Genomic DNA, 111,176 nt, shown 5'->3' with positions numbered 1-111,176 from the left:
TGATCCAGGGCGACCGGCACTATGACTACGACGCCTTCGGCAACCTCATCCGCGAACGGCGCGGCAAAGGCCAGCAACTCGTCACCGAATATCACTACGACTGCCAGCATCGGTTAATCAGCATCACAAAGCCGAACGGCGAAACCGCCAGCTATCGCTATGACCCATTTGGACGCCGCATCAGCAAGACCGTAGACGGCAAGACCACCGAGTTTTTCTGGCAAGGCGAAAAGCTGATAGCCGAACACCGTGCAGAGCGCCATCGCAGCTACCTCTACGAACCCGACAGCTTCCGCCCCTTGGCTCTGTTGGAAGGTTTCGGCCCAAAAGAAACCAAGCCCTACCACTACCAACTCGACCACCTCGGCACCCCGCAAGAACTGACCCGCCCCGAGGGCGAAATCGTCTGGTCCGCCCACTACCGCGCCTACGGCCAGATCGCCCGGCTCGACGTGGGCAAAGTCGACAATCCACTACGGTTTCAAGGGCAGTATTTCGATGCGGAAAGCGGCCTGCACTACAACCGCCATCGCTACTACAATCCGGATATTGGTCGCTACCTGACGCCGGACCCGGTGAGGTTGGCGGGTGGGATCAACGGGTACCAATATGTGCCCAACCCTACGGGGTGGGTTGATCCTCTAGGGTTGAGCGCAAATTGTCCTGGCTCAGGAAAGAAAAAACCGATCTGCTCTTTGCCTGCAGAACCGGATATACCTGATGTCTCTCGTAAAGGGGCGTTCAGGCAAGCAAAAAGGGATGCCAATGTACCTATGACTCAAAACCCCGATGTGATGACACACCCGAGCTCAGGAAGAACGACACAGTACAAAATAGAAAAAATGACTGATTTGAATGATGACAATATATTGGATGAAAGCGGTAGAACCATAAATTCAAGGGTTTATCAATTCACGAGAGCAGACGGCTCGAAGGTTCTTATTCAGGACCATTCTGCCGGGCATAAATTCGGCAGACCAGACGGCATAGGTGACCAAAAAGCGCATTTCAATTTGCGACCAATAGACAAGCCTCGAAACGGAACCGTAGACGGCGGCAAGGACCATTACAACTTTAGGAGAAGTCGATGAAATACTGGAACGAACTTGATCATAATATTTTTTTTGAAAAAATTTTTAGCACGCCTGTAGAAATCGGCCAAATTGCTCTTTTTTCTTTGCAAATAGAAAATGATCGACCTTCTGTGGGATTAGGATTCGACATACCCGAATTTCCAGATACTTTGCCAAAAAAATGGGAAGGGAAAGGCTATAACACCTGCAGAATGGGCATCGATTGTCATGGCATTCGCGAATTAAAAATACACAACATCCCCATTAAAGAGGTGTTTCTTGTTGATATCACTAAGCAAAATGATCTTTTTCATTTCCAAGCAAAGAATGAAAATTCTCTAATTGAATTCAAGGCTAAATTCATTTCACTTTGCGATCCGAATGTATACATAAATGGTCCAGACGATTATTTTTTCTAGATAGAGCAAAAATCGCATAATTACTATGAGCCCCATAGCCAGCCCCAATTCGCCACCTCGCCCACCTCCACCTAAACTCTGTCCAAGTTGTTTCAACGGACAGAGGACTCACCACCATGGGCAAACGTCACCCCAATCTCCCCGCCTGGCAATGGCGTCAGTACCCACAGAACCATCAGCACCCAACCAACCTGGCGTTGCACCTGATTGCCGTGCCGCTGTTTATCGTCGGTTTCCTGCTGATCGTGTCGGGCGTGTTCAGCCTCAGTCTGGCCAGCTTCGCCGTCGGTGTCATAGGCATTGTCGCGGGCCTGGCGTTGCAGCGTCACGGCCATAGCCTGGAAGCCCAGGCCAGTGAGCCGTTCAGTGATCGCAAAGATGCGGTGCAGCGCCTGGTGGTCGAGCAGTTCGTGACCTTCCCGCGCTTTGTGCTCAGCGGTGGCTGGTGGCGCGCCTGGCGGCAGCGGCACCACCACTGACCGGCGGTTCAGGCGAACACCACCACGGTCTGGCGGCTGAGGGCGATCAACTCGCCGGTCGGGCTCCACAACGCAGCGGCAGCGTGGCCATAGCCGTCGCGGGCGTGTTCGATGTTGACGTGGTACTGGCACCAGTCGAGCGTAGTCAGGTCTTGCAGCGGCTGGATGAACTCGATGGTCCAGGTCAGGGTGCTGCCCGGCGCGGGCTTTTTCAGGTGTGGCAGCAACGCCGGTGGCCAGGCGTCGACCAGGGCGAGGATATGCGCCTCGGTCAGTGGCTCCTCTTTCACATCCCCCCGCAACCGTACCCAGCCGCCCATGTCGCGGGATTTATTGCCGGTAAACGGCAGGCCACCGACACTCCAGCGCATTGCCAAATGACGCATGAATTCGGGGGTAACACCCTTGATATAGGGCAGTTCCTGGCACTCATCCCAATGTTTGAATACCGGTGGCGGCTCACTTGCCACGTCAATTTCGGAGGGGCGAGAGGCGCCAAAACTGGCCTGGACCAGGGTCGCCACTTCACCGTTCTGCACCACGCGCCCGAGCAACTGGCTGACCGCCTTGCCTTCGCGCAGCACTTCGACTTGATAGCTGGCAGTTACATCCGGCGCTACCGGGCCGACAAAGGTGATGGCCAGCGAGCGCAGCGGTCGGTCCGCCGGCACCTGGGCGCGCAGCGCCTCGTACTGCAAGGCAGCGACCAGCCCGCCAAAGGTGGCCCGGCCCTGGGCCCATTCGGCAGGGATGGTGACATCCAGCGGATTGCTACGGGCAGCGTCGAGCAAATCACTAAAGCGCATGGCGACCTCACATCAAGAAAATCCTGGAGGAATCTTAACCATCGAATTGCACAGGCACAGCGCCCATTCCAGCCAAAAACCGGACCGGTTTAAAAACACTCGGCGCTGAGCGTGTCCAGCACGCGATCGGCCTTGCCTTGCGCCTTGAGCATGGTGCGCTGCCACACTGCTACGCAGGGTTGCAGGTCTGGCTCGTGCCCGGCCTGGGCCAGCCACTGCCAACAGTCGTGCCAGTCACCCAGCGCGCTCTGGGCTTTCTTCAAGTGCGACAGGGCGTCGGTGGGTAATTTGTCCAGCTCGGGATACGCCTCGGCGGCATAGCGCACACGCTTGATCAGCAACCGTAGCCGGTGGCGGTCATGATCGGGGTCCTTCACGGCGCCATCGAGTGCCTGCCATTGCTTGGCCAGGCGTTTCTGGATGCGCGGGCGCAAGCCCTTGAGCAGTTTCTGATGCTGGGACGCGCGGATAAACCGTGGGAACGCATCCAGAATCAGCAGCAAGTGCGCCAACTCCGGGCTTTGCGCCACCTGGCGATAAGCCTCGGGCTGCAGACGCAGGCGTCGATCAGCCGCGTCGTGATGACCGTGCTGATGCAAATACGCCGCCAGCACCTCTCGGTCGCGTAGCGGCGTAGTCAGTTGGCCAACCGTGCTGGCGGCCAATTCAAGCTGTTCGACACCGGGCAGCCCGCGCAAAGGGCGCAACAGGCTGCGCAGGCGGCGTACCGTGGTGCGCAAATCATGCAAGGCTTCATCGTCAGTGACGGCGGCGAGGCGAGCCTGGCAGCTCAGTAACCCTACTTCCAGGCCAATGACCTGAGCGACTAACTGATTGACCAACGCTGACATCCTGCCCTCACTTTCCGATGAAAAATCCTATCCGCCGCAGGGTCATCGCCCGGCGCGAGACTCACGAATGTAGAACCGCGCCTTTTCGGCCTTGTTGGAGCAACCCTCGAACGCTTCAAACTGCTGCTGAGTCTTGGCGCCAGTCAACAGCGACAAAGCCTTGGAGTAGCTGACAGTGCCAGCAAAACCTTCGGCCTTGGCCAGGTCCAGCTCTTTCCAGGCGGCGTCCAATTGCGAGCCACAGCTGTCGCGATACGCGGTTTTCCCGGCACAGCCAGCCAAGGCCAACACGATCACAGGCACACAGATCCAGGCTTTCATTGATGACACCTCAAATATACAAATTCAGTCGTAGCCTGTAGACGTTGCCTACAGGGAAAAGTGCCTTGTCCTTAGCCTGAAATCAGTAGTACCTATTGCCAGAGCATACCCGAGGCTGATCGCCAGCCTGGAAAAATATTGCGCGCTGTCAGCAAGGATTGAAGCAGGCCCCTTGATGGGTGCATTGTGGGCCCCTGTTTTGCGAAGGATCTGGCCATGAAGAAACGTGTTGCCTTAGTGCTGGGCTCCGGTGGGGCCAGGGGCTACGCCCATATCGGGGTGATCGAAGAAATCGAACGACGCGGCTATGACATCGCCTGTATCGCCGGCTGTTCCATGGGCGCCGTGGTGGGTGGAATCTACGCCGCCGGCAAGCTCGACGAGTACCGCAACTGGATCGAAAGCCTGGACTACCTCGACGTATTGCGCCTGGTAGATGTGAGCTTTCGCCTGGGAGCGATTCGCGGTGAGAAGGTGTTCGGGCAAATCCGCAAGATTGTCGGCGATATCAATATCGAGGAGCTGCGCATCCCCTACACCGCCGTCGCCACCGACCTCACCAACCAACAGGAGATCTGGTTTCAGGAAGGCTGCCTGCACCAGGCGATGCGCGCCTCGGCGGCCATCCCCAGCCTGTTCACACCGGTGATGCAGGGCAACCGCATGCTGGTGGACGGCGGCCTGCTCAACCCGCTGCCCATCGTTCCGGTGGTGTCGAGCCATTGCGACTTGATCATTGCGGTCAACCTCAATGCCACCAACCAGAAACACTACCAATTGCCGGTGATCCAGCGCCCGCCGGCGTTCAAGAGCCGCTTCAACAGCCTGGCCAAGTCACTGGGCTCCCACCTGCCATTTCGCCGCAAGCAGGCCGAGCAGTTGATGAAGCTGGAACAAGAAGCCTTGCAGGCCCAGGCCGCCGAAATCAACCCGTGGCTGGAGTCTGCCGAACCCGAAGCCCAGCAACCTGCCGCGGCGCCCGAGAAAGCCGGTGCACCGAAGTCGGCCACCGGCTCGTTCATCATCGACAACGTCGGGCCAGCCTCGTTGCTGGACCTGATCAACCAGAGTTTCGAGGTGATGCAAACCTCATTGGCACAGTACAAGATCGCTGGGTATCCGCCCGATGTGCTGATCAACGTGCCAAAGCGGGTGTGCCGCTTTTTCGAGTTCTATAAAGCGCCGGAATTGATCGCTTTGGGGCGGGAGATTGCCAGTGATACGTTGGATCGGTATGAGAGTGAGCAGAGTTGAGCGTGTAAGTGTTGCGGATGGCCTCATCGCGGGCAAGCCCGGCTCCCACAGGGAAATGCATTTCAGCTGCGGGAGCTGGCTTGCCTGCGATGGCGCCAGCACAGGCACCAAACGCTCAGGCACTTAGCAACCGATACCCCACCCCCGCCTCAGTCACGATAAACCGTGGCTGGGTCGGGTCATCCGCCAGCTTCTGGCGCAAGTGCCCCACCACGATCCGCAGGTAGTGGCTGTCCTCGGTATGGGTTGGCCCCCAGATGTCCTTGAGCAGCTGCTGTTGGGTAATCACCCGCCCCGGGTGGCGTGCCAACTGCGCCAGCACTGCGTATTCCTTGCGGGTCAGCGCCACTTCAGCACCGTCCAGCAAAACGCGGCGATAGGCCAGGTCGACCGTCAGCGGGCCAAAACTCAAGGCGGCTTCCTGGGCCTCTCCGGCCGGTGCCTGGCGCAACAGCGCACGCACACGGGCAAGAAACTCCTGGATGCCGAACGGTTTGGTCACGTAGTCATTGGCGCCACCGTCGAGGGCCTCGACCTTCTGACCTTCGCTGGCCCGCACCGACAGCACCAGCACCGGCACGCTCGACCACTCGCGAAACTCGCGCAGCACCTGTTGGCCGTCCATGTCGGGCAGGCCCAGGTCGAGTACCAGCAGATCCGGTTTGCTCAAGGCCGCTTGGGCCAGGCCTTCGTTGCCGGTGCCGGCTTCGATTACCTTATAGCCTTGGGAAGCCAGGCTGATGCGCAGGAATTTGCGGATCTGCGGTTCGTCATCAATGACAAGAATCGTCGCGGTCTGGCTCATGGTGTCTCATTAAAACCCATTAAAAAATCACCCTCTCTGTAGGAGCGAGCTTGCTCGCGAAAAACCTCTAGGCAACGCGTGCATTCAGGAAGCCATCATTATCGTTAACGACCTTCGCGAGCAAGCTCGCTCCTACAAGGTTTACTCCAAGGCAGGTTGTGTGGGCAGCGGTAAAAACAAGGTGATGCAGGTGCCCCGCCCGTCAATGCCATCGGCCACGCTGATATGCCCACCGTGCGCACCGACCATGCCCTGGCAGATCGCCAAGCCGAGGCCGGTGCCCTGCCCGCCTCGATCACCGCGGGCAGCGGTGTAGAACATGTCGAAGATCTTCGCACGCTCCTCCTCGGGAATCCCTGGCCCTTCATCCGCTACGGCAAAAAACAACTGCTCATCCTGCACGCCCGCGCGCAACTGCAAGCGGCCCTGGGGCGGCGAAAACCGTGCGGCGTTTTCCAACACATTGACCAGGGCCTGCTCAATCAGCGCCGCATGCACATACAACAAGGGCAGTTCCGGCGGCACATCGGTGCTCATCTGCAACGGCGCCAGCACGGCGCGCAATCGCCCAAGGGCACTGCCGACAATATCGCCGGGCGACACCCAATCGCGTGCCAGTTTCAGCGCACCGTGGCCCAGGCGTGTCATGTCCAGCAGATTCTGGATATAACGGTCGAGGCGCTCGGCCTCATCGCGAGTGCCTTCGAGCAATTCGCGGCGATCCTCCAGCGGGATGGCTTCACCCAGGGCCAGCAGGCTGTCAATGCTGCCGCGCATGGACGTCAATGGCGTGCGCAAGTCGTGGGACACCGACGCGAGCAAAGCGCTGCGCAGTTGTTCGGTTTCGCCGTGCAGGCGCGCCGATTCCAGCTCCTGCCCCAGTTGTGCCCGCGCCAGCGCCTGGGCCAGCGGTTGGCTCAACGCGGTGAGTAAGCGACGACGTTGCCCGCTCAATTCCAGGCCAGGCTTGGCACTGACACCCAGCAACCCCAAGGGCCCCTCTTCACCCGACAGCGGCCACCACCACCAACGCCCAAACGGCAAGGTGCCGGTGCCCATGCCGGCCGGCTGATCATGCTGCCAGGCCCAGTCGGCGGCGGCGCGTTCTGCTTCGGTAAGGGTCAACGAGCCACCGGTCTCGACCTTCCAGCCTCCCTGTCCATCGCGATTGACCAGGCACAGGTCGAGTTCGTTCCAACCTTGCAGATGGTGGGCGGCGGCGCTGATGACGGCTTGGCGGTCGGTGGCAGCGGTGAGCTTGCGCGACAGGTCGAGCAGTTCGCTGGTTTCTTCCTGGGTATCGCGCAACGCCTGCAACTGGCGGCGCTGGCGTGCGGCGAGGTTGCCGGTCAACGCTGCCATCAACAGGAAGAACAACAGGGTCAACACGTCTTCTTCGCGCTGGATGGCGAAGGAAAAATTCGGCGGAATAAACAGAAAATCGTAAGTCAAAAACGACAGTGCCGCACACACCAGGGACGGCCCCAGGCTGCTGCGCACCGCCACCAACAGCACGGCGGCAAGAAACACCAGCGAGATGTTCGGCAGCGCCAACGCGCTGGACACGGCCCAGGCCACTGCGGCAGCGGCGAGGGTCGCCACCACCGCCAAGGCGTAATCGAACCACACCAACCCGCGCATCTCCGGCAGGCGTGGCGGTGCAGGCATGTCATCGCTGTCGAGGACGTTGATTTCCAAGCCGCGGGCATTGCGCAACAGGCGTGCCGCCAAGCCGCCACCGAACAGGCGCCGCCGCCAGCGCATCCGTGACTGCCCCACCAGCACTAAACTGGCACGGCGTTCGGCGGCGTGCTGGATGAGGGTCTTGGCCACTTCCCCGGCGCGCAGCAACACCACTTCCCCGCCCAGCCGCTCTGCCAGTTGCTGGGCGTTTTGCAGGCGCAGGCGCGATTGCTCATCCCGCGCACGGCCGTTGTCGATGTGCACCAGGCTCCAGGGCAAATGCCGACGCTGGGCCACGCGGCAGGCATGGCGCACCAGTCGTTCGGCTTGCGCATCGCCATCCACACCGACCAACAGGCGCCCACGCACTGCCGGCGCGGCCTGACCGAGTTGGCGGTAGCCCTGGGCCAGGTCATCGTCGACGTGGGCGGCGGCAGTTTGCATGGCCAGCTCGCGCAGGGCCATGAGGTTGGTCTGGGTGAAAAACGCATCGATGGCCGCACGCGCCTGCTCCGGCACATACACCTTGCCGTCACGCAGACGCTCAAGCAGCTCGCGGGATGGCAAGTCGATCAGCAGCAGTTCGTCGGCCTCTTGCAGCACCCAGTCCGGCAAGGTTTCGCGCACTTGCACGCCAGTGATGCCACGCACCTGGTCATTGAGGCTTTCCAGGTGCTGGACGTTGACCGTGGTGAATACGTTGATGCCGGCCGCGAGCAGTTCCTGGATGTCTTGCCAGCGTTTTTCATGACGGCTGCCAGGGGCGTTGCTGTGGGCCAGTTCATCGACCAGCACCAGTTTTGGCTTGGCGGCGAGCAGGCCGTCGAGGTCCATTTCTTCGAGCATCACGCCACGGTATTCGCTGCGCAACAACGGTTGTTGCGGCAGGCCGCTGAGCAAGGCTTCGGTCTCGGCGCGGCCATGGGTTTCGACCACCCCAGCGATCAGGCGCACGCCTTGGCGCAGTTGGGTATGGGCCGCCTGGAGCATGGCGTAGGTCTTGCCGACACCGGGCGCGGCGCCGAGGAAAACTTTGAGCCGGCCACGGCCGTCCCGGGGCAGATCGGCTAACAGGGCATCGGCGCGGCCGGCGTCGCTCATGCTCGGGGGTTCCTTCAGGTATTGATAGAGAGTCTTCAAGGCCGCCATCGCGGGCAAGCCCGGCTCCCACAGTGGAATGCATTCCAAATGTGGGAGCCGGGCTTGCCCGCGATGGCGATCGCCTGGCTTACAACGCTTCCAAAGCCATGTTCAAGGCCAGTACGTTTACTACAGGCGGGCCTACCAGAGGGCTTTCGATGTGCTCATCCAGCAACCGCTGCAAGGTCGACACCGGCATATTTCGCGCCGCCGCCACTCGCGCCAGTTGATAGGCAATCGCCTGCGGTGGCAAGTGTGGATCAAGGCCGCTGCCGGAGGTTGTCAGCGAGGCCAATGGCACCGGGCCCTGGCCCGGTACTGACTGCTTGCTGGCCTCTTCGACTATGCGAGTGGCCAAGGCCGGATTGCTCGGGCCCAGGTTACTGGCACTGCTGGACACTGTGGCAAAAGCACCGGCTGACGGGCGTGGGTGAAACCAGCGGTCACCAGTAAAGTCCTGGGCGATCAGGATGGAGCCACGCACCTTGCCGCTGGCGTCGCGCACCAGGCTGCCATTGGCTTGATCGGGGAAGGCCACTTGGGCCACGCCAGTGACTACCAGCGGGTAGGCCACGCCGGTGATCAGGGTCATGAGTACCAGCAAGCTCAGGGCTGGGCGGATGATGTTGGACATTTCAGACTCCTCAATTCAGTGGTGCGGTGGGACGCGGAGCGTCCGGGGTGGCATTCCCACGCGGAGCGTGGGAACGATCAGCGGAGCGTGGGAACGATCAGCGGCCAGGTCAAACCAGGTGCAGCGCGGTCAGTAACATGTCGATGGCCTTGATCCCCACGAACGGCACCAACAGTCCGCCCAGCCCGTAGATCAGCAGATTGCGCCGCAACAACGCCGCCGCACTCGCGGCCTGCACGCGCACGCCGCGCAGGGCCAAAGGGATCAGCACCACGATAATCAGCGCGTTGAACACGATGGCCGATAGGATCGCGCTCTGCGGGCTCTGCAAGTGCATGATGTTGAGCACGCCCAGTTGCGGGTAGATCGAGGCGAACAGCGCCGGCAGGATCGCGAAGTACTTGGCCACGTCGTTGGCGATGGAAAAGGTCGTCAGCGCGCCGCGAGTCACCAGCAACTCCTTGCCGATCTGCACCACGTCCAGCAGCTTGGTCGGGTCGCTGTCGAGGTCGACCATGTTGGCGGCTTCGCGCGCAGCCTGGGTGCCGTCGTTCATCGCCATGCCGACGTCAGCCTGGGCCAGCGCCGGGGCGTCGTTGGCGCCGTCGCCGCACATCGCAACCAGGCGACCATCGTTCTGCTCATGGCGAATACGCGCGAGTTTCTTCTCTGGCGTGGCTTCGGCCAGCACATCGTCCACACCCGCTTCAGCGGCAATCGCGGCGGCGGTCAGCGGGTTGTCGCCAGTGACCATCACGGTGCGAATCCCCAACTTGCGCAACTCGGCAAAACGCTCACGAATACCTGGCTTGACCACGTCTTTGAGATGGATCGCCCCCAGTAACTTGCCATCGGCGCACACCAGCAAGGGCGTGCCGCCGCTTTGGGCGATCTTGTCGATTTCCCGCGACAACGCAGGCAGCAGGTCGCTACGTTGCTGGCCGATAAACGCCAGCAGCGAGTCCACCGCGCCTTTACGGAACACACGGCCCTGATAGTCGACACCGGACAAACGGGTCTCGGCGCTGAAGGGCACGGCGGTCAACGCATCCAGGCTCGGCTCGGCCTGGGGGTGCAAGGCGCGCAGGTATTCAACGATGGACTTGCCTTCCGCCGTGTCATCGGCCAGGGACGCCAGCAACGCGCCTTCGGCCAATTCGCGGCCACTGACACCAGGTGCAGCGACCACGGCCGAGCAACGACGGTTGCCGAAGGTGATGGTGCCGGTCTTGTCCAGCAGTAACACATGCACGTCCCCCGCCGCTTCCACGGCGCGGCCGGACTTGGCAATCACGTTGAGGCGTACCAGGCGGTCCATGCCGGCAATCCCGATGGCCGACAACAGGCCGCCAATGGTGGTGGGAATCAGCGTCACCAGCAGTGCGACCAGGAACACCAGCGGCAAGCTGCCATTGGCAAAGTGGGCGAACGGCTGCAGGGTCACGACCACCAGCAGAAAGATCAGGGTCAGGCCGATCAGCAGGATATCCAGCGCGACTTCGTTGGGGGTTTTCTGGCGTTTGGCGCCTTCCACCAGCGCGATCATGCGGTCCAGGGTGGACTCGCCCGGGTTGGCGGTGATGCGGATGAGCAGCCAGTCCGACACCAGCCGCGTGTTGCCGGTGACGGCCGAACGGTCGCCGCCAGACTCGCGGATCACCGGGGCGGATTCGCCGGTGATCGCTGCTTCGTTGACTGCCGCAATACCTTCGACGACCTCGCCGTCACCGGGGATCATTTCCCCGGCGGCAACACGAACTACATCGCCTTTGCGCAGGCTGGTGGCCGGCACCACCTTGAAGCTGCCATCGGCTTCCTGGCGTCGGGCGCTCAAGCCTTCGCTGCCAGCCTTGAGGCTGTCGGCGCGGGCCTTTCCGCGGCCTTCGGCCAGGGCTTCGGCGAAGTTGGCGAACAGCACGGTGAACCACAGCCACACGGCGATTTGCACCGCTACAAAAGTGGGCACGGTGGTGTCGGGCACAAAGCACAACACGGTGGTGAGGATGGCGGTCAGCTCCACCACCAGCATCACTGGCGAGCGTTGCAGTTGGCGTGGGTCCAGCTTGACGAACGCCTGGACCAGCGCCGGGCGCCACAGGGCCGAGATGGCGGTTTTGGCAGGCTCCAGGGGTTTGACCGGGGCCGCGTTTTTTGCAGGCATATTCATTTTCATATCCCTTAACTAGAAGCCCATGCTCAAGTGTTCAGCGATGGGGCCCAACGCCAGCGTCGGCAGGAAAGTCAGGCCGCCCACCAGCAAAATGGTCACGGTCAACAAGGTCACGAACAGCGCGCCATGGGTGGGGAAGCTGTTCTGGCCAATCGGTGCGGTCTTCTTCATCGCCAGGCTGCCGGCCAGGGCCAGTACCGGGAGGATGTAGCCAAAGCGGCCGATCAACATGCCCAGGCCGAGCATCAGGTTATGGAATGGGGTATTGGCGCCGAGGCCGGCAAACGCCGAACCGTTGTTGGCACTGGCCGAGGTATAGGCGTAGAGCAACTGGCTGAAGCCATGGGGGCCAGGGTTGCTGATGGCACCTGCCGGGCCGGGCAGGCTGGCGGCGATGGCACTCAAGACCAATACGCCGACCGGCATAACCAGCAGAGTCACCACCAGCAATTGCACTTCCTTGGCCTGGAGTTTCTTGCCCAGGTATTCGGGGGTGCGGCCGATCATCAAGCCGGCGAGGAACACCGCGATCAACACGTTGAGCAACATGCCGTACATACCGGCACCCACGCCGCCGAAGATCACTTCGCCGACCATCATGTTCACCAGCGCGACCATCCCACTCAGGGGGCTGAGGCTGTCCTGCATGCCATTGACCGAACCGTTGGACGCCGCAGTGGTGGTCACCGACCACAGCACGGTACCGGTGGTGCCGAAGCGTGTTTCCTTGCCTTCCAACGGTGCGGTTTGCTCCACCGCCGGGTTGTTCAGGGTTGGATTGGGCTGGTACTCGGACCACAGCGACGTCGCGCCGCCGATCAGGAACAACGCCAGCATGCACGCGAGGATCGCCCGGCTCTGACGCAGGTCTTTGACGTAATGGCCGAAGGTAAACACCAACGCTACCGGGATCAGGATGATCGAGGCCACTTCAAACAGGTTGGCCCAGGCTGTCGGGTCTTCAAACGGATGCGCCGAGTTCACGCCGAAGAAGCCACCGCCGTTGGTGCCCAGTTGCTTGATCGCAATCTGGCTCGCGGCCGGCCCCAGGGGAATCACCTGATCCACGCCTTGCAGCGTGACCGCATCAACATAGTGGGCGAAGGTTTGCGGTACGCCCTGCCACACCAGAAACAGCGCGAGCACCAGGCACAACGGCAGCAGGCCGTAGAGGGTGGCGCGGGTCATGTCGACCCAGAAGTTGCCCAGGGTCTGGGCAGATTTGCGCCCGATCCCACGGCACAAGGCGACCAGGACGGCGAGACCGGTCGCCGCACTGACGAAGTTCTGCACCGTGAGGCCGGCCATCTGACTTAGATAACTTAGGGACGCTTCGCCGCTGTAGTTCTGCCAGTTGGTATTGGTCATGAAACTGACGGCGGTGTTGAACGCCAGGGTCCATTCCTGGCCCGGCAGTTTTTGCGGGTTCAGTGGCAGGGAGCCCTGGAATAACAGGATCGAGAACAACAACAAGAAGCCCGCCAGGTTGAATGCGAGCAAGGCCAGCATGTATTTCTGCCAGCTCTGCTCCTGCTGCGCATCCACGCCCGAGAGGCGATAACAGGCTTTCTCGACAGGCCCCAGTACCGGGGTGAGGCAAGTGCGCTGGCCTTCCATCACCTTGTAGTAGAACCGCCCCAAAAAGGGTGCCGGCACCAGTACCACGGCAAAGAAGGCGATGATCAGCCAATAGTCATAACTGTGCATAGCCCGCTCCTAGTTCCGATCCGCGCGTAACAGCGCAACCAGCAGATAAATGAACAGCGCCACGGCCAATAGCAGTGACACTCCGTCCAGAACGCTCATGGAAATTTCCCCGTCTTGCGGCGATTGCCGCGTGTGGGGGCATTGTCCGCAGGAGCGGTGTAAAGGAACGAGAGCGAGGGGCCGGGTGGGGCGTAAAGATGGCGTAAAGAGTGGGTTTAGCGGGGTTTACAGCGGGGTTTGCCGTGGCTGGGGGGGCCTCTTCGCGGGCAAGCCCGGCTCCCACATTCGACTGCGTTCTTTCAGTTAAAACTCGGTCAAGTGTGGGAGCGGGCTTGCCCGCGAAAGCGCCCGCCAAGGCACCACCGCACTTATGTGGTGCAACTCATGCCGCATTCAAACGCCAAACCGTCCCTTCGGCGACATAGGCATTGCTTTACGACATAGTTCTGAGGCTTGGCATAGCCACTGCAACACCTTGAATCATTCCAAACAGTTCAAGGAGCGCAGCACAATGAACACACAACTCAAACCCACATTGGGTACCTTGCATCTATGGGGCATTGCCGTGGGGCTGGTGATCTCCGGCGAGTATTTCGGCTGGAGCTACGGCTGGGGCGTCGCCGGTACCTTGGGCTTTCTGGTGACCTCGTTGATGGTCGCCGCGATGTACACCTGCTTCATCTTCAGCTTCACCGAACTGACCACTGCGATTCCCCACGCAGGAGGCCCCTTTGCCTACAGCCGTCGCGCCTTCGGTGAGAAAGGCGGCTTGATTGCCGGCTTGGCCACCTTGATCGAGTTCGTCTTCGCCCCGCCCGCGATTGCCCTGGCCATTGGTGCGTACCTGAACGTGCAGTTCCCGGCACTCGACCCCAAGCACGCCGCCGTCGGCGCTTATATCGTGTTCATGGGCCTGAATATCCTCGGGGTGAAACTCGCCGCCACCTTTGAGTTGGTCGTCTGCGTGCTCGCCGTCGCCGAACTGCTGGTGTTCATGGGGGTGGTCGCACCGGCGTTCAGCTTCAGCCACTTCGCCCTCAACGGCTGGGCCGGTTCCGACACCTTCGGCGCCCCGGCAATTGCCGGGATGTTTGCCGCCATCCCCTTCGCCATCTGGTTCTTCCTCGCCATCGAAGGCGCGGCCATGGCCGCCGAAGAAGCCAAGGACCCCAAGCGCACCATTCCAAAAGCCTACATCAGCGGCATCCTCACCCTGGTGATCCTGGCCATGGGCGTGATGTTCTTCGCCGGTGGTGTGGGTGACTGGCGCACCCTCTCGAACATCAACGACCCACTGCCCCAAGCGATGAAAACCGTGGTGGGTGACAGCTCCGGCTGGTTGCACATGCTGGTATGGATTGGCCTGTTCGGCCTGGTGGCAAGCTTCCACGGCATCATCCTCGGCTACTCGCGCCAGTTCTTCGCCCTGGCCCGTGCCGGTTACCTGCCGTCTTTCCTGGCCAAACTCTCACGTTTCCAGACACCGCACCGGGCCATCCTCGCCGGCGGCGTGGTGGGTATCGCCGCCATCTACAGCGACGGCCTGATCAACCTGGGCGGCATGACCCTGACCGCCGCGATGATTACCATGGCGGTGTTCGGTGCCATCGTCATGTACATCATGAGCATGCTCAGCCTGTTCAAACTGCGTAAGACCGAGCCGTTGCTGGAACGCACCTTCCGCGCGCCGGGCTACCCCATCGTGCCGGGTATTGCGCTGGTGCTGGCGGTGGTATGCCTGGTGGCAATGGCCTGGTTCAATGCCTTGATCGGGCTGATCTTCCTGGGCTTCATGGCGGTGGGCTTCATCTACTTCCAGCTGACCGCACAAGACCGTGTCGATGCGCCGGCAGATGCGATGTTGACCGGACAATAGCGCCTATGAGGCAGAACGGGCCTACACTGAACTACTCAGAAAGCCCGTGACTCAAAGCAGTCATTACCGTGGGAAACTTTCCCACGGACATCTGCCTCAAGGAGAGCCTTATGCCGTGGTATGCGTGGTTGATTATGGTAGTCGCGATCGGGTCGATCGTCGGAGGGCTGATGATGCTGCGCGACAGCGCCAACAAAGTCGAACTCACCGACGAACAACGCAAACGCGTGGCCGAGCGCAATGCGCAGGCGGATGCCAAGGATGCGCAAGACAGATAAATCGCGTGTAACCCCGTGGCGAGGGAGCTTGCTCCCGCTGGGCTGCGAAGCAGCCCCCTACTCCCACTTCGCCTTGGCAATATGCAACCCATGTTGCCCCTTATAGGCGGCACGCTCCGGCTGGCTCCAGCCACTGAGCAACTCATCCTCCAGCCTATAGATCTCAACCCCTAACGGACGACACACCGTCAACGGGTCCTGCGCCTCCGGCCCCCACATGGGCAGCGACAAATCCCCGCCAGGGCACGTCGACAACGCACACAGCAAATCAATCTCGGCAAAGAACTCCAGGTAATCGCCCTTCTGCGCCGGACAGGCCTTCATAAAGTACATGTCATCGTGATTGAGCCCGGTGCACTGGAAAATATTCAACACGTCATGCACATCGAACTCCGTCAGTCCGTGGGGCAATACCGCACGGGTCAGGTTCGAGTGGCAATGGTGATGAAAGTCCTCACCGGTCAACATACGGTTCACATAGGGGTCGCACCGCGTGCCCAACAAATCATGCAAACGCCCACCGTGCTCATCAATGCCGTAGCTGGCCAGGCTGTCATCGGTGATCGTGACCAAGGGCCTTAAAAAGGGCAGGTTCGACCACAACCGATCATGGGTGCTGACATGAGCGCCTTGCAGCTGACGAGTGCGCGCAGCCCACAAACGTTCGCGCGGATCGTTGGCGTTCCAGACATTAAAGTCCCCCACCTGCGGCCCCACCGGCGTGGTCACACGAAACACATGCCCGGCCGGCACCTTCCACGCCCTCCCCGTGCGGATCGGCACCTCGAACTGTTCGATCAACGTGCGCTGGCTTTTCTGATCACGAATACGCTCATAGAACGCCGTATCCACCTGCAACGCCGAACCTTTGCTGACCTGGTACGCGGCCGGGTAGTCTTTGTACATGGGGCATGTCCTCTATCAAGGGTGATCAAACAGGGCGAGGGAAAGGTGTTCTGAATCGTCCAGGTACAGGCTCATCGCCTCGCTGGCGGCCTGGGTTTGGTTGCGGGTTAGCAGTGTGTATATCTCATGGTCACGCTCCAGCCAGGGCGACTGGAAACGCTGCTCGTCAGGCGCGGCGCAGAACACCAGGCGCAACTGGGCAATCACCTGGGCGAAAAAACCGTCGAACAATGGGCTGCCCTTCAAGGCGACGATCTGTTGGTGGAACATAAGACTGTGGGTGGCCACGGCTCGCCAATCTTCGCGCTCCCGGGCCAAGTGGGTGGCGTCAATGGCGCTTTGCATACGTGTCGATTGAACGTCCGTCAGCGGCCGGCTGTGGGCAATCGCCTGCAACTCCAGGGTGCGGCGGACGACGAAGAGGTCACTTACTTCTGCCCGCTCCAGGCGCCGAACCATCACGCCCTTATTGCGGATATAGCGAGTAAGGCCCTCCTGGCCCAGACGATGCAGCGCCTCTCGAATCGTATTGCGTGATGAGTTGTAGGCCTTGACCAGATCAACCTCGACCAGCGGCATGCCTGGCAATAGCCGTCCACCGATAATGTCGGCGCGAAGCTCCAGGGCGATCTGATCGGCTAAAGACAAAGTGAGAGTCATCGTTACCTCAAGATTGTTGAACAATCACTAAGTAAGAGGTAACCACGTTTCGTGCCAATGCTGCCTGCGAATTACCAGGCGCTAGGTCCGATAAAGAAAAGGCCGGTCAATGACTGGCCTTCTGCGTTTTTATTACATCTTCAATCAATAACCAACCTGTCGCGATTCTTCTCCAGCAGTGCCTTGCCGATGCCTTTTACTTCCAGTAACTCATCCACCGCGGTGAACGGGCCGTTGCTTTCGCGATAGGCGATGATTGCCTTCGCCTTGGAAGCACCAATGCCGAATAGATCGCGACGCAGGGTCTCGGCGTCGGCGGCGTTGAGGTTGACCTTGGTGGATTGCTCGGTCTTGGTCATCTGGGTGGAGATAGGGGCTGGGGGTTCCGGCTTGATGGACGGCGCGGCGGTGGTGGCGACGGAGAGGCTGGTGAGGAAGGCGAAGATGAGGGATGAGATGTACAGGTTTTGCATTGGTGACGCTCCATGATATCGGTAAGAGAAAAAAGCAGCTTTTCCGAAGCTGCTTTTCTAACTTAGGCGATGGGTGGAGGGTGTCAAAATTGGGGGTATTACAAAGTATTAGAGAGCTGATTGAAGTCGCGTGCGGTTACGAATATCTAGCAACTTTCCAAATGGCCATCGATAACATCAAGGTCAGCAGAGAGCCCTGCAGACCCAGCATTACCGATGGACGTCGAGCGGAACAAAGAAGCACGACGCTGGAGCGCCGCACACTTCATATCGCGGCTTTTGTCTGTTCGGAGTAGGCAACCGGCGGGGCGTTGGTTTGCTCCTCCCGCTTTTTGCGCATGAATCTTTTTTCTACATGAACAAAAGTAAAGGTCGACAACGCAACGATGATCGGAATGGTCATGAAATTCACAGCCCAAAAAGTTACTTTATCAAGAGCAGCAAGATCGAGGAATACAGATAATAGCTTGAAGGACAAAAACAACACTGGCAAGTGGAGCAAATAAACACTGTAGCTAATATCACTGAGCCTGTTCAGGAACTGATAATGCAAAAAACGCGGATTGGAAATAGTAATACTTATGAAAAATATTGTGGCCAGAGCAAATCTCAACGCTCCGTAGCCAGGAACTTCAACCAGTCCGCACATCCAAATAAAAATAGATATAGCAACTATCATGAATGTGAATTTTATAGCTTTATTTGTAATACTTTTTTATGAATAACTGCTGCACCCATGCCTGACAGAAAGTATGCCCAGCACACCACGGCAGAAGTCCCCAGGTCAATGGCAGCAATCAGTATGGCCACCGTCATGATAACGGACCGATAGGGAGATCGGTAAAAAATTGCCACCATGGGTAGCACTGCATAAAAACGCCACTCATGAACCAACGTCCATGTTACGGAACTCAGAGGAACAAGAGATACGCCTCCAATTTTCATTGGATTGTCTATAAAATTAAACGTTACTAACCCTGCGATAGTGGTAATGGACTCTTTATTCAGAAATTCAAACCCTGAAAACGAAGCCGCAATAATAAACACTAAGAGTGATGTCAGATAGTAAAGCGGAGCCACCCTTCTGATTCTGGATACAAAAAAATCGCCCCAATCAATATCTTTACTCTTGATCACCTTGTCAAAAAAAAGAAAACCCGTTATGCAGAAAAAAATCTGCACACCAAAAGATCCGAGGTTTGGGTAAATTTGTCCCCACGCAGAAAAAACAGTATTTTTTACACCCAGATTTATTAGCACAAACGGGGCATGATTAACAAAAACAAATATAGCCGCTAGACCACGCAGGCCATTAATAAACTTGTACTCATGCTTAACTTCTGCACTTTCGATTTTCGAGCTAAATATCGAAGAAAAAGCAACAAACAATAGTATTATTGACAGCGTGAGCGTGATGACTTCAAGCGAATATTCAGTTTTCATTTATAAAGTTACTCATGCAATATCTTCCTGTTCGGGCTACGTCGGAGAAGCTCCATGGATGTTCAGGCGCGCGGGCTCTCCGTTCGCTTATCACGAGGTAGCGCGCATGGGAATATCACGATGCGTTACCCCGAGAGATTGTATTCTGTAAGCGTCATGCATGGGAAGAAAATGTAGAGCACTAAGACTCGTTGAATAGGCCCAGTTTCTGCCGTTTTCAGTAAACGCACGTTGTGGCCGACGGTGACGTGTCAACGAGTCGGCCATTTAACAGACGTTGGTTAATGCAAATACGCCATACATTTATTTAGTCATATAAAAGCACGAATATCTATAACGCAGAGATAACAGCACAGCCGTACTGTTATCTCCGACTAACATCTAAATCACAGCTCCAACCTTCTCTGCTGATAAGACCAGTCAACAATTTCGCCATCGGGAGTATAGCCGCTCACCGTTTCGCGCAACAATTGACGCACTTTACTGTAATCATGATTTTCAATAGCGCACAACAACTCCGTCAATCTCGGCCTCAATATGCCCCAAGACAAATAATCTTCGTTAGCGCTCATGATCATTGGGTGTTGCGTGGCATCGACATTATCGCCGATGAGTAATTCTTCGTAGAGTTTTTCCCCAGGCCGAAGCCCTGTAAACTCAATAGCGATATCGCCGAGCGGCTTTTTTTCTGAACGAACACTCAGGCCTGACAGGTGAATCATTTTCTCCGCCAATTCTGTGATTTTAACCGGCTCCCCCATATCCAATACAAAAACATCGCCTCCCTGGCCCATTGAGCCTGCCTGAATAACAAGTTGAGCCGCCTCAGGGATGGTCATGAAGTATCGAGTGATTTTCGGGTGAGTAACTGTTAACGGACCACCTGATTTAATTTGCTTGTGAAATAGCGGAATTACGGAACCAGAAGATCCCAAAACATTTCCAAAACGAACCATTGTGAAGCGAGTGTGATTTAGAGTAGGAACTGCATCATTGAAAAGCGCAGGTTCCAATTCACGACTGAGCGCCTGCAGCGTCATCTCCGCAAGCCGCTTGGTGCTTCCCATCACATTGGTAGGGCGTACCGCCTTATCAGTCGAAATAAGTACAAAATTAGCAACCTGTGAAACAATAGCTGCTTGAGCAGTATTTAACGTGCCAATAACATTATTCAGAAAACCTTCCGAAATATTATGCTCTACCATCGGCACATGTTTATAAGCAGCTGCATGATAGACTGTATTTACGTGCCAGGTTTTCATTACATCAACTAATTTATCCTGATGACGTATAGAACCCAGGATCGGAAGCAGTTTCACCCCTAACGAATCCCTTAATACTCGTGCCTCCAGCTCAGACATAATGCTATATAAATTGTATTCACTATGCTCAAAGAGAATCAGGGTCGTTGGTTGCAACTCGAGGATCTGGCGACACAGCTCAGATCCAATTGATCCCCCTGCGCCGGTAACCAGCACCACTTGGCCCCGTATGCAATGTTCCAGCAGATCTTCTTGTGCCGGTACAGGATCGCGCCCTAATAGATCGGCAATATCCACCTCTTGGATATCATCCACTTTGACCCGCCCACTGGCCAGGTCCATGAAGCCGGGAACACTACGCACGTGTAAAGGAAAACCTTCTAGAAATCCAAGAATTTCCCGACGACGTCCACGCGTCGATGAAGGTATCGCTAATAGAATTTCTTGAGCTCCTGTGGCATCGATCATTCGTTGGATATGTTTGGGCTTATAAACTTGAAGACCCGAGATCACCCGATCTGAAATAGTTGAGTCATCGTCAATAAACGCTACAGGCCTCATCAAGCGGCCCATGCGTAATGCGGCGACTAGCTGATTTCCCGCAGACCCGGCACCGTAGATAGCCACGCGTGGCAAACCATCGTCACGGTTAGTGAAAGGCACATGTTGAGCAGCGGTAAACCAGTCTCCCAAGAAGAATTGACGCAGTGCTAATCTCAATCCTCCTATCATGATGAGACTTAGCCACCAATAGTTAAAGATGATAGAACGCGGAACGACATTTTGGTGATTACTGTACCAATAAACAACCACACCAATAATTAGCGAAGAAAGGCTCACGGCCTTGACTATAGCGATTAACGCATCATTTCCAAAATAACGTAAAACTGCACGGTACATACCAAAATGTATAAACAGCGGTATAGTCACGATTGGCGCTGTCAAAAACAGCCAGGTGTGCAGCACAAACGGATTGATCATTTCATCGAGACCTATTCGCACGACAAAAGCCAACCAAAGCGCAAACCAGACTAGGAAAACATCAGTAACCACTTGTAAAATACGTTTATACCTGCGCGGGAGGCTTAATAAGCGCGCTCTCAGTGAGTTCATATTTTCCAAACCTCTCGCAGTTCTAACAATCCAAAATCCAAATATAAGCCCATCACTATTACGCTCTCGCCACTCCTAACTCTAACAACTTACCTCTTTGACTCCGGCCTTGAACTTCAGAGCTAGGGTAACGAGCGGGACATAGGCGATCAACATACCAACAGCACCATCAACTCTGTCAAATGCGACGAGCCACGCTATCGGTGCGAGCCAGACTAAGTTTATCAAAATCACACATAGCGTGACGGGGATGTGGGCATTAAAGGTACGCGAGGCGTATTGATAAGCGTGGCTGCGATGTGCCTCATATACTTTTTCACCACGTACTAGCCTACGCAGCAATGTGAATGTGGCGTCAACGATAAATACGCCTAGCAGGATCAGCCAGACCCATAGGAGCGTAGAGGAAAAAGAAACAGCTTTAAGCGAAATGATGGCCAGCGTAATACCCAGAAAGCCACTCCCCGCGTCGCCCATGAAAATTCGCGCCTTTGGAAAGTTCCAATAAAAAAAGCCTGCCGTCGCCAACGCTAAAAAGATAGGTGGCCATAACAACTCCTCATACCCCAACAACCAATAGATTAGAGCAGCAGAAGAGCACGCGCAGATAGCTTCAGCACTCGCCAAGCCGTCTATACCGTCCATGAAGTTGTAAAGATTCAACATCCACACAGCATATAAAACAGCTAACGCAGCGCCAACCCAGCCTAGGTTGACTTGTAATCCAAAAATCGTAACCGACGGTAACCCGCCAATCCAATATAACGCCCATACCGCTGCGAGGAAATGTCCTAACAAGCGCCAGCGAGCAGGTATGTGCCCATGGTCATCTAAAAATCCCAAAGCGGCTACCGTTAAACCCGCCAGGAATGATGCGAGAAAAAAAGCGTTATCAATCAAATCAAAAGAACGCATTAAACCAAGGGATATCAGAAACCCCACCACAATTGCGAGCCCGCCGCCGCGCGGGGTCGGTACCGAGTGTGAACTTCTGCTGTTAGGAATATCTAATACATTGCGCTGGAGGGCATAACGACGTAATAATCCTGTAAAAAAAATAGAACTTCCTATTGAAACAATCGCTATCCAGAACGTCATGTGCCAATCCCTACCTGCAATAATTTCGAAGTGAATCACTTTAATAAATGGAATTTTTGGCCTGCTTCGACCAAAGCTTCATCGGTCTTTTTCGCAGGAACCCAATTCAATAGTGTTTTAGATTTGGCAGTATCGACAACCAATGATCTACACAGCTGCGTGTATAACGAACGCTTCCCGAGCGCGCTGGCGACTGAACGCAATACAGGGTCAGGAAGGCTAAACAACCTTTCTTTTCGTTTCATGCCCGACGCGAGGAGCTTGATAATTTCGCTAATGGAAAAATCATCTCCATCAGAAACTAAAAACAGTTCGTTTGCAGCCAATGGATGCTCAATACAAAGCTCAACGAAATCCACCAGATTATCCAGCGCTATCATACTGCGCTTATTTTTCACGGCGGCGAAGGGCAACGGTAATCCCGACGCGATCAGCTTCAGAAGACGATTAAAATTGCCCGGTGCTTCCGCGGCATACACTAAAGGGGGTCGGATGACTGTCAACTCCATCGACTCTCCAGCAAGTAATTCTGCCAGCTCGCGCTCTGCCTTTAATTTCGAGCGCGCATAGTCTGCATGCGGCCGGGGCTCATCATTTTCCGTAAAAGCGGACTTATGCGTTTCTGCACCATTTACGCCAATAGAGCTAATGAATATAAACCGACGGACACCTGCTTTTATCGATTGCTTTGCTAAATTAATGGCACCTTCGACATTTATCCGTTCAAACTCCGTAACTGGATCCTCGCTTCCCGCATTCAACACGTGCGCGCGCGCAGCCAGATGGATAACGGTATCAACGCCTTGCAGGGCACGATTCCAATCAGTATTACCGTCTACCTCACCAGTCGAAAACATCTGAATATCAGATGGCACATCAGTAGAGGGCCTGCGGTAAGTGCCGACAACTGAATATTTGGCTGAACTGACGAGGTGCCCGGATAACGCCCGCCCAATAAAGCCATTCGCACCAGTAATAAGGATTTTCATTTAGTCCTGTCTAACACTTTCTGGTAAATTTTCAGAATTTTATCCAACATAATATCGAAAGTAAAATTTGTGCGATATCTGTATTGACCTGAAATGCCCTGCTTTTTTCGAAGCTCTGCGGATTTAATCAGTTGCGTCAATGCGTCGACCAGCCCTTGCTGATCCCCACGGTCTACCACGAAACCGTTATCACCATTCGCAACCAACTCAGACACCCCCCCTACGTTAGAGGCGATGACCGCAAGTCCACTGCGCATAGCTTCCAATATAGTCAGCGGTAACCCTTCCCAATCAGAAATCAAGATGAAAACGTCAGATCGCGAAAGCCTGATCGGAACGTCGTCACAAGCCCCTGAAAAAACTACTTTTTCAGCAATTCCCAGCTGTGCTGCCAATTTCCGGGCGCTTTCCAGTGTGGGGCCGTCGCCCACCAATTCGAGCTCCCAATTTTTGGTTTCCACTTTAGCAAGTGCTTCCAATAGGAATTTTTGGTTTTTAGGTACTTCGAACCTTGCAACCATGATCAAGCGTATTTGATCAGATTGTGTAAAGCTGACTCTATTGGAGCCCACCTCAGGCATGCCATTGTGGATGGTCAGAACAGTCTCTTCATCGCCCACTTTAGCCTTCAGAGCAAGTTGCCTGTCAAACTCAGAAACCGTAAGGATCTGGTCTGAAAAACGAGCCATTACTCTCTCAATATTACGGTACACGAAACGACGTTTCTCAGATACTCCTTCCGTAAAAGCCCAACCATGTGCTGTAAAGACCGCTGGCAAACCCAGACTTTTAGCGGCCAGCCGGCCTAGAATGCCAGCCTTGGAAGAATGCACATGGACGAGATCAGGTTTTAGCTTGGAAAGCATTGCTCGCAACTCAAAAAAGGCGCGAATATCTTTTCCAGGGCTGATTTCACGAACAAGATATTTCAATGAGTGGCACGACAGCCCCAAGTCCCGCGCTCGAGTATTAAAGACGCCCTCCCCGCCCACGAGGACATCGACGCTATGACCTGCTTTTGATGAGCCAAGCGCTAAATCAAGAAGATGCACACTGGCGCCGCCAATAACGTCCGAACGGGTGATGACATAAACAATTTTCACACTGCGCACCTTTTCAAAATCATTACCCAGGCCCAACTTTCCGGCTCAACCGAGTGACTATTTCTTGTCGATATACACATGCTAAAAAATACCGTTCAAGAATTGCCCGTGATCAAAATCATCAGGTCCGTGGTTGGGCATACAACTCCTCCCATCTACTAACCACAGACTCTAAGGAGAAGTTATCAACCACTCTTGATCTTGCAGAGATGACGAGTGACCTTTTCTGCTCGGGGGACAGACTAAGTGCTGAGATAATACCTTGACGTAGCGCTTCGGGGTTGAATGGCTCTACAAGATAGCCGCTGTCACCCAATACTTCTTTCACCCCACCGCAGTCTGTTGCGACCACTAACGTTTCGCATGACATCGCTTCGGCCACGACAAGCCCAAAGCCTTCCCATGCAGAAGACAAAATATACACGTCAGCAGCACAGTAGAATGAAGGAACGTCGTCACGACTCCCGAAAAATTTTATTTTCCCGTTTAAATTGGCCTTGTTAACATATAGCGCGAGATCAGCAGCCAAAGGGCCATCGCCTACTATCCACAAACATATATTTTCGTGATCATTTAAAACCAGCTTGAACGCATCTAACAGGCAAGGATAGTTTTTTGCTTCAACAAGACGTCCAACAGCCAAGAGAACTCTGGTAGAAGAGTCCACAGACTCTCTGGCACGAACTTCATTACGTACATGCTTATCAAATACAAAACGCCCGGTATCTATTCCATTGGGTACAAAGACCATACGCCCAGCAGATGAAGCGCCTTTTGCAATGAGTATATCAACCGCCTCTTGGCTTACATTCGTTGTAAGATCAGCTAAAAAATCCGTCAACCGGTAGGCCAGCATCTTCAGCTTGCCTCCTTCATTGGAACTATGTGCCGTACAAATCAGCTTGGGAATTTTGATAAATAAACGAATCATCCGCGCTATTAAGTTCGCGTGCACCATGTGGCTATGTATTACCCCGGGTTTAAATCGTCTAATCAATTTAACCAGATTATTAACCGCACGCATCATTCCGAATATGGTTTTATTACCATTTAGAGCAACCACCGTAACATTCGGATCTTCAGGAAGCACATCCGCGTCGCCCGTCAAATAAGCAATTACAACGTTATGCCCTCGTGCGCTCATCCGATCAGCAAGATTAACGACTTGCCTCTCGGCCCCGCCCATGCCCAACCCAGTAATAAAATATATAATATTCATCTAGGCCTTCCTAGAAACATATACAAAACGCACTGCACAGATCTGATTAAATTTTTAAACTTATAAAATACGGTCTTCTCACGCAAAAATTGCGACCAATAATAAATAAAAAACCCTTTAGGATTAGCCCTTAGATGGCGCGAAAAATTACGACTGTATCCATCCTCAAGGTAATCGCACAGATAAATAATTTTTCGTGTAAAAAATACGATATCGCCCGCATCTCCTATTTTATTCCAAATATATAGCTCGGGAACAAATTTCTCGCCCTTAAATATCGGAAAAGGAAATTTCGACATTACATCAGTTCTAAATATATAAGCCAAGTCACCTGCGAACAATTTTCCGGCCTCCGTCGGCGTAGAGACCAAGCTTTGCTCGGCTGTCTTTAAATCATTACCGAGTAACTCACCGCTGAAATACGCCTTACGATAGCACAAGCCCACTGTGCTATCCGTCGCTTTTGTGATGGACGCTATTATCGTTTCAACTGCGTCAGGCACCAGTGCATCATCGCTGTCTACAATGAAGATCCAATTTTTTTTCGCTGCTGCTATCCCGCTATTAATAGCCGCGTGCTTTCCAGCATTATTCTGCCTGATGGATGTCAGGTTAAAACCCAAATTTTCTTCCTTTAATTTTTCAACGAAATCCTGAGTCCCATCTAAACTCCCATCGTCTATTAGCACCCATTCAAACTCTTTTGAGCTTTGTTCAAGCAAGCTCTTGAGCAAACGAGGCAGAGTGTTATAACGATTATATGTTGCCGTTAAAATTGTTATCACTCAGTACGCTCCTCAAGATAAGTGACTGGTTTATATCGATAAGATAATATAAGAAACGTAACACACAGCATGAGTTCCGCCAGAATAAATCCAAAAACGATGCCGTTGACGTAATAGCTAATCGATAACACACTTGCCAGAATAATTGACACTACCGAGAATAATAGCATTGCAGAGCTCGCCACCTTATCCATACCACGAGGTATAAGCATGCATAAACCCAACGCTTGATTAGCCATTCTGAAGGGGATTATCCATACAAAAATCTGCAAAGTTGTCGTCGCCTGCTCGAAATCCGCCCCCAGTATTTTATTTATTAGAAACCCTCCTGCCAAAGAAATAAACAATGCACTTACCCCCCCCAGCAAGAACATCAGCCCGACAATAATCCAAGAAAGTCTGGATGCGTTTTTTTCAGAGTGAAGGTACTGCCTATTCAAATAAGGAAAAAAACCTATAAGTACCGGATTTATAAAACCCACAAATCCTCGTATAATTTTTTCAGCAGGAACATATCCTGAAACAGCGACTTTTCCACAAAGCAGTCCTACAAGAGCAGGCCCAGCGCTAAGCAAGATATTATTTGAGCTCTTATAGATGAAAACATGAAATCCTTTTCGAATCTGAAGCCATCCACCTAACAAGCTGAACCGAACGCGGCATCCATTTCGATAACATAAATAGTTCCCGAGCAACGTATTTGCCAAAGCAAATGTCGCTAAAATAGACAACGCCACCAAAGCATCAGTTGAATCCCGAACAAAAATAAACAAACATGAAAGGCTTGCAACACGCAACGCCACCTCCAAAAAGACGACAAGCGCAATCTTCTCGAGCCCTTGAAAAAACCAAAAAGGGCTAAATCCAAACGCTACAAAATACAAAAAACCCAAGCCTATCACTTCAGGCTCAAAGGCTGGCGAATTGAAAGACAAGTAAAAAAGCAGCGCAACGAAACTTATAATCGACGTAATTATTAGCTTTGCAGATAGGACTTCGCCAAACACCCGGGACAGTAACGAAATGTCAGTCTTAGCTAAGGACACTTGTCTGGCGGCGCTTAACGAAAAACCGTACTCCACAACAAGCGAAGATAGCAGAGCGACCGATTGAATCAAAACTACCTTGCCGTATTCCTGCACACCCAACGAGCGCGCCAGCACGGGAATTTCCAAGATAGGCACCAAATAACCAAAGAGCTGTACAAAAAAAAGTAGGCCCATGTTTTTAAATACGGTAAACACTTTAACACCCTACCTTCTGGCCATACCCGACATTGATCAAACCGGCATCATCATACTTATAAATACGAGAAAGCCAAGACACCATCAAAATCCAATAGCCCCACTCTGACATTTCAGTACTCAGCGGGTGAAAGAGCATGATAAAAATATAACAAAGCACACCTAAAATTGCGGCAAACTTAAAGAAAACATTATTATTTAGATCGAAACCCTGCACCAGTGACAACAAGAAAAACACAAACGGCATCAACATTAGAAACAAGAGTGCCAACTCACCCAGAACTCCTACGTCACCAAGCATGCCTAAATATACATTATGGATAACAATATTTTCTCCACCCACCACGCTAAATGAACTGCCGAATCCGCACCCGAATGGAAAGCATTTTTGAACGTTCGATATTCCGTCCCGTATCATCGCCGCCCTAACGGGGTCACCCTCAAACAAACGATTCAAGACCAATAATGAATCATGATTCGTCAGATCAACATTTGAAGAGAGCAGTACACAAATTCCTGCAATCAAGCAAAGTATTGCGACCAGCAAAGTTCTGATGGGAAATACCAAAAAACGCAAAAGAAAAAAGGAAAAGATGACAATCGCAAACCATAGAAAACCGGTTCGACTGGAGTCAGCCAACAATATATACACCGACGCCATTAAAACGCAGCCCGCAAAAATTGCACCTCTCATACGAGCCGTGAGTAACTTTGCAATGATATAGGGTGCAAAGAAAGCACAGACTTTCCACATTACACCAGGGTAGGCAAACTCACTGCCTTGTCGGCCATCGCCCAATTGAACATAGAATCCATCAAAAAAGAATTTCGACATTACAAATACGACGAGACCCACCATAATCGAAATCGAAGCGATCTTATAAAAATCGTTCAATTCCAGCAAACCCGAACAACTGTATATCACCAGAAATAATATATAGATAGCTATAAACTTGACGCCTTGATAAGCCGTATAGGCATCCGAGTTAATTACAGCAGAGATCATAAAAGCAAGTGTTATCAAAGCAAAACCGAGAGTGATAGAACTTACTTCCGACGACAACTTCAATCTACCGCCACTGCCATAAACCCCAAATACTAATACCCCTCCCCACAACAACCAGTAATTAAGCGAGCCAATAATATTCCTAGTGTCACCCAAGGTCACGAGTACGCTGGCTGCCAGCACGGCCAGAAAGGCGTAGCGTTTATTAGTTTTCATATCGACCTCAGAATAAGCTCAGTTGGAGCATGCGCCAGTTGCCAATCGAGCCATTCTCAGGTACCGATTAGGTGAAAGGGGCCACTGGAAAGGCCATAGGCCCGGCAGCGATAAAAACAATTTTACACTGCAATCGACGCTTCTATCTAGAATCTTCTGCCAAGTCAATTCTCAGAACACAAATATCAGATGGCAATTTGCCTTGACGATAAGGATCTCGGCTTTCACGCCCGCCCACCACTGAAACTCACCGTGGTGAACAACTCTCTGTACTAGAAGTTGAAGAAATCACTAAAGTTTCGACTCACGCAACGTGTGCTTTATTACCCGGAAGAAAGCGATTGCGCATCCAATAACCAAGCCTAGCAATAAACCACCGATTATGAGCAAGGGGCGGTTAGGGCTTACTTGGGAAGTAGGCTCTAGCGCTTCTTTATCAATGGCTACAAGCCTAAGGTTACTCATATCCTTATTCACACTCAGCAATCGTGCTTTCTCTGCGCGCAATGGCTGCACATCAGTCAGAAATAACTCATCGTTCACACGACTCTTCAAGACTTCAATCTCTCGATTGGACTCCAGCAGCTTTAGCTCTTTGGCAATTTGAGAAATCCGTCGCTCAGTGAAGTCATTAGACTTCCGCTGTAGCAAGACCGTACGCTCAGCTTCAAGCGCATTGACCCCCATAAAATACAACGGAATTTGCTGATTGTTAATTTCTGTTCGCATGCTGACAGACCCAGAATGTGCATCGTCACCGACAGAGGTCGGTGAAGCAGGCATCATAATGTTCAATTTCTTAGCAATTGTTATGGCCTCATTGAGCTCTGCAATTCGATTCGAATTTAAACTATGAAGTTGCGTCCGGAGCCCTTGAAGCTCGTCTTGTAGCTGAGCTCGGCGAATTCTATCTGACTCAGAAAGTGATGCAATTCTTGCTTCCTTCCATGTGTCATAGCTTGAACGGGCTGCGGCCAACCTGCCGTCGATCTCCTTTAAACGGTTATTGATAATAACTGTCAAATCCGCCGATATATGATCACGCTCATTTTCTATTGCATAGTCCACAAATCCATTGAGTATTGAAACCCCATCGATCCCTTTGGGATAGTTCAGCTCAAGCTTCAAATAAGAACTGAGCGAATCAACTTTATCTTTATCAGACAACATCAAACTTATAGATTTTTTATTGAACTCTTCAAACGCCTGCTGAAGATTACGTCCAGGTCGCACAAATCCCTCGAAGAGCTTTTGATGGGATCTAAAAAACTCCATACGAATCTCGTACGACTCTAAGGCCATACCGACCCGCACCAAGGCCTCACCAGGAGGTAAAACGTAAACTTCCGAGCGATTAAGTGCATCCAATTCATTAATCGCAGCAGGCCGAAGCACACTGCTCACTTTGTATTCTGGCGTGACCGAAAATGCATATGCCGCAAAAATCGATGCAATCAGTGCACTCGCGGAGAAAATGATTGTTTTTTGACGCCAAATATTTGTTATAAGCGCCAACGAATCAATTTTTTTATGCTGGGGGATGAGGACGGAGCGTAAGCTACTACTCACAACAAAAACCTGCCTTCAGAGAGAAACTGCGGGCTCGTTATGCAAAACAGATTGTGTCTTTTCTTATTTTAATTGGATGACCGCTAAAACCCAGCTTCGTTGCTAAATTTTGAGCGCACAAAATGCCCGTTATCGAGAACAGATTCCATTCTGCCATCTCTTTGGCATATTACAAGTCTTGATATGTATGTAGGATGATTCTGGGTTTTCCGTGGGAACTGTCGCAACCCACCAGCCTAGGTCGCTACGCAGCTCAAAGCGCTTAACATAATTGGGTTTCTGACAAACGGTCACCAACACCGCTGATCCCCATCACAACTGCCAACCAAGACTTAAACCTTAAGCCACCGCCTTACCCCGACGCCTACGCCTACGCACAACCATCCCCAACACCGGCCCAATCAACATCCCCAAAATCAAAGCCACCACCACAAACACCGCCACCGGCATCTGCGCAGTACTCCACCCCAGGAATGACAGCGCAACACCCTGCTGGTTCTCCAGCACAAATGCCAGAACCACCAAAGCCGCAAGCACCGCAATCAACACCGCAACAACGCGCTTAACCCCACGCATGCCCTTCTCCTTACTCAAAAAAACTCAGACGCCTTCTTCCTCTTCTTCGTTCACCCGATCGCGCAATTCCTTGCCCGGTTTGAAGTGGGGAACGAATTTGCCGTCGAGGCTGACGGATTGGCCGGTTTTTGGGTTGCGGCCTACGCGCGGTGCGCGGTAGTGCAGGGAGAAGCTGCCGAAGCCGCGGATTTCGATGCGATCTCCGGTGGCCAGGCATTGGGACATTTGCTCAAGCATGGTCTTGATAGCCAGCTCCACATCCTTGGATGAGAGCAGCCCTTGATGGGTGACAATTCGTTCGATCAACTCCGACTTCGTCATATTTTTCCCTTCTTTTTCAAGCAGCTAGGAAAAGCGCTCCGAAGGTTTTAGCATGAGTTGATGAATTTGAACAGCCCATGTGTCAACTTATGTGGGGCTGAATAAACACGCTCAGCGAGCGGTCAACCCCTTACTTACAGATCACCAACATGGTCCGCGTCACCGCGCCAGCAGGGTTCCAGCCGAACAGGTAGTCGCCCTCTTCGTCCTCCGCATCACTGGAGCGGGTAATGACCTTATAGCCCTGCATCTTGCACTCACGGGCGGCGCGTTTTTCGCATTTTTCCCACTTATTACCCAAGCCAGAGCAGTCGATCTCGATGCCGCTGACGCCACGCTTGGCGTGGGTCTTGGCGCTGGTAGAGGAGCAGCCTGCAAGCGCCAGCAAAGCGAATACTACGATAATTCTGTTCATTCAAACCCTTATTGAGTCAGCAACGCGAAATAGCCGTTTTTAAAACTATAGTCAGTTCTGACATTGGGCTGAACACCTTCGTTCGGTGCAGTTGCTTCATCAAATTTCAGGCACAAAAAAGGGCGACCGAGGTCGCCCTTTTTCTACAGCTTTACAGAACTTAGTTCTGCTTAGCCATTGCCTGGCGCAGCAGTGCCGCCATGGTGGTGTCAGCAGCAGCTTCCGGAGCAGCTTCTTTCAGGCTCTGGATAGCTTCTTTCTCTTCCACTTCGTCCTTCGACTTGATGGAGAGCTGAATCACGCGGCTCTTGCGGTCAACGCTGATGATCTTGGCTTCTACTTCCTGGCCTTCTTTCAGAACGTTGCGCGCGTCTTCAACGCGGTCACGGCTGATTTCGGAGGCTTTCAGAGTCGCTTCGATATCGTCGGCCAGAACGATGATGGCGCCTTTGGCGTCAACTTCTTTCACAGTGCCTTTAACGATGGCGCCTTTGTCGTTCTCTTGAACGTACTCGGAGAACGGATCGCTTTCCAGTTGCTTAATACCCAGGGAGATGCGCTCGCGCTCTGGGTCAACCGACAGGATAACGGTGTCCAGCTCGTCGCCCTTCTTGAAACGACGAACAGCTTCTTCGCCAACTTCGTTCCAGGAGATGTCGGACAGGTGAACCAGGCCGTCGATGCCGCCGTCCAGACCAATGAAGATACCGAAATCGGTGATCGACTTGATGGTGCCGGAGATTTTATCGCCCTTGTTGAACTGGCCAGAGAAATCTTCCCATGGGTTAGATTTGCACTGCTTGATGCCCAGGGAGATACGACGACGCTCTTCGTCGATGTCCAGAACCATAACTTCCACTTCGTCGCCGACTTGTACGACTTTCGAAGGGTGGATGTTCTTGTTGGTCCAGTCCATTTCGGAAACGTGTACCAGGCCTTCCACGCCTTCTTCCAGCTCTGCGAAGCAGCCGTAGTCGGTCAGGTTGGTAACACGCGCGGTTACGCGAGTGCTTTCTGGGTAACGAGCCTTGATAGCAACCCATGGATCTTCGCCCAGCTGCTTCAAGCCCAGGGAAACGCGGTTACGCTCACGATCGTACTTCAGAACCTTGACATCGATCTCGTCGCCAACGTTGACGATTTCGGAAGGATGCTTGATACGCTTCCAAGCCATGTCGGTAATGTGCAGCAGGCCATCGACGCCACCCAGATCGACGAATGCGCCGTAATCGGTGAGGTTCTTGACGATACCTTTGACTTGTTGGCCTTCCTGCAGGGATTCCAGCAGAGCTTCACGCTCGGCGGAGTTCTCTGCTTCCAGCACGCTGCGACGGGAAACGACAACGTTGTTGCGCTTCTGGTCGAGCTTGATGACTTTGAATTCGAGTTCTTTGCCTTCCAGGTGCGTGGTGTCGCGCACTGGACGAACGTCGACCAAAGAACCTGGCAGGAACGCACGGATGCCGTTAACGTCGACAGTGAAGCCGCCTTTAACCTTACCGTTGATAACGCCCTTGACCACTTCTTCAGCTGCGAAGGCTGCTTCGAGAACAATCCAGCATTCAGCGCGCTTGGCTTTTTCACGGGACAGCTTGGTTTCACCGAAACCGTCTTCAACCGAGTCCAGAGCAACGTGAACTTCGTCACCGACATTGATAGTCAGGTCACCAGCATCGTTGTAGAACTGTTCCAGCGGGATCAGAGCTTCAGACTTCAGACCAGCGTGAACGGTTACCCAGCGAGCTTGGTAATCGATATCAACGATAACACCGGTGATGATGGAGCCTGCCTGAAGGTTCAGGGTTTTTAGGCTTTCTTCAAAGAGTTCCGCAAAGCTTTCGCTCATTTTAATTCCTGTTGATAAGGGCGAAGAATACGCCCATCTCCACACCCCAGACGGTGTGGGTCAGTTTCAGTTAAAAGAAGCCACCGCAGGACTATGACTGGTCCCCTGCGGCCTTCTTGATCACCCGGCGATATCGCGAATGGCGATTTCACTCATGATGCGTTCCAGCACCTGCTCGATGGACAGCTCCGTGGAATCCAGCTGTATGGCGTCAGCCGCCGGTTTGAGCGGGGCTACCGCACGCTGGGTATCACGCTCATCGCGTGCACGGATCTCATCTAGCAGACTCGACAGACTAACACCATCGACTTTGCCCTTCAACTGCAAGTAACGGCGGCGTGCCCGCTCCTCGGCGCTGGCGGTCAGGAAAATCTTCAGCGGCGCCTCGGGAAACACCACCGTGCCCATGTCGCGGCCATCGGCCACCAGGCCCGGCGCCTCCTGGAATGCGCGCTGGCGCTGCAGCAGCGCCTCGCGCACGGCGGGCAGCGCAGCCACTTGGGAGGCGCCCGCGCCGATACTCTCGGTGCGAATCACATCGCTGACTTCATCACCTTCCAGAATGATGCGCTGCAACTGACCCTCGGTCGCCGCAATGAACTGCACATCCAGATGGGCGGCAAGCTTCGTCAGCAATTCTTCGTTGGTCAGGTCAACACCATGGTTGTGCGCAGCAAACGCCAGCAGGCGGTACAGCGCGCCAGAATCCAGCAGGCACCAACCCAGGCGCTTGGCCAGAATGCCAGCGATTGTGCCTTTGCCCGAGCCACTAGGCCCGTCGATGGTAATCACCGGTGCTTTGATATTCACAATTGAGCCTCTTGGGCAACACGGATGCCGACTTGGGCACACAGTGTCAGAAAGTTCGGAAAAGACGTAGCAACATTGGCGCAGTCAAGGATACGAATAGGCGCCATCGCCCGCAGGGAAGCCACACTGAACGCCATGGCAATCCGGTGATCGCCATGGGCATGCACTTCACCGCCGCCCATCGGGCCACCGTCAATGATAATCCCATCAGGCGTGGGTTCACACTTCACGCCCAGGGCCAACAGACCGTCGGCCATCACCTGGATACGATCGGACTCCTTGAGCCGCAACTCCTCGGCACCGCGCAAAACGGTGCGACCTTGAGCGCAGGCTGCGGCAATAAACAGCACAGGGAACTCATCAATCGCCAACGGCACCAGGGCCTCTGGAATTTCGATGCCCTTGAGCGCGGCGGCACGCACGCGTAAATCCGCAACCGGCTCGCCGCCCACCTCGCGCTGATTTTCGAGGGCGATATCAGCCCCCATCAGCCGCAGGATATCGATTACCCCGGTGCGGGTCGGGTTGATACCGACATGCTCCAGCAGCAGCTCGGAGCCCTCGGCAATCGAGGCCGCCACCAGGAAAAACGCCGAAGACGAAATATCCCCCGGCACTTCAATACGCGTAGCGGTCAACCCATGCCCCGACGCCAGCGACGCCGTCGCGCCCTGCACCGCCACCGGGTAACCAAAGCCGCGCAGCATGCGCTCGGTATGGTCGCGGGTCGGTGCTGGCTCGGTCACCGAGGTTTTACCCTCAGCGTACAACCCCGCCAACAACAGGCAGGATTTCACCTGGGCACTGGCCATGGGCAGTACATAGTTCAAGCCTTTGAGCGACTGCCCACCACGAATGCTCAGTGGCGGACGCCCGTCCGGCCCCGTCTCGATGATTGCGCCCATTTCCCGCAGCGGCTTGGCTACGCGGTTCATCGGGCGCTTGGACAGCGAGGCATCGCCGGTCAGCACGCTGTCGAAGCGCTGCGCCGCCAATACACCGGCCAACAGGCGCATCGATGTGCCGGAATTACCCACATAGATCGGCCCCGGCGCAGCCTTCAGGCCATGCAGGCCGACACCGTGAATGGTCACGCGCCCATGGTGCGGGCCCTCGATCACCACGCCCATGTCGCGAAAGGCCTGCAAGGTCGCCAGGGCATCTTCACCCTCAAGGAAGCCCTCCACCTCGGTCACACCTTCGGCCAACGACCCCAGCATGATCGAGCGATGAGAGATCGACTTGTCACCCGGCACGCGGATGCGCCCGCTCAAGCGGCCACCCGGGCTGGCGATGAAGGTCAAGTCATCGGTGCTCACTGCGGTTTCCATGTAGGCCCGGCGCGCGAGGATCTTGCTGAAATGTTCACGCGCCACCCGCGCACGGGTGAACACGCCCAGCAGTTGATGGCCGTCTCCCGCATCCACCGCGTCGCGCAAGGCGTCGAGGTCACTGCGGAAGGTGTCCAGAGTGCGCAACACCGCTTCGCGATTGGCGAGGAAGATGTCGTGCCACATCACCGGATCGCTGCCGGCAATACGCGTGAAATCGCGGAAGCCGCCGGCGGCGTAACGGAAAATCTCGAGGTTCTCGTTGCGCTTGGCCAGCGAATCCACCAGGCCAAATGCCAACAGATGCGGCAAGTGGCTGGTCGCTGCCAACACTTCGTCGTGACGCTCGACCTGCATATGCTCTACATCCGCGCCCAGCTCGCGCCAGAGACGATCCACCACTGCCAACGCCGTGGGATCGGTTTGCGCAAGCGGCGTCAGGATGACCTTATGCCGACGGAACAGCTGCGCATTGGATGCCTCCACCCCGCTCTGCTCGGACCCAGCGATTGGATGGCCCGGCACAAAGCGCGGCGGCATCCCACCAAACGCCAATCGTGCCGCACGCACCACGTTGCCTTTGGCGCTGCCCACATCGGTAAGAATCGCTTGCCCGAGGTCCATACCAGCCAGTACCGCCAGCAATTTCTCCATGGCAAGGATCGGCACGGCGAGCTGGATCACATCCGCGCCCTGGCACGCAACGGCCAGGTCCGCTTCACAGCGGTCCACCACGCCCAACTCCACCGCCAACTTGCGCGACTGCGGGTCGAGGTCCACGCCCACCACTTCGCCACACAGCCCGCTTTCACGCAGGCCCTTGGCGAAGGAGCCACCGATCAACCCCAGGCCGACCACCACCAGGCGACCGATCATAGGCACAGCAGGTTGCAATGCAGTGACATCAACCACGGGCCAGAACCTTGGCCAACGCCTCAAGGAAGCGGCTGTTCTCAGCCGGCAAACCGATGGTGATACGCAGATGGTTCGGCATGCCATAGTTGGCCACCGGGCGCACGATCACGCCCTCGCGCAGCAAGCCCTGGAACACCGGCGCAGCCACCTGGCCGAGGTCGACGCAGATGAAGTTGCCCTTGGACGGAATCCAGCCCAGGCCCAGCTCACGAAAGCCTTCCTGCAATTGCAGCATGCCGCTTTCGTTGAGACGACGGCCTTCTTCCAGGTATTCGGCATCCTTCACCGCCGCACAGGCGGCCGCCAGGGCCAGGCTGTTGACGTTGAACGGCTGGCGCACGCGGTTCAGCACATCGGCTACCACGGGGGTGGACAAGCCATAACCGACCCGCAACGACGCCAGGCCATAAGCCTTGGAGAACGTACGCGACACCAGCAGGTTCGGGTAGGCCGCGAGGAAATCCAGGCCATCGGGCAGGTCGCTGCCTTCGGCGTACTCGATGTAGGCTTCGTCCAGCACGACCAGCACATGCCCCGGCACGTCCTGCAGGAATTCGTTCAGTGCCTGCTCGTCAAACCAGGTGCCGGTCGGGTTGTTCGGGTTGGCGATAAACACCACGCGAGTCTGGGCATCGATGGCCGCCAGCATCGCCGGCAAGTCATGGCCCCAGTCCTTGGCAGGAATCACGCGAGCATCCGCCCCCACCGCCTGAGTCACGATCGGGTAGACCGCAAACGCGTGCTCGCTGAACACCGCATTCAAGCCTGGCGCCAGGTAAGCACGGGCGACCAGCTCAAGGATGTCGTTGGAGCCATTGCCCAGGGTCACCTGGTTCAGCTCGACCCGGCATTTGTCCGCCAGCAAAGACTTGAGCGCAAAACCGTTGCCATCGGGATAACGGGTCAGTTCGGCCAGCTCTTCACGAATCGCCGCCAACACTTTGGGGCTCGGGCCCAGCGGGTTTTCGTTACTCGCCAGCTTGACGATTTTGGACGGGTCCAGATTCAACTCGCGGGCCAGTTCGTCCACAGGCTTGCCTGGAACGTAAGGCGAGAGTTGTTGCACGCCCGGCTGCGCCAGGGCGAGGAAGTTGCCACTCATGTCAAAGCCTCACAAAACCGCTTTCGGGTAAGAGCCCAGCACCTTGAGTGCCACGGCTTCCTGACTGATTTTCTCCAGCACGCCCTTGACCAGAGGGTCGCGGTGATGGCCCATGAAGTCGATAAAGAATACGTAGGTCCACTTACCGCTGCGCGAAGGACGAGTCTCGATGCGCGTCAGGTCAATCCCGTTGTCGTGGAATGGCACCAGCAGCTCATGCAGCGCGCCGGGCTTGTTGCTCATGGAGACGATGATCGAGGTCTTGTCGTCGCCGGTCGGCGGCACTTCCTGGCTGCCGATCATCAAAAAGCGCGTGGAGTTATCCGGGCGATCTTCGATCTTTTCGGCCAGGCGCGTCAGGCCGTACAGGCCGGCAGCCATATCGCCGGCAATCGCCGCCGAGTTCCACTCACCCTTGACCCGCTTGGCCGCCTCGGCGTTGCTGGACACCGCAACGCGCTCTACATTCGGGTAATGGGCGTCCAACCACTTGCGGCACTGGGCCAGGGACTGGGCGTGGGAATAGATACGGCTGATGCTGTCAGTCTTGGTGTTTTCACCCACCAGCAGGTGGTGGTGGATACGCAGCTCCACCTCACCGCAGATGACCATGTCGTGCTCAAGGAAGCTGTCCAGCGTGTGGTTGACCGCGCCTTCGGTGGAGTTTTCCACCGGCACCACGCCAAAATTCACCGCACCGGCCGCGACTTCACGGAAGACTTCGTCGATGGCCGCCATCGGCTTGCTGATCACCGCATGGCCGAAGTGCTTCATGGCTGCCGCCTGGGTGAAGGTGCCTTCAGGGCCGAGGTAAGCCACTTTCAGCGGCTGCTCCAGCGCCAGGCACGAGGACATGATTTCACGGAACAACCGCGCCATCTCTTCGTTGCCCAACGGGCCCTTGTTGCGTTCCATCACACGCTTGAGCACCTGGGCTTCACGCTCGGGCCGGTAGAACACCGGCACTTCGCCTTCCGCCAGGGATGCCATTTTCACCCGGGCCACTTCCTGGGCGCAGCGCGCGCGCTCACTGATCAGTTCAAGGACCTTCTCGTCCAGACTGTCAATGCGTACGCGCAGGGCCTTGAGTTCTTGCTCAGACATTAGCCGTGTTCCTTCTCGAACTCTGCCATGTAGGCAACCAGCGCATTGATGGCGTGGATGTCAACGGCGTTATAAATGGAGGCGCGCATGCCACCCACCGAGCGGTGGCCCTTGAGGTTCAGCAGGCCGCGCGCGTCGGCGCCGGCCAGGAACGGTTTGTCCAGGCGGTCGTCGGCCAGGCGGAACGGCACGTTCATCCACGAGCGGTCGCTGAGGTTGATCGGGTTGCTGTACAGGCCGCTGGCGTCGATAAAGTCGTACAGGACGCGCTTCTTCTCTTCATTGAGCTTGCCCATGGCCGCCACGCCGCCCTGCTCCTTGAGCCATTCGAACACCAGGCCCGACAGGTACCAGGCAAACGCCGGCGGGGTGTTGTACATCGAGCCGTTATCGGCCGCGACCTTGTAGTTGAGCATGGTCGGGCACACCGAGCGGGCGCGACCCAGCAGGTCTTCGCGGATGATATTGACCAGGATGCCGCTCGGGCCGATGTTCTTCTGCGCGCCGGCGTAGATCATGCCGTACTTGGACACGTCGATCGGGCGCGAGAGGATGTCCGAGGACATGTCGCACACCAGCGGAACGTCACCGACTTGCGGCACCCAATCAAATTCCAGGCCACCGATGGTTTCGTTCGCGACGTAGTGAACGTAGGCCGCGTCCTTGGTCAGCTTCCACTCGTTCTGACCGGGAATGGCGAAGTAGTCGTAGGGCTTGGCGGTGCCTGCCACATTGACATGCCCGTAGCGCGAGGCTTCTTCGATAGCCTTCTGACCCCAGATACCGGTGTCGATATAGTCGGCAGTCCCGCCTTCTGGCAGCAGGTTCAGCGGTAACTGGGCGAACTGCTGGCTCGCGCCGCCTTGCAGGAACAACACTTTGTAGTCGGAGGGGATGTCCAGCAAGTCGCGCAGATCCTGCTCGGCCTTGGTGGCGATGGACACAAACTCATCGCTGCGATGGCTCATTTCCATCACGGAGAGGCCTTTTCCATGCCAGTCGAGGAGTTCACCCTGCGCACGCTGCAGGACTGCTTCAGGAAGCGCCGCGGGACCGGCACAGAAGTTATAGGCTCTCTTGCTCACATCCAATCTCACTCTGATCTGGTGGGGCTGCAATCATGTCAGCAACGCCCTCGTTCTGGAGCGGACATCTGTGGGAGCTGGCTTGCCTGCGATAGCAGCGCCGCGGTATCACTGAATGACCGAGGCGCCTGTATCGCAGGCAAGCCAGCTCCCACATGGACCGCGTCCAGGCAAAGGGCGCTGTATTTCATACGGGACAAACAACAAGGGGGCGAATCTTCATCCGCCCCCTGTGTGTCCGCTTATTCCTGCGGTTCTTCTTCGTCTGCGGCAGCGTCGAGGGTTGGCTCGTCAACGTTGTCATCGCCAGCTGCGATCACCTCGCCTTCAAATTCCTCACCTTCGAGCTCTTCACCTTCGACTTCCGAAGGCTCCTGCACACGCTCCAGGCCGACCAGTTTTTCGTCCTTGGCCAGCTTGATCAGGGTCACGCCCTGGGTGTTACGGCCCAGGCTCGACACTTCCGCCACACGGGTACGCACCAAGGTGCCCTGGTCGGAAATCAGCATGATCTCCTCGCCATCGAGCACCTGCACCGCGCCGACCAGACGGCCGTTGCGGTCGTTGCTGACCATGGCAATCACGCCCTGGCCGCCACGCTTGTACTCCGGGAACTCACTGATGGCGGTACGCTTGCCATAACCACGCTCGGACGCGGTGAGGATCTGGCTGCCTTCTTCCGGGATCAGCATCGAAATCAGCTTCTGCCCTTCCGGCAGGCGCATGCCGCGTACACCCCGGGCGGTACGGCCCATGGCACGCACGTCGGACTCCTTGAAACGTGTGACCTTGCCGCCGTCGGAGAACAGCATGACTTCGCGCTCGCCATCAGTGATGGCTGCGGAAATCAGCACGTCGCCTTCATCCAGCTCCAGGGCGATCAGGCCCACGCTGCGTTGACGGCTGAAGGATTCCAACGGGGTCTTCTTCACGGTGCCTTTGGCGGTGGCCATGAAGATGAAGTGGCCTTCGGTGTATTCCTCGACCGGCAGCATGGTAGTGATGTATTCATCACTGTCCAGGGGCAGCAGGTTGACCAACGGACGGCCACGGGCAGCGCGGGAGGCTTCCGGGATTTCGTAAGTCTTGAGCCAGTACACCTTGCCCTTGCTGGAGAACAGCAGCAGCGTGGTGTGGCTGTTGGCGACCAGCAGGTGAGCGATGTAGTCCTCATCCTTCACGCCGGTAGCCGATTTACCTTTACCGCCACGACGCTGGGCCTGATAAGCAGCCAGCGGCTGGGTCTTGGCATAGCCGCCGTGGGAGATGGTCACCACGCGCTCTTCTTCCGGGATCATGTCACCCAGGGTCAGGTCCAGGCGCGCATCGAGGATTTCGGTGCGGCGCACGTCGCCGTATTCGGCGCGGATCACTTCCAGTTCTTCGCGGATCACTTCCATCAGGCGCACGGCGCTGCTGAGGATGCGGATCAACTCGCCGATCTGGTTGAGGATCTCCTGGTACTCGGCCAGCAGCTTCTCGTGTTCAAGGCCGGTGAGGCGGTGCAGACGCAGTTCCAGGATGGCCTGGGCCTGCTCTGGCGACAGGAAGTACTTGCCTTCACGCAGACCGTATTGCGGGTCCAGGGTCTCCGGGCGGCACGAGTCGGCGCCAGCGCGCTCAACCATCGCGACCACGGCGCTGGATTCCCAAGGCGTGCTGATCAGCGCTTCCTTGGCTTCCGACGGGGTTGGCGAGGCCTTGATCAGGGCGATCACCGGATCGATGTTCGACAACGCAACCGCCTGGCCTTCTAGGATATGGCCGCGCTCGCGGGCCTTGCGCAGTTCGAACACGGTACGGCGGGTCACTACTTCGCGACGGTGACGCACGAAGGCTTCCAGCAGGTCCTTGAGGTTCAGGATGCGCGGGCGGCCGTCGATCAGGGCAACCACGTTGATACCAAACACGCTTTGCAGCTGGGTCTGAGCGTAGAGGTTGTTGAGGATCACCTCAGGCACTTCGCCGCGGCGCAGCTCGATGACCACGCGCATACCGTCCTTGTCGGACTCGTCGCGCAGCTCGGTGATGCCTTCCAGCTTCTTCTCTTTAACCAGCTCGGCGATCTTCTCGATCAGGCGTGCCTTGTTCAGTTGGTAAGGGAGCTCGGTGATGACGATCTGCTGGCGGCCACCGACCTTGTCGATATCTTCGATCATCGAGCGGGCACGCATGTAAATGCGCCCGCGGCCAGTGCGGTAGGCTTCGATGATGCCAGCGCGACCGTTGATGATCGCGGCGGTCGGGAAGTCCGGGCCGGGGATGTATTGCATCAGCTCATCGACGGTCAGCTCAGGGTTGTCGATAAGGGCCAGGCAACCGTCGATGACTTCACCGAGGTTGTGCGGCGGGATGTTGGTGGCCATGCCCACGGCGATACCGCTGGAACCGTTGACCAGCAGGTTGGGAATCTTGGTGGGCATGACAGCCGGGATCATTTCGGTGCCGTCGTAGTTCGGCACCCAGTCCACGGTTTCTTTATGCAGGTCGGCCAGCAGCTCGTGCGCCAGCTTGGTCATGCGCACTTCGGTGTATCGCATGGCTGCGGCGTTGTCGCCGTCCACCGAACCGAAGTTGCCCTGGCCGTCTACCAGCAGGTAGCGCAAGGAAAACGGCTGCGCCATCCGAACGATGGTGTCGTACACCGCAGTGTCGCCGTGAGGGTGATACTTACCGATCACGTCACCGACAACACGGGCAGATTTCTTGTACGGCTTGTTCCAGTCGTTACCCAGCTCGCTCATCGCGAACAGCACACGCCGGTGCACGGGCTTCAAGCCATCGCGCGCATCAGGCAGTGCCCGACCGACAATTACGCTCATCGCGTAGTCGAGGTAGGACTGTTTCAGCTCGTCTTCGATATTGACCGGGAGGATTTCTTTGGCCAGTTCGCCCATGAGAAGCCTGATTCCTTTTTCGGGTGAAACCTCGTCACATCCATTCGGGACGAACGAAGCTCGCCGCTGCCGGCACGGTGCCTGACAACGACTTACGACAAATCAACGAGTTATGACACGGATCTGCACGTTATAGGCAACCCCTCGGGGCAGCCCTGGAAACCGCCGGATGTTATCACAATCGCCGCCACGCACCTATCCCCCTGATGCGCATGGAGGCTAGTAATTTGACGGATGACAGGCTTGAAGGGGACGAGAGGGGCTCAGAGGCGCGATGGTGGTATTTTTTGAGGATGGATCCAGCAGTTTTATTGACCTTAACGGCCAATCGCAGGCAAGCCAGCTCCCACCTTTGATTTGTGAATACAGTTAAAGGTGGGAGCTGGCTTGCCTGCGATGGCGCCCCCACAGGCACCCACACACTCAATGCAGCCGCTTACGGCACATCAACTTGGCCAGTTTGGCAGTGTCTGGCCGCTCGACAATGCCTTTTTCGGTGACGATCACGTCAATCAGGTCCGCAGGCGTCACATCAAATACAGGGTTAAGCGCCGCGATATCCAACCGCTGCCCATCAACCTCAAGCAACTCACCCATATCGCGCTGCTCCAGCGCAACATCCTCCCCCGTAGCCATCATCAAATCGAGGGTCGAACTTGACGCCACCACCATAAAGCGCACGCCATGGTGCATGGCACAGACGGCCAGTTGATAAGTGCCGATCTTGCTGACCACATCGCCATTGGCCGCAACACAGTCAGCACCCACCACCACCCAGGTCACGCCTTTGGTCTTGAGGATATGCGCGCCCGCGGAGTCGGCATTCACCGCCACCGGGATGCCCTGGCTCGCCAACTCCCACGCCGTCAGACGCGAGCCTTGCAGCCATGGACGGGTTTCATTGACATAGACCTGCTCGACCAACCCCTCCAGATACGCCGCGTGAATCACCCCGAGGGCTGTGCCAACGCCGCCGGAAGCCAACGCGCCGGCATTGCCATGGGTAAGGATCGCCTGGGCATTGCCCTGATGCTTGCGAATCCGCTCCATACCCAGCTGGGCCATGACCACATTGGCTTCCCGGTCACTCTCATGGATCGCGACGGCTTCGGCCTCCAGCACCACCAGCGGGTCGGCGTGCTGCTTGAGGCGATCCAGGCGGTCGCGCATGCGCTGCAAGGCCCAGAACAAATTCGATGCGGTCGGCCGGGTGTGGGCCAGCAAGGCGTAGTCTTCTTCCCACGCGGCCTGCCAGTCACCGCCCTCGGCGATGCGCTCGCGGGCGGCGAGCACCAAGCCATAGGCAGCGCAGATGCCGATGGCCGGTGCGCCCCGCACCACCATGGTGCGAATGGCGTCAGCCACCGCTTCAACGGTACCGCAGGCCACCCAGTGCTCCCGGGACGGCAAAACACGCTGGTCGAGCAGGTGCAGCGCGCCATCACGCCATTCGATGGCCTTCACGTTCTCTGCAGCCAACAGTCGGTCGCGCATCCCTTACCCCGCACTCATGAACAAAAGCCGCCGATTATAGCGATCCGCCAGCCGGGACGCTCGGGTATACTTCGCCCTTCTTTTATAGCTGCCTGGGAAGAAGCCTGCGATGACCTCCACTGCCGCCCCGCTCGACTTGTTGCTGCTGCCGACCTGGCTGGTACCCGTCGAGCCCGCTGGGGTGGTGCTCAAGGAGCACGGCCTGGGTATCCGCGATGGCTGCATTGCCTTTATCGGGCCACGGGACGCGGCGTTGAAGCTGGCGGCGCAAGAGGTGCGTGAACTGCCCGGCATGCTGCTCAGCCCCGGCCTGGTCAATGCACACGGCCATGCAGCCATGAGCCTGTTCCGCGGCCTGGCCGACGATTTGCCACTGATGACCTGGCTGGAAAAGCACATCTGGCCCGCCGAAGCCAAGTGGGTCGATGAAGCGTTCGTGCGTGACGGTACCAACCTGGCCATTGCCGAGCAGATCAAGGGCGGCATCACCTGCTTCTCGGACATGTATTTCTACCCCAAGGTCGCCAGTGACTGCGTGCACAACAGCGGTATGCGTGCGCAGATCGCACTGCCGATCCTCGACTTCCCGATCCCCGGCGCAAGCAGTGCCGACGAGGCGATTCGCCAGGGTATCGAGCTGTTCGGCGACCTCAAGCACCACCCGCGCATCAAAATCACCTTCGGCCCCCACGCGCCCTACACTGTGTGCGATGCCAACCTGGAAAAGATCCGGGTGATCGCCGAAGAGCTGGACGCCGTGATCCATATGCATGTTCACGAAACCGCCTTTGAAGTGCAGCAAGCCGTCGAGCAGACCGGCGAGCGGCCATTGGCGCGCCTGGCTCGCCTTGGCCTGCTGGGCCCGCGCTTTCAGGCCGTGCACATGACCCAAATCAGCGAAGACGACCTGGCTTTACTGGTAGAAAGTAACACCAGCGTCATTCACTGCCCGGAATCGAACCTGAAACTGGCCAGCGGCTTTTGCCCGGTGGAGCGCTTGTGGCAGGCTGGCGTCAACGTGGCCATCGGCACCGACGGCGCTGCCAGCAACAATGACCTGGATTTGCTCGGCGAAACCCGCACGGCGGCGATGCTGGCCAAGGCCGTGGCCGGCTCGGCCACTGCGCTGGATGCCCACCGCGCCCTGCGCATGGCCACACTCAACGGCGCCAGGGCGATGGGCCTGGACAGCCAGATTGGCTCCCTGGAAGTCGGCAAGGCGGCAGACATCGTCGCTTTTGATCTTTCCGGGCTGGCGCAACAACCGATCTACGATCCGGTCTCACAGCTTATATATGCCACCGGGCGCGATTGCGTGAAACACCTTTGGGTTGCCGGCAAGCCATTGCTCGACGACCGGCAATTGACCCGCATGGATGAACAACAGTTGACCGCCACGGCCATTGCCTGGGGCCAACGCATCAGCGGGCACAGCGAATAACGACGCGGCTGAAGCCTTGGGTTCAGCCGCGACACACCGACTTATCAGATTCAGAGGATTCACCATGAGCAACGTCGATCACGCCGAAATCGCCAAGTTTGAAGCCCTGGCTCACCGCTGGTGGGACCGCGAGAGCGAATTCAAACCCCTGCACGATATCAACCCACTGCGGGTCAACTGGATTGACGAGCGCGTCAACCTGGCCGGCAAGAAGGTGCTGGACGTCGGTTGCGGCGGCGGCATCCTCAGCGAAGCCATGGCCCAGCGCGGCGCCACCGTCATGGGCATCGACATGGGTGAAGCGCCGCTGGCCGTGGCCCAGTTGCACCAGCTCGAATCCGGGGTGAGCGTGGAGTACCGCCAGATCACCGCCGAAGCCCTGGCCGAGGAAATGCCCGAGCAGTTCGACGTGGTCACCTGCCTGGAAATGCTCGAACACGTGCCAGACCCGTCCTCGGTGATCCGTGCGTGCTTCCGTATGGTCAAGCCCGGCGGCCAGGTGTTCTTCTCCACCATCAACCGCAACCCCAAGGCTTACCTGTTCGCGATCATCGGCGCCGAATACATCATGAAGCTGCTGCCGCGTGGCACCCATGATTTCAAGAAATTCATCCGCCCTTCCGAGCTGGGTGCGTGGAGCCGCCAGGCTGGGCTGACCGTCAAGGACATCATCGGCCTGACCTACAACCCGCTGACCAAGCACTACAAGCTGGCCAACGACGTTGACGTCAACTACATGATCCAGACCCTGCGCGAGGAGTAAGCCTGTGAAGTTGCGAGCGGTTCTCTTCGACATGGACGGTACCCTGCTGGACACCGCGCCGGACTTTATCGCCATCTGCCAGGCCATGCGCGCCGACCGAGGCCTGGCGCCGATCAACCCGCAGCACATCCGCGATGAAATCTCCGGCGGTGCCCGAGCGATGGTTGCCGTGACCTTCTCGATGGATCCTGAATCCCCAGGCTTTGAAGAGCTGCGCCAGGAATTCCTGGAGCGCTACCTCAAGGACTGCGCGGTGCACAGCAAACTGTTCGACGGCATGGCCGAACTGCTGGAAGACATCGAGAAAGCCAAGCTGATCTGGGGCGTGGTCACCAACAAGCCGGTGCGCTTTGCCGAACCGATCATGCAGCGCCTGGGCCTGGCCGAACGCTCGGCCGTGCTGATCTGCCCGGACCATGTGAAAAACAGCAAGCCGGACCCGGAGCCGATGATCCTGGCGTGCAAGATGCTCGACCTGGACCCGGCCAGCGTGCTGTTCGTGGGCGATGACCTGCGCGACATCGAATCCGGCCGCGACGCCGGTACGCGCACGGCGGCGGTCACTTATGGCTATATCCACCCGGATGACAACCCACGCCACTGGGGCGCGGATGTGGTGGTGGATCACCCGCTGGAATTGCGCAAGGTGCTGGATAACGCGCTGTGCAGTTGCTGATTGTTCGAAGATCTCAACAACACTGAGATCAATGTGGGAGCTGGCTTGCCTGCGATAGCGGCCTGCCAGCCAGCACATCTGGCGGCAGTTAGTCCGCCATCGCAGGCAAGCCAGCTCCCACAGGAAATGGATTCCACTTCAAGTGGTGTATCACCTTGAATTTTGTCGAGGCTATTTATGTTTGATTACTCTGCACCGCCAGAACTGCTCAAAGGCCGGACCATCCTGGTAACCGGCGCCGGTCGCGGGATTGGCGCGGCAGCGGCGAAGACCTATGCCGCCCATGGCGCCACCGTGTTGTTGCTGGGCAAGACCGAAGCCAACCTGGCCCAGGTGTATGACGAGATCGAAGCCGCGGGCCACCCACAGCCGGTGGTAATCCCGTTCAACCTGGAGACCGCCCTGCCCCATCAATACGATGAGCTGGCAGCGATGATCGAAAAGGCATTCGGCCACCTCGACGGCCTGTTGCACAACGCCTCGATCATCGGCCCACGCACGCCCATCGAGCAGTTGTCCGGCGAGAACTTCATGCGGGTGATGCACGTCAACGTCAACGCGATGTTCATGCTGACCAGCACTTTGCTGCCGCTGCTCAAACTGTCCCAGGACGCGTCGGTGGTGTTCACCTCCAGCAGTGTCGGGCGCAAGGGCCGTGCTTATTGGGGTGCCTATGGCGTGTCCAAGTTCGCCACCGAGGGGCTGATGCAAACCCTGGCCGATGAGCTGGAAGATGTGGCCGCAGTGCGCGCCAACAGCATCAACCCGGGCGGCACCCGCACCAGCATGCGCGCCCAGGCGTACCCAGGGGAAAACCCGATGGAAAGGCCGGCACCGGAAGAGATCATGCCGGTGTACCTGTACCTGATGGGGCCCGACAGTGCCGGAATCAATGGCCAGGCCTTCGATGCGCAATAAGCCCTGACACACCGCAAAACAAAGGTGGGAGCTGGCTTGCTTGCGATAGCGGTGGTGAATATTCCATCGCCATCGCAGGCAAGCCAGCTCCCACATTGCTTTGTGGTGTAGTTAAAAACTCAGTTTTTGACCACTTCCTCAAGGGTGAAGCGCCCCAATGGGTTCTGCAGGAAGTTGCTTACGTTCTTGCGTGAGATGTTGATGTACGGGCTGTAGTACAGGTCAATCCAGTTCACATCCTGTTTGGCCAGCTTCTGCAACTCCACATACATTTGCTCACGCTTGGCCGGGTCTGCCTCGATCCGCGCGGCCGCCACCAACGCCTTGACCTGGTCGTTCTTGTAGCGGGTCATGTAGTTCTGGTTGGTGTCGTGGCCCAGCACAAAGGTAGTTTTCTGGTCCGGGTCGAGGATGTCGTTGGTCCAGTACATCACCGAAATATCGTATTCACCGTCCACCAGCATCTGCCAGCTTTGGGTGGGGTCGACTTTCTGCAGGTTGGCGGTCACGCCGACCTTGGCTAGCTGGTCCTTGATGATCACCGCGATCTGCTCGTCGGCCTCGTTGCCGGCGTTGACTACGTAGTTGAGCTTCAAGTCCTGGGCACCTGCAGCGGCCAGCAGCTTCTTGGCTTCGGCCGGGTCGTACGGGCGTTGCAGGTTGTTGGCGTAGTGGTACAGCGAGCCCTTTGGAATGTAGGAATAAGCCACGGTGCCTTGACCGTAAGTGACGGCTTTGACCAGCGATTGCTTGTCGATGGCCATGTCCAGGGCCTGGCGCACTTGCGGCTTGGCCAACAAGCCGTGCTCGTGGTTGATCAACAGGTGATCTTCACGGGTGGACGGGTCGGCGTGGATCACCACGTTCTGGTCTTTCTTCAGCTCTTCCACGCGGGAGAACGGTACAAAGATCGCCGTGTCGAGTTCGTTGTTCTGCACCATGCGCATGCGCGTGTTGTCATCGGTCACCGACACCCATTCCACGCCGTCCAGGCTCACGCTGCCGGCCTGCCAGAAATTCGGGTTTTTCTTCAGGATCACGCGGTCGCCCTTGCGCCACTCGTCCACGGTAAACGCGCCGGACGTCACCGGGTTTTCCGAGTAGGCGTCTTCGCCCATCTTGGTCATGGCTTTTTCCGACAGGATCGACACCGTCGGCGACGCCAGTTGCGAGAGGAAGGCCACAGCCGGGGTTTTCAGGGTGACCACCAGGGTCTTGGCATCGCTGGCCGTGGCGGTGTTGATCAGGCTGAACGGGTCGCTCCACAACGAGGCCTTGTTGTCGCGGATGCGCAGCAGGCTGAACGCGGCGTCGGCGGCAGTGATCGGCGAGCCGTCAGAGAACTTCGCCTCGCGCAGCTTGAAGGTGTAGGTCAGGCCATCCTTGGAAATGTCCCAGCTTTCGGCGAGGCCCGGTTCCATCTTGGTGCCCAGGTTATCCACGCGCACCAGGGTGTCGTAGACGTTGGCAAATACCCAGGTGTCGCGGTTTTGCGCGCTTTTGATCGGGTCGAAAGTGGTACTGTCTTCACGGCAGCCGATGGTGAGCACACCGGCGGCATGGGCCAGGCCGGCGGTCAGCGACCAGGCCGTGAGGGTAGCGGCGGCGAGCAATTTCAAGTGGCGCGAGTGCATATCACAACTCCTTGTTAATGAATGGCAGAGGGTCAAAGCAAAGGGTCTTCAAGCACGCAACTGTACCGATGCTCGTGCACGAAATGGGTGGGAGGCAATACCGAGGAACACATGGCTTGCGCATACCGGCAACGCGGGTGAAAGGCACAGCCTGTCGGCAGATTCAGCGGGCTCGGCGGTTCGCCGGGCAATGGCTGCGCAGGCAATGGCCGGTGCGGATCGATCTCCGGGATGGCCTGGATCAGCGCCGCCGTGTACGGGTGACGGGGCGCGGTGAACACCGCTTCCACCGGGCCTTCTTCGACGATCTTGCCCAGGTACATCACCGCCACGCGGTCGCATAGGCGCCTTACGATGGCCAGGTCATGGGCGATAAACAGGATCGCCAGGTTCATACGCTGTTGCAGTTCCAGCAGCAGGTTGATGATCTGGCCCTGGATCGACACATCCAGCGCGGCCACGCATTCATCGGCAATGATCAGGCGTGGCTCCACCGCCAGCGCCCGGGCGATACCCACGCGCTGGCACTGGCCACCACTGAGCGAGCCGGGCTTGCGTGAAGCCAGCTCAGGACGCAAGCCGACCAGTTCGAGCAACTCATTCACACGATCAGGAATCTGCTGCGCCGCCACCTTACGCTGCACACGCAGTACCTCGGCGATGGTTTCGCCAATGCTGTGCCGTGGATTGAGCGCGGCGTAGGGGTCCTGGAAAATCATCGCGGTCTCATGCCGCAGCCGGGCGATGTCGATGGCACTGCCATGGGCCATGTCGATACCGTCGAACAACACCTGCCCTGCGCTGATCGGGTTGAGGTGCAGAATGGCCCGGCCCAGGGTGCTCTTGCCACTGCCGGACTCGCCCACCAAACCCAGGGTTTCACCGGCGGCGAGGTTCAGCGACACCCCGTTCACCGCCCTCACCCACTGGCGGTTGAGGCCAAACAGGCCGCTGCCGGACGCGGCAAAGCGTACTTCCAGATCCTTGACCTGTAACAAGCTCATGGGCGCGCTCCCAACGGGTAGTGACAGGCCACGCGTGCGCCCTGGGGCAGCAACTCGGTGCACAAGGCGCCGGCCTGCGGGCAGCGCGGGTGGAAGCGGCAGCCGTCGGGCAGTGCGTCGAGTAACGGCGGCTGGCCAGCAATGGTGCGCAACAACGCATGCCCGCTGCTATGGGCCGGCTGGCAGTCGATCAGGCCGGCGGTGTACGGATGTTGCGGTTGGGCCAGCAGTTCGTATTTGCTGCCGTGCTCGCACAGGCGCCCGGCGTACATCACGGCGATGGCATCGCAGGTTTGCGCCACCACGCCCAGGTCATGGGTGATCATGATGATCGACAGGCCACGCTGGTCGCGCAGGTCGAGCAACAGCCGCAGGATTTGCGCCTGCACCGTCACATCCAGGGCCGTGGTCGGTTCGTCGGCGATCAACACCTTCGGGTTGCAGCCCAGGGCCACGGCGATCATTGCGCGCTGGCGCATGCCACCGGAAAACTCATGGGGGTAGTTGTCGACCCGCGCCTGGGGGTCGGGAATCCCGACCTGACGCAATACCTCGATCGCCTGCAAGCGCGCGTCTTTTTTCGACGCGCCTTGGTGCAGGCGGATGCCCTCGGCGATCTGCTCACCGATGCGCATCAACGGGTCGAGGTGGCTGCTGGGGTTCTGGAAGACCATGCCCAACTGCCCGCCGCGCACGGCACGCATGCCGGCATCATCCAGTGCCAACAGGTCCTGGCCGGCCAACTGCACAGCGCCGCCCAGCACGCGCAGATTGGGCGATGGCAACAGACGCATCAGGCCGCGACAGGCCATGGTCTTGCCGGAACCGCTCTCGCCCACCAGGCCAAGGATTTCACCTTCGGCCAGGTCGAAGGACACCCGATCCACCAAGGTGACCTCACGCCCGGCGTTGTTGGCGATCACACTGAGGTCGCGCACCTGCAACAGGCTCATGAGCGCTCTCCCAATACCTGCGCAACACCATCGGCCAACAGGCTGAAGCCCATGGCCAAGGTCACGATGGCCAGGCCCGGAAAGGTGCAGATCCACCAGGCGGTGGTGATAAAGGCTTGCCCCTCGGCCACCATCGTCCCCCATTCGGCGGTCGGTGGTTGCACCCCCAGGCCCAGGTAACTGACGGCGGCGCCGTTGAGCAGCACCAGCACCGCGTCGGACATGGAAAACACAATGGAGCCAAACAGCGCATTAGGCAGCAAATGCCGGAACAGAATGCGTCCATGGCCAAAGCCCAGGCTCTTGGCGGCCAGGGCGAACTCGCTTTCCTTGAGCACCAGGATCTGCGAGCGAATCAGGCGCGCGTACGACACCCAGCCCACCAGCGCCATGGCGATGTAAAAACTCTGCAAGCCCGGCCCGAGGATGGCCATGATCGCCAGCATCAGCACCAGGAACGGGAACGCCAGCACCACGTCGATCACACGCATGCAGACACTGTCGAAACGCCCGCCGATATAACCCGAGACCGCACCGATAAAGGTGCCAATGATGAAAGGGAAGATCACCCCGATAACCGCCAACTGCAGGTCGATGCGCGCACCCCAGATCACCCTCGACAGGATGTCCCTGCCGTAATTGTCCGTACCCAACGGATGGGCAAGGCTGGGGGCCAGCAAACTCATGCCGGTGTCCTGCGCGACGGGGTCGTAGGGCGCGACCCACGGCGCAAACAGCGCCAGGGCCAACCACGCGAACAGGATCAACAAACCCCATGCGGCGGTCAGCCGGCCATTGCGAAAACCAAAGCGCAGGCGCAAGCGCCACGGGGCAATCAATGGGCGGCTGCTCATTGCATCTTTACCCGTGGGTCGAGGGCCACCGTCACCAGGTCGGCCAGGAAGTTGACCACCACCGTGGCACAGGCCAGCACCATCGCCACACCCTGCACCACCATGTAGTCACGGGTGAAAATGCCGCGCACCAGCAACTGGCCGATGCCTGGAATCGCGAACAGGCTTTCGATGACCACCGTGCCGCTGATCAGCCAACCGATGTTGACCGCCAGCAGGTTGACCGCCGGCACCAGAGCGTTGGGCAGTACATGCCGGCGAAACACCGCGCCTTCCGCCAGCCCGCGTGCACGTGCGGCGGTGACGTGATCCGCCTGCAACTCCATCAACATGCTCGCCCGCAGGTTGCGCACCAGCACCGCCGACAGCGCCAGGGCGATGGTCAGGCATGGCAAAAGCATGTGGTGCGCCTTATCCAGCCAAGTGCGCCCGTAACCGGACACCGGGAACAAGCCCCATTTCACGCTGAGCAGCAGGATCAGCATCAACCCCAGCCAGAACGCCGGCATGCCCAGGCCGACCGTGGTGAACACGCGGATCAGCTTGTCCGCCCAACGGCCTTGCTGGCGCGCCGCAATCGTTGCCAGTGGCACCGCTATCAACAAAGCGAGCACCACGCTGCCCAGCACCAGCACCAGCGTCGGCTCGATGCGGGTGACGATCAGTTTGAGGGCGTCGACCTTGTACAGCAGCGATTGGCCGAGGTCGCCCTTGAGCAGGTTTTTCAGGAAGTAAAAGTATTGCAGCCACAAGGGCTGGTCGAGGCCGAACTGGGCGCGGATCTTCAGCAGCGCATCCGGCGTGCTGCGCGCACCCAGCAAGGCACGCGCCGGGTCGCCAGGAATCGAGCGCACCAACACGAAGGTGATCAGGCTGATGCCCAGCAGCACCGGCAGCAATTGCAGGGGCCGGGACAACACAAAACGGTAGCGCGCCAGGTTCATGCGTCAGCCTCGGTGGCGAGCGAGAAAGTCCAGCAGCACCGGGAAGTACGCCTGTGGCTCCTCGTAAAAAGGCATATGACTGCTGTTGGGGAACACATGCAACTCGGCGTGGGGGGCCGCAAGTTTCATGCGCATCGCACAGGCGGGGGTGAGTTCATCATGCTGGCCGGTGGTGATCAGGATCGGCATCGTGAACTCGGCCATTTCCTTGAGGCGGTTCCAGTCCTTGAGGTTACCGATATAGAGGAACTCGTTGGGGCCTTGCATGGTTTCGTAAGGCCCCATGTTCCAGTCGCCCAGGGAGCGCTTGACCGGCTCTGGCCATTCGTCGAGCCGGCACACGTGGCGGTAGTTGAGCAAGGTGATGGCGGCCTGGTACTGCGGGTGGTCGAGGGTGCCCATGGCTTCGTGGCGTTGCATCATGGCCACGGTTTCGCTGCCCAGGGCGCCGCGCAGACGCTCCAGTTCCTGGGACAGGTGGGGAATGTCGCCGACGGTGTTTTCCAGGATCAGGCTTTTGAGCGCACCGGGATAATGCACGGCATATTCGATCCCCAGCCAACCGCCCCAGGAATGCCCGAGCAGATGCACGCGGCCCAGGCCCAGCGCCTGGCGCACGGTCTCGACTTCTTCGACATAACGGCGGATTTCCCACAGTGAGGCATCGGTCGGTCTGGCTGATGCGCCCGTGCCAAGCTGGTCGAATGCAACCACTCGCAGGTTATGTGCTTTGAGCCAGCCATGGGCGTCGCGCAGATAGTCACACGGCAGGCCCGGCCCGCCGTTGAGACACAGCAGCACCTCATCGCCTTCGCCAAAGCTGTAGACCACGAGGTTATGGCCGTCGACTTGCACGTTGTACTGCTGGTCGGGGGCAATTTCACGCCACATGCATACATTCCTTGTGTTGTATCGGCCTGGCGGGTAGCGGCCGTTTATCAGGTCAACACTACCGAGGATGCCGTGCGTCCATAACCTAGTATTTCTTATAGGTTTGGCCTGGCAGTCCTTCGCCGGGGCGTGGCATTCTACTTGCAGCAAGTCGAGATTCAAATGAATTCGGGAGCAGAACGGATGCTGGCCAAGCTGACCGCCTTCAATAATCGCCTCATACCGGGCAGGAGCCTGGATGAACAGATGGACAATACGTTTATCCTTGCCCAACAACTGGGCTTCGATGCCCTGGTGTATGACTACACCCCGGTGCCCATCGACCTCAACGGCGCACTGATCACGCCCTCGCTGTTGCAACTGCGCAACACACCGAGCGATTGGCACGCCTTATGGTGCAGCGAAGGGTTTTACCAGATCGACCCGGTGCAACACCTGGCGCTGAGCACAGTGTCGCCGTTTGTCTGGTCCTATGAGGCCAAGACTGAGACGGCCCTGCAAAAGATCATCGACCCCTGCCACGCCCCCGTTTCTTCTTATCTGCATGAGCGCCAGCTGACCTGCGGCGTCAGCGTGCCGATTCATCTGCCCCGGGGCGGCTTCGCCTCGCTGACCGGGTTGCGCACCGGCAAGGCGCGCACGGTATTGAAGGACGCCCAACATACGCTGGCCGATTTCAGCCTGATTACCCATGCCCTCCAGGAAGCGGCGTACCCGCTGTTCAGCAAGGAGGTGCGGGCTTATCCGCACATACGCCTGACCAAGCGCGAGCGCGAATGCCTGAAATGGGCGGCTGAAGGCCTGACCGCCGCCGAAATCGCCTCGCAATTGAGCCGCTCCCTGGCGGTGGTCACTCTGCACCTGGCCTCGGCCATGCACAAACTGGGCGCCAAGAACCGTGTTCAGGCCGTGGTTCGCGCCACCCACTACCGCTTGCTGGAAAGTTGAGCTTTCGGCAAAAACCTATCTGTTTTGCTAGTTACCTAAACTTTTTGTTCAGACTATCGTAACCCTGATCCTTTTTTTCAGAGCAGGGTACGAAATGGAATTCATCGAAAAAGTTCGCGAAGGCTACGCGCCCTTTGGCGCCTATCAGACCTGGTATCGCGTCACCGGCGACCTGACCACAGGCCGTACGCCCTTGGTGATCATCCATGGCGGCCCGGGCTGCACCCACGATTACGTCGACGCTTTCAAGGACGTCGCCGCCAGCGGCCACGCGGTCATCCACTACGACCAGTTGGGCAACGGCCGCTCCACGCACTTACCGGAAAAAGACCCGTCGTTCTGGACCATCGGCCTGTTCCTCGACGAGTTGAACAACCTGCTGGACCACCTGCAAATCAGTGAGAACTACGCGATCCTCGGTCAATCCTGGGGCGGCATGCTGGGCAGCGAACACGCAATCTTGCAACCCAAGGGCCTGCGCGCGTTTATCCCTGCCAACTCCCCCACCTGCATGCGCACCTGGGTCAGCGAAGCCAACCGCCTGCGCAAGCTGTTGCCTGAAGGCGTGCATGAAATCCTGCTAAAGCACGAGCAGGCCGGCACCTACCAAGACCCGCAATACCTGGCGGCCTCACGGATTTTCTATGACCAGCATGTGTGCCGGGTCAACCCGTGGCCCGAAGAAGTGGCACGCACCTTCGCCCAGGTGGATGCCGACCCGACGGTGTACCACGCCATGAGCGGCCCGACCGAATTCCACGTGATTGGCAGCTTGAAGGACTGGAATGTGATCGGCCGCCTGTCAGCCATCAAGGTGCCAACCCTGGTGATTTCCGGTCGACATGACGAAGCCACACCGTTGGTGGTCAAGCCATTCCTGGATGAGATAGCGGACGTGCGCTGGGCACTGTTTGAAGACTCCAGCCACATGCCCCATGTGGAAGAGCGCCAGGCGTGCATGGGGACGGTGGTGAAGTTTCTGGATGAGGCGTGTTCGTTGCCGCACAAAGCCCTCAAGGCCGGCTGAAATCCGCCCTCTGTAGGAGCGAGCTTGCTCGCGAAAAACTATCAGACGCCGTGTTTATTCAGGAAGCACGCGTCATCGTTGACGTTTTTCGCGAGCAAGCTCGCTCCTACCTGTTTAAACCTCAGTGGTTTCGGGTTTTGCGGCTTTCTTTGAGGTATCTGCTACCAGGGGAATTTCCTTGCCCTCGGCATCAAACAACTTCCCACCCCGGTAGTAATCCCCATCGCGCAACGCAGCCACGTCGCGAAAGCACAAGCTGCGCTCAGTCCCCGCCACAAACACTGACTGCTGGTCCGAGTTGCCGGCGGTGAAGTGGTTGAACGCCAGGTTCAGCAATATCGCCATGATTGCCGACGAGCTGATGCCCGAGTGGAAGATGGTCGCGAACCAGCTTGGAAACTGATCGTAGAAGCTCGGCGCGGCGATGGGGATCATGCCGAAGCCGATAGACGTGGCAACGATGATCAGGTTCATGTTGTTGCGGTAATCCACCTTCGACAGCGTGCGAATCCCACTGGCCGCCACCGTGCCGAACAACACAATCCCGGCGCCGCCCAACACGGAGGTGGGCACGGCCGCGATCACCCGCCCCATGAACGGCAACAGGCCGAGCACCACCAGGAACCCCCCGCCAGTGGCCACCACAAACCGACTCTTGACCCCTGTCACCGCCACCAGGCCGACGTTCTGGGCGAATGCGCTCTGGGTAAACGAACCGAAGATCGGCGCAAACATGCTCGACAACATGTCGGCACGCAGGCCGTTGCCCAGGCGCTTGGAGTCCACCTTGGTGTCGATGATCTCACCCACCGCCAGGATGTCCGCCGACGTTTCCACCAGCGTCACCATCACCACGATGCACATGGAAATGATCGCCGCCACATGGAAGGTGGGCATGCCGAAGTGAAAGGGTGTGGGGAAACCGAACATCGGCCCCTGCATGACGCCAGAGAAGTCCGCCATGCCGAGCAGCACCGCGATCACGGTGCCGATCACCATGGCCAGCAGGATCGACAAGCGAGAGATGGTTGCGCTGCCGATCTTGCTCAGCAGCAGCACCAGCACCAGGGTCAGCGCGGCCAGGCCGATGTTGGACATGCTGCCAAAATCTGCCGCCCGGCTGTTGCCACCCATGGCCCAGCGCGCCGCTACAGGCATCAGGGTCAGGCCGATGGTGGTAATCACAATGCCCGTCACCAGCGGCGGAAAAAACTTGGTGATCCTTGAGAACACCGGGGTAATCAACAAACCGATAAAGGACGCGGCCATCACCGCCCCGAGAATCGCTGGCACACCACCGGCACCGTCGCTGCCGACAATCGCCACCATGGTCGCCACCCCCGCGAACGACACGCCCTGCACCAGCGGCAACTGACAGCCGAAGAACGGCAGGCCCAGGGTTTGCAAAAGCGTGGCCAGGCCACCGGCAAACAGCGATGCAGCGATCAGCAGACCGATATCCGCCGGCGACAACCCGGCGGCCTGGCCGACGATCAACGGCACGGCGACGATGCCGCCATACATGGTGAGCACATGCTGCAGGCCGTAAGCCATGTTGGCGGCGACGCCCAGATTTTCATCTTCGGGCCGCTGCGGTGACGCCTTCGGGATAGTCATGGTGAGGGGTTCTCTGTTTTTGTTGTGCGCTCACTGTATGCAATGTTCAGACTGTATGTCCATAGAGTTGTATACAATCAATCGAACAAGATACCCTCCAACGGCGTTACAAAAACAATCCGGCCGTCACGAGCCAGAACGCCAAAGGACAAAAATAATGAAAAAGGCACTACAGGGCGCCACCGTCGCATTGACCCTTCTCGGCGGCGGGGAGGCTGTTGCGGTGGAATGGATGAACAACAGCGTCGGGTTCCGCTACGGGCAGCACTTCACCAACCCGAACAACCCCGACGACTTCAGCAAGCGCATCTACAGTTTTACCCACGCCAGCGGCTACCGTTACGGCAGCAATTTCCTCAACCTCGACGTATTCCTGTCCGACAGCAGCGACCCGCGCAAAGGCACCGACCACGGTGGCAGCGAGGTGTACGCCGTGTACCGGCATCAGCTGTATGCCTCACGCGTGTTCGACTTGCCGCCGGGCACGGGGCTGATCAAGGATTACGCGCTGACCCTGGGCTTCGACGCCAACCGCAACAACAACTTCGCTTCCGCCAAGAAGCGCGCCTTGGTGATTGGCCCTACGTTGAAGTTCAACACTGTCGGCGTGCTGGACCTGAGCCTGATGTACTACAAGGAAAAGAACCACACCGGCATTCCCGGCGCGCAAGAGTCGAACCACACCTTCGACGCTACCTACATGCTCAACCTGACCTGGATGCGACCGTTCGAGGTGGGCAACCATGCGGCGAAATTCCAGGGGTTCATTAACTACGTCGGGGAAAAAGGCGAGGACTACCATGGCCGCGATACGGCAGCGGAGGCCTTGATGCGTACAGCGCTGATGGTGGCGGTGCGACCAGGTAAAAGCGTGAAGCCGAACCTGTATCTGGGGGTGGGGTATGAGTACTGGCATAACAAGTTCGGGGTGGACGGCGGCCGTGGCAGCCGCACCTCAACACCGACGCTGAACATGGAAGTGACGTTCTGACTGAAGAAGCAGGCTTTTTGTAGGAGCGAGCTTGCTCGCGAAAAACTCACCGACGCCGCGTTCATTCAGAAAGCCCGCGTTATCGTTGACGTTTTTCGCGAGCAAGCTCGCTCCTACCAGTTTGATCGTATTGTCAGCTCAGGCGTTGGCCAGTTCGGAAGAGTTGCCCTTCGGCCGTGCCAGCCAATAGCCCAACACCGCCAGTGGCGCCGTCGCCAGCATCACAATCACCGTGATCAACAGTGGTTGCTCGATCATCGACGACACCAACAGGCTGGCCACGAAGCACAAGCCCAATTGCAGGGTATTTTGCAGGGCCGCCGCCTTGCCGGAATTTTCCGCAAAGGGCATCAGCGCATTCGCCACCACAATCGGGTAGCTGGCGCCGTTGCACAGCGCCATCAGACAGAACGGGATCAACAAGGTGGTCAGGGTCGGCACACTCAAGGTGGCCACCAGGTACAACGCCACCATGCTCAAGCAATAGGCGACCAGCAACCACGGCAGCAGGGTTTTACCCGGCAGGCGCTGCAAGGCGCTGCGGCAACTGTAGCCGCCAACGAGAAACGCCAGGGTCGGCAGCACGTAGCTGAGGCCAATGTCATTCGGGCTGTAACCCATGCCACCGAGGATGAACGGCGAGGCGGTCAGCCAAGCGAAGAAGCTGGCCGAACAGGCGGCGAAGATCATCACGTTGCCGGTAAACACCCGAGAAGTGAGCAATTGCCCATACCCCAGGCGCACCGGGCTGCCCTTGTGCTCCGAACGCTTGGGCACATTGCGCAGGAACAAGGTCGGCAACAACAGCAACAACGACACCACCAGCAACACGCCGAAGATCGCCTGCCAGCCAAAGTGATTCAGCACCATGGCGCCCAACAGCGGTGCCAGGGCCGGCGATAGCGACATCAACGGCATGATGCTGGCGAAGACGCGGTGAGCCTTGTCGGCCGGGTAGCGATCAATCACCAAAGCCTGCCAACTGACGGCGGCGGCACACACGCCAATCGCCTGCATAAAGCGCAGGGCCAGCAGTTGCGGCGCGCTCTGAACCCAGAACATGCCCAGGCAACCGAGCACAAACAGGCTCAGGCCCGCGATCAGAATCGGCTTGCGCCCCAGGCGGTCCGAGAGCGGCCCCCACAGCAACTGCCCCAGCGCAAAGCCGGCAAGGAAAATACTCAAGCTGGCGCCCACCGCGCCAGCACCAATGTTCAACTGCTCGCCCATGGCGCCAAACGCCGGCAAGTACATGTCCATGGCGAGATAACCGAGCATGCTCAGCCCCGCCAGATACCAGGTAAAACCAAAAGAATTTTTCATCGAAGCCTTGTAGATACTGCCATCAAACTATTTGCTGACTGACGCCCATTATGAAGCTGACAATATCTGTGTGAATCGATAATAATTGGACACTCTTATCAATAATTTTGAAGGCAGTACCTATGTGGTCGGAATATTCCCTGGATGTGGTGGACGCCGTCGCCCGTCACGGCAGCTTCAGCGCCGCCGCCCAGGAACTGCACCGCGTACCGTCGGCCATCAGCTACACCGTGCGCCAGCTCGAAGAATGGCTGGCTGTGCCGTTGTTTGTGCGCCGGCATCGCGACGTAGAACTGACCCCCGCCGGCCGTTTGTTCATCGACGAAGCCCGCGGCGTGATGAAAAAAATGCTCGGCACCCGGCGCCTGTGCCAACAGGTGGCCAATGGTTGGAGCGGGCAGTTGAAGGTGGCCGTGGACTCAATCGTCAAACCCCAGCGCTGCCGGCAGTTGGTGCTCGACTTCTATCGGCAGTTTCCCGAAGTGGAATTGCTGCTCGAATACGAGGTGTACAACGGCGTGTGGGATGCGTTGGCCGATGAACGCACCGACATCGTGATCGGCGCCACCAGCGCGGTGCCGGTGGCCAGCCACTTCAGCTTCCGCGACATGGGCCTGTTGAACTGGCTGTGCGTGGTCAGCGCCCGGCACCCGCTGGCGGCGGTGGAAGGTTTGCTCAGTGATGACCAACTGCGCCCCTTTGCCTCGCTGTGCATGACCGACACCTCACGCAACCTGCCCAAGCGCGACACCTGGACCCTGGATAACCAGCGCCGCCTGGTAGTGCCCAACTGGGCGTCGGCCCTGGATTGCCTGCGCGATGGCCTGTGTGTAGGGATGGCGCCGGCCCATCAGGTATTGCCATGGATCGAGCGCGGGGAGTTGGTGGCGCTGCAATTGAGCCGGCCATTTCCGGCCAGCCCGTCGTGTGTGGCGTGGGCGCAGAACAAACTGTCGCCGGCCATGGCGTGGTTGTTGGAGTACTTGGGGGACACCGAAACGATGAACCAGGAATGGCTGAATGGCCCCTCTTTCTGATCACTCCCACGCTGCTGATCGTTCCCACGCTCTGCGTGGGAATGCTGCCCTGGACGCTCCGCGTCCGCTCTTAACGCGTGACGCAGAGCGTCACAGGAGGCGTTCCCACGCATAGCGTGGGAACGAGCATCGTCTTTCAGTCCAGTAGGCGGGTGATGGCTCGCACGATCATCTCCACTTCCTTGCGCTCCAGCGTCAGTGGTGGCAACAGGCGAATGACCTTGCCCCGCGTGACGTTGATCAACAGCCCATGCTCCTGCGCGCGGATGTTCCTCCAACTCCATCCGCAACCGCGCCAGTAAGTGTTTCTGATCGCTCCCACGCTGCTGACTGATCGTTCCCACGCTCTGCGTGGGAATGCTGCCCTGGACGCTCCGCGTCCGCTCTTAACGCGTGACGCAGAGCGTCACAGGAGGCGTTCCCACGCAGAGCGTGGGAACGAGCATCGTCTTTCAGTCCAGTAGGCGGGTGATGGCTCGCACGATCATCTCCACTTCCTTGCGCTCCAGCGTCAGTGGCGGCAACAGGCGAATGACCTTGCCCCGCGTGACGTTGATCAACAGCCCATGCTCCTGCGCTGCCCGTTGGGCCAGGTCGCGGTAAGGGCTGGCCAGTTCAATGCCGATCATCAAGCCCTTGCCACGAATCGCCCGCACCTGCGGATGTTCCTCCAACTCCATCCGCAACCGCGCCAGTAAGTGTTCTCCCTGGCACGCAGCGTTCTCGAGCAAGCCTTGCTCCTGGATAATCTCCAGCACCGTACACCCGACGCGACACGCCAGCGGGTTGCCACCAAAGGTGCTGCCATGGCTGCCGGGGGTGAACAGCTCAGCGACGCCAGCGCGGGCCAGGCAGGCGCCGATGGGCACGCCATTGCCCAGGCCTTTGGCCAGGGTCATCACGTCCGGCACGATGCCTTCGTGCTGGAAGGCAAACCAGGTGCCGGTGCGCCCGATGCCGGTCTGGATTTCGTCGAGCATCATCAGCCAGCCGTGGCGCGTGCAGTGATCGCGCATGGCTTTCAGGTAGCCTGGTGGCGCCACCAACACACCACTTTCACCTTGGATTGGTTCAAGCAGTACCGCCGCGATGCGTGTACCGAACTGCGCGGTGACCGCCTCCAGAGCCGCCATGTCGCCAAACCCAATCTTGATGAAATCGCCGGGCAATCGCTGGAACCCCAGGCGCACCGAAGGCCCGTCGCTGGCAGCCATGGTGCCTAGCGTGCGGCCGTGGAAGGCGTTCTCCATCACGACCACCAACGGCTGTTCGATGCCTTTTTTCCAGCCATGCAAACGCGCCAACTTCAGCGCCGTCTCGTTGGCCTCGGCGCCGGAATTGTTGAAGAACGCGCGGTCCAGCCCGGACAGTTGGGCCAGGCGCCGGGCCAATTGTTGTTGCCAGTCGATGCTGTAGAGGTTGGAGGTGTGCAGCAGCAAGCCGGCCTGTTCGCTGATGGCGGCCACTAACCTGGGGTGGGAATGGCCAACATTGGTCACCGCCACGCCGGCCACGGCGTCCAGGTATTCGCGGCCCTGTTGGTCCCACAGGCGCGTGCCCAGGCCGCGGGTGAAGCTCAGGGCCAGGGGTTGATAAGTGCTCATCAGGCAGGCGGCGGTCATGGTGGCGGCTCCAGTGCATCGTTGGGGTGGATCAAGTATGGTTAACCACCCTCGCTGGATAAACGCAGAATTGCTGCAATAACTTTAAACCAGGGCTTGATAATGGATCTGTTCCAGGCAATGTCGGTGTACGTGAAAGTCGTCGAGACCGGCAGCATGACCGCCGCCGCGCAGGAATGCGGGATTTCGACCACCATGGTGGGCAACCATCTGCGAGCGCTGGAACAACGGCTTGGCGTCAGCTTGCTCAAACGCACCACGCGCAAACAGAACCTCACCGAATTTGGCGGGCAGTATTATCAGCGCTGCCTGGAAGTGCTGGGGCTGGTGGCCGACTCCGAGTTATTGGCCGAGCAGGTCCACAGCGAAACCCCCAAAGGCAGCCTGCGCATCACCGCCCCCCCGGTGTTCGGCACTGAACGCCTGGTGCCGGCCTTGAGTGAGTTTTCCCAGCGCTACCCACTTATCGACCTGTACGTGGTGATGAGCAATGAGCGCATGGACCTGGTCGACAGCGGTTTTGACGTGGCGATCCGTCTCGGCGAACTGGAAAGCTCCAGCCTGATCGCCCGGCCTCTGCAGGCCTATACCCTCACCCTTTGCGCCTCCCCTGCCTACCTGGCGCGACGCGGCACACCGCAAACCCCGGATGACCTGCAGCAGCATGACTGCCTGGCATTCGCCTACCCCGCGAACGACAACTGGCGCGACACCGATAAACTCTGGCGCATGACCGGCGATGAAGGTGAGATGGAGGTGCCGGTGTCTGGCTCATTGACCATCAACAGCTCCCAAGGCTTGCGCCAGGCCGCCATCAACGGCATGGGCATCAGCATGTTGGCCGATGCCCTGGTGCAACCGGACCTGGAGAGCGGCAAGCTGGTGGCCTTGCTGACCACCTATAAACTGCCCAGCCGCCCCATGCACCTGATGTATCGCCAAGACCGCTACCGCCTGCCCAAGCTGCGGGCGTTCGTCGACTTTGTAATGGAGAAATGGGCGCGCTAGAACGCCACGCCCAACTCACGCAAACGCGCGGCGGTGCGCTCGGCCGATACGTGGTGAATACCCTGCCAGCCCAACGCGATGGCGGCCTCGATATTGCCGGCGACGTCGTCGATAAACACCACTTCACTGGCCTGTATGTCTGGAAAGTGTTCACGCACCTGACTGAGGCTGGCGTGGTAGATCGCCGGGTCAGGCTTGATCAACTTCACCTCGCCAGACACCAGAATATTGCGAAAACGCTTCAGAAATGGATAGTTGGCCCGGGCGTAAGGGAAGGTTTCAGATGACCAGTTGGTGAGCCCGAACAGCGGCATCTCAACCTGATGCAACGCTTCGAGAATCGCCACGCCCTCGGGTAATTCAGCCCGCAGCATTTCGGGCCAGCGCTCGTAATAAGCCTGGATCAGGGTCGTGTGTTCGGGGTATTGGGCAACCAGGGTGCGGGTGGCTTCAGCCAGGGAGCGCCCGGCATCTTGCTCGGTGTTCCAGTCCTGGGTACAGATGGTGTCGAGGAACCACTGGCGCTCGACGTCGTCGGCAATCAGCTTGCGGTACAGGTGCTGCGGGCTCCAGTCGAACAGGACACCGCCGAAATCAAAAACTACTGCACGAATCGTCATCAGATCCTCCGTTAGCATGGCTTGATAGCTGCTGGAGTCTGACAGATCTACAAGAGGGAGGCGCGCGCCGAGGCGTAAGAAGTGTCTGAAAAGACAGGTGGGGGGAGGCATGGCCTCATTGAGCGGACGCAATGCTCAAAACAACGAAGATCAAATGTGGGAGCTGGCTTGCCTGCGAAAGCGGTCGTACAGCCTCAGATGCTGCGACTGACACACCGCCTTCGCGGGCAAGCCCGCTCCCACAGGGGATTTGCGTTAACTGACTGGCATCACGGCAAGCCAGTTTCCACCTTATTGACCGCGTTTTAAGCCTGGATCAGGCCGTTGATTTTGACGGTCGGGTTCACATCCGCGTCGTAATCCACGCCGTCGACTTCAAAGCCAAACAAGCGCAGGAATTCAGCCTTGTAACCGGCAAAATCGCTGATCTCGTTGACGTTGTCGTCGGTCACCTGGTTCCACAGTGCGGCCACGGCGTCCTGAACCTTCGGTTCCAGCTCGGCCAGGTCGGCACGCAGGCGGCCATCGGCGTCGAGTTTCGGCTCGCTGCCGTACAGGCTGTCCTTGAACAGGCCGTAGACCTGCTCGATGCAGCCTTCATGGGTGCCCTGCTCTTTCATCACCTTGAACAGCAGCGACAGGTACAGCGGCATGATCGGGATCGCCGAGCTGGCCTGGGTGACCACGGCCTTGAGCACCGACACACGGGCGTCGCCCTTGAGCGCAGCGAGGTTTTCGCGCAGGGTCAAAACTTTCTTGTCCAGGTCTTTCTTGGCTTCGCCGATGGAGCCGTTCCAGTAGATGTCCTGGGTCAGCTTCTCACCGAGATAGGTGAACGCGGTGGTCTTGGCGCCTTCGGCCAATACATCGGCGTCACGCAGGGCGTCGATCCACAGCTGCCAGTCTTCGCCGCCCATGACCTTCACGGTACCGTCGATTTCTTCCTGGGTCGCAGGCTCAAGCGTGGTGTCGACCACCACGCCCTTGTCGGTGTTGATCCCGCGCAGGGTCACGGCCTTGCCGATTGGCTTGAGGGTGGAGGTGTGCACCACGCCTTGCGGGTCGGTACGGCGTGGCGCGGCCAGGCTGTAGACCACCAGGTCGATCTTGCCCAGGTCTTTCTTGATGGTCTCGATGGTCAGGCGCTTGATCTCGTCGGAGAACGCGTCGCCGTTGATGCTCTTGGCGTACAGGCCCTTTTCCACGGCAAACTTCTCGAACGCCGCGCTGTTGTACCAGCCGGCGGAGCTCAACTTGCCTTCTTCGCCTTCTTTCTCAAAAAACACGCCCAGGGTGTCGGCGCCGCAGCCAAACGCAGCACTGATGCGCGCGGCCAGGCCGTAGCCGGTGGAGGCACCGAGGACCAGTACCTTTTTAGGGCCGCCCTCGATGACGCCGTTTTTGGTTACGTAGTCGATCTGCTCTTTGACGTTCGCTTCACAGCCAACAGGGTGAGCGGTCACACAGATAAAGCCACGAACCCGCGGTTTGATGATCATAAAAATTTCTGCCTCTTCCAAGGTGCCGAAGGCCAATAGTGGCCATTCAACTTCAATCGTACCGGTCTATGACGCCTGAAAAACCGAAGCGTCACGATAGTCGCAAATCTTCTGTTCTCAAAATTCAATCCACAAAACGTCGGAGCCTGCACGGCAACGGTTACAAATTGTGCAGCAGCTTCACAATTTCACCCTATTTAAAAACGCCTGCCGGCCCCATAAACCCCTATGATGACGAGATTGTTTCAATATGTTTCGGCTTTGGAGCCTCGTTTCATGAGCAAAAATGCTGTCGGCAAGAAGCTGGTATCCCTGGCGTGGGTACTCGGCGTTCTGCTATTGATCTATTGTTTCCCGCGCAGTTGCCTGGTGTTTCTGCTGTTGGTGGTGTGCTGCGGCGTTTATGACTTCCTGCGTAACGGCCTGTACGACCGCGACACCATCAAGAAGTATTTTATCGGCAACGGTCGTAATACCTGGGTGCTGGCACCGTTCAACACCCTGCTCGACCTGCTCAGCAGCCGCAACCGGCATGTCTACACCATGAACGACCTGCCACCGGCCTGGCGCGAAGACCTGCAACAGGTGATCGACGACGCCATGGCCCGCAAGGATGAAATCATCAGCTACCTGGACGAGCGCATGGCCGAGAAGAAACGCGGCATGTTGTTCTTCCAGTGGTACGGTCGCCCGATCGAAACCACCCTGGATATCCCGCAGCTGCGCAAGAAACTGCCGTTCGTGAAAACCATCGGCGTCTCGGTGTTCAACGAGAACCGCTCGACCTCGTTCCACTTCGGCCCCCTGCGCATGATGTTCCGTGTGCTCTACAACATGGCGCCGGCACCGCACCATGAGGGCGTATACATCCAGGTGGGCAAGCACAAGCACTACTGGCACGACGACCCGCTGTTTATCTTCGATGACACGCTGATGCACGCGTCCTTCAACAAAAACGACGCCAAACGCTACTGCCTGTTCATTGATATTGTGCGCCCGACCCTGCTGCCCTCGGTGCTCAACGCCGTGATCGCAGGGTTTGCCGGCCTGGTCTTTACCCTGCGTCGGGTTTTCTACAAAAACTGGAAGCTGATTCAGTAAGTTCTGCGGCATGATGGTGTTGGACGGCATTTGCGCTGGGCCTTGCGCCTGAGGTAAATAACCGTCTCGTGCGACCTTAATTGGCGCTCACCATTCTCAAGCCATCGCCCCCTAGCGGGCGCGGTGGCTATGCTTTCAAGGAATCAGAATGCCCCAACGTCAAGTCATCAACGCCTCCGTCAGCCCCAAGGGCAGCCTCGAAACCCTGTCCCAACGTGAAGTGCAGCAACTGAGCGAAGCCGGTACCGGCAGCATCTACACCCTGTTCCGCCAATGCGCCCTGGCGATTCTCAATACCGGCGCGCATATCGACAACGCCAAGACCATCCTCGACGCCTACAAAGACTTTGAAGTGCGTATTCACCAGCAGGACCGCGGCGTACGCCTGGAACTGCTCAACGCCCCCGCCGATGCCTTCGTCGATGGCGAAATGATTGCCAGCACCCGCGAAATGCTGTTCAGCGCCCTGCGCGACATCGTCTACACCGAGAACGAGCTGGATAGCCAGCGTATCGACCTGAGCAACTCCCAAGGCATCACCGATTACGTGTTCCACCTGCTGCGTAACGCCCGTACGCTGCGCCCGGGTGTCGAGCCGAAGATCGTGGTGTGCTGGGGCGGCCATTCGATCAACACCGAAGAATACAAATACACCAAGAAAGTCGGGCACGAACTGGGCCTGCGCAGCCTCGACGTGTGCACCGGTTGCGGCCCCGGCGTGATGAAAGGCCCGATGAAGGGCGCAACCATTTCCCACGCCAAGCAGCGCATCACCAATGGCCGTTACCTGGGCTTGACCGAACCAGGCATCATCGCTGCCGAAGCGCCGAACCCCATCGTCAACGAGCTGGTGATTTTGCCGGACATCGAAAAGCGCCTGGAAGCCTTCGTGCGTGTCGGCCACGGCATCATCATCTTCCCCGGCGGCGCAGGCACGGCCGAGGAGTTCCTGTACCTGCTCGGCATCCTCATGCACCCGGACAACCGCGACCTGCCGTTCCCGGTGGTGCTCACCGGGCCGAAACATGCCGCGCCTTACCTGGAACAATTGCACGCGTTCGTCGGCGCCACCTTGGGCGAAGCGGCGCAGAAGCATTACCAGATCATCATCGACGACCCGGCTGAAGTGGCCCGCCAGATGACCACCGGCCTCAAGGCGGTGAAGCAATTCCGCCGCGAGCGTAACGACGCGTTCCACTTCAACTGGCTGCTGAAGATCGACGAAGGCTTCCAGCGCCCGTTCGACCCCACCCACGAAAACATGGCCAGCCTGCAACTCAACCACGCGCTGCCGGCCCATGAACTGGCGGCCAACCTGCGCCGGGCGTTCTCGGGGATCGTGGCGGGTAACGTCAAAGACAAGGGTATTCGCCTGATCGAGGAGAACGGCCCGTATGAGATCCACGGCGACCCGGCGATCATGAAACCGTTGGATGAATTATTGAAGGCGTTCGTGGCCCAGCACCGCATGAAACTGCCGGGCGGCGCGGCGTATGTGCCGTGCTATCGCGTGGTGCAGTAAGCCAGCGGCGGTCGGTCATAGTTTGTATTCGTTTGGGGCATAGCAACGCGTGTGAGGAACAAGAGTTCGGACTAGGGTTTTACTATTCCAACTCATTCACCTCAGCGAGCGACCTATGGACCAACGGATATTGTCCTCCGTCATTCCTTACCTTAAGGTAAGGAATATCACGATGGAGATCTTCACTATGGCCACCGCCACACTCACTTCAAAAGGGCAAATCACCATCCCAGTCCAGGTCAGGACAGCCCTGGGCCTGGAAACAGGCGACCGGGTGGAATTCGTCGAAATGGAAGACGGCAAGTTTTCCATGATTGCCGCGAGCAAAACCGTCAAGGACCTCAAGGGTTTGATCCGCAAGCCTGCCCATGCCGTGTCTATCGAAGACATGAACCGCGCCATCGCGGCCCAGGGAGCAACAGCTGGATGATCGGCCTGGATACCAACGTGCTGGTGCGTTACGTGACCCAGGACGACCCGGTTCAATCAGCCAAGGCGTCCCAGCTCATCGAATCGCTCACCGCCACCTCGCCAGGCTTTGTCAGTCTGGTGACGCTTACGGAGCTGGTGTGGGTGTTGCAGTCCTGCTACCAGTCGGCCAAAAGCGACGTGGTGATGGTGTTGGAAACCTTGTTGCACACGCGGGAACTGACCGTCGAGCACGCCGATATCATCTGGCAGGCATTGCGCAAGTTCAGCGCAGGCAAAGCCGACTTTGCCGACTGCCTGGTTGAACGCTGTGGCCATGCGGCGGGCTGCGAGTACACCGCCACCTTTGATCTGAACGCGGCCAAGGCAGCGGGGATGAAACGGCTCGGCTAGCCCGCTTTGTTTGTGTAGGAGCGAGCTTGCTCGCGAAAAAATCACAGGCACCGCGCGCAACCTGAATGCCCGCGTAACCGTTGACGTTTTTCGCGAGCAAGCTCACTCCTACAGAGAAGGAGGTTAGGTCAGCGTATCCAGCCGCCGATCTGCCAGTGGTAGCCATCATTACGCTGCACCCAATGCGGGTGTACATAACGATAGCCCTGGCGCACCGGCTCCCAATGGCCGTGCACCGCCACATAGCGCCCGCCTTCCCAACGCCAGTAACCGCGTGACCAGATATAACCCTCGCGTACCGCCGGTTCGACTTCTATCACCTGCACCGGAGGCGGCTGTGGCGCCACCACCTCAACATACTCACGTTGCACCGGCCTGCGTTCATGTACTACACGCTCTTGTACACACCCGGACGCCGCCACCACCACGGCGGCCAATGCTGCATAACGTAACAACATACAAAACCCTCGGGCGCGAACGCCCTGCACCTGCATCAGAAAGTAATCCGCCTTTATTCCAGCCGGGCTCCTGCATGGGCTTTGATTATTTTTAACAGGAAATGTCTGTCAGATTGCTGAACCCACCGGCCTCAAGTCGAACGGGCACTGCTGGCGCTGCATCTGCATGAACAGGTGAGAGAGCTCGCGCGTTTAAACCGAGCCAAAACGTTGTAATACGGCGTCGACAAACCGCCGCAACTTAGCCGTGCGCTGCCGATTCGCGGTGTAGACCAAATGCATTGATCGACTTGGCGCGTCAAAGTCCGGCAGCACCCGCACTAACTGGCCCTCGGCCAGTGCCCTGCGCAAGAAGTCTTCAGGGCCGAGCACGATACCGAAACCATCCAGCGCCGCCGACATCAGCGCCCTGCTTTCGTTGATCTGCAAACGGCTGCTTACCTGCACCTTGTGCGGGACCGCACCTTGGTAAAACACCCATTCACGATCTGCCGGGCGTGACCAGAAGGCATAGCCCAGGCATTCGTGATGCTCAAGGTCTGCCGGCGTCATCGGTGTGCCCCGCGCCTGCAAATAGGCCGGTGCCGCACAGACAACCAGGCGATACGGCGCCAGCGGCCGGGCGGTCAGGCCAGTGGTCCCCAAGGGGCCGATACGAAAGGCCGCCTCATAGCCCTCCTCTACCAGGTCGACGAAACGATCCGTAAGGTGCAGATCGATTTGCACATCCGGGTTGTCACGCAAGAATCCGGTGATCAACGGCATCAGGCTGTAGGAGCCGAACGTCACCGGAGCGGTGATTTTCAGCTTGCCACGCGGGGTGTCGTTCATGATTTGCGCAAGGGAATCCGCCGCCTTAGTCTCCGTCAGGATGTGCTTGCAACGTTCGTAGTAAGCGCTCCCCAACTCCGTAAGGCTTTGCCTTCGCGTAGTACGGTTAAGCAAGCGCGCGCCCAAGCGTTGTTCCAAGGCGGTGACATGCTTGGCCACCATTTGCGGTGACATATTCAAGCGCTCAGCGGCACGCACGTAGGAACCGAGCTCAGCAGCCATCACAAAGGCATTCATGCTTGATAAACGATCCATCATTCCCTACCCCTAGTAACAACAGCCGCGCCACAACTGCGATTTATCACCAAATGGTTGCCAATCATCATAGCCACTTCGTACTTCCATCGGAGCAAGCACATGAAGATTGGCGTAATTGGAGCAGGTTTCATTGGGCGTGCTGTGGCACAACTGGCCTTGGCCGCCGGGCATGAGGTGATGCTGAGCAATTCCCGCGGCCCGCACACCATGAGCAGCGTGGTAAGCGGCATACTCGGTGTGCAAGTTGGCAGCGCAGACGATGCCGCACGGTTCGGCGATGTGGTGCTAGTGGCGATTCCCTTTCAACACTACCGCAGCGTGCCCGCGCAATGGCTGGAGGGTAAAACGGTGATGGATGCCAACAATTACTACCCCGACCGCGATGGGCATATCCCAGAGCTGGACCGCTTTGAAACGACTACCAGCCGCTTGCTGGCCGACCATTTGACACATTCACACGTGGTGAAAGTGTTTAACGCGATCTTCGCCCCCGACCTGACGCAAGACGCCCGCCCTCACGGTGCACCTGATCGGCGGGCGCTGCCCGTCGCGGCGGATGACGCCACCGCGAAGGCCGTCGTGACCCAGCTGCTCGATGAGTTGGGGTTCGATGCCGTCGACGCTGGTGAGCTGGATGAAAGCTGGCGATTCGAGCGGGCCAAACCGGCGTACTGCGTGCGCCTGGACCAGGCTGGCTTGAAGGCTGCGCTGGCGGCGGCCGAGCGTGCGGTTGAGCTGCCCCCGGTGGAGCGACACCCGCCGCTCTCCTGAACATTTCCCCACAAAAAAGCCCGCTGACCGTCACCGGTTCAGCGGGCTTTTTCGTGGGTGAGGCTTACAGCGCCAGGTCAGAAACCGGCTTGCTTGGCTCAGCCGCAGGCTTGGCAGCCTCGGTAGCCTGTGGAGCGGCCAATTGCGGGATCGCTGGCGGTGGTGTCAGTTGCAGCACACCGGCAGTGTAGGCCCATTCCTTGGCAACCGCTTCAGGGCTGTCGTTTAGCTTGGTGCCGTAGCTTGGCACGATCTGGTGCAGTTTTTCCTGCCAGGCCGGGCTTGCTACCTTGTCCTTGAACACTTTTTGCAGCACGGTCAGCATGATCGGAGCCGCGGTGGACGCGCCTGGCGATGCACCCAACAGGCCTGCGATGGTGTTGTCGGCAGAGCTGACCACTTCGGTACCCAGCTTCAGCACGCCGCCTTGCTCTTCATCACGCTTGATGATCTGCACGCGCTGGCCGGCTTGCCACAGGCGCCAGTCGGACTGCTTGGCGTTCGGGAAGTACTCTTGCAGCGCCTTGAAGCGGTCGTCATCGGACAGCATCAGTTGGCCGGCGAGGTACTCGACCAGTGGGTATTCACGAATACCGACTTTGGTCATAGGCCAGATGTTGTGGGTGGTGGTGCTGGTCAGCAGGTCCAGGTACGAGCCTTCCTTCAGGAACTTGGTCGAGAAGGTCGCGAATGGGCCAAACAGAATCACACGCTTGCCATCCAGCACGCGGGTGTCCAGGTGCGGAACCGACATCGGTGGCGAACCTACCGAAGCCTTACCGTAGGCCTTGGCCAGGTGCTGCTCGGCGATGGTCGGGTTCTCGGTCACCAGGAACGAACCACCGACTGGGAAGCCTGCGTATTCCTTGCCTTCAGGAATGCCCGACTTCTGCAGCAAGTGCAGGGCACCGCCGCCGGCGCCGATGAACACGAACTTGGCGTCGGTTTCAGTCTTGGTGCCGTCTTTGAGGTTTTTGTAGCTCACGCGCCACGAACCGTCGGCGTTCTTGGTGATGTCCTGCACTTCGCTCGACAGCTTCAAGTCAAACTTCGGCGTGGTTTGCAGGTGGGCGACGAACTGGCGGGTGATCTCGCCGAAGTTTACGTCGGTGCCGATCGGGCTCCAGGTGGCCGCGATTTTCTGGCTCGGGTCACGCCCTTCCATCATCAACGGAACCCACTTGGCGATCTGCGCCGGGTCTTCGGAGTACTGCATGCCGGCGAACAGCGGGCTGGCCTTCAGGGCTTCGTAGCGTTTTTTCAGGAACTTGATGTTGTCATCGCCCCACACAAAGCTCATGTGCGGAGTGGAGTTGATGAACGAACGCGGGTTCTTCAACACGCCCTGCTGAACCTGCCAGGACCAGAACTGACGGGAGATCTGGAACGCTTCGTTGATCTCGACCGCTTTCGGGATCTCAACGTTGCCGTTCTTGTCTTCCGGGGTGTAGTTCAGCTCAGCCAGGGCCGAGTGACCGGTACCGGCGTTGTTCCAGCCGTTGGAGCTTTCTTCGGCCACGCCATCGAGGCGCTCGACCATCTCCATCGACCAATCCGGTTCCAGCTCATTGAGCCAGACACCCAGGGTTGCACTCATGATGCCGCCGCCGATCAGCAGCACATCGACTTTCTTTGCCTCTTCCGCGTGAACGGACGTGATCCCCATCGACAAAGCCAGCCCCAGCAGGGCAGTGTTTACTTTTTTAAACATCAGTAGCACCTATGATAAAACGCCATCCGCCCTACCGCCCCTGATCATGAGTAACCCTCCTTCACGCTACGTCAGGCAACGTACCGCGGGGTCTGCACAGTCACATAAAGGCTGCAGGGTGGGCACACAAGGCCGATGGATCGACCTCACTGTTATGTCCCTTCTGCGCTGACTTCTTATCATTATTGGCTTCAGCTACCTGGGCGACAGCCAACCGCTGGGACGTATACGGGTGTACGCACCAGGGAAAGACTAGCCCAAGACGGCGCGCAGAATATCACGCTAAACAGCGTTTATGCGCCGTTTGGCCAATTGACAGGCCTAAATCGCGGCTTTTAATGCGCCCCTGTCAAGCCTGGCAGCCGCGACCTGCGGTCACAGGCGTGGAACTCTGCCGAAAATGGCGGTTCTAGACACCTTCGTCGCGGCTTGCGTAGCATCGGCGACTGTCCTTCGTGCACACCTTTCACACAGAGTTACCCATGACTATCCAGCAAACACCCGGGCAGGTACTGCCCGCGCGCAGCGCCGCCAAAATGGAAGCGGCCATGGCCGTGGGCGCCTTCGCGATCGGCACCGGCGAATTCGCCATCATGGGCCTGATGCCCGACATCGCCCAGAACCTGGGCCTGAGCGAACCCCAGGTGGGCCACGCCATCAGCGCCTACGCCCTGGGCGTCATGGTCGGCGCCCCGCTGCTGGCCATCCTCGGCGCCAAGCTGCTGCGCAAACACATGCTGCTGTTGCTGATGGGCCTGTACGCCCTGGGCAACTTCGCCACCGCCTTCACCCCGACCTTCGGCTCGCTGGTGGCCTTCCGCTTTATCAGCGGCCTGCCCCACGGCGCCTACTTCGGCATCGCCGCCGTGGTCGCCTCCAGCATGGTACCCACCGACAAACGCGCCGGCGCCGTGGCCCGCGTGATGATGGGCCTGACCCTGGCCATGCTGCTCGGCAACCCCATCGCCACCTTCCTCGGCCAACACCTGGGCTGGCGCTCGGCGTTCGCTTTGGTCAGCGTGATCGCCCTGCTCACCATCGCCCTGGTCTGGCAATTCGTACCCCACCGCCACGACGAACAACGCAGCGACCCGCGCAAAGAACTGCGTGCCTTCACCAAACCCCAGGTATGGATGGCCCTGTCCATCGGCGCAATTGGCTTTGCCGGGATGTTCTGCGTATTCAGCTACCTGGCGCCGACCATGCTGGAAGTGACCAAAGTCTCGCCGCAGTGGATCCCCTTCGGCCTCGCGGCGTTTGGCGTGGGCGGCATCATCGGCAACATTGCTGGCGGCAAGCTGTTTGATCGTATGCAGTTCCGGGCGGTGGGCTTGATATTGGTGTGGTCGATGGCGGTGTTGTTGTTCTTCCCCTTCGCCGCGGCGTCGCTGTGGGGCGTACTGGTGAGCATGGGGCTGGTGGGCACCATGGTCGCGTTGGCGGCACCGTTGCAGATTCGGTTGATGGACATCGCTCACGAAGCGCCGAGCTTGGCGGCAGCGTCCAACCATGCGGCGTTTAACCTGGCGAATGCGCTGGGACCGTGGTTTGGGGGGATGGCGATTACGGCAGGGTTGGGTTGGACCAGTACCGGCTACATCGGTGCTGCTACAGCGCTGGTGGGGCTGGGCCTCTACCTGATTGCCCGGCGGATGAAAGGCGGTCAATAACGCCCTACTGGATCAAACTGTAGGTGGGACTTCCAGCCAGTTGAAGCTTTTTGTAGGAGCGAGCTTGCTCGCGAAAAACTCACAGACGCCGCGTTTCTTCAGGAAGCCCGCGTTATCGTTGACGTTTTTCGCGAGCAAGCTCGCTCCTACAGAAGGCGATGACGCTTAACTGGCAGGTTGCCCCGACCCCATCAATCATCATGCAACAGCCCCGAACCATACTCCCCATAACTACTCCCCAGCCCACTGCCACCAAAATTCATCTTCGCGGCTTTGTTGGGGCTATGGTCGCCAAATGCCTGGCACCCGCCTGAAAAGCACGGGTCACTGTTCACGCTCGATGAAGATGAACAAGCGCTCAACAGCAACGTGCCGGTGATCATTACAACTTTGACGAGGTTCGAGATCATGGTTTCAGTTCCCTATGGGCTGGAGGCGCTGGGGTCCTCTCTCAGTAGGGGATCGTAGACCTCAACGGTGCAGGGAATTATGAAACTTTGCTGTGGGACAGCATGAGTTCAGGTTGCCGCCTTGGGTAAGGCGGCAGGGTTGGTTGTCAGGCTTTGACTGAGACGGTCACAGGCGCAACTTGTTCCTGGGCTCGGTCAACGAGCAGCGAGCTCAACTCGATTAACTGCTGGATGCCCAGGGCGACGGCGCGCTGGGAGTCGTCGAGATCGAACGCCAAGGTGGCGGCCATTTCGTTGGCGGATGCGAGGTTTTCGGCGGCGTTGGCCAGGAGGGTTTCGGGGTCGATGGTTGGGTTTACGAGGAATAGGTTGTCGCTTGGGCGCTCGGTGGGAGCAGCGTCGTCGGATGGGGGCAAGTGATGGTTGATTGCGCGCTGGGCTGCGGCTTGAAGCTTTGGATCAGAAGATGCAGCGTTTGAAGCATAAGGCGGATTAGGTGTGACCTTGTACATGGCGAAGCTCCTTTAGCGTTTAAGGAACTGCCTATCTCACTTCCACATGAGGGGTGGCAGCTGTACGCAGGTGTGGAAGACCAGGGCTAAAGGACCCGGCGCACCGAAGTGCCCCGCGCACAGCCGCCATAAGCAATCATACAGACGTAAAAAAACGCCGGTAGGTGTTTATGGGCGATTGAGCGCCTTCAGCTTGGTCGGACTTCCACATCCGGCCGCTGGATTGGCAGCGGCTTAAGGAGGTTAGCTAGGGGTGGTCTGAGGGGCAAGCTGAGAAAAGTGTGGGATATTTCCTAGAAGTTTGGACCTGTTCCAGGAGATTGCTTTATCCGTTACACCGATGATGGATTGGAATGACTAAGCCCACAGTGGCCACAGAGCACGCACTACAGCGCTTTCGCCAACCATCCGTACCACTTTCGTACCAGCTCTGCTCCCACGCACTGACGCTTTTCCCCTTTTTTGCTGGCTTTCGCAATTCCGAGAGTTGCCACTGCTATGCTTAATTTCTTTCAAAACGAGTCGCATACGATGGCTAGTGACCACCCACTGTAGGGATGTGCTGGAACGGCTTTACCAAAATCTACTGGCCCTGGAAGCCGCTTTGGGCCTAACCATAAATTCTGTGCTTGAAGAAATGGATAATTCATGGCTAACAAAAAGATATTGACCATTGGGCTTTCACTGGCAGATGACGAAACTGAATTTTGTGATTTCGATTCTGACATTTCTCTTTTGGACTGGGACATAATCCTTTTTAAACCAGACATCAGCGACTACATCTATAAGCGCGAGAGCACCTTCGAAGGAAAACCGTGCTTATCGGACGATCAATCATTCAAACTAAAATCGCAGTCTGAGCATTGGCGGAAAGAAATAAAAGCAGCCATTGAGCATGGGAAATTAGTATTAGTATTTTTAAGCGATCTAACCCCACTAAGTATTGCAACAGGAGAAAGGAGATACTCCGGAACTGGCAAAAATCAAAAAACCACAAGAATCGTCACAAACTTCGATAACTATCAGTCAATACCATTAACCCTAAAACCAAGAATATCTAAGGGCAAGGAAATAAAACCTTCTGAAAAAAACTTTGAGTGTATATCTTCCTATTGGCAAGAGTTCTCAAAAGTCTCATCATACAAGACTATCATTGAAGGAGAATTGACGCCGTGCCTGCTAACCCGGCATGGGGATAAGGTAGTAGGAACTATTAATAGATCAAAAAACTCTAACGGCGCGTTGCTTTGCCTCCCTGACATCGAGTTCTACCCTGAATCCTTTATAGTTGGTGACGAAGACGAAGAAAATGAAGGAGAGTGGACAGCAGAAGCAAAGCAGTTTGCATCAAGGATGATAAAATCAATTATTTCGATAGAAAAATCCCTACGATCTTCTGCCGAATTAACTCCTGAACCTGACTGGGCGAGAGATCCTAAATACAAATTAACCCAAGAAAACGTAGCGTCTCAGAAGCTTCTAAAAATCGAAAAAAATCTTGAAACTATTCAAGCTCAAAAAGAAGCTATAATCGATGAGATAAAAGATTTAGGAAGACTTAGAAATCTTTTATTCGAGAAAGGAAAGCCATTAGAATTCGCAATTTTAGATGCCCTAAAAATAATCGGTTTCGAAGTTTCGCAATTTGATAACGGCGAGTCTGAATTCGATGCCGTTTTTGAATCAAAGGAAGGTAGGTTAATTGGCGAGGCCGAAGGTAAAGATAACAAACCAATAAATATTGATAAGCTACGTCAGCTCGCGATGAATATACATGAAGATCTTGAGCGAGATGAAGTTAATGGTCCCGCCAAACCAGTATTATTTGGAAACCCATACAGATTGCAGCCTATAAATTCTAGGTTAGAACCATTCACAACAAAATGCATTTCTGCTGCAACGACAAGCTCAACAGCTCTCGTGTTCACACCTGACCTTTTCCTCATTGCCAAATACTTGAAAGACAAGCGCGACACAAGATATGCAACAAAATGCCGAAAGACTATATTAACCTCTGTTGGTCACGTTAAATTTCCTGCTTTGCCAGATGAGACATATTCAGACAGCGAACAACCAAAGAGCGATAACACATAGCGCAATATTTTGAGGGGCAAACCCGATCAACATAGAGTTGAGTTTGGTAAACTCCGAAAATTCCCCTATGCTCAGGCTGGGGGAGCACATCGTCACTATTAGAGATAGGCAGGAGCTGGAAATGGATAGACTGGAGCTTCACCGGAGATATTTGCTACTGAAAGAGATGGTCAGTACTGGTAAATTTCACGTAGCGGAACATCTAAAGTCTCAGTTTCAAGAAAGTTTCGAAAGAATCCAAGTTCTACCCGACGGCATGGTAGATCCTGATTCGATTGATGGCTTTATAAGATCTTCTCTCGGAGCTATGGCATACATGGCAGACCGCCAAGAGTGGAAAGAGCTTGTATCATTGAAAGAAATTCAAGCTGCCTACTTCAATCGCGTACAAGAAGCCTTTAGCACCCCATATGAAATGATGAAAAAAGCGGAAGTGGATCCGTATAAATTTTCTGGATGGTTTGCATCAGACGATAAGCGAGTAAATGCGAACATTGAAATAATTGACGACTTCACTGCTGAGATCTTAAAATTCTGGTCAAATATTAGTGAGCCAACCTGGATCCACCTTGAAGATAGCCTTGACACTAAAGCAATTTTTACTGGGGAGCTTTTTCCTGACGGTCGATCCAATCTTGCCAGCTCAACAGGCATATACTTCGACACCACAATCCTCCCAGATCCTTTCGTAAAAATATCTTCACTATTCGCAGTAATGTCTAAGCAAGAACGCGTTGAGGAAGTCTTACGCCTTGCACTACAGGTCCTCCAATACAAAGACATCGCCTTGCTGGATTTGGACAAACCAATAATAGCCATACTTCCAGATCGTCATCGATTAGATGAACACTACGAAAAATATATTAATCTTTGCGCCGAGCAGGACACCATTGCCTATGGCAACTCAATATTCGGCCAAAAATTCAGCGAGTCAAGAGAACTTCTTGAATACCTACGAAGCATAAAAGACCCTAGAAAATTTTCAGAGATCGTGAAAGACCCGAAGAGACTGGCCTTCTCTACTGAGTGGGATGGAAACTATGAAAACCACATTAAGCGATACATAAAAGAAAACCGACAGACGCTAGGTGTAAAAAGCCCTGGCGACGCAGTATTTTTTAATATATTTAGTCATTTCTCTCAAGCTAACAATGCTCTACAAAGAAGCTCCTCTCTTCGCGGAACACCAGTAATTCGCGCAGAGACTAGTTGGCTCTGGTTCAACATAATGCTACAAGAAAACTCTGAGACCTATGATGAGCAAGGGCTAAAAAACCTTCATATTTCGAGAGCATTGCAAACCACAGTAAAGAATGAAGTATCTTGGCTGGGGCAAGTCCCGATAGACGCATTAATCGAAATTCGAAAATACGGCGCCATTGACGAAATACGAAACTTATTGGGTGCAGGTATTTCAGAAATCATCAACGCTCGACCAAATAACTTTTTCCGCACAAGCGACCATATACTAAAAAATCTTCAAGGTGCATTTACTGACCATGAGACAAAAATCAAAGAACTACGCGGAAAGCAGTGGAAGTTCGCTGGACGAGACATAGGTTCATTTATCGTCGTTGGCGGGATTGAGATTGCTGCGGCAATAACTGGAATACCGGCTTATGGTGTATTTGCGACAGCTGCGAATCTCACAGGGATAATCCCAAATGCAAAAGATTTAAAAGAAAAATTCACAAATATAAAAAAAGAAAATGCAGAAATTGCCAACACAGGAGTCGGCATACTTTTCAAATCAAGAAAGTAACTTATAAATCCGAAGCACAACAATATAGCGATTGTGCTTCGACTCCATTTTAAAAATTCCAATTCATTTTTTTAAAAGAAATATCTTCCTTACCGACCCAGTCGTTCAATTGGATCGTACGCGCCTAAGTCGGCTCCAATTCATTGGCCGCATAGATCTGCGCCGCCTCCCTGACCGACCCAAACCCATCCGCGTTCTGCAGCACAATACCCAGCAGGTACGGCGGATACGCAGTTTGGTTTTTATCGAGTTCATTTTTGTTTGGCAGAAAACGCTACATGCTATCAATTCTTGGTAGCCAGATTCTGGGGCATGTTAAAGACAGTCCGGGACTCATAGTGTCGAGAAGGAATGTGACGTTGAGCGAAGGCAGTACAAACGAATAGTACAAACGAAAAAGCCCGCGAACTCTAACTAACTGAATTCATGGGCTTTTCTAGATGTAGCGGTTAAGGGGATATTCGAAAGGACTCGCACCAGCAATCTCGCAACCGAGGCCCCGGAATACAAGGGCTCCAGCGGTGTCAATTGCGCAAAAGCATTCGCACGCCATTCCCACGAGCATCAGCATGCACCTCAATACGCGTGCGCATCACACGTAAGAAAAAAGGGGACAGATTTATTTATACCATCGCTGAGAAAAAGCCAATCACCAGACAGCAAAAAACCATCTCATCGGCGGCTAAGCCTCTTAGAACTGACCTTTAGCGATTAAGCCTCAGCTCCTCCGACGTGTGAGGCTTGAGCCAACCGCCCAAGGGCATTTGTTGCCGTTTGCCAGCCCAGCCCACAAGTCCAGAATCGCTCCGGCATGCCAGCATCAAAACGAACATTGACGCGTTCTTTGGTGGCTACCGATTTGCCCGCCCCTGCTTGGGTTGAGCATTTCCCTCGCCTGAGCTTTGCCAAATAATCCCTTAAGCACCTCACTGGCTAGTTTGGCCTTAGCAAAGTCCTCAGCCGACCATTCGGGGGCAAAAGGGGACAGATTTATTAATATTTGGAGGAACCCACTGGGATCATCGCGTACTACCGCGAAAAAGGGACCGGTAAAGAGAAGGTAGTGAGAGCAGAGAATCAGAGTATGCCGCGACGATTACGCTGTTATATGCTACGAAGAAAACGGCAAAACGTGCAGTAGATCGAGGATGGAACAGACCTGAGGTCAAAAATAACCCGGAAGGTTTGGCCTTAAAATGGCTAAAGCCATCTGTTCTGGACTACGAACCCAAATTTTATAGGCCATCACCAACCCAGTAATTTTATTTGCAGCGACTGCCTTATAGAGGTATTCGTAGCCCTGTACTCGGACGAAAAACCTAAGTATTCCATCGCTCAACGTAAAAAACTCATCGTGGTCTAAATCCAAAGCTTCTGAGGACTCAAGCAGCTTTCGATAGTAGAAGGCAATTTCGTCTTGGTCGTCCCCCCCTTGAGCACCTATCGGTAGCGTCATATCCGGCCGACCGTTAAATCCTTCGTGTGCAACCTTGTGGCATTCGTAACACAGCGTAATTCCGTTGCCGAGTTCATATCGCGCCTGCGAAAGCAATGTTCTTCTAAAAATATGATGCGCTTGGACCCGATCGTCAGAATTACAGACGACACACTGGTGTGTATCCCTAGCTCTGATAAACCGACTCCAAAGCGCAAGACACCATCTATCTGAGCGGTTGTTATCAATTGCTCTATAGAGCCTATCTCTAAGCCTGATCAACTTTTCCTTATCGATAACAGAGATTTTCGAACAACTCACAACTCGCTCCTTGATCATCGTAGATTGATTGCGCCCGCCAGCCTCGTACTGCGCAGCTCCAACTAGAGATATATTTATGTTGAAACAACACCGAAAGGTAGCAAAAAACGGACAGCTTTATTTATACGCTCGCTGACAAAAAGCTAATCACAAGACAGCAAAAAGCCGCATCATCCGCGGCTTATTTGCCTTAGGCCTTCAGTTCATCCGGTGTATGCGTCTTAAGCCAATCAGCCAAGGCGGCATTCATTCGCGTTTGCCAGCCTGGTCCGGAAGCCCTGAAACGCTCCAGCACGTCAGCATCAAAACGAACATTAACGTGCTCTTTAGTAGCTACCGACTTCGGCCGCCCGCGCTTGGGCTTGAGCATTTCCTTCGCCTGAGCTTTGCCAAACAATCCCACAAGCACCTCGCTGGCTGGCTTGGCCTTAGCAAAGTCTTCAGCCGACCACTCAGGGTTCGCTGTATCGACCTTCTCAGGATTGGGTTTCTTGGTCATAATTTTTGACCTCCCGTTTGTTGGCTTTACGAAAGCTGATGACGTGGACCGCGTCCCCCCGTGGGGTGAACACTACGACATGCAGCCGATCCCCTATGTATCCCATCGCTCGATAACGACACTCACCGTAGTCGAATCGATCATCTTCCACGATCAAGGCCGTAGACCATTCAAAGTCCCGCACTAACGCAAACGGGAGTCCGCGTTCTTCAACGTTACGAGCGTCTTTGGCTGGGTCATAGGTAATATGCATGTGATTATCGTATCCACAATAAATCATCAACACAAGGTGCGCGTCGAAAGCCTACCGAGCGTGCACTCGGGTTACCACCGATGATTGGCTGGCTGGGCTTGAGAACCCGCCAAGTACCTGACAAGCATCCCTGATAAACTGTGCCCCATTCGCCTCGCTGACTCAGATCCCCCATGTCCCTACAAACCGCCCCGCTCTCCCGCCGTTTCTCCGTCGCCCCCATGATGGATTGGAACTACTAATTCCACAGACCTTGTAATACGAGCCTCGCAGCGCATCATAGGAATCCACGTACCACTTTCGTACCAATACCAATCCGAAAGTGTGGGTACACTTAGCTCGCTGTCCGCCGCGATCATGTGCATCCACTGCTATGCTTAATGTGTTTCTCAAGGAGCAGGTCACTATGGCGAGCGAGTACTCATTGGCGAACACGCTGGAAAGAGTCTATGAAAATCAACTGGCACTGGAGGCGGCAGTTATGGAGCTGACTCTTTGGGCTGAGCAGCAAAACGCTTCAGATCTGGCTGGGAACGTGCGGGGAGCGCTTGAAACCATTGGTGAAAACGCTGGGCATATCAAACAAGGTCTAGCTCGTTTGAGAGGTGCGGATCAAACGTAAATGGCAATAATCCATTAAGGCGCCGCTCATGAGTGAGGCTAGAGGCCCAAAATCAACCCCGAGGCTTTCTCCCCATCGTCGTCGTAGGCTCGCACAGCCCATCAGCGTACATGAAACGTCCAAAACCCCGATTCAGGAGCAGGGCCGGCCAGCCTTGACGGCCAGGCTTGGCTGACACGTAAATCACACGATTGATCCGTCGAAGCACGCTATCAAATTCTTCAAGGGTGCCTTATGATGCAAACACGTCAAAATTTGGCGCGTTTCGATCCTAAGCTAGAGGTGTCAATGATTTACTCCTTCGGGGCGACAAACTATTTCTCTTTCAAGGAAGGTATGGAGATATCTTTTGAGCTCTCTGCGAAGACTCCTAAATCTATTTCTAACGGTCTCAAAACGTCGACAGTGCTTGGAGTCAAAGGCGCTAACGCGTCTGGAAAAACCAACGTACTAAAAGCTCTATCGTTCATTTCACGCTTTATAACTAAGTCTTTTTTTCTTAAAGAAAATGAAGAACTTGGGTTTAAGAGTTATTTTACAAACGAAAACCCCAGTGAATTCTATGTTGACTTCGAGTTAGACTCAGTCAGATACTCTTATGAGTTAACCGCCACTTCAAAAAAAGTAATTCGTGAAGCTATATATAAAAAATTACAGAGAAAAACACTTCTAGTTGAGCGTAGAAACAACAAAATAGCTAAACGAATTGAAGAGCTTTCAGCTATAGATCTGGTAGAGCTGAAGTCTAATGCATCTCTAGTATCTACAGTCCTTCAGTACAAGTTAAAAAGCACGAACTCAGACATAAAAAAAATATCTGAGTATTTCTCAAGCTTCTCTGGAAACATGACTGCTTTAGGTGTCGTTCCCGATGAGTATGTATTCGATCAAGGCTCAGCATCCGAGTTTTACGCTACTAACGACGAAGCATTTGAATTCACCAAAAAAATCCTTCGAAATAGCGATCTAGGGATTGATGATATTGTTCTGCATAAGTTTGAAAATCCTGCTGGAAAGACGGAACATCTCCCAATCTTCCGCCACAAATTAAGTGATGGATCTACGAGACATTTGACCTCTTATGATCAATCTAGTGGAACAATGGCGCTTTATAGAAGACTGGGCATTTACTGGTGCATGTTAGTCACGGGAGGCGTACTCATGATGGATGAGTTTGATCAAAACTGCCATCCCATGCTGCTACCACAGCTTATAGACCTTTTCCAAGACCCTAGCATCAACACTAAAAATGCTCAGTTTCTGTTCACGGCACACAACTCTGACATTATCGATTACCTTGGGAAGTACAGGACTATTCTTGTGGGGAAAGAGTCCGGTGAAAGTTTCTCATACCGACTGGATCAAATTCCAGGGGACTTGATTCGAAACGATCGGTCTATTGCTGCTCTATACCGAGAGGGTAAAATTGGAGGAATTCCCCGCATATGAGTAAATCAAGGAAATTCGGGAATAGTAGAACAGCTGGATTTATCGCTAGTATTCCAGCCATCAGTATGGAGAGCTCAGGGATTATTGAACGTTGTAAATTTAATTTCTCTTACCTTGATTTGAGCAAACCTGAAGCATTGCAGGATGAACTATCATTGGTCTTCTTCAATGAGATGTTTGAAAAATTAAAGCATTACTCCATGTACCCGATTGCACATTGGACTACAGAAGCTGCCGGTCGAGGGAACGGCACAATGTTGGAAATTTACGGTTCTTTCCCAAAGAAATCTGATTTTGTGCACCCTACTAGCGTACCTCACGACGCTATCTGGGGCAGATTCAGAATGGACAGAACTGTTCGACTCGCAGGATTTTTCGTTCCAAACGAATTAAATCATAAACTCTGCGCGAGGGAAAAATTCCGATTTTGTACCAATACCTTCTATGTCGTCTACGTGGATTTACACCACCGTTTTTATGTCACCAAGTAAAATTGCCCACGCTATATAGAAAGTTCCATAAAGAGAACCTTCTATATAGCCCTTCACAATACTAGCTCAAAATGCAAAGCGCCCATTTCGGTCGTACCCACTGTTGCTATACCTTATCCTGAGCGTTCCCTATGACGACCGAAGGGTGCAAAGAATTTGAGCACCTCAGCCAATTTCCGCTCTGTGATATCGCTTCCAGCTGGAGGACGTTAACTGGCGTGTCGGTACCACTGAGTTCGAATACGTAAAATCATTGAGCGATCATAGAAGTGTCACGTCCTGTGGGGGTTTCAACTTTTTATGTTGACCCCTGGGGAGCGGGTTAGGAGGGTTAGTTTTTTTCCGGGTGTCATGAAAGCCTTGTTTGTTGCGGCTTTTCGAAGGGTCGGCAAGGTTAGCTTTTTGGTTAGGTCTGGTTAATTCCTAACCTTTATTAGTGTTAAATATCCAAGATATTAATTCTTTTAAAAACAGTCACTTACGAATTACTAACCTTCAACCTAACCCAACCTAACCCATCAAAGTTAGGTCTCAAGCCCAACAAACATGGGCCTTCCAAGTCACAACACCCCCCCTCAAAAAAAACTAACCTTTTTCCCGAGGCACCTACAGAATTCAGCCGTCCGTGCGTGCTTAATAAGCGTTGCGCAAAACATCCACCCTTGCAGGGTTCCGCAGGTTTCTGGCCCCTCCAAAACGCCATGCAAGCGCCCAGCCTGAGCCGCCGAGAGTGGTCCGCAGGGGCGCAGAAAAATCGACCCATTTAGCCTGCAGGCGAGGTGGGGGGACGACGGCGCGCGCCAGGTGCAGACCATCCTACCGACTGCCTGTAGCACGTCACTACCCCGGAATGGTTTTGCACGCCAGTTCCCCGAGCCGTATACAGCTCGTCGGCTCAAATCGCGCCACATTAAAACCTCGATTACTGTACACGCATACAGTGCTCGAGATTTTGCTATGGACGTTGATTTGGACACCGATGATTGGCTCGGTTGCCCCACTCCGCTGGAGATGTACCAGCACCAGTGCTCAATCCTCGTGGATGAGCTGGTCGAGACCGAGCGCATGCTGCGTCGAGCGCGGGCGAATATTGCTGGCTTGGTGCAGATGAATGATCTGCTGATGACTGGAAAGGCCGAGACAGAAGCAAAGCTCGCTGAGGCACTTGAAAAGATAAGCACGCTGGAAGAGCAGTACTCGTTTGCCTCGGTGCAAAGCGTGAAGATTATCACCGGGCAGCGCGACCATTTGCTCAGGGAGAATCAGCGACTGCTGGTCGAGCTTAGCGTTTACAAGCAGCCATTAGCCTAACTCGTCGGCATAGGCCGCTACGGCTTCTTCGGTCAACTCACTTCACTCACCATCATCAATCAGGCCTTCTTGCTTGAGGTCGTTAGCCAGAGCCAGACGCGTCTCGTAGCGCTCCTCAGGTGTGGCCAATATGAATGCGGGATCATTGCGGAGTGCAAACCACGCCTCCATTGCGTTCACCTGATCAATGTTAGTCGCCATAACGAATACCTCGGGCCAGTGTCTACATTTTAGAGATAGGCCGGGGACCGGCTGTTCATCGGCGCCGAAGAGTGGAGATGCTTATGTGCGGGAGACTTTCACAGTACCGGGGAATACACGACTTTGTTGCAGCGCTGAGTATGCCCAACGCCCTGGCGAACTCGGTGGGTGATGGGCCGATAGAGCGCTACAACGTGGCACCGACAAACGCCGTTGCGCTGCTGCACCTGCAAGGCGATCGACTACACGCCGACCCGGTGCGCTGGGGATGGCGGCCACACTGGGCGAAAGACAGGGCGGCGCCTATCAACGCACGCGTAGAGAAAGTTGCTCATGGTCCGTTCTTCAGGGCGATCTGGCCGCACAGGGCGGTCACGCCAATTGATAACTGGTTTGAGTGGGTAGACGAAGGCGGCTCCAAGAAGCAGCCCTATCTGATCCGCCGGCGAGATGGCGCACCGATATTCTGCGCGGCCATCGGCCAGCTACCTGACGCAAATGAGGGCCCAGGCGAGCATGACGGCTTCGTGATTATCACCGCCGATAGTGCCGGTGGCATGGTGGATATTCACGACCGAAGGCCCGTGGTGTTAACCCCGGATCTGGCCCGTGAATGGTTGGACCCGGCAACGCCCAAGGAACGCGCCGAGCAGATGGTGTTGTACCAGTGTGAGACACCCGAAGCTTTTGATTGGTACCCGGTCACGAATAAAGTTGGTAATGTGAAAAACCAAGAGCCGAATCTAATAGAAAAGTTATAAACTTGAATACGCAAATTACTCTTCATCAAAACTACGCAAAAGTTTTTTTAAAGACTCCACATCAAAATATGGCGGTGAGCTCTTTTTTAAGTACTCTTCATTTTTTTTCATATCCATTTTTAAACTCGGCACCCCAGTCCCCTTGTATTTTTTATCAACCAGCGCCGTCAACAAAACCATCGAATTCGTTAAGGTGGTGAGTGCTTCGTCCAACACCTCTATCATTTGTTCCGTCATAACGTGCAATGCTACTAACTGTCCTGCACCAACCACCTTATATAGGTCCAGAAGATCATATGAATCTTTTCTAGCCAAACCTGAGCTTTTTACCGTAGACCTAAACTCATCCAAGCTGAGATTACGGTTACTGAAATTTTCAAAACATGCACGATACCTAGCCTCTGCCAAGAAAATATTATCTATTAGCGAGGCATCCTTTACCGACAAGGCAACATCAATCACACGCGTATCAATTCGATCCACCACATTAGATCTAACTGGTATTTTTGATATATCAAGGAATCGTGCTTTTTCTTTAAGACTGGGATATATATTATGTTTTTTTATTGAATACAGCTCATTAGTTTGCATTAATAAGTGAATAGCGGTTTTGTGTATCACGGAAATATCAGCCTTCATCTCCCTTTCTTTCTCATTCTTCCGTTGAAATATATAAGAGCATACCGCGCCGGCGATTGCGCCTCCAAAACCTGCAGCCACAGGTCCTCCCACATCTTTGAGAAACGCGACCATTACCGGGCTTATCATTAACGAGATATCTGGTGTAAAGGCCAGTACTGCGAGAAACAGAAAGAAAATAAGGGAAGCGCCGATAAGCACACCCATCGCTAGTGGAAAAAACATCTGCTCCATGCCCCCATGCTTGATTCGGATGAGACATGTTACAGAGAGTCAAGTTTGGAAAGCATTATTTTCATACAGCTATTTTATCCCTTCGCTAGAAGTTCAAACGGTTTGAAGCTGACAACCTCTTCACCCAACCACTCGTTTACCTGGGCCAGCCTGGCCTGCAAGGGCTCCAGCTCGTTGACCGCCCAAACTTCAGCAGCCTCTCGCAACGACCCGAAGCCGCCTGCGTTCTGCGGCACGATGCCCATCAACTGCGGTGGAATGCGCAACGCCGCGAGCAAATCGTCGCGGCTGATGTTCTTGATCGAACTGAATTCGTCCTTGGCAGCAACCTCGCTCACCGGGATGAGCTGGATGCCGTCCTTCTTCCCGGCCGGCGCGTACACGAATAGGTTGCGAAAGTTACCTGGCCCTTTCGAGTTCTTCAGTGCGGTGCGCAGCGAGTCAATGTCTTCTTCTTTCTGCGCTGCGTCGGTCATGTACAGGATGAAACCGGCGTGACTGCCGTTGTTGTAGTACTTGCGCCGAAATAGCGTGGCGCTCTCGTTGAGCAGCGCGCTCTGCAGCGCTGCCAGCCACTCCGGCAACCCATAGATCTCTTGATTGATATCGGCCTCACGTAGGTGGCAGATCGAACCTGGTGCAAACTCGTGCTCATCCTTCCAGCCGCGTACCTGGTAATAGGTTTCCATGTCGATGCCTCGGCGTATGTACTTCGCCAGCGGCGGCAGCAAGCCCATGGTGTTGCGCAGCATGTTGTTGCGTTTTTCCAGGTAGCAGTTGCCGCACCAGAGCCAATCCAGGGCGAACTGTTCAAAGGCCTGGCGGCTCAGCAACCGGTGAGGAACGAACGTGCGGGCGAGCATGTTGCGCTTGAAATTGAGGCCGGACTGCAGGTACACGCTGGCGCGGGTCGTTTTGGCTAACCCATCCATGGACATAGGTGTTTCGAACCAACGCCCATTGGCCCAGCATTCCAGATAGTCGAGGATCTCCCTGCTATCAAGCACAGGCGCCGGGTCACCGAAGGTGAACGCCTCGATCGGGCCGGATTCCGGCGGGAGTACCTCCCCTTCAGCAGCTGGCAGAACGGTGGTCAGTTGGGTTTCGCGCTTACGTCTGCTCATCAATAGGACTCCATAAATCCGGTATTCGCCGTGGTCTGCCCTTCAAGAGGCTCGTTATGCAGGGCGTGGAAGGTCGCCCACGCCAAGTCGGCATGGCCTGTCTCGTCGGTGCGACCGGCCGTATAAGTGAACTGGCGCCCGGAGGCGGTGACTGTTTTGCGGATAGCCATCAACGACTGCGCCATATCCGTCCATCCAGCATCGAACTCCAGGCGACCGTTCTTGATGACGTCGTACGCCTTCAACACCAGGCGCGTTTTGACTTCGGGCGAGTAGCTGAACGTGGTGATGTTCGGGAAGAACTGCTTGACCAGCTGCGCCACGCCGGACCCCATGCCCGTGATGTCGATACCGATGTAGGTCACCCAGTAACGTTTGGTGACCTGGCGGATCGCTTCTGCCTGGGCGGCGAAGTCCATGCCCCGGAATTGGTGCCTCTCCAGCACCCGGAACTTGCCGCCAGGGACTGTTGGTGGAGCAATTACTACCAATGCAGCGCTGTCGCCGTTCTCGGCTGGGTCATAGCCAACCCAAACCTGGCGATCCCCAAAAGGACGCGCGGCAAACGGCTTGTAGTCCTCGGCCCACAGATCCCAGCTGTCCACCATGCAAGGCTGCAGCATCGCAAGCGGGAAAATGCTGGCCCCGTCGTCGATGAACTGGCACATCAGCAAGTTCTGGAAGGCCTCGGCATCGTATTCCTGGCGCAGCTCGTCCAGGTCAAACAGGTCGCACCCACGGTCCTCGGCGTCGAGGATGGTGACAATCTGCCGCCAGACCCGGTCTTCACACAGCCGGCCCTGCTGCAGAGCATCGTGAGAGACGTCGATTTTGACCCGTTGCGCCGCTGGCTTACCTTTGTTGAACCGCTCACCGGTCCAAAACGTATAGGCCTCGTGGGCCATGCTGGAAGGCGTCGAAAAGTAGGTTCGGCGGTATTGCTTCTGCATCGCCATGCCGCTGGCGACCTTGTTCAATTCCTTGAACTTGAAGGTCCAGAAAAATTCGTCGAAGTAGAAATTCCCGTGGTAGCCCTGGGCCGTCCGAGCATTGGTACCGAGGAAATGCAGCTCGGCGCCATTACCAAGAATGATCGGGTCGCCCGTCAGCTCAACACCGACTACCTCCCGGGCAAAGGCCTGAATGTAGGCCTTGAAAATGTGTGCCTGGTTTTTCGAAGCCGACAGGAAAATCTGGTTACGACCTGTCGTCAGCGCATCGATCAGCGCTTCACGGGCGAAATAGTAAGTCGCGCCGATCTGCCGTGACTTGAGTATCGCGCGGGTTCGCTGATTGCCTGCTTTGTACCAATCCAGCTGATACCCGAAACAGCCGTCAATGAACGCTTCGGTCAGCTTTTCAATGTGTTCTTCGTCGAACTCGTTACGTTTCGGCGCCTTCTTCGGCCCCTCATTGCGTTTCGCCAGGTTCGGATTCAACTCGGTTTCGGTACCGCCGTTGTTGAAGCGCTGGATACGGGCTTGCCGCTCCAGCTGGCGATGCAGGAGGTCAATTTCCTTGTAGTCAGATCCTGACTTGGGATCTTTCAGGATCAACTGAACCAAGCGGGCTTCGGTCGCTGCCTGAATGCGTTCCAGCGGCGTCGCCCGGTCCCATTCGTCCCGAGCCTTCCAGCTGTGCAGCGTCTTTTCCTTCTCCCCTATCAGCTCGGCGATCTCGCACACGCGATAGCCCTGCCAGTAAAGGTGCTTGGCATGGCGGCGGTGATCGGTGGGTAGGTCGACGATGGCATTCATGGCGCAGATGCTGCCGCCCGCGCGCGAACAGTTCCCCCTCCGCCCCTTGTAGATCAACGATCTACAACAGCGCCTCGTTGCCCGTCGCGCCCGCGCTCAACAACATGCGCTCATCGCCAAGGCAGACTGCCACCGCACTGAGGGATTCACGCATGGCCGGCAAAACCGACAACCCAGCCAAGAAACAACGCTCCAAGTTCTTCCGCGTCGCCGTTGAAGGCGCCACCACCGATGGTCGCCAGATCGAACGCCAATGGCTTGTCGACGCTGCCGAAACCTACAGCCAAAACACCTACGGTGCGCGGGTTTGGATTGAGCATATGCGCAGCTTGCTGCCGGACAGCCCTTTCCGCGCGTATGGCGATGTGGTCGCTCTGAAGACGGAAGAAGTCGAGATTGCCGGGGCCAAAAAATTGGCCTTGTTCGCGCAAATCGAACCGACCTCCGACCTGATCGCCATGAACAAAGCACGGCAGAAGCTGTACACCAGCATCGAGATTCGGCCGAAATTCGCCGACACCGGCCGCGCCTATTTGGACGGCATCGCCGTTACCGATACCCCGGCCAGCCTGGGCACTGAGATGCTGACGTTCAGTGCCCAGCACCCGGACATGAACCCGCTGACCAGTCGCAAACGCGATCCCGGCAACCTCTTCTCTGAGGTCGTCGAGATTGAACTTGAATTCGAAGAAGTTGAGGACGAAAGCGGCAAAGTCGCAGGCCTGTTTAGCCGCGTTCTCGACCTACTCGGCAAGAGCAAGGACAAGGAAGGCAAGGACGCCGCTCTATTCACTGAACTCGGCGAGGCTGTTGAAGCCATGGCCGAGCATGTCGCCGGTCAGGGCGAAGCCTTTACCGCCGAAAAAACCGCCCGCGAAAAGCTGCAGACCGCTCACGAGAAGCTGTCTGCCGACTTCACCGCGTTGGTTCAACAGCTCGAAAAAACCCCGGACACCACCGGCCAGAAACCGCAGTACTCCGTTCGCCCGCCGGCTACGGGCGGTGACGGCGCACTCGTCACCGACTGCTGATCCAGATCACGGACAACACCCAGCCAAGGAACATCGGAGAACACCATGCGTAACGATACTCGCGTTCTTTTCAACGCTTACCTGCAACAACTCGCCCAATTACACGGCGTGAGCGACGTCACCACCAAATTCACGGCCGCTCCCTCCGTTGCCCAGACGTTGGAAACCCGTATGCAGGAGTCGAGCGCGTTTCTCAGCTCGATCAACGTGTATGGCGTGTCCGAACAATCGGGCGAAAAAATCGGTATTGGCATCGACGGCACAATCGCCGGCACCACCGATACCACTCAGCAAGACCGCGAGCCGCGTGACCCTACCGGCCTGGACAACCGTGGGTACACCTGCACCCAAACCAACTTCGATACCGGCCTGCGTTACCAGAAGCTGGATCAATGGGCCAAGTTCAAAGACTTCCAGGCGCGTATCCGTGACGCCATCATTCGGGCTCAGGCGCTTAACCGGATCATGATTGGCTGGAACGGGACCAGCCGTGCGGCGACCTCCAAACCGGACATCAACAAGCTGCTGCAGGACGTCAACGTCGGATGGCTGCAAAAGATGCGCTTGGAAAACCCCGCGCGCGTTATGAAAGAAGTGGTCGACGGCAGCGGCAAGATCCAGATCGGCGCGGGCAAAGACTTCGAAAACATCGATGCCCTGGTCGTCAGCATGGTCAACGAGTTCATCGAGCCCTGGTACCAGGAAGACACTGACCTGGTGGTGATCTGCGGACGCCAGCTGCTGGCCGACAAGTACTTCCCGATCATCAACAAGACCCAAGCGCCAACCGAAATGCTCGCGGCCGATATCGTCACGAGCCAGAAGCGCATCGGTAACCTGCCAGCGGTGCGAGTGCCTCACTTCCCGCCGAACGGGCTGCTGGTTACCCGCCTCGACAACCTGTCGATCTACTGGCAGGAAGGCACCCGCCGCCGCACGGTGGTGGATAACGCCAAACGCGACCGTATCGAAAACTACGAGTCGGTCAACGAAAGCTATGTGATTGAAGACCTGGGCTGCGCTGCCATGGCCGAAAACATCACCTTGAGCTGAGGCCGGAGACCATGACAAACCCATGCCGCCATCACTTCCAACGCGTCACAGCAGCCATAGCAGCAGCTGCTGTGGCCGGTCCGGCCATGACAATGGAAGGTTCAACTGTTTACGAGCTGCACCTTGCAAAGCTCCAGCAGGACTATCTGCGCCTGAAACAGGTGCAGTCGATTGAAGGAAAGGCAGAGCTAAAACGGCAGCTGCTGCCTGAATACATACCGTACGTGCAGGGCGTTCTCGCCGAAGGAAAAGGCGCACAAGATCAGGTGCTCACCACGCTAATGGTCTGGCGAATGGATGCCGGTGACTTTGCCGGCGCCTTGGACATTGCTGAGTACGTGATCAATCACTCGCTGCTGATGGCTGACCGCTTCGAGCGCACCACCGGCACCATCGTCGCGGAAGAAATTGCCGAAGTGGCGTTAAAGGCACAGAAAGCCGGCGGCACCTTTGACCTGGATCTGCTGCTACGGACCGAGCAGATCGCGGGTAAAGAGGACATGCCTGACCAAGCCAAGGCCAAGCTACACCTGGCTCTAGGCAAAGCGTGTGCAGAGAAGGTTTCCGACGATGACACCTCAGAAAACAAGGTGATCGCCATCGGCTACCTGGAATCCGCAAAAGACTATCTGGCTCGCGCCATTGAACTGCACACCAACTGCGGCGGCAAAAAGGATTTGGAGCGTGTTGAGCGTCTCCTCAAAAAATACGCTGCTCCTGCAGCTAACTGAGCGTCCCCACGCACCCCGCCGGCTCGGGGCGGATCGGCCAGGCCGCTCCTCCTGAACGTGAAGCCCCGACCACCGGCGATCTATTTTCGAGTGCAGTCTCATGAGCGCATTTGTTGCCAGCGGCGCCGTCGCCAGCGGCCACATAAACACCGACCCGTTCTGGCCGTCGATTGATCTGGACAACCTGCGCGCCACTCTGCGCATCGACTCCAGTGTCACCACGGCCCGCCTGGAAACCGCCGTGATCGCTGCCGCCATCAATCTCAACCGCGAGTTAAGCGACTGGCGCGCCATTCAACAAGCGGCTGGTTACACAACGCTGGACTCCGTCCCAGGTGACCGCATCAAGGACGTATCGGTGAAGGCCCACCTCTACCGTCGTGCCATCGAAGCCGGTACCGGTGCCGAGGTGTGCGAGCGTTACCGTGACTACAGCGCCACCAACACTGGAAACAATAAAGCCGAGGAAACCGCCCCTACCATCGACGACTACCGCCGCGACCTGCGCTGGGCAGTCCGTGATTTTCTCGGAAAAAGCCGCACCACCGTGGAGCTGATCTGATGCCCGTCACCATCCGCGCCAATCAAAGCGAAACCGTCGACGCGCTGTGTTGGCGGTATTACGGCCGAACCGCGGGCGTCACCGAAGCGGTCCTGCAGGCGAACCCCGGCTTGGCTGATCACGGCCCCGTCTTGCCGCACGGCCTCCCCGTCAACATGCCCGAAGCCCAAACCAGCGCGCCCCAGCGGCAGATGGTGAACCTATGGGACTGACTCCCTGCAACCAAGGAAACCCACACCATGGCTGATCCGACTTCCAGCGCCGTGACCGGCCTGCTTATGGGCCTGGGCCTGGCAACTGTGACGCCGATTATCGACGGCGAGGCGTTGTTTGGCGCCATTCTCGGCGCGTGGCTGGTGACCAGCACTAAGCATGACCTCAAGGTCTGGCAGCGGTTGGGCTCCCTGTTTCTGTCGGCCGGCGTTGGCTATCTGTTCGCGCCGATGGCCTTGCAGGCTATCCCGTTCATCACCAGTGGCGGCGGCGCGTTCCTCTGCGCCCTGGTGGTCATCCCGATCAGCATCAAGCTGATGGTGTGGGTGGAAAAAGCGGACATCTGGGACATCTGGCGTCGCATCCGAGGGGGCAGCTGACATGCCAAACATCGAACTGGCCGTGCAACTGATCACGGCAATCGCCTACTTGCTGAGCGCCTTCCGGTTGGCCTGCTACACCCGAGGCGCATCCCGGTACCGGCGCAGCATCTCACTACTCGCCAGCCTGTTCGGCTCTGCGCTGTGCATCTGCGGTCTGGAAATACTGCTGTACCGCCAGCCCACCAGCCTCTGGCAAGCCGTCTCCATCGTATTGCTTTGCACCCTGATTTTCCGTTCACGCGGCAACGTCGCCGCCCTGCTGAGGCCCAGCGCATGACCACCACCCTTCGCCACGGCGACCGCTCGCAGGCGGTGCTTATCCTGCAAAAGAACCTCAACAGGCACGGCGCCAAACTGGTGCCCGACGGCCACTATGGCGACGCCACAGAGACGGCTGTCCGTGCATACCAGGTGAAAGTTGGTCTGGTAGCCGATGGCGTCGCCGGCACCAAGACCCAGGCCAGCCTGGCCGGCGGTGACTGCGCCCAGTTGCTTCGCAACAGCGACCTCGTCGCCGCAGCCGAACGCCTGGAAGTGCCACTGGCAAGCATCTACGCGGTCAACGAGGTCGAGTCCAAGGGCAAAGGCTTCCTCGACAACGGCAAGCCTGTGATCCTGTTCGAACGGCACGTTATGTACCGCCAGCTCGCCAAGGTTCGACACACGGGCGATGACCCCGCAGAGATCAAGCGCCATGCCGAAGAACTCGCCGCAACCAACCCCGCCCTGGTCAACCCGAAGGCCGGTGGTTATATCGGCGGTACCGCCGAGCACCAACGTCTGGCCATGGCCCGTCAGATCGACGACACGGCCGCACTTGAATCCGCCTCCTGGGGCGCTTTCCAGATCATGGGGTATCACTGGGAGCGCCTTGGCTACGCGAGCGTGCAGGACTTCGTGGCGGCGATGAGTGCCGGCGAATCGCAGCAGTTCGACGCTTTCACCCGTTTCATTGAAACCGACCCTGTGCTGCACAAGGCGCTGAAAGCCCGCAAATGGGCCGAGTTTGCCCGGCTATACAACGGGCCGGACTACGTGCGCAATCTTTACGACACCAAGCTGCAGCGCGCCTACGAGCGGCACGCAGGCTGTGAGTGCGGACAAGGGGTGGCGGCATGATTGACTTCGAAGCAGTGGAGAAACTCCGCGTGCGGGACGGGGATCTGCTGGTGGTCCCGGAATCGACCGAACAAGACGACATGTTACGGCTGGCCGAGTGCATCCAGTTGATGAACAACGCCAGGGCCGTGATCGTACGCGGCCCGATCAAGCAGCTCGACGCCGCAGCCATGAACAAACTCGGCTGGTACCGCGCGTGAGCAACCTGCGCCAGGCCCTGTACGGCATTGCCCTGCTCGGTGCCCTGGCGCTGCTGATCTGGGGTCAGCAACAGCGCATCAATACCGCGGAAAGCCAAACAGACCTGGCAAAGAGTGCGGCCAAGACGGCCCGCGAAGATGCCGACCGCAATCTGGCGACTGCCACCACGCTCACCGCCACCCTGAAGCAAGAGCGCGAAAACCAGTCAGCTCTGCGCGCCCAGCAGGATCAACTGCGCCTGGCCCTGGCAAAGCGCGCACGAACCATAGAGGAACTGAAACGTGAAAACGACGAACTACGCGACTGGTCTGATCAGCCTTTGCCTGACGTTGCTCGCCGGCTGCGTGAGCGCCCCGCCCTCACCGGCGCCGCAGCTTACCGTGACTGGCTGTCCGGCCGTGGTGCCGTGCAAGTTGCCAGCGACAAGCCCAGCCAATAACGGCGACCTACTCACCGACGAAGACCGCGCCGAAGCCGCCTGGGCCGATTGCGCCGCCCAGGTCGACATGGTCTACAAACACCAGCAGGCCCACCCATGAACAAGCCCGAGAGCCTGCGCTCTCACCTGCTGGCCACCGTTACCGAGCTGCAGCACAACCCCGACCTATTGCTGATCTTCATCGACAACGGCAAGGTCCGCTGCACCGCTGCGGCAACCCTTTCCTTTGAGTACAGCTACGATCTGCAGATCATCTTGACCGCCTTCGCGGGGCACCCTGACAGCGTGATGCTGCCCGTGCTGGGATGGATCAGCATCAACCAGCCGGAGCTGCTCGAAAACTACGAAAAAATGCAGAACGGTATCCAGTTCGAGGCCGACATCCTCGACAAAGACAAGGTAGATCTCGGCCTCACATTGCGCCTGACAGAGCGGGTGGTGGTAGGAACGGACGCTCAAGGCAACACCACCGTGAAGCATGCCGGCGAGCCGCAGCGAGTGGCGGGTTACCTCGATCCGAATTGGGTGCCAGGTTCCCAGGGCAACGCCAGTGAATGGGTAGTGCCTGATGACAAATAAGCTGGAAGCCCTGGAGACCTGGGCGTCCGGCCTGCTGGAGCAACTCCAGCCAGGCGCCCGTAATCAACTCGCCCGCTCCATCGGTCAGGAACTGCGGCGCAGCCAGCAAAAGCGGGTACTGACACAACAAAACCCGGATGGCAGTAAGTTCGCACCACGGAAAAAGCGGGACTTGCGCGGTAAGCAAGGCCGCATCCGGCGCAAGGTTGAGATGTTCAAAAAGCTGCGTACCGCGACGTACATGAAAGCCCGAGGCGATAGCAACTCCATTACAGTGGGTTTCACCGGCAGAATCTCCCGAATCGCCAGGGTTCACCAGTTCGGATTGAAAGACCGCGCGGAACCTGGCGCGCCGGAGGTGCGCTACGACCAACGTGAGATGCTGGGTTTCACGGAAGCTGATTTAGATTTAATTAAAGATAGCCTGCTGAGACAGATCAGCCTTGATTAAGCCTCTATCTAACCTCGTCAAAAACCAATTCATAATGACTTCCATGAACTCTGGCCTTGAAGATAGCGAGGTGCGCTAGGGATTTGTCTGCTTCAATATTTTTCATAAGTGACAGCTCTGAGTCTCCTTGCATTTTTGCACCAATATAAATAGCCCTCAAGGCATCAGAAGGAAATTCAAAGAGAAACACATCACCCTGAGCAGTTGAAGTTATAGTGTCAGCGTCTATAAGCGCCTTTATTATCCGCCACTCTTTCTCATAGCTCCAATGCGTGCTTTTTGTCAAACCCAACTCCTCTACAGATGTATTGGACAAATTAATAGCAGGTCGGAGCTCGCTATAAATCACTGGTTTCAAGTGCCGCAAATCGTCATTGACGCTTCTGCGCTGATTGAAAAAAGGGGACTCAGAATCAAACTCAAGTACAAAGCCTCTATGGCAGTCTGCGTAGTGCGCCCACATCAGTAGATCATCGTGCTTTTCAGACAAACAAAGGACACCTAAAGCTTTGTTCATCTCCTCAATGATTTTTTCCTGAGCATAACCAGCTTGAGCCTGGATTAAAGCACTTCCATCCGAAATTTTTGATAACAAAGCATCTTTCATATACTCATTAAATTGAGCCTTCGAGATTGTTAGCTTGATATCGTCATCGAGCGCATCGTATTGGACCGAAAAATCTTTATTCGCCTCATCTATAAATCTCTGCGAGATATTCTCAGGCGCATCTATACGTTCTATAAAAGGAAGAAACTCAAAAGGATCATTAAAAGAGGATGGTTGTGAAAAACGAATCAACCGACTTTGAAGTATAGCAGCGCGATCCGGTCCAAAATATTTAAACAAACGCATATATAGATTCCTTAGTGGATGGCATAAATCTTAGCCTTTTAAATGTATGGCGTCACTTTACAAGGTGTAGCGTGGGCTTTCGGGCGCGCGCTGCACCATTATCGGCGCCATGAACGATCTCGCCGCCCTCGCCCGCCTGCTCGAAAACCTGATCCGCTTCGGCGTCATCGCCGCCGTGCAGATGGAGCCCCCGCGCGTGCAGGTAACAACCGGAAAGCTGACCACCGCCTGGCTTCCCTGGCTCGCATTGCGCGCCGGAGCTGACCGCGAATGGGACCCGCCCACTATCGGCGAACAGGTGATCCTGCTCAGCCCATCGGGCCAGCTCGCCAACGGGATCGCCGTGACTGGCGTATTCAGTGACCTCGTCCCGGCCAACGGCAACCGCCCAGGCCTCCACCGTCGTACCTACTCCGACGGCACGGTGATCGAATACGACAGCGAGGCCCACCACCTCAACGCCACGTTGGCCGACGGCGGCACCACCAATCTGATCAGCACCGGAGGCATCAACCTAGTCGGCGACATCACGCACAAAGGCGACTACAACCAAACCGGCAATCAGACCGTCACCGGTCGGGTTGACGTGTCGATTGACGTGGTTGCAGCCGGCGTCAGCGTGGTCAAACACCCGCACACCGGCGTCAAGGCCGGCGGCGACCAATCCGGGGCGCCCATCCCATCATGAACCGACATACCGGCGGCGCCATCAGCGAGCGCGAGCACATCAGTCAGTCGATCACCGACATTCTCACCACTCGCATTGGCACGCGTGTAATGCGCCGTGAATATGGCAGCTTGGTGCCCGAGCTGGTGGATCACCCCTTCAACGACGTCAACCGTCTGCGCGTTTACGCCGCCACGGTCATGGCCCTTATGCGCTGGGAAACCCGCATCAGCCTGAGCCGCGTGCAGTTCGCGGGAGCAAACATGCAGGGCCAGGCCTCGATTGATCTGGAGGGCACTGTGGTGGACACCAATGAGCCGCTGAGCCTCAGCGTTCCCCTGCAGCTGGGAGGCAGTGTATGAACAGTTTCGCCGCCATAGACCTCAGCCAGCTGCCGCCGCCGCAGATCGTCGAGCAGATCGACTTCGAACAGATCCTGGCCGAGCGAAAGGCGTACATGATCAGCCTCTGGCCTGCCGATGAGCAGGCCCAGATCGCGGCACGCCTGGAGATAGAGTCGGAGCCGCTCACCAAGCTGCTGCAGGAAAACACCTACCGCGAAACTGTATGGCGTCAGCGAGTCAACGAAGCATCGCTTGCCAACCTGCTCGCCACCGCGCGTGGCACTGACCTTGAACAGCTGGCCGGCAACTTCAACGTCAAGCGCCTCGTGATTCAGCAAGGCAAAGCCAATGCCGTGCCGCCTATCCCTACGTTGATGGAAAGCGACGACAGCCTGCGCGAACGTGCGCAGATGGCTTGGGAAGGGTTGAGCACTGCCGGCCCGCGCAACAGCTACATCTTCCACGCCAGGGCAGCGGACGGTCGCGTAGCCGACGCCACAGCCGAAAGCCCCTCGCCTGCCGTCGCCGTGGTCACGGTTCAGTCATTGCTGGGCGATGGCACGGCGCCCCCCGAGCTGCTTGCCGTCGTCAACGCTTACCTGAGCGACGATGACCGCCGGCCGGTGGCTGACCGTCTCACCGTCCAGGGCGCGCAGATCCTGAATTACCAGGTCAAGGCAAAGCTCTATTTGCTGTCGAGCGGTCCGGAGTCGGAACCTATCCTGGCTGCCGCACACCAGCGCCTGCTGGACTACGTTCATCAACGGCGCCGCTTGGGCATGGAGGTATCGGAATCGGCCTTACACGCCGCTCTCCACGTCGAAGGCGTGCGCAAAGTCGAGCTGGAGGGCTGGGTAGATATTGTCGCGACCAAAGCTCAAGCCCCCTACTGCACCGGCATCACATTGAGCCGAGGCATTGAGTAATGGGCATGCAGCAGCTGTTACCGGGAAACGCGACGTCGGTTGAGCGTCAGGCGGCTCAGGCGCTCGCACAGATCCAGCGCGTCCCCATTCCTTTGCGACAGCTCTGTAACCCGGACACCTGCCCTGTCGACCTGTTGCCCTATCTGGCTTGGGCTTTCTCGGTTGATCGCTGGGACAGCAAATGGACGGAGGCCGCGAAACGCGCAGCCATTCGCTCATCGCACTACGTCCATTCGCGCAAAGGCACCATCGGCGCTCTGCGCCGCGTAGTGGAGCCGCTCGGTTACCTGATCGAGGTGCTGGAGTGGTGGCAAACAAGCCCCGAAGGGGTGCCAGCCACTTTCGCCTTGAAGGTCGGGGTGTTGGAAACCGGTATCACCGAAGAGATGTACCAGGAACTGACCTGGCTGATCGACGACGCCAAACCGCTCACCCGCCATCTGACAGGCTTGGTGATCAGTCTGGAAACCACCGGCCCGGTACATATCGGCGTCTGCATCACCGATGGCGACGAAATTGACGTGTACCCCCCAATGCAACGCGACATCGAGGTCAGCGGATACGTTCGCCTGGGCGGTCGTGAACACCACATCGACACCATGGATATATACCCATGACAGACCAAAACAGCCAGTTCTTCGCCATTCTCACCGCTGTAGGTAAGGCCAAGCAGGCCAATGCTGACGCCTTGGGCGTTCCCTGGACCTTCTCGCAAATGGGGGTTGGCGATGCCAATGACACCTTACCGGTCCCTAGCGAGCAGCAAACACAGTTGATCCGTGAACGCAGACGCGCCCCGCTGAATCAAGTGAAGGTTGACCCAAACAACGCCAACATCATCGTTGCCGAGCAGGTAATTCCTGAAGAGGTCGGCGGCTGGTGGATACGTGAAATAGGGCTCTATGACACTGCGGGCGACTTGGTAGCCGTGGCGAATTGCGCACCCAGCTTCAAGCCACTGCTAAGCCAGGGTTCTGGCCGAACGCAAGTCATCAGGATGAACCTGATTGTCAGCAACACGGCAAACATTGAGCTGAAAATCGACCCCAGTGTCGTCTTGGCGACCCGGGCCTATGTCGACGGCAAGGTGCTTGAAGAAATCAACAAGCTCGACAGCAAGCAATCTGTACGCGCCGCGACCACAGCGAACATTACGCTCGCCGGCCTTCAGGCTGTCGATGGCGTCGCCATGGTAGCGGGTGATCGTGTACTTGTGAAAAACCAGGCTGGCGCAAAGGACAACGGTTTGTATGTTGTCTCCGCTGGTGCTTGGGCGCGCACCGCGGATGCGGACTCGAACGCAGAGGTCACGTCGGCGATGCTGGTCTCTGTTGAGCAGGGCGCCACATTGGCCGACACACGCTGGCAGTTGATCACCGACGGGGCCATTGTTCTGGGCACCACCCCACTGACTTTCCAGAACGTGACGCAAGGGTTTGCACCGATCAACTCGCCAGCGCTCGTTGATCCCTCAGCCAACACACCACCGCTGTTCGACAGTTCAAAATCGCTCGCGACGACAGAGTTTGTTGCACGTTCGGCCGGTAGCTTTGGCGGATCTATAAGCATTGCAGCCAGCAGGGTGCTGACTGTTAGCGATATTGGTAAGCGGCTGGAGTTGGCGGCCGGCGTAACCGTGACACTGCCGGCGACGGAATCCGTTCCCAATGGCGCGGCGGTGTTGATATCTGCGGGGCCACAGTCCACCACTTCCCGCGTAACTGTTGCAACTGGTGACCAGTTGGCGATGAGCAACTTGGCCGTGGCAGTTCCTTACACGCTTTCTCCCGGCGGAGACTTCATCGCTATACGTGAATCCAGCGTATGGCGTTGTCACCTCGGCAGCGAAACGCTGCGAACTGCATCAATTTTTGCCGCTTCTTTGCAGGCTAACGGCTACCAGAAACTCCCCAGTGGCCTGATTATTCAGTGGGGCTACAGAACTACCAGCGCGCTATCAAACGTTTACACAGCCGACGTAGTAACGTTCCCAATCGCCTTTCCTCAAGCAACCTTGTTCAGGGGTGGCTCATTTGGTTCGGGTGCAGATTCCACCTGGCTCTCCTACACGCTTGAAGTTACGCAAAATCCTCGAGCCTCTATGACTATCAGGGCGGCCAGTGGCTCACCCCTCGCTGGGCAACCGTTCAGCTGGTTCGCCATCGGCTGTTAAGGAGAAAATCTATGTTTGCATCAAAATCTAATCGCGGCTTTTACGATGCCGAAATCCATGGGGCCGGTCTGATTCCTGAAGATTCGATAGAGATCTCTGCTGAGTATCACGCAGAGCTGCTCGCGGGAGAGTCGGAAGGCAAGATTATCACCTGGCGTGATGACGGCTTTCCGGTGCTTGCTGATCCGCCGCCGCCCAGTGATGAGGCGCTGGCTGCTGTTGAGCGAGTTTGGCGGGATCAGCGTCTATTGGAAACGGATGGTGTCGTGGCACGCCATCGCGACGAGCAGGAAGAAGGCTCAGAAACCACATTGGCTGCCAGGCAGTACAGCGAGCTTCAGGCATACCGCCGTGCACTCCGCAACTGGCCCGAATCCGGGGAGTTTCCCCTCATTGATCACAGGCCGGCAGCACCACCGTGGTTGGCTGAGCAAACTCAATAGCGCCCGTCGGGGCGCTTTTTCTATCTGCGCCCTGTAGTTCCTTACCCTACAACCTCACGCGCTCGCCGAGGAGGCGCGCGCGCGGCAACCTCTGCACTGTCATTCCATCACAGCGCAGGCACCAACCCATGGCCGATTATCTCCACGGCGTGCGGGTCATCGAACTCAACGACGGCACCCGCCCCATTCGCACTATTCCCACCGCAGTTATCGGCATGGTTTGCACGGCTGAAGATGCGGACCCACTCGTTTTCCCCCTGGACACGCCCGTCCTGATCACCAACGTGCAGACCGCCGTTGGTAAAGCTGGCGTCAAAGGCACCCTGGCCGCTAGCCTGCAAGGCATCGCCGACCAGACCAAGCCCTACGTCATCGTGGTGCGGGTCAAGGAAGGTGCCGACGAAGCGGCCACCACCAGCGCCCTGATCGGCGGTACGACCCCGAACGGCCAGTACACCGGCATGAAAGCCCTGCTCGCCGCCAAGTCCCGCGTGGGCATGGCGCCACGCATTCTCGGCGTGCCTGGCCTGGACAGTTTGCCGGTGGCCACCGCCCTCGGCGCCATTGCCAAAGACCTTCGTGCCTTTGCGTACGTCAGCGCCTGGGGCTGCAAAACCAAGGAAGAGGTGGTCGCCTACCGCGCGAACTTCGGCGCCCGCGAAATGATGGTGATTTGGCCGGACTTCCAGAACTGGGACACCGTCGCCAACAAGACCACCACCGCCTCGGCCGTGGCCCGTGCGCTTGGCCTGCGCGCCAAGATCGATCAGGAGACAGGCTGGCATAAAACCCTGTCTAACGTGGCCGTCAGCGGCGTGACCGGTATCAGCGCCGACGTGTTCTGGGATCTGCAAAACCCGGCCACGGACGCCAACTACCTGAACAGCAACGAAGTCACCACCCTGATCAACGCCAACGGCTTCCGCTTCTGGGGTAGCCGCACCTGCAGCGATGACCCGCTGTTCGCCTTCGAAAACTACACCCGCACCGCGCAAATCATCGCGGACACCATGGGCGAAGCGCACATGTGGGCTATCGACAGGCCTATGCACGCCTCCCTGGTACGCGACCTGGTCGAAGGCGTGAACGCCAAGATGCGCGAGCTGAAGTCCCAGGGCTATCTGATCGGCGGCAGCTGCTGGTACCCGGACGACATCAACACCAAAGACACCCTCAAGGCCGGCAAGCTCTGGGTTGATTACGACTACACCCCCGTGCCACCGCTTGAAGATCTCACCTTCCGCCAGCGAATCACCGACCGTTACCTGATCGACTTCGCAAAGGGCATCAACAGCTAAACCGGGCCTCCCCGCGAGGGGAGTTCACCCTGAACACGTATCCCGGAGAACACCGCCATGGCAATGCCTCGCAAGCTCAAAAACCTCAACCTGTTCAATGACGGCAACAGCTACCTCGGCTTGGTGAAGTCCCTCACCCTGCCCGCCCTCGGCCGCAAGATGGAAGCCTATCGCGGCGGCGGCATGAACGGCCCGGTCAAAGCTGATCTGGGTTTTTCCGATGACGGGATCCAGTTCGAATGGAAGACCGGTGGTCTCGATCTGATCTCTCTGCGCCAGTTCGGTGCGGTCAACGCCTCCAGCGTGGCCCTGCGGTTCTCTGGCCCTTACCAGCAAGACGACACGGGCGAAGTCAGCAACGTGGAAGTCGTCGTGCGCGGTCGCCACGAGACCATCGAGATGGGTGATGCCCAGCCTGGTGAGGACACCGAGCACTCTATGACCACCACCTGCAGCTACTACAAGCTGACCGTGGATGGCGAAGAAATCATCGAGATCGACTTGCTCAACTTCGTCGAGAAGGTCAATGGCGTGGACATGCTGGATAAGCACCGCACCGGCATGGGCATCTGACCCGCCCCCTCAATCGAGTCTCACCCTTTAATAACCAGGAGCAACTCTCATGAAGAACGAAACCACCGAACAGCCCGACGTGCAGCCGCTGGCCGACAACAACACCGTCACCCTCGACACACCAATCCTTCGCGGCACCACCAGCATCGACAGCATCACCCTGCGCAAGCCGAACTCCGGTGAGTTGCGCGGCGTGAGCCTGGTGGATCTGCTACGAATGGACGTCGCCAGCGTTATCAAGGTACTGCCGCGCATCAGCACGCCTAGTCTCACCGCCGTTGAAGTTTCTGCGATGGATCCAGCAGACCTACTTGAACTTGGTAGCAAGATCAGCGGTTTTTTGTTGCAGAAGTCGGCGAAGACGGATGCATCCCTCGTCGCGTAGAGGACGCCATGGCTGATCTGGCCGTGGTTTTTCACTGGGCACCGGCTGATATGGATCAGCTGGGCCTGCAAGACCTGATGGACTGGCGCGAGCGCGCCAGGGTGCGGAGTTCCAACGATGGCGAATGATCTGAGACTTCAGGTGCTGCTGAGCGCCATCGACAAAGCCACAGGTCCGTTGAAGCAAATTACGGGGGGAAGCCAAGAGACCGCCCGCGCCCTCAAGGCCGCCCGCGACCGACTCAAAGAACTTAACATCCAGCAGCGAGACGTCAGCGCCTGGCGCGAACTGCAGGCTGAAACCCGCGCAACATCCGAGGCACTCGCCGCCAATAACGCCAAGGTAGGCGAACTCTCCCGCGTTACGGCGAAAGTCCGGCAGCAGCTCGCGCCAACCCAGGCACTTTTCGAACAGTCACGGCATAAGGTCGACGCCCTCAAAACCAGCCAGCACGAACTCAAGCGGGAACTCACCGGAGCACGAAACGCCCTGGGCCTGCTAGGAGACGAACACCGAAAATCCGGCAATCAGATCGCCGCCCTGAACGCAGTGGTTCAAAAGGGGAACGCCCTGACCCGCGAGCAACACGCCGAATATACGCGGCTCACAGCGGCCCAACGGGACCGCAAGGTTCAGTTGGATCAGCTCGCGACCAAGGAAAAAACCCTGGCCGACCGCTTCACCTTGAACAACGCGCAACTGCGCACCAGTCGCGCCGGCCATGCAAGTCTGCGCGACGAGATCCGCCGCCTGGAAGCTCCGCTCAAAGCCCAACTAACGTTACTCAAGCAACACAGCACCGAATCGAAACGACTGGGCGAACTGTACGGCCAGCAGCAAAACAAGCTATCCAGCCTGGGCGCGCGGCTTAAGAACGTCGGCATCAACACCAACGCCCTGGGCGCGTCGGAGTTGAGGCTCAAGCGCGATATGGACAACACCACGCGAGCCATGAAAGCTCAGATGGACAAGCTGGACGCTCTGCGACACAAGCAGGAAAGCCTCGCCAAGGCCCGTGGCGCTTACGATCAAGGCAAGCAGTTCGCCGGCAACGCCGCTGTCGCGGGTGGTGCCAGCTTGGGGGTAGCCTATACAGCCAGCCGCCCGGTTATCAGTGTTGTTAAGGAGTACGTCGACTTCGAAAGCGCCATGATGGGCGTCGCCAAGCAAGTCGATGGCGCACGGGACGACAACGGCAAACTCACCAGCACCTATTACGAGTTCGCCGCAGCGATAAAAGCGGCCAGCAATGAAATGCCCATCGCCACCACCGAGTTTGCCGCCTTGGTCGAAGCTCAGGCCCGGGCCGGTATTCAGGGTAAGGAAAACCTCCTCGCGATGGCGAAGGTCTCGGCTACCGCAGCCGTCGCCTTCGACTTACCCGCCGAGCAGGTCGGCGAAGATATGGGCCGAATTGCCGGCTTGTACAAAGTGCCGATCAAGAACATCGCCGAGTTGGGCGACGCACTCAACTATCTCGACGACAACACCCGCTCCAAGGGCGGCGACATCATCGAAACGTTGACCCGCATGAGCGATGTGGCCGACAAGCTTGACTACCGGAAAGCGGCGGCGCTGGGCAGTACCTTTCTGTCGCTGGGTTCTGCACCGGAGGTCGCCGCCAGCGCTTCACGAGCAATGGTGCGCGAGCTGGCTATCGCCACCATGCAGGGTAAAAAGTTTCAGGAAGGCATGGCGGTGGTCGGCCTGGATTCAAAGGCCGTGCAAACCGGCATGACCAAAGACGCCATGGGCACGATGATGGGCGTCCTCGAGCGCATCAAGAAGCTGTCGCCCGAACAGCAGACCGAAGCCTCCACCCGGTTGTTCGGTAAAGAGTTCGGCAAAGATGCCGGTAAGCTAGTCAACAACCTGGATGAGCTGCGCCGCCAGCTAAAATTGGTGGATGACGCTGCTGCCAAAGGCTCTATGCAAAGGGAAATGGACGTCCGGGCCGACGCCATCGAAGGCCGTTGGCAGGTGCTGCAGAACAAGCTGTTCAACACCAAAAGCGGCGCAGGTGAGGCCGTACGGGCGACGATGGTAGACGTCATGGACGCTATCGGTGGTGTGCTGGACAAGGTCAATGGTTGGGTCCAGGCAAACCCGGTCTTGACCGCGACTCTGCTGAAAATCGTAGCCAGCGTGGCGGCGCTATCGGCTGTTTTCGGCGGGCTCGCTCTTACCTTGGGCGGCCTCCTGGCACCGTTCCTGTTCCTGCGGTTTGGCCTGGCAATGCTTGGTATCCGCCTGCCTGGCATCATTGCAGTATTCAAGGTGTTTGGCACCGTAATGCGGGCCTTGGGCAGCATTCTGATCGGCCCGTTGGTATCTGCACTACGTGTGGTCGGGATCGCCCTGTGGGGGCTTTCTGCCAACCCGATTGTCCTGGTCATCGCCGCCGTCGTGGCCGCTCTCGCCGGCGGTGCCTACCTGATTTACAAAAACTGGGATGCGGTGAAGAACTACTTCGCCAATGCCTGGACGGAAATCAAGGCAGGGTTCAGCGGTGGGATAGTCGGGATCATCAATACACTTGCCAACTTCAGCCCAATCGGCCTGATCTACCAGGCCTTTGCTGGCGTACTGAGCTACCTGGGCGTGGACTTGCCCAGCCGCTTTACCGAGTTCGGAAACATGATCGTCAACGGATTGATCAACGGGTTAACCGCTGGCCTTAGTGGAGTAAAAAACGCCATCGGCTCAATCGGCGACGCAAGCATCGGTTGGTTCAAGGAAAAGCTAGGCATCCATAGCCCGTCGCGGGTCTTCGCTGAGCTGGGCGGCTTCACCATGGCCGGCCTGACCCAGGGGTTGGAAGGTGGCGAAAACGGCCCACTGAAGGCGCTCACCCACATCAGCGAGAAACTGACCGCAGCCGGAAGCGTAGTGCTCAGCGTGCCGGCTCAGCCCGAACCTGTTGCTGTGAAAGAAGCGCGCCAGCGCACCCAAAAGCTGCCGCAACCGTTATTGCCGATCGAATCCGTTGACACCGAGGACGCCCGTGAGCGAACACAGACCCTGCCACAGCTCAAATTGCCTGTCCCGCCCGTAGGTGCTGAGGCTGCCCGCCAGCACACCCGAGAGCTGCCACAAGCCTTGCTACCGCTCCTACCAATTGGCGCAGAGAATGCTCGCGAGCGAACACAGCACCTACTACAGCCTGAGTTGCCTGCTACCCCTATTGAGGCTGAAGAGGCTCGCCAACGAATCCAGCACATACCTCAATTGCCTCTGCGCTCAACCGCGCAGGCACCGAAGCAGATGCCACCAATCAACGAAGGAATGGTGAGTCTGATGGACTTTGGCAAGCAGATCGCCGCTGCCGGAGCGCTCGCCATGAGTGCATTCAGCCTCCCAGCTCTGGCAGTCGATGATCGTCCACCTATCGCCAGCACTCCGGTAAAAGCGGTTTACGACAGCCACGACGTCATCAACATCAACATTCCAGCGACTCCTGGGCTCGACGCCCAAGCTGTCGCCCGCGCTGTGCGGGCTGAACTTGTCCGCATTGACCGCGAGAAAAAAGCTCGTAGTCGCAGCAAGCTATCTGACCGGGATTAATCACCATGATGCTCAGCCTCGGCATGTTCGTGTTCAGCCTATCGACCCTCGCTTACCAGGAGCTGCAGCGCCAGACCAATTGGCGCCATGCCAGCAACAGCCGCATCGGTGCACCACCCGCGCTGCAATTTGTCGGCCGTGGCGACGACACCATTACCCTCCCCGGCATCATCCTCCCGGAGCTGGCCGGCAGCGTGCTCAGCCTGGACGCTTTGCGGTTGATGGCGAACACCGGCAAGGCCTGGCCGATGGTCGAGGGCACCGGCCGGATATACGGCTTGTGGGTGATCGAAAGTCTGAGCGAGACCAAAACTGTGTTCTTTAGAGACGGCACGCCACGGCGCATTGAGTTCACCCTTACGCTCAAGCGTACCGATGATGCCCGTATTGACCTGCTCGGCGCCGCTACCAGCACCGGGCTCAACATTCTGCGGGGGCTTCTGTGATAGAAGCCGCGCTATCCAAAGTCACCGGTTACCTCGTGGATGCGGCGGAACGCTTCGTCCGGGACGCCGCCTATCCTGTTCCGGCCTTCCGTCTCACGGTGGACGGCAACGATATCGCCATGAAGGTGAGTCCGCGGCTGATGAACTTGGATCTAACCGACAACCGTGGCGTCGAGGCCGATCAGCTCACGATCACATTGAGCGACCATGACGGCCTACTGTCGATACCACCCAAGGGTGCAGTACTTCACTTGTGGTTGGGCTGGAGCGACACTGGCTTGGTGGACAAGGGCACCTACACCGTCGACGAGACGGAACACAGCGGCGCGCCGGATGTACTCAGCATCCGCGCTCGATCAGCAGACCTGTGCAAAGGGCTGAAGACCAAGCGCGAGCGCAACTGGAGCAACACCACGCTGGGCAAAGTCATCGGCGATATCGCCATGGGAAACAACCTCACCTCGACCGTGGCCGGCGCGCTCGGTGCGTTGCCGATCCTGCAGCTTGACCAGGCCAACGAATCGGACGCCAACCTGATCACGCGCCTGGGCGAAGAATTCGATGCGGTGGCCAGCGTGAAGGCTGGCTGTTTGCTGTGCATCCCTGCAGGCGGCGGCAAGACCGCCAGTGGGCTTCCCTTGCCCCACATTACCCTCACACGCGCCGACGGCGATCAGCACCGCTACCTGCAGGCGGATCGCGACAGCTACGACGGTGTGCGCGCCTATTTCTACGATGTGCACAGCGCCAAGAAACAGGAAGCGGTTGCCGGCGGTGGCGAGAACCTCAAAGACCTGCGCCATACCTACAGCGACCAGCAATCCGCGCTGAGGGCTGCAAGGGCCGAGTTTCGACGCCTGCAACGCGGCAGTGCCACGCTCAGCTACACGCTCGCGATGGGCCGGCCGGATCTGATCCCCGAACTGACGTACACGCTCCAGGGCGTTAAGTCGGAAATCGACGAGATAATTTGGTACGGCGGCAATGTGCAGCACAGCTTGAGCCCGGACGGCGGATACACCGTCAGCCTGGAGCTGGAGAGCAAGTTGCCGGAGGACAATATTGAAGATCTGGCGGAAGAGAACCACGGAAATTACACCGGGATCGTTGCTTACTACCGCGATCAGAAAGATGGGAAGGAAAAAACAGTCACGGCGGGAAGCCAAAGTAAGCCAAAACGGCTACGGTGGTTATATGCCTCGCAGCAAACGTCCAAACGGGCAGTGGATCGGGAGTGGAAGCGGATGCAGGCGGCCAATGCCGAAATGTAAGACCATCGAATAGTAGGGCCAAATCGTAGGGGGCTATTCAGCAAACAAATAGACGCCGTGCTACCACATCACGGTCAAAAGCCTGGTACTTAATAGCCAACCCGTTCTGTTCAACTGTTGCAATCTTTCCGCTGTCGTTAATTGCCTACTACAATAAGCGCTGCAACCAACTCCATCTGTCAAAACTGGGCTGCGCAGAAATAA

Annotated in this window: 113 protein-coding genes and 2 pseudogenes (1 of these 115 only partly in view); 54 read left to right on the top strand and 61 right to left on the bottom strand. The window is 56.8% G+C overall.

What is annotated here, in order from left to right:
- The 3 genes from OC445_RS05685 to OC445_RS05675 form a co-directional block, all read left to right on the top strand.
- Positions 1 to 1,091: RHS repeat-associated core domain-containing protein (locus OC445_RS05685; RefSeq protein WP_262020010.1), on the top strand; the 1,091-nt coding region annotated here is incomplete at its 5' end.
- Positions 1,088 to 1,492 (top strand): Imm50 family immunity protein, encoded by a 405-nt coding sequence (locus OC445_RS05680; protein WP_034126716.1) that lies wholly within the window; start codon positions 1,088 to 1,090, stop codon positions 1,490 to 1,492. The genes OC445_RS05685 and OC445_RS05680, both read left to right, overlap by 4 nt.
- A 116-nt stretch (positions 1,493 to 1,608) precedes the next feature.
- Positions 1,609 to 1,971 carry an Mpo1-like protein gene (locus OC445_RS05675; protein ID WP_003189844.1) on the top strand — a complete coding sequence of 121 codons (363 nt, stop codon included), beginning with the start codon at positions 1,609 to 1,611 and terminating at the stop codon, positions 1,969 to 1,971.
- Between the two features lie 8 nt (positions 1,972 to 1,979).
- Here OC445_RS05675 and OC445_RS05670 read toward each other — a convergent pair whose 3' ends face one another.
- From OC445_RS05670 to OC445_RS05660, 3 genes are all read right to left on the bottom strand, one after another.
- Positions 1,980 to 2,777 (bottom strand): acyl-CoA thioesterase, encoded by a 798-nt coding sequence (locus OC445_RS05670; protein WP_034126715.1) that lies wholly within the window; start codon positions 2,775 to 2,777, stop codon positions 1,980 to 1,982.
- A gap of 89 nt (positions 2,778 to 2,866) precedes the next feature.
- Positions 2,867 to 3,628: a CHAD domain-containing protein gene (locus OC445_RS05665; RefSeq protein ID WP_198790759.1), complete on the bottom strand. Its 762-nt coding sequence runs from the start codon at positions 3,626 to 3,628 to the stop codon at positions 2,867 to 2,869.
- Positions 3,629 to 3,670: 42 nt separating this feature from the next.
- A complete protein-coding gene (locus tag OC445_RS05660) occupies positions 3,671 to 3,949 on the bottom strand; it encodes a hypothetical protein (protein ID WP_003189839.1) in 279 nt (92 codons plus the stop codon).
- Between the two features lie 216 nt (positions 3,950 to 4,165).
- Here OC445_RS05660 and OC445_RS05655 point away from each other — a divergent pair, with 216 nt between their 5' ends.
- Complete coding sequence (locus OC445_RS05655) at positions 4,166 to 5,203, top strand: patatin-like phospholipase family protein (RefSeq protein ID WP_003189836.1); 1,038 nt, start codon at positions 4,166 to 4,168, stop codon at positions 5,201 to 5,203.
- A 115-nt stretch (positions 5,204 to 5,318) separates the two neighbouring features.
- Here OC445_RS05655 and OC445_RS05650 read toward each other — a convergent pair whose 3' ends face one another.
- From OC445_RS05650 to kdpF, 6 genes are all read right to left on the bottom strand, one after another.
- The gene (locus tag OC445_RS05650; RefSeq protein ID WP_034126713.1) at positions 5,319 to 6,008 is read right to left on the bottom strand and encodes a response regulator; all 690 of its coding nucleotides are present in this window, start codon (positions 6,006 to 6,008) and stop codon (positions 5,319 to 5,321) included.
- Positions 6,009 to 6,149: 141 nt separating this feature from the next.
- Positions 6,150 to 8,792: a sensor histidine kinase gene (locus tag OC445_RS05645; RefSeq protein ID WP_198790760.1), complete on the bottom strand. Its 2,643-nt coding sequence runs from the start codon at positions 8,790 to 8,792 to the stop codon at positions 6,150 to 6,152.
- Between the two features lie 127 nt (positions 8,793 to 8,919).
- On the bottom strand, positions 8,920 to 9,465 hold the full coding sequence (gene kdpC, locus OC445_RS05640; protein ID WP_054898470.1) for a potassium-transporting ATPase subunit KdpC: 546 nt from the start codon (positions 9,463 to 9,465) through the stop codon (positions 8,920 to 8,922).
- Between the two features lie 109 nt (positions 9,466 to 9,574).
- The gene (gene kdpB, locus OC445_RS05635) at positions 9,575 to 11,632 is read right to left on the bottom strand and encodes a potassium-transporting ATPase subunit KdpB (protein ID WP_169918940.1); all 2,058 of its coding nucleotides are present in this window, start codon (positions 11,630 to 11,632) and stop codon (positions 9,575 to 9,577) included.
- Between the two features lie 15 nt (positions 11,633 to 11,647).
- Positions 11,648 to 13,342, bottom strand: a complete 1,695-nt coding sequence (kdpA, locus tag OC445_RS05630; protein WP_054898469.1) for a potassium-transporting ATPase subunit KdpA — start codon at positions 13,340 to 13,342, stop codon at positions 11,648 to 11,650.
- A gap of 9 nt (positions 13,343 to 13,351) precedes the next feature.
- On the bottom strand, positions 13,352 to 13,441 hold the full coding sequence (gene kdpF, locus OC445_RS05625) for a K(+)-transporting ATPase subunit F (RefSeq protein ID WP_003218754.1): 90 nt from the start codon (positions 13,439 to 13,441) through the stop codon (positions 13,352 to 13,354).
- 412 nt (positions 13,442 to 13,853) lie between these two features.
- Here kdpF and eat point away from each other — a divergent pair, with 412 nt between their 5' ends.
- Positions 13,854 to 15,218: an ethanolamine permease gene (gene eat / locus OC445_RS05620; RefSeq protein WP_034126709.1), complete on the top strand. Its 1,365-nt coding sequence runs from the start codon at positions 13,854 to 13,856 to the stop codon at positions 15,216 to 15,218.
- A 110-nt stretch (positions 15,219 to 15,328) separates the two neighbouring features.
- Positions 15,329 to 15,496: a DUF2897 family protein gene (locus OC445_RS05615; protein ID WP_003172675.1), complete on the top strand. Its 168-nt coding sequence runs from the start codon at positions 15,329 to 15,331 to the stop codon at positions 15,494 to 15,496.
- 57 nt (positions 15,497 to 15,553) lie between these two features.
- On the opposite strand, the gene OC445_RS05610 is transcribed toward OC445_RS05615, so the two are convergent.
- From OC445_RS05610 to mtnA, 25 genes are all read right to left on the bottom strand, one after another.
- On the bottom strand, positions 15,554 to 16,402 hold the full coding sequence (locus OC445_RS05610; RefSeq protein WP_054898468.1) for an urea carboxylase-associated family protein: 849 nt from the start codon (positions 16,400 to 16,402) through the stop codon (positions 15,554 to 15,556).
- Positions 16,403 to 16,417: 15 nt separating this feature from the next.
- Positions 16,418 to 17,062 (bottom strand): GntR family transcriptional regulator, encoded by a 645-nt coding sequence (locus tag OC445_RS05605; protein WP_054898467.1) that lies wholly within the window; start codon positions 17,060 to 17,062, stop codon positions 16,418 to 16,420.
- Between the two features lie 140 nt (positions 17,063 to 17,202).
- Positions 17,203 to 17,535, bottom strand: coding sequence for a ComEA family DNA-binding protein (locus OC445_RS05600; protein WP_054898466.1), 333 nt, complete (start codon positions 17,533 to 17,535; stop codon positions 17,203 to 17,205).
- A 265-nt stretch (positions 17,536 to 17,800) separates the two neighbouring features.
- A complete protein-coding gene (locus OC445_RS05595) occupies positions 17,801 to 18,214 on the bottom strand; it encodes an acyltransferase family protein (protein ID WP_103299299.1) in 414 nt (137 codons plus the stop codon).
- 11 nt (positions 18,215 to 18,225) lie between these two features.
- A complete protein-coding gene (locus OC445_RS05590) occupies positions 18,226 to 18,978 on the bottom strand; it encodes an acyltransferase family protein (protein ID WP_262020009.1) in 753 nt (250 codons plus the stop codon).
- A gap of 386 nt (positions 18,979 to 19,364) precedes the next feature.
- A complete protein-coding gene (locus tag OC445_RS05585) occupies positions 19,365 to 21,353 on the bottom strand; it encodes a polysaccharide biosynthesis protein (RefSeq protein WP_054898464.1) in 1,989 nt (662 codons plus the stop codon).
- Positions 21,354 to 21,434: 81 nt separating this feature from the next.
- Positions 21,435 to 22,451 (bottom strand): MraY family glycosyltransferase, encoded by a 1,017-nt coding sequence (locus OC445_RS05580; protein ID WP_054898463.1) that lies wholly within the window; start codon positions 22,449 to 22,451, stop codon positions 21,435 to 21,437.
- 35 nt (positions 22,452 to 22,486) lie between these two features.
- Entirely contained in the window at positions 22,487 to 23,440 is a 954-nt protein-coding gene (locus OC445_RS05575; RefSeq protein WP_054898462.1) for an NAD-dependent epimerase/dehydratase family protein, read from the bottom strand.
- Entirely contained in the window at positions 23,437 to 24,579 is a 1,143-nt protein-coding gene (locus OC445_RS05570; RefSeq protein ID WP_082423451.1) for a glycosyltransferase family 4 protein, read from the bottom strand. The genes OC445_RS05575 and OC445_RS05570 overlap by 4 nt, the downstream gene beginning before the upstream one ends.
- 85 nt (positions 24,580 to 24,664) lie before the next feature.
- A complete protein-coding gene (locus tag OC445_RS05565; protein WP_054898460.1) occupies positions 24,665 to 25,762 on the bottom strand; it encodes a glycosyltransferase in 1,098 nt (365 codons plus the stop codon).
- Positions 25,759 to 26,547 (bottom strand): glycosyltransferase family 2 protein, encoded by a 789-nt coding sequence (locus tag OC445_RS05560; RefSeq protein ID WP_198790765.1) that lies wholly within the window; start codon positions 26,545 to 26,547, stop codon positions 25,759 to 25,761. Before OC445_RS05560 ends, OC445_RS05565 begins: the two co-directional genes overlap by 4 nt.
- Positions 26,544 to 27,791 carry an oligosaccharide flippase family protein gene (locus OC445_RS05555; RefSeq protein ID WP_054898458.1) on the bottom strand — a complete coding sequence of 416 codons (1,248 nt, stop codon included), beginning with the start codon at positions 27,789 to 27,791 and terminating at the stop codon, positions 26,544 to 26,546. Before OC445_RS05555 ends, OC445_RS05560 begins: the two co-directional genes overlap by 4 nt.
- 1 nt (position 27,792) lies before the next feature.
- Positions 27,793 to 29,013, bottom strand: coding sequence for a hypothetical protein (locus OC445_RS05550; protein ID WP_054898457.1), 1,221 nt, complete (start codon positions 29,011 to 29,013; stop codon positions 27,793 to 27,795).
- A gap of 291 nt (positions 29,014 to 29,304) precedes the next feature.
- Entirely contained in the window at positions 29,305 to 30,582 is a 1,278-nt protein-coding gene (locus OC445_RS05545) for a hypothetical protein (protein WP_054898456.1), read from the bottom strand.
- A gap of 339 nt (positions 30,583 to 30,921) precedes the next feature.
- Positions 30,922 to 31,158 (bottom strand): lipopolysaccharide assembly protein LapA domain-containing protein, encoded by a 237-nt coding sequence (locus OC445_RS05540; protein WP_198790766.1) that lies wholly within the window; start codon positions 31,156 to 31,158, stop codon positions 30,922 to 30,924.
- A gap of 24 nt (positions 31,159 to 31,182) precedes the next feature.
- On the bottom strand, positions 31,183 to 31,479 hold the full coding sequence (gene ihfB / locus OC445_RS05535) for an integration host factor subunit beta (RefSeq protein ID WP_003189779.1): 297 nt from the start codon (positions 31,477 to 31,479) through the stop codon (positions 31,183 to 31,185).
- 130 nt (positions 31,480 to 31,609) lie between these two features.
- Positions 31,610 to 31,894, bottom strand: a complete 285-nt coding sequence (locus tag OC445_RS05530; RefSeq protein ID WP_034126690.1) for a lipoprotein — start codon at positions 31,892 to 31,894, stop codon at positions 31,610 to 31,612.
- 160 nt (positions 31,895 to 32,054) lie between these two features.
- Positions 32,055 to 33,740: a 30S ribosomal protein S1 gene (gene rpsA, locus OC445_RS05525; protein ID WP_003189774.1), complete on the bottom strand. Its 1,686-nt coding sequence runs from the start codon at positions 33,738 to 33,740 to the stop codon at positions 32,055 to 32,057.
- Positions 33,741 to 33,860: 120 nt separating this feature from the next.
- Positions 33,861 to 34,550, bottom strand: coding sequence for a (d)CMP kinase (cmk, locus tag OC445_RS05520; RefSeq protein ID WP_003189772.1), 690 nt, complete (start codon positions 34,548 to 34,550; stop codon positions 33,861 to 33,863).
- Positions 34,547 to 36,757, bottom strand: a complete 2,211-nt coding sequence (locus OC445_RS05515; protein ID WP_233097298.1) for a bifunctional prephenate dehydrogenase/3-phosphoshikimate 1-carboxyvinyltransferase — start codon at positions 36,755 to 36,757, stop codon at positions 34,547 to 34,549. Before OC445_RS05515 ends, cmk begins: the two co-directional genes overlap by 4 nt.
- A 28-nt stretch (positions 36,758 to 36,785) precedes the next feature.
- Positions 36,786 to 37,898 carry a histidinol-phosphate transaminase gene (gene hisC / locus OC445_RS05510; RefSeq protein ID WP_057975720.1) on the bottom strand — a complete coding sequence of 371 codons (1,113 nt, stop codon included), beginning with the start codon at positions 37,896 to 37,898 and terminating at the stop codon, positions 36,786 to 36,788.
- Between the two features lie 9 nt (positions 37,899 to 37,907).
- Positions 37,908 to 39,002: a prephenate dehydratase gene (gene pheA / locus OC445_RS05505; RefSeq protein WP_032902668.1), complete on the bottom strand. Its 1,095-nt coding sequence runs from the start codon at positions 39,000 to 39,002 to the stop codon at positions 37,908 to 37,910.
- A complete protein-coding gene (serC, locus tag OC445_RS05500; RefSeq protein WP_034126687.1) occupies positions 39,002 to 40,087 on the bottom strand; it encodes a 3-phosphoserine/phosphohydroxythreonine transaminase in 1,086 nt (361 codons plus the stop codon). Before serC ends, pheA begins: the two co-directional genes overlap by 1 nt.
- A 242-nt stretch (positions 40,088 to 40,329) precedes the next feature.
- Positions 40,330 to 42,984 carry a DNA gyrase subunit A gene (gene gyrA / locus OC445_RS05495; RefSeq protein ID WP_032892792.1) on the bottom strand — a complete coding sequence of 885 codons (2,655 nt, stop codon included), beginning with the start codon at positions 42,982 to 42,984 and terminating at the stop codon, positions 40,330 to 40,332.
- Positions 42,985 to 43,407: 423 nt separating this feature from the next.
- A complete protein-coding gene (gene mtnA / locus OC445_RS05490) occupies positions 43,408 to 44,478 on the bottom strand; it encodes an S-methyl-5-thioribose-1-phosphate isomerase (protein ID WP_198790768.1) in 1,071 nt (356 codons plus the stop codon).
- Between the two features lie 109 nt (positions 44,479 to 44,587).
- On the opposite strand from mtnA, the gene OC445_RS05485 reads away from it, so the two are divergent.
- The 4 genes from OC445_RS05485 to OC445_RS05470 all read left to right on the top strand — a co-directional run bounded on the left by OC445_RS05485 (position 44,588) and on the right by OC445_RS05470 (position 48,276).
- On the top strand, positions 44,588 to 45,919 hold the full coding sequence (locus tag OC445_RS05485) for a TRZ/ATZ family hydrolase (protein ID WP_072446750.1): 1,332 nt from the start codon (positions 44,588 to 44,590) through the stop codon (positions 45,917 to 45,919).
- Between the two features lie 64 nt (positions 45,920 to 45,983).
- The gene (gene ubiG / locus OC445_RS05480; protein ID WP_003189760.1) at positions 45,984 to 46,682 is read left to right on the top strand and encodes a bifunctional 2-polyprenyl-6-hydroxyphenol methylase/3-demethylubiquinol 3-O-methyltransferase UbiG; all 699 of its coding nucleotides are present in this window, start codon (positions 45,984 to 45,986) and stop codon (positions 46,680 to 46,682) included.
- 4 nt (positions 46,683 to 46,686) lie between these two features.
- On the top strand, positions 46,687 to 47,358 hold the full coding sequence (gene mupP, locus OC445_RS05475; protein WP_003189759.1) for an N-acetylmuramic acid 6-phosphate phosphatase MupP: 672 nt from the start codon (positions 46,687 to 46,689) through the stop codon (positions 47,356 to 47,358).
- A gap of 177 nt (positions 47,359 to 47,535) precedes the next feature.
- A complete protein-coding gene (locus OC445_RS05470) occupies positions 47,536 to 48,276 on the top strand; it encodes a YciK family oxidoreductase (RefSeq protein WP_003189758.1) in 741 nt (246 codons plus the stop codon).
- A gap of 119 nt (positions 48,277 to 48,395) precedes the next feature.
- Here OC445_RS05470 and OC445_RS05465 read toward each other — a convergent pair whose 3' ends face one another.
- Genes OC445_RS05465 through OC445_RS05440 form a run of 6 tightly spaced genes read right to left on the bottom strand, consistent with a single transcriptional unit; the run spans position 48,396 to position 54,556 of the window.
- A complete protein-coding gene (locus tag OC445_RS05465; RefSeq protein ID WP_054919782.1) occupies positions 48,396 to 49,910 on the bottom strand; it encodes an ABC transporter substrate-binding protein in 1,515 nt (504 codons plus the stop codon).
- Positions 49,911 to 49,942: 32 nt separating this feature from the next.
- Positions 49,943 to 50,914, bottom strand: a complete 972-nt coding sequence (locus OC445_RS05460; RefSeq protein ID WP_198790769.1) for an ABC transporter ATP-binding protein — start codon at positions 50,912 to 50,914, stop codon at positions 49,943 to 49,945.
- Positions 50,911 to 51,867, bottom strand: a complete 957-nt coding sequence (locus OC445_RS05455) for an ABC transporter ATP-binding protein (RefSeq protein ID WP_198790770.1) — start codon at positions 51,865 to 51,867, stop codon at positions 50,911 to 50,913. Before OC445_RS05455 ends, OC445_RS05460 begins: the two co-directional genes overlap by 4 nt.
- Positions 51,864 to 52,721, bottom strand: coding sequence for an ABC transporter permease (locus OC445_RS05450; RefSeq protein WP_089041210.1), 858 nt, complete (start codon positions 52,719 to 52,721; stop codon positions 51,864 to 51,866). Before OC445_RS05450 ends, OC445_RS05455 begins: the two co-directional genes overlap by 4 nt.
- On the bottom strand, positions 52,718 to 53,665 hold the full coding sequence (locus tag OC445_RS05445) for an ABC transporter permease (RefSeq protein WP_072446751.1): 948 nt from the start codon (positions 53,663 to 53,665) through the stop codon (positions 52,718 to 52,720). The genes OC445_RS05450 and OC445_RS05445 overlap by 4 nt, the downstream gene beginning before the upstream one ends.
- Before the next feature lie 3 nt (positions 53,666 to 53,668).
- The gene (locus tag OC445_RS05440) at positions 53,669 to 54,556 is read right to left on the bottom strand and encodes a proline iminopeptidase-family hydrolase (RefSeq protein WP_034126678.1); all 888 of its coding nucleotides are present in this window, start codon (positions 54,554 to 54,556) and stop codon (positions 53,669 to 53,671) included.
- A gap of 183 nt (positions 54,557 to 54,739) precedes the next feature.
- On the opposite strand from OC445_RS05440, the gene OC445_RS05435 reads away from it, so the two are divergent.
- Complete coding sequence (locus tag OC445_RS05435; RefSeq protein WP_089041211.1) at positions 54,740 to 55,504, top strand: LuxR family transcriptional regulator; 765 nt, start codon at positions 54,740 to 54,742, stop codon at positions 55,502 to 55,504.
- 94 nt (positions 55,505 to 55,598) lie between these two features.
- Positions 55,599 to 56,531 carry a proline iminopeptidase-family hydrolase gene (locus tag OC445_RS05430; RefSeq protein ID WP_089041212.1) on the top strand — a complete coding sequence of 311 codons (933 nt, stop codon included), beginning with the start codon at positions 55,599 to 55,601 and terminating at the stop codon, positions 56,529 to 56,531.
- 114 nt (positions 56,532 to 56,645) lie between these two features.
- Here the strand turns inward: OC445_RS05430 and OC445_RS05425 are convergent, their stop codons facing one another.
- Positions 56,646 to 58,148 (bottom strand): nucleobase:cation symporter-2 family protein, encoded by a 1,503-nt coding sequence (locus OC445_RS05425; protein WP_262020008.1) that lies wholly within the window; start codon positions 58,146 to 58,148, stop codon positions 56,646 to 56,648.
- A gap of 157 nt (positions 58,149 to 58,305) precedes the next feature.
- Here OC445_RS05425 and OC445_RS05420 point away from each other — a divergent pair, with 157 nt between their 5' ends.
- Complete coding sequence (locus tag OC445_RS05420) at positions 58,306 to 59,139, top strand: hypothetical protein (protein WP_034126675.1); 834 nt, start codon at positions 58,306 to 58,308, stop codon at positions 59,137 to 59,139.
- Between the two features lie 138 nt (positions 59,140 to 59,277).
- Here the strand turns inward: OC445_RS05420 and punC are convergent, their stop codons facing one another.
- A complete protein-coding gene (gene punC / locus OC445_RS05415; protein ID WP_127882142.1) occupies positions 59,278 to 60,462 on the bottom strand; it encodes a purine nucleoside transporter PunC in 1,185 nt (394 codons plus the stop codon).
- Between the two features lie 122 nt (positions 60,463 to 60,584).
- Between punC and punR the strand changes: the two genes are divergently transcribed.
- Complete coding sequence (gene punR / locus OC445_RS05410) at positions 60,585 to 61,499, top strand: DNA-binding transcriptional activator PunR (protein ID WP_034126673.1); 915 nt, start codon at positions 60,585 to 60,587, stop codon at positions 61,497 to 61,499.
- A 136-nt stretch (positions 61,500 to 61,635) separates the two neighbouring features.
- On the opposite strand, the pseudogene OC445_RS05405 reads toward punR, so the two are convergent.
- Positions 61,636 to 61,807: pseudogene (locus OC445_RS05405) on the bottom strand (aspartate aminotransferase family protein); the annotation flags it as partial.
- Between the two features lie 144 nt (positions 61,808 to 61,951).
- Entirely contained in the window at positions 61,952 to 63,121 is a 1,170-nt protein-coding gene (locus tag OC445_RS05400; RefSeq protein WP_198790771.1) for an aspartate aminotransferase family protein, read from the bottom strand.
- A 102-nt stretch (positions 63,122 to 63,223) separates the two neighbouring features.
- On the opposite strand from OC445_RS05400, the gene OC445_RS05395 reads away from it, so the two are divergent.
- Positions 63,224 to 64,129, top strand: coding sequence for a LysR family transcriptional regulator (locus tag OC445_RS05395; RefSeq protein ID WP_198790772.1), 906 nt, complete (start codon positions 63,224 to 63,226; stop codon positions 64,127 to 64,129).
- Here OC445_RS05395 and OC445_RS05390 read toward each other — a convergent pair.
- Both OC445_RS05390 and fabV read right to left on the bottom strand, forming a co-directional pair.
- A complete protein-coding gene (locus OC445_RS05390) occupies positions 64,126 to 64,749 on the bottom strand; it encodes an HAD family hydrolase (RefSeq protein WP_198790773.1) in 624 nt (207 codons plus the stop codon). The genes OC445_RS05395 and OC445_RS05390 overlap by 4 nt on opposite strands.
- A gap of 305 nt (positions 64,750 to 65,054) precedes the next feature.
- Positions 65,055 to 66,248 (bottom strand): enoyl-ACP reductase FabV, encoded by a 1,194-nt coding sequence (fabV, locus tag OC445_RS05385; protein ID WP_054898637.1) that lies wholly within the window; start codon positions 66,246 to 66,248, stop codon positions 65,055 to 65,057.
- Positions 66,249 to 66,524: 276 nt separating this feature from the next.
- Here fabV and OC445_RS05380 point away from each other — a divergent pair, with 276 nt between their 5' ends.
- From OC445_RS05380 to OC445_RS05365, 4 genes are all read left to right on the top strand, one after another.
- A complete protein-coding gene (locus tag OC445_RS05380) occupies positions 66,525 to 67,349 on the top strand; it encodes an aspartyl/asparaginyl beta-hydroxylase domain-containing protein (RefSeq protein ID WP_032900476.1) in 825 nt (274 codons plus the stop codon).
- A 148-nt stretch (positions 67,350 to 67,497) separates the two neighbouring features.
- On the top strand, positions 67,498 to 68,871 hold the full coding sequence (ppnN, locus tag OC445_RS05375; protein ID WP_032892811.1) for a nucleotide 5'-monophosphate nucleosidase PpnN: 1,374 nt from the start codon (positions 67,498 to 67,500) through the stop codon (positions 68,869 to 68,871).
- A 172-nt stretch (positions 68,872 to 69,043) separates the two neighbouring features.
- Positions 69,044 to 69,301: an AbrB/MazE/SpoVT family DNA-binding domain-containing protein gene (locus tag OC445_RS05370; protein WP_032892812.1), complete on the top strand. Its 258-nt coding sequence runs from the start codon at positions 69,044 to 69,046 to the stop codon at positions 69,299 to 69,301.
- A complete protein-coding gene (locus tag OC445_RS05365; RefSeq protein WP_198790774.1) occupies positions 69,298 to 69,693 on the top strand; it encodes a PIN domain-containing protein in 396 nt (131 codons plus the stop codon). Before OC445_RS05370 ends, OC445_RS05365 begins: the two co-directional genes overlap by 4 nt.
- 128 nt (positions 69,694 to 69,821) lie before the next feature.
- Here the strand turns inward: OC445_RS05365 and OC445_RS05360 are convergent, their stop codons facing one another.
- Positions 69,822 to 70,151, bottom strand: coding sequence for a YXWGXW repeat-containing protein (locus OC445_RS05360; protein ID WP_198790775.1), 330 nt, complete (start codon positions 70,149 to 70,151; stop codon positions 69,822 to 69,824).
- 192 nt (positions 70,152 to 70,343) lie between these two features.
- Entirely contained in the window at positions 70,344 to 71,240 is an 897-nt protein-coding gene (locus OC445_RS05355) for a LysR family transcriptional regulator (protein WP_198790776.1), read from the bottom strand.
- A gap of 66 nt (positions 71,241 to 71,306) precedes the next feature.
- On the opposite strand from OC445_RS05355, the gene OC445_RS05350 reads away from it, so the two are divergent.
- The gene (locus tag OC445_RS05350; RefSeq protein ID WP_254914269.1) at positions 71,307 to 72,011 is read left to right on the top strand and encodes an NADPH-dependent F420 reductase; all 705 of its coding nucleotides are present in this window, start codon (positions 71,307 to 71,309) and stop codon (positions 72,009 to 72,011) included.
- A gap of 64 nt (positions 72,012 to 72,075) precedes the next feature.
- Here the strand turns inward: OC445_RS05350 and mqo are convergent, their stop codons facing one another.
- Positions 72,076 to 73,722, bottom strand: coding sequence for a malate dehydrogenase (quinone) (gene mqo / locus OC445_RS05345; RefSeq protein WP_034126666.1), 1,647 nt, complete (start codon positions 73,720 to 73,722; stop codon positions 72,076 to 72,078).
- Between the two features lie 482 nt (positions 73,723 to 74,204).
- On the opposite strand from mqo, the gene OC445_RS05340 reads away from it, so the two are divergent.
- A complete protein-coding gene (locus OC445_RS05340) occupies positions 74,205 to 75,392 on the top strand; it encodes an MFS transporter (RefSeq protein WP_127882306.1) in 1,188 nt (395 codons plus the stop codon).
- A 191-nt stretch (positions 75,393 to 75,583) separates the two neighbouring features.
- Here the strand turns inward: OC445_RS05340 and OC445_RS05335 are convergent, their stop codons facing one another.
- Both OC445_RS05335 and OC445_RS05330 read right to left on the bottom strand, forming a co-directional pair.
- On the bottom strand, positions 75,584 to 75,802 hold the full coding sequence (locus OC445_RS05335) for a hypothetical protein (RefSeq protein WP_080757698.1): 219 nt from the start codon (positions 75,800 to 75,802) through the stop codon (positions 75,584 to 75,586).
- 146 nt (positions 75,803 to 75,948) lie between these two features.
- Positions 75,949 to 76,314: a DUF6124 family protein gene (locus tag OC445_RS05330; RefSeq protein WP_034126664.1), complete on the bottom strand. Its 366-nt coding sequence runs from the start codon at positions 76,312 to 76,314 to the stop codon at positions 75,949 to 75,951.
- 648 nt (positions 76,315 to 76,962) lie between these two features.
- On the opposite strand from OC445_RS05330, the gene OC445_RS05325 reads away from it, so the two are divergent.
- Both OC445_RS05325 and OC445_RS05320 read left to right on the top strand, forming a co-directional pair.
- Positions 76,963 to 78,408 carry a hypothetical protein gene (locus tag OC445_RS05325; protein WP_220382882.1) on the top strand — a complete coding sequence of 482 codons (1,446 nt, stop codon included), beginning with the start codon at positions 76,963 to 76,965 and terminating at the stop codon, positions 78,406 to 78,408.
- A gap of 121 nt (positions 78,409 to 78,529) precedes the next feature.
- Entirely contained in the window at positions 78,530 to 80,170 is a 1,641-nt protein-coding gene (locus tag OC445_RS05320) for a hypothetical protein (RefSeq protein ID WP_262020007.1), read from the top strand.
- A 127-nt stretch (positions 80,171 to 80,297) separates the two neighbouring features.
- On the opposite strand, the pseudogene OC445_RS05315 reads toward OC445_RS05320, so the two are convergent.
- The 4 genes and pseudogenes from OC445_RS05315 to OC445_RS05295 all read right to left on the bottom strand — a co-directional run.
- Positions 80,298 to 80,396: pseudogene (locus OC445_RS05315) on the bottom strand (capsid portal protein); the annotation flags it as partial.
- Positions 80,397 to 81,335: 939 nt separating this feature from the next.
- The gene (locus OC445_RS05305) at positions 81,336 to 81,926 is read right to left on the bottom strand and encodes an HNH endonuclease (RefSeq protein ID WP_198791501.1); all 591 of its coding nucleotides are present in this window, start codon (positions 81,924 to 81,926) and stop codon (positions 81,336 to 81,338) included.
- 190 nt (positions 81,927 to 82,116) lie between these two features.
- Entirely contained in the window at positions 82,117 to 82,425 is a 309-nt protein-coding gene (locus OC445_RS05300; protein ID WP_198791500.1) for a BrnA antitoxin family protein, read from the bottom strand.
- Complete coding sequence (locus tag OC445_RS05295; RefSeq protein ID WP_233097373.1) at positions 82,403 to 82,678, bottom strand: BrnT family toxin; 276 nt, start codon at positions 82,676 to 82,678, stop codon at positions 82,403 to 82,405. The genes OC445_RS05300 and OC445_RS05295 overlap by 23 nt, the downstream gene beginning before the upstream one ends.
- 406 nt (positions 82,679 to 83,084) lie before the next feature.
- Between OC445_RS05295 and OC445_RS05290 the strand changes: the two genes are divergently transcribed.
- From OC445_RS05290 to OC445_RS05275, 4 genes are all read left to right on the top strand, one after another.
- Positions 83,085 to 83,300, top strand: coding sequence for a hypothetical protein (locus tag OC445_RS05290; RefSeq protein WP_262020006.1), 216 nt, complete (start codon positions 83,085 to 83,087; stop codon positions 83,298 to 83,300).
- A gap of 237 nt (positions 83,301 to 83,537) precedes the next feature.
- On the top strand, positions 83,538 to 84,749 hold the full coding sequence (locus OC445_RS05285) for an AAA family ATPase (RefSeq protein ID WP_262020005.1): 1,212 nt from the start codon (positions 83,538 to 83,540) through the stop codon (positions 84,747 to 84,749).
- The gene (locus OC445_RS05280; RefSeq protein ID WP_262020004.1) at positions 84,746 to 85,240 is read left to right on the top strand and encodes a hypothetical protein; all 495 of its coding nucleotides are present in this window, start codon (positions 84,746 to 84,748) and stop codon (positions 85,238 to 85,240) included. Before OC445_RS05285 ends, OC445_RS05280 begins: the two co-directional genes overlap by 4 nt.
- Before the next feature lie 957 nt (positions 85,241 to 86,197).
- Positions 86,198 to 86,551, top strand: coding sequence for a hypothetical protein (locus OC445_RS05275; RefSeq protein ID WP_262020003.1), 354 nt, complete (start codon positions 86,198 to 86,200; stop codon positions 86,549 to 86,551).
- 42 nt (positions 86,552 to 86,593) lie between these two features.
- On the opposite strand, the gene OC445_RS05270 is transcribed toward OC445_RS05275, so the two are convergent.
- On the bottom strand, positions 86,594 to 86,752 hold the full coding sequence (locus OC445_RS05270) for a hypothetical protein (RefSeq protein ID WP_262020002.1): 159 nt from the start codon (positions 86,750 to 86,752) through the stop codon (positions 86,594 to 86,596).
- Positions 86,753 to 86,835: 83 nt separating this feature from the next.
- Between OC445_RS05270 and OC445_RS05265 the strand changes: the two genes are divergently transcribed.
- Positions 86,836 to 87,513 carry an SOS response-associated peptidase family protein gene (locus tag OC445_RS05265; RefSeq protein ID WP_262020001.1) on the top strand — a complete coding sequence of 226 codons (678 nt, stop codon included), beginning with the start codon at positions 86,836 to 86,838 and terminating at the stop codon, positions 87,511 to 87,513.
- A gap of 15 nt (positions 87,514 to 87,528) precedes the next feature.
- On the opposite strand, the gene OC445_RS05260 is transcribed toward OC445_RS05265, so the two are convergent.
- From OC445_RS05260 to OC445_RS05250, 3 genes are all read right to left on the bottom strand, one after another.
- Positions 87,529 to 88,386, bottom strand: coding sequence for a hypothetical protein (locus OC445_RS05260; protein WP_262020000.1), 858 nt, complete (start codon positions 88,384 to 88,386; stop codon positions 87,529 to 87,531).
- Between the two features lie 74 nt (positions 88,387 to 88,460).
- Positions 88,461 to 89,510 (bottom strand): phage portal protein, encoded by a 1,050-nt coding sequence (locus OC445_RS05255; RefSeq protein ID WP_262019999.1) that lies wholly within the window; start codon positions 89,508 to 89,510, stop codon positions 88,461 to 88,463.
- Positions 89,510 to 91,267, bottom strand: coding sequence for a terminase ATPase subunit family protein (locus OC445_RS05250; RefSeq protein WP_262019998.1), 1,758 nt, complete (start codon positions 91,265 to 91,267; stop codon positions 89,510 to 89,512). Before OC445_RS05250 ends, OC445_RS05255 begins: the two co-directional genes overlap by 1 nt.
- Before the next feature lie 152 nt (positions 91,268 to 91,419).
- On the opposite strand from OC445_RS05250, the gene OC445_RS05245 reads away from it, so the two are divergent.
- The 13 genes from OC445_RS05245 (at position 91,420) to OC445_RS05185 (ending at position 98,029) form a co-directional block, all read left to right on the top strand.
- The gene (locus OC445_RS05245) at positions 91,420 to 92,298 is read left to right on the top strand and encodes a GPO family capsid scaffolding protein (RefSeq protein ID WP_080520522.1); all 879 of its coding nucleotides are present in this window, start codon (positions 91,420 to 91,422) and stop codon (positions 92,296 to 92,298) included.
- A gap of 45 nt (positions 92,299 to 92,343) precedes the next feature.
- Positions 92,344 to 93,351 carry a phage major capsid protein, P2 family gene (locus tag OC445_RS05240; RefSeq protein WP_127882315.1) on the top strand — a complete coding sequence of 336 codons (1,008 nt, stop codon included), beginning with the start codon at positions 92,344 to 92,346 and terminating at the stop codon, positions 93,349 to 93,351.
- A gap of 11 nt (positions 93,352 to 93,362) precedes the next feature.
- Complete coding sequence (gpM, locus tag OC445_RS05235) at positions 93,363 to 94,082, top strand: phage terminase small subunit (protein ID WP_197900476.1); 720 nt, start codon at positions 93,363 to 93,365, stop codon at positions 94,080 to 94,082.
- Between the two features lie 100 nt (positions 94,083 to 94,182).
- Positions 94,183 to 94,644 carry a head completion/stabilization protein gene (locus OC445_RS05230; protein WP_220382875.1) on the top strand — a complete coding sequence of 154 codons (462 nt, stop codon included), beginning with the start codon at positions 94,183 to 94,185 and terminating at the stop codon, positions 94,642 to 94,644.
- The gene (locus OC445_RS05225; RefSeq protein ID WP_220382874.1) at positions 94,644 to 94,856 is read left to right on the top strand and encodes a tail protein X; all 213 of its coding nucleotides are present in this window, start codon (positions 94,644 to 94,646) and stop codon (positions 94,854 to 94,856) included. Before OC445_RS05230 ends, OC445_RS05225 begins: the two co-directional genes overlap by 1 nt.
- 27 nt (positions 94,857 to 94,883) lie before the next feature.
- Positions 94,884 to 95,237: a putative holin gene (locus tag OC445_RS05220; RefSeq protein WP_014717568.1), complete on the top strand. Its 354-nt coding sequence runs from the start codon at positions 94,884 to 94,886 to the stop codon at positions 95,235 to 95,237.
- 1 nt (position 95,238) lies between these two features.
- A complete protein-coding gene (locus tag OC445_RS05215; RefSeq protein ID WP_014717567.1) occupies positions 95,239 to 95,517 on the top strand; it encodes a phage holin family protein in 279 nt (92 codons plus the stop codon).
- Complete coding sequence (locus OC445_RS05210; RefSeq protein WP_220382873.1) at positions 95,514 to 96,359, top strand: N-acetylmuramidase domain-containing protein; 846 nt, start codon at positions 95,514 to 95,516, stop codon at positions 96,357 to 96,359. Before OC445_RS05215 ends, OC445_RS05210 begins: the two co-directional genes overlap by 4 nt.
- Positions 96,356 to 96,559: a hypothetical protein gene (locus OC445_RS05205; protein WP_044462233.1), complete on the top strand. Its 204-nt coding sequence runs from the start codon at positions 96,356 to 96,358 to the stop codon at positions 96,557 to 96,559. The genes OC445_RS05210 and OC445_RS05205 overlap by 4 nt, the downstream gene beginning before the upstream one ends.
- Positions 96,556 to 96,999: an Rz-like lysis system protein LysB gene (lysB, locus tag OC445_RS05200; protein ID WP_262019997.1), complete on the top strand. Its 444-nt coding sequence runs from the start codon at positions 96,556 to 96,558 to the stop codon at positions 96,997 to 96,999. Before OC445_RS05205 ends, lysB begins: the two co-directional genes overlap by 4 nt.
- Positions 96,905 to 97,099 (top strand): Rz1-like lysis system protein LysC, encoded by a 195-nt coding sequence (gene lysC / locus OC445_RS05195; RefSeq protein ID WP_262019996.1) that lies wholly within the window; start codon positions 96,905 to 96,907, stop codon positions 97,097 to 97,099. The genes lysB and lysC overlap by 95 nt, the downstream gene beginning before the upstream one ends.
- Positions 97,096 to 97,578, top strand: a complete 483-nt coding sequence (locus OC445_RS05190) for a phage tail protein (protein ID WP_220382871.1) — start codon at positions 97,096 to 97,098, stop codon at positions 97,576 to 97,578. Before lysC ends, OC445_RS05190 begins: the two co-directional genes overlap by 4 nt.
- On the top strand, positions 97,568 to 98,029 hold the full coding sequence (locus tag OC445_RS05185) for a phage virion morphogenesis protein (protein ID WP_262019995.1): 462 nt from the start codon (positions 97,568 to 97,570) through the stop codon (positions 98,027 to 98,029). The genes OC445_RS05190 and OC445_RS05185 overlap by 11 nt, the downstream gene beginning before the upstream one ends.
- Before the next feature lie 4 nt (positions 98,030 to 98,033).
- On the opposite strand, the gene OC445_RS05180 is transcribed toward OC445_RS05185, so the two are convergent.
- Positions 98,034 to 98,882 (bottom strand): DUF2971 domain-containing protein, encoded by an 849-nt coding sequence (locus tag OC445_RS05180; RefSeq protein WP_220382869.1) that lies wholly within the window; start codon positions 98,880 to 98,882, stop codon positions 98,034 to 98,036.
- A 109-nt stretch (positions 98,883 to 98,991) separates the two neighbouring features.
- Here OC445_RS05180 and OC445_RS05175 point away from each other — a divergent pair, with 109 nt between their 5' ends.
- The 13 genes from OC445_RS05175 to OC445_RS05115 all read left to right on the top strand — a co-directional run bounded on the left by OC445_RS05175 (position 98,992) and on the right by OC445_RS05115 (position 110,972).
- Complete coding sequence (locus tag OC445_RS05175; RefSeq protein WP_262019994.1) at positions 98,992 to 99,570, top strand: phage baseplate assembly protein V; 579 nt, start codon at positions 98,992 to 98,994, stop codon at positions 99,568 to 99,570.
- On the top strand, positions 99,567 to 99,911 hold the full coding sequence (locus OC445_RS05170; protein ID WP_127882326.1) for a GPW/gp25 family protein: 345 nt from the start codon (positions 99,567 to 99,569) through the stop codon (positions 99,909 to 99,911). The genes OC445_RS05175 and OC445_RS05170 overlap by 4 nt, the downstream gene beginning before the upstream one ends.
- Positions 99,908 to 100,819, top strand: a complete 912-nt coding sequence (locus OC445_RS05165) for a baseplate assembly protein (RefSeq protein ID WP_220382867.1) — start codon at positions 99,908 to 99,910, stop codon at positions 100,817 to 100,819. The genes OC445_RS05170 and OC445_RS05165 overlap by 4 nt, the downstream gene beginning before the upstream one ends.
- The gene (locus OC445_RS05160) at positions 100,819 to 101,436 is read left to right on the top strand and encodes a phage tail protein I (protein WP_220382866.1); all 618 of its coding nucleotides are present in this window, start codon (positions 100,819 to 100,821) and stop codon (positions 101,434 to 101,436) included. Before OC445_RS05165 ends, OC445_RS05160 begins: the two co-directional genes overlap by 1 nt.
- Positions 101,433 to 102,992 carry a phage tail protein gene (locus tag OC445_RS05155; protein WP_262019993.1) on the top strand — a complete coding sequence of 520 codons (1,560 nt, stop codon included), beginning with the start codon at positions 101,433 to 101,435 and terminating at the stop codon, positions 102,990 to 102,992. Before OC445_RS05160 ends, OC445_RS05155 begins: the two co-directional genes overlap by 4 nt.
- An 11-nt stretch (positions 102,993 to 103,003) precedes the next feature.
- Positions 103,004 to 103,435: a phage tail assembly chaperone gene (locus tag OC445_RS05150; RefSeq protein ID WP_220382864.1), complete on the top strand. Its 432-nt coding sequence runs from the start codon at positions 103,004 to 103,006 to the stop codon at positions 103,433 to 103,435.
- Between the two features lie 128 nt (positions 103,436 to 103,563).
- Positions 103,564 to 104,733, top strand: coding sequence for a phage tail sheath protein (locus OC445_RS05145; protein WP_262019992.1), 1,170 nt, complete (start codon positions 103,564 to 103,566; stop codon positions 104,731 to 104,733).
- A gap of 57 nt (positions 104,734 to 104,790) precedes the next feature.
- Positions 104,791 to 105,306, top strand: coding sequence for a phage major tail tube protein (locus OC445_RS05140; protein WP_262019991.1), 516 nt, complete (start codon positions 104,791 to 104,793; stop codon positions 105,304 to 105,306).
- A 49-nt stretch (positions 105,307 to 105,355) separates the two neighbouring features.
- On the top strand, positions 105,356 to 105,691 hold the full coding sequence (locus OC445_RS05135) for a phage tail assembly protein (protein WP_262019990.1): 336 nt from the start codon (positions 105,356 to 105,358) through the stop codon (positions 105,689 to 105,691).
- An 8-nt stretch (positions 105,692 to 105,699) separates the two neighbouring features.
- Entirely contained in the window at positions 105,700 to 105,819 is a 120-nt protein-coding gene (locus tag OC445_RS05130) for a GpE family phage tail protein (protein ID WP_082430453.1), read from the top strand.
- The gene (locus tag OC445_RS05125; protein WP_262019989.1) at positions 105,809 to 109,255 is read left to right on the top strand and encodes a phage tail tape measure protein; all 3,447 of its coding nucleotides are present in this window, start codon (positions 105,809 to 105,811) and stop codon (positions 109,253 to 109,255) included. Before OC445_RS05130 ends, OC445_RS05125 begins: the two co-directional genes overlap by 11 nt.
- Before the next feature lie 5 nt (positions 109,256 to 109,260).
- Entirely contained in the window at positions 109,261 to 109,701 is a 441-nt protein-coding gene (locus OC445_RS05120; protein WP_262019988.1) for a phage tail protein, read from the top strand.
- Positions 109,698 to 110,972, top strand: a complete 1,275-nt coding sequence (locus OC445_RS05115) for a phage late control D family protein (RefSeq protein ID WP_262019987.1) — start codon at positions 109,698 to 109,700, stop codon at positions 110,970 to 110,972. Before OC445_RS05120 ends, OC445_RS05115 begins: the two co-directional genes overlap by 4 nt.
- Positions 110,973 to 111,120: 148 nt before the next feature.
- Here OC445_RS05115 and OC445_RS05110 read toward each other — a convergent pair whose 3' ends face one another.
- Positions 111,121 to 111,176: the 3' end of a hypothetical protein gene (locus tag OC445_RS05110; RefSeq protein ID WP_262019986.1), read on the bottom strand. 1,234 nt of this gene lie beyond the right edge of the window; only the last 56 of its 1,290 coding nucleotides appear in the window; its start codon lies off the right edge, out of view — the gene reads right to left on this strand; the stop codon is at positions 111,121 to 111,123.

The organism is Pseudomonas sp. Pse35 (genome assembly GCF_024519715.1).
In the GTDB taxonomy this organism is placed as follows: domain Bacteria; phylum Pseudomonadota; class Gammaproteobacteria; order Pseudomonadales; family Pseudomonadaceae; genus Aquipseudomonas; species Aquipseudomonas paracarnis.
Note: the sequence above shows the minus strand (reverse complement) of the source record. Positions and strands in the feature narration are given on the sequence as shown.

What these genes read in the sequence shown, in the direction of transcription:
- OC445_RS05680 (WP_034126716.1), top strand. Translation starts at nt 1,088, where the DNA reads ATGAAATACTGGAACGAACTTGATCATAATATTTTTTTTGAAAAAATT.
- OC445_RS05675 (WP_003189844.1), top strand. Translation starts at nt 1,609, where the DNA reads ATGGGCAAACGTCACCCCAATCTCCCCGCCTGGCAATGGCGTCAGTAC.
- OC445_RS05670 (WP_034126715.1), bottom strand. Translation starts at nt 2,777, where the DNA reads ATGCGCTTTAGTGATTTGCTCGACGCTGCCCGTAGCAATCCGCTGGAT.
- OC445_RS05665 (WP_198790759.1), bottom strand. Translation starts at nt 3,628, where the DNA reads ATGTCAGCGTTGGTCAATCAGTTAGTCGCTCAGGTCATTGGCCTGGAA.
- OC445_RS05660 (WP_003189839.1), bottom strand. Translation starts at nt 3,949, where the DNA reads ATGAAAGCCTGGATCTGTGTGCCTGTGATCGTGTTGGCCTTGGCTGGC.
- OC445_RS05655 (WP_003189836.1), top strand. Translation starts at nt 4,166, where the DNA reads ATGAAGAAACGTGTTGCCTTAGTGCTGGGCTCCGGTGGGGCCAGGGGC.
- OC445_RS05650 (WP_034126713.1), bottom strand. Translation starts at nt 6,008, where the DNA reads ATGAGCCAGACCGCGACGATTCTTGTCATTGATGACGAACCGCAGATC.
- OC445_RS05645 (WP_198790760.1), bottom strand. Translation starts at nt 8,792, where the DNA reads ATGAGCGACGCCGGCCGCGCCGATGCCCTGTTAGCCGATCTGCCCCGG.
- kdpC (WP_054898470.1), bottom strand. Translation starts at nt 9,465, where the DNA reads ATGTCCAACATCATCCGCCCAGCCCTGAGCTTGCTGGTACTCATGACC.
- kdpB (WP_169918940.1), bottom strand. Translation starts at nt 11,632, where the DNA reads ATGAATATGCCTGCAAAAAACGCGGCCCCGGTCAAACCCCTGGAGCCT.
- kdpA (WP_054898469.1), bottom strand. Translation starts at nt 13,342, where the DNA reads ATGCACAGTTATGACTATTGGCTGATCATCGCCTTCTTTGCCGTGGTA.
- kdpF (WP_003218754.1), bottom strand. Translation starts at nt 13,441, where the DNA reads ATGAGCGTTCTGGACGGAGTGTCACTGCTATTGGCCGTGGCGCTGTTC.
- eat (WP_034126709.1), top strand. Translation starts at nt 13,854, where the DNA reads ATGAACACACAACTCAAACCCACATTGGGTACCTTGCATCTATGGGGC.
- OC445_RS05615 (WP_003172675.1), top strand. Translation starts at nt 15,329, where the DNA reads ATGCCGTGGTATGCGTGGTTGATTATGGTAGTCGCGATCGGGTCGATC.
- OC445_RS05610 (WP_054898468.1), bottom strand. Translation starts at nt 16,402, where the DNA reads ATGTACAAAGACTACCCGGCCGCGTACCAGGTCAGCAAAGGTTCGGCG.
- OC445_RS05605 (WP_054898467.1), bottom strand. Translation starts at nt 17,062, where the DNA reads ATGACTCTCACTTTGTCTTTAGCCGATCAGATCGCCCTGGAGCTTCGC.
- OC445_RS05600 (WP_054898466.1), bottom strand. Translation starts at nt 17,535, where the DNA reads ATGCAAAACCTGTACATCTCATCCCTCATCTTCGCCTTCCTCACCAGC.
- OC445_RS05595 (WP_103299299.1), bottom strand. Translation starts at nt 18,214, where the DNA reads ATGATAGTTGCTATATCTATTTTTATTTGGATGTGCGGACTGGTTGAA.
- OC445_RS05590 (WP_262020009.1), bottom strand. Translation starts at nt 18,978, where the DNA reads ATGAAAACTGAATATTCGCTTGAAGTCATCACGCTCACGCTGTCAATA.
- OC445_RS05585 (WP_054898464.1), bottom strand. Translation starts at nt 21,353, where the DNA reads ATGAACTCACTGAGAGCGCGCTTATTAAGCCTCCCGCGCAGGTATAAA.
- OC445_RS05580 (WP_054898463.1), bottom strand. Translation starts at nt 22,451, where the DNA reads ATGACGTTCTGGATAGCGATTGTTTCAATAGGAAGTTCTATTTTTTTT.
- OC445_RS05575 (WP_054898462.1), bottom strand. Translation starts at nt 23,440, where the DNA reads ATGAAAATCCTTATTACTGGTGCGAATGGCTTTATTGGGCGGGCGTTA.
- OC445_RS05565 (WP_054898460.1), bottom strand. Translation starts at nt 25,762, where the DNA reads ATGAATATTATATATTTTATTACTGGGTTGGGCATGGGCGGGGCCGAG.
- OC445_RS05550 (WP_054898457.1), bottom strand. Translation starts at nt 29,013, where the DNA reads ATGAAAACTAATAAACGCTACGCCTTTCTGGCCGTGCTGGCAGCCAGC.
- OC445_RS05540 (WP_198790766.1), bottom strand. Translation starts at nt 31,158, where the DNA reads ATGCGTGGGGTTAAGCGCGTTGTTGCGGTGTTGATTGCGGTGCTTGCG.
- ihfB (WP_003189779.1), bottom strand. Translation starts at nt 31,479, where the DNA reads ATGACGAAGTCGGAGTTGATCGAACGAATTGTCACCCATCAAGGGCTG.
- OC445_RS05530 (WP_034126690.1), bottom strand. Translation starts at nt 31,894, where the DNA reads ATGAACAGAATTATCGTAGTATTCGCTTTGCTGGCGCTTGCAGGCTGC.
- rpsA (WP_003189774.1), bottom strand. Translation starts at nt 33,740, where the DNA reads ATGAGCGAAAGCTTTGCGGAACTCTTTGAAGAAAGCCTAAAAACCCTG.
- OC445_RS05515 (WP_233097298.1), bottom strand. Translation starts at nt 36,757, where the DNA reads ATGATCGGTCGCCTGGTGGTGGTCGGCCTGGGGTTGATCGGTGGCTCC.
- hisC (WP_057975720.1), bottom strand. Translation starts at nt 37,898, where the DNA reads ATGAGTGGCAACTTCCTCGCCCTGGCGCAGCCGGGCGTGCAACAACTC.
- pheA (WP_032902668.1), bottom strand. Translation starts at nt 39,002, where the DNA reads ATGTCTGAGCAAGAACTCAAGGCCCTGCGCGTACGCATTGACAGTCTG.
- gyrA (WP_032892792.1), bottom strand. Translation starts at nt 42,984, where the DNA reads ATGGGCGAACTGGCCAAAGAAATCCTCCCGGTCAATATCGAAGACGAG.
- mtnA (WP_198790768.1), bottom strand. Translation starts at nt 44,478, where the DNA reads ATGCGCGACCGACTGTTGGCTGCAGAGAACGTGAAGGCCATCGAATGG.
- OC445_RS05485 (WP_072446750.1), top strand. Translation starts at nt 44,588, where the DNA reads ATGACCTCCACTGCCGCCCCGCTCGACTTGTTGCTGCTGCCGACCTGG.
- ubiG (WP_003189760.1), top strand. Translation starts at nt 45,984, where the DNA reads ATGAGCAACGTCGATCACGCCGAAATCGCCAAGTTTGAAGCCCTGGCT.
- OC445_RS05470 (WP_003189758.1), top strand. Translation starts at nt 47,536, where the DNA reads ATGTTTGATTACTCTGCACCGCCAGAACTGCTCAAAGGCCGGACCATC.
- OC445_RS05465 (WP_054919782.1), bottom strand. Translation starts at nt 49,910, where the DNA reads ATGCACTCGCGCCACTTGAAATTGCTCGCCGCCGCTACCCTCACGGCC.
- OC445_RS05460 (WP_198790769.1), bottom strand. Translation starts at nt 50,914, where the DNA reads ATGAGCTTGTTACAGGTCAAGGATCTGGAAGTACGCTTTGCCGCGTCC.
- OC445_RS05455 (WP_198790770.1), bottom strand. Translation starts at nt 51,867, where the DNA reads ATGAGCCTGTTGCAGGTGCGCGACCTCAGTGTGATCGCCAACAACGCC.
- OC445_RS05450 (WP_089041210.1), bottom strand. Translation starts at nt 52,721, where the DNA reads ATGAGCAGCCGCCCATTGATTGCCCCGTGGCGCTTGCGCCTGCGCTTT.
- OC445_RS05445 (WP_072446751.1), bottom strand. Translation starts at nt 53,665, where the DNA reads ATGAACCTGGCGCGCTACCGTTTTGTGTTGTCCCGGCCCCTGCAATTG.
- OC445_RS05440 (WP_034126678.1), bottom strand. Translation starts at nt 54,556, where the DNA reads ATGTGGCGTGAAATTGCCCCCGACCAGCAGTACAACGTGCAAGTCGAC.
- OC445_RS05435 (WP_089041211.1), top strand. Translation starts at nt 54,740, where the DNA reads ATGCTGGCCAAGCTGACCGCCTTCAATAATCGCCTCATACCGGGCAGG.
- OC445_RS05430 (WP_089041212.1), top strand. Translation starts at nt 55,599, where the DNA reads ATGGAATTCATCGAAAAAGTTCGCGAAGGCTACGCGCCCTTTGGCGCC.
- OC445_RS05425 (WP_262020008.1), bottom strand. Translation starts at nt 58,148, where the DNA reads ATGACTATCCCGAAGGCGTCACCGCAGCGGCCCGAAGATGAAAATCTG.
- OC445_RS05420 (WP_034126675.1), top strand. Translation starts at nt 58,306, where the DNA reads ATGAAAAAGGCACTACAGGGCGCCACCGTCGCATTGACCCTTCTCGGC.
- punC (WP_127882142.1), bottom strand. Translation starts at nt 60,462, where the DNA reads ATGAAAAATTCTTTTGGTTTTACCTGGTATCTGGCGGGGCTGAGCATG.
- punR (WP_034126673.1), top strand. Translation starts at nt 60,585, where the DNA reads ATGTGGTCGGAATATTCCCTGGATGTGGTGGACGCCGTCGCCCGTCAC.
- OC445_RS05400 (WP_198790771.1), bottom strand. Translation starts at nt 63,121, where the DNA reads ATGACCGCCGCCTGCCTGATGAGCACTTATCAACCCCTGGCCCTGAGC.
- OC445_RS05395 (WP_198790772.1), top strand. Translation starts at nt 63,224, where the DNA reads ATGGATCTGTTCCAGGCAATGTCGGTGTACGTGAAAGTCGTCGAGACC.
- OC445_RS05390 (WP_198790773.1), bottom strand. Translation starts at nt 64,749, where the DNA reads ATGACGATTCGTGCAGTAGTTTTTGATTTCGGCGGTGTCCTGTTCGAC.
- fabV (WP_054898637.1), bottom strand. Translation starts at nt 66,248, where the DNA reads ATGATCATCAAACCGCGGGTTCGTGGCTTTATCTGTGTGACCGCTCAC.
- OC445_RS05380 (WP_032900476.1), top strand. Translation starts at nt 66,525, where the DNA reads ATGAGCAAAAATGCTGTCGGCAAGAAGCTGGTATCCCTGGCGTGGGTA.
- ppnN (WP_032892811.1), top strand. Translation starts at nt 67,498, where the DNA reads ATGCCCCAACGTCAAGTCATCAACGCCTCCGTCAGCCCCAAGGGCAGC.
- OC445_RS05370 (WP_032892812.1), top strand. Translation starts at nt 69,044, where the DNA reads ATGGAGATCTTCACTATGGCCACCGCCACACTCACTTCAAAAGGGCAA.
- OC445_RS05365 (WP_198790774.1), top strand. Translation starts at nt 69,298, where the DNA reads ATGATCGGCCTGGATACCAACGTGCTGGTGCGTTACGTGACCCAGGAC.
- OC445_RS05360 (WP_198790775.1), bottom strand. Translation starts at nt 70,151, where the DNA reads ATGTTGTTACGTTATGCAGCATTGGCCGCCGTGGTGGTGGCGGCGTCC.
- OC445_RS05355 (WP_198790776.1), bottom strand. Translation starts at nt 71,240, where the DNA reads ATGATGGATCGTTTATCAAGCATGAATGCCTTTGTGATGGCTGCTGAG.
- mqo (WP_034126666.1), bottom strand. Translation starts at nt 73,722, where the DNA reads ATGTTTAAAAAAGTAAACACTGCCCTGCTGGGGCTGGCTTTGTCGATG.
- OC445_RS05340 (WP_127882306.1), top strand. Translation starts at nt 74,205, where the DNA reads ATGACTATCCAGCAAACACCCGGGCAGGTACTGCCCGCGCGCAGCGCC.
- OC445_RS05335 (WP_080757698.1), bottom strand. Translation starts at nt 75,802, where the DNA reads ATGATCTCGAACCTCGTCAAAGTTGTAATGATCACCGGCACGTTGCTG.
- OC445_RS05330 (WP_034126664.1), bottom strand. Translation starts at nt 76,314, where the DNA reads ATGTACAAGGTCACACCTAATCCGCCTTATGCTTCAAACGCTGCATCT.
- OC445_RS05325 (WP_220382882.1), top strand. Translation starts at nt 76,963, where the DNA reads ATGGCTAACAAAAAGATATTGACCATTGGGCTTTCACTGGCAGATGAC.
- OC445_RS05320 (WP_262020007.1), top strand. Translation starts at nt 78,530, where the DNA reads ATGGATAGACTGGAGCTTCACCGGAGATATTTGCTACTGAAAGAGATG.
- OC445_RS05300 (WP_198791500.1), bottom strand. Translation starts at nt 82,425, where the DNA reads ATGACCAAGAAACCCAATCCTGAGAAGGTCGATACAGCGAACCCTGAG.
- OC445_RS05295 (WP_233097373.1), bottom strand. Translation starts at nt 82,678, where the DNA reads ATGCATATTACCTATGACCCAGCCAAAGACGCTCGTAACGTTGAAGAA.
- OC445_RS05290 (WP_262020006.1), top strand. Translation starts at nt 83,085, where the DNA reads ATGGCGAGCGAGTACTCATTGGCGAACACGCTGGAAAGAGTCTATGAA.
- OC445_RS05285 (WP_262020005.1), top strand. Translation starts at nt 83,538, where the DNA reads ATGCAAACACGTCAAAATTTGGCGCGTTTCGATCCTAAGCTAGAGGTG.
- OC445_RS05280 (WP_262020004.1), top strand. Translation starts at nt 84,746, where the DNA reads ATGAGTAAATCAAGGAAATTCGGGAATAGTAGAACAGCTGGATTTATC.
- OC445_RS05275 (WP_262020003.1), top strand. Translation starts at nt 86,198, where the DNA reads ATGGACGTTGATTTGGACACCGATGATTGGCTCGGTTGCCCCACTCCG.
- OC445_RS05270 (WP_262020002.1), bottom strand. Translation starts at nt 86,752, where the DNA reads ATGGCGACTAACATTGATCAGGTGAACGCAATGGAGGCGTGGTTTGCA.
- OC445_RS05265 (WP_262020001.1), top strand. Translation starts at nt 86,836, where the DNA reads ATGTGCGGGAGACTTTCACAGTACCGGGGAATACACGACTTTGTTGCA.
- OC445_RS05260 (WP_262020000.1), bottom strand. Translation starts at nt 88,386, where the DNA reads ATGGAGCAGATGTTTTTTCCACTAGCGATGGGTGTGCTTATCGGCGCT.
- OC445_RS05255 (WP_262019999.1), bottom strand. Translation starts at nt 89,510, where the DNA reads ATGAGCAGACGTAAGCGCGAAACCCAACTGACCACCGTTCTGCCAGCT.
- OC445_RS05250 (WP_262019998.1), bottom strand. Translation starts at nt 91,267, where the DNA reads ATGAATGCCATCGTCGACCTACCCACCGATCACCGCCGCCATGCCAAG.
- OC445_RS05245 (WP_080520522.1), top strand. Translation starts at nt 91,420, where the DNA reads ATGGCCGGCAAAACCGACAACCCAGCCAAGAAACAACGCTCCAAGTTC.
- OC445_RS05240 (WP_127882315.1), top strand. Translation starts at nt 92,344, where the DNA reads ATGCGTAACGATACTCGCGTTCTTTTCAACGCTTACCTGCAACAACTC.
- gpM (WP_197900476.1), top strand. Translation starts at nt 93,363, where the DNA reads ATGACAAACCCATGCCGCCATCACTTCCAACGCGTCACAGCAGCCATA.
- OC445_RS05230 (WP_220382875.1), top strand. Translation starts at nt 94,183, where the DNA reads ATGAGCGCATTTGTTGCCAGCGGCGCCGTCGCCAGCGGCCACATAAAC.
- OC445_RS05225 (WP_220382874.1), top strand. Translation starts at nt 94,644, where the DNA reads ATGCCCGTCACCATCCGCGCCAATCAAAGCGAAACCGTCGACGCGCTG.
- OC445_RS05220 (WP_014717568.1), top strand. Translation starts at nt 94,884, where the DNA reads ATGGCTGATCCGACTTCCAGCGCCGTGACCGGCCTGCTTATGGGCCTG.
- OC445_RS05215 (WP_014717567.1), top strand. Translation starts at nt 95,239, where the DNA reads ATGCCAAACATCGAACTGGCCGTGCAACTGATCACGGCAATCGCCTAC.
- OC445_RS05210 (WP_220382873.1), top strand. Translation starts at nt 95,514, where the DNA reads ATGACCACCACCCTTCGCCACGGCGACCGCTCGCAGGCGGTGCTTATC.
- OC445_RS05205 (WP_044462233.1), top strand. Translation starts at nt 96,356, where the DNA reads ATGATTGACTTCGAAGCAGTGGAGAAACTCCGCGTGCGGGACGGGGAT.
- OC445_RS05190 (WP_220382871.1), top strand. Translation starts at nt 97,096, where the DNA reads ATGAACAAGCCCGAGAGCCTGCGCTCTCACCTGCTGGCCACCGTTACC.
- OC445_RS05185 (WP_262019995.1), top strand. Translation starts at nt 97,568, where the DNA reads ATGACAAATAAGCTGGAAGCCCTGGAGACCTGGGCGTCCGGCCTGCTG.
- OC445_RS05180 (WP_220382869.1), bottom strand. Translation starts at nt 98,882, where the DNA reads ATGCGTTTGTTTAAATATTTTGGACCGGATCGCGCTGCTATACTTCAA.
- OC445_RS05175 (WP_262019994.1), top strand. Translation starts at nt 98,992, where the DNA reads ATGAACGATCTCGCCGCCCTCGCCCGCCTGCTCGAAAACCTGATCCGC.
- OC445_RS05170 (WP_127882326.1), top strand. Translation starts at nt 99,567, where the DNA reads ATGAACCGACATACCGGCGGCGCCATCAGCGAGCGCGAGCACATCAGT.
- OC445_RS05165 (WP_220382867.1), top strand. Translation starts at nt 99,908, where the DNA reads ATGAACAGTTTCGCCGCCATAGACCTCAGCCAGCTGCCGCCGCCGCAG.
- OC445_RS05160 (WP_220382866.1), top strand. Translation starts at nt 100,819, where the DNA reads ATGGGCATGCAGCAGCTGTTACCGGGAAACGCGACGTCGGTTGAGCGT.
- OC445_RS05155 (WP_262019993.1), top strand. Translation starts at nt 101,433, where the DNA reads ATGACAGACCAAAACAGCCAGTTCTTCGCCATTCTCACCGCTGTAGGT.
- OC445_RS05150 (WP_220382864.1), top strand. Translation starts at nt 103,004, where the DNA reads ATGTTTGCATCAAAATCTAATCGCGGCTTTTACGATGCCGAAATCCAT.
- OC445_RS05145 (WP_262019992.1), top strand. Translation starts at nt 103,564, where the DNA reads ATGGCCGATTATCTCCACGGCGTGCGGGTCATCGAACTCAACGACGGC.
- OC445_RS05140 (WP_262019991.1), top strand. Translation starts at nt 104,791, where the DNA reads ATGGCAATGCCTCGCAAGCTCAAAAACCTCAACCTGTTCAATGACGGC.
- OC445_RS05135 (WP_262019990.1), top strand. Translation starts at nt 105,356, where the DNA reads ATGAAGAACGAAACCACCGAACAGCCCGACGTGCAGCCGCTGGCCGAC.
- OC445_RS05130 (WP_082430453.1), top strand. Translation starts at nt 105,700, where the DNA reads ATGGCTGATCTGGCCGTGGTTTTTCACTGGGCACCGGCTGATATGGAT.
- OC445_RS05125 (WP_262019989.1), top strand. Translation starts at nt 105,809, where the DNA reads ATGGCGAATGATCTGAGACTTCAGGTGCTGCTGAGCGCCATCGACAAA.
- OC445_RS05120 (WP_262019988.1), top strand. Translation starts at nt 109,261, where the DNA reads ATGATGCTCAGCCTCGGCATGTTCGTGTTCAGCCTATCGACCCTCGCT.